The organism is Pseudomonas yangonensis (assembly GCF_009932725.1).
In the GTDB taxonomy this organism is placed as follows: Bacteria; Pseudomonadota; Gammaproteobacteria; order Pseudomonadales; family Pseudomonadaceae; genus Aquipseudomonas; species Aquipseudomonas yangonensis.
Genome location: NZ_BLJU01000007.1, coordinates 113,155 through 223,728, shown reverse-complemented (window position 1 = coordinate 223,728; position 110,574 = coordinate 113,155). Strand labels below are relative to the sequence as shown.

Sequence of the window (110,574 nt, the reverse complement as noted above, 5' to 3'; positions counted from 1 at the left end):
ACAAGAAGGTCGCTTTGATCATTGGCGCAGGCGACGCCACTGGTGGTGCCATCGCCCGGCGTTTTGCCCGTGAGGGCTATGTTGCCTGCGTCACCCGCCGCAGCCTGGACAAGCTGCAGCCGCTGCTGGAGGACATCCGCAGCGCAGGCGGTGAGGCTCATGGTTTTGCCTCCGATGCGCGGCGCGAGGAGCAGGTGGCCGAGCTGGTCGAAAGCATCGAGCGTGACATCGGCCCCATCGAGGTGATGGTGTTCAACATCGGCGCCAACGTGCCGTGCAGCGTCCTTGAAGAAACCGCGCGCAAGTATTTCAAGATCTGGGAAATGGCCTGCTTCGCCGGCTTTCTCACCAGCCAGGCGGTGGCCAAGCGCATGGTCACGCGCGGACGCGGCACCATCCTGTTCACCGGTGCCACGGCCGGGCTGCGTGGTGCCGCCGGGTTCGCCGCCTTTGCCGGCGCCAAGCACGGCATCCGTGCGCTGGCGCAGAGCATGGCGCGCGAGTTGGGGCCGCTGAATATCCATGTCGCCCATGTGGTGGTGGACGGCGCCATCGATACCGCCTTCATCCGCGACAGCTTTCCCGAGCTGTACGCCAGGAAGGATCAGGATGGCATTCTCGATCCTAAGCATATCGCCGACAGCTACTGGTTCCTGCACGCTCAGCCGCGCGACGCCTGGACTTTCGAGCTGGATCTGCGTCCATGGATCGAGCGCTGGTAACCTGCGCTGAACCCATGATGACAATAACGAACGAGTGAAACTGATGAACAAGACGGTGGAGTTCTTCTTCGACCTGGGCAGCCCGGCCTCCTACCTGGCCCATACCCAGTTACCATTGCTTTGCCGCGACACTGGCGCCACGCTGGTCCATCGGCCGATGCTGCTGGGCGCGGTGTTCCAGGCCACCGGCAACGCCTCGCCGGCGATGATTCCGGCCAAGGGGCACTACATGCTGCGCGACCTGGCACGCTTCGCCGAGCGCTACGGCGTGCCGATGCGCTTCAACCCGCATTTCCCCATCAATACCCTGACGCTGATGCGCCTGTTGGTGGCAGTGCAACTGCATCAGCCGGAGCGCTTCGACGATGCCTTGCAGGCGCTGTTTCAGGCGATCTGGGTTGAGGGTATTAACATGGGCGATCCGGCCAAGGTGGCCGAAGTGCTGAATGCGGCCGGCTTCGACGCCCAGGCGTTGCAGTCGCAGATCGCCGAACAGCAGGTCAAGGACGCGCTCAAGGCGAGCACCGAAGAGGCGGTCAAGCGCGGCGTATTCGGCGCACCGACCTGTTTCGTCAATGGCGAGATGTTCTTCGGCCAGGATCGCCTGGAGTTCGTACGCGAAGCACTGCGCGACTGATGCCTGGCACAATGACAGGGTTCTTTTTCCGCCACTCGAGCCACCGATGAACCCCGAAGCGCTGAAACTCCTGGTGACCCGCCGCATGCCCTACGGCAAGTACAAGGACCGGCTGATCGCCGATCTGCCGGGCCACTACCTAAACTGGTTCGCCCGCACAGGGTTTCCCAAGGGCGAGCTGGGCCAACTGCTCGCGCTGATGCAGGAGATCGACCACAACGGACTCAAGCCGCTGCTCGAGCCGTTGCGCGACCATTCGTAGCCCGGATGCAATCCGGGGACAATTCCCGATCTCTCCCGGATTCATCCGGGCTACGTCTGGGTTGTCGTCAATGCCAGTTGCGGCCGTGATCCAGCTTCTGATCCACCAGCCATTTGCCATGGGCGATGGACGCATGCTGGGCCTTGTGCAGGTCATCCATGAAGGCGTAATCCACCGGCAGAGTCTGACGTTTGCTGGTGTTGCCGTCGGGATCGGTGATCTGGCATCCGCCGGCCCAGGGCGTGGGCAGGCCGGGATGTTCCATGACACTGGCGCGGATGACGTGATCGCGGTGGGTGCAGGTAAGCGCGCTCATGAGGCCACCTCGTGGATCAAGGCGCCGCCCTCGGCGTCGACGCTACACCGAGGTTCCAGCCGGGAGCCGGTAGCGGCGCCGCGTGGATGAGTGGTGCGTCTGTTCCCTCTACGATAGTCCAGATGTCGCGGCTGCGAGCGTTGCCCGACAAACGCGCAGGGCCGGCAACGGCCGGCCCTGCGTCTGCTGCTGATGAGCCCCTACTCGGCAGCCTCACTCACCTTGTCGAGGTTTCTCGGCTTCGGCGCGAAGCGCGCCGCCAGGCGCATCGAGACGGTCACCAGGCGCTGATACAGCGCCGGCATGCTGCGCTGCATCCAGTCCAGGGCATGGGCATCGGCACCGATCAGAATGCGCCGTTTGTTGGCCAGCACTCCGTTTACGATGACCTTGGCCGCCTGTTCCGGCGTGGTGCGCAGCAACTGGTCGTTGAACTGCTGGCGCGCCTGTTCCGCCTCCTGGCCGGTGACCTTGGCCAGGCTGTCGTTCATCCGCGCCGTCTTGGCGATGTTGGTCCTGATGCCGCCCGGATGCACGCAACTGGCGGAAACCTCGCAATCGGCCATGTCCAACTCCTGGCGCAGCGATTCGGTAAAACCGCGCACGGCGAACTTGCTGGCGTTGTAGGCGCTCATGCCCGGCTGGGAGAACAGGCCGAACACGCTGGAGACGTTGACCACGTGACCCTGGCCGGCCGCCTTGAGGTAGGGCAGGAAGGCCTTGGTGCCGTTGACCACGCCCCAGAAGTTGATGTTCATGATCCATTCGTAGTCGGCATGGTCGTTGCCCTCCACGGTGCCGCCCTGAGCCACGCCGGCATTGTTGAAGATGGCGTTGACCCGGCCGAACTCGCTGACGACCTGCTCGGCCCATGCCTCGACGGCAGCGCGGTCGGCGACGTCGACGCGTTGTCCGCTGACGGTGACGCCGAGCTTGCGGGCCTGCTCGACGGTTTCTTGGAGGCCTTCGACATTGACGTCGGACAGCGCCAGGTGGCAGCCCTGGCGCGCCAGGTGATAGGCGAGGGCGCGGCCGATACCGGAGCCGGCGCCGGTGATGGCGGCTACCTTGTTCTCGAAGGATTTCATGCGCTGACCTCCTGCGCGGCGAGGGTGATGGCATTGCTCTGCGCCGGATGGGCGGCGTGCTTACGGCTGAAGTGGTAGGCATGCGGATCGAAGTTGCGCGTCAGCATGCGAAAGCGCCAGGTGAAGCCCGGCCACACCGTGCAGTTGCGCCCGCTGACCGGGTGCAGATACCAGCTCATGCAGCCGCCGGCGTTCCATACGGTGCTGCCGAGGGTGCCCTGGATCTTGCGGTTGAAGGCGTCCTGCGCCTCGCGCTTGGGTTCCAGGCTCTGCAGCCGGCCTTCTTCTAGCTGCCTGAGGGCGCCGAGCACATAGGTGATCTGCGACTCGATCATGTAGACCATGGAGTTGTGGCCAAGGCCGGTGTTCGGCCCCATGAGGAAGAACAGGTTGGGGAAGCCCGCGGTCATGGTGCCCTTGTAGGCTTCCGGGCCTTCGGGCCAGGTGTCGAGCAGATCGACGCCGCCGCGGCCGAACACCGTGCCGCGCGGCAGCGGGTCGCTGGGGGTGAAGCCGGTGCCGAAGATGATGGCATCCACCTCGCGCTCCTGGCCGTCGGCGGTGCGTACGGCATTGGGCAGGATTTCGGCGATACCGTCGGTGATGACCTCGACGTTGGCCTGGGTCAGCGCCGGATAGTAGTCATTGGAGATCAGCACCCGCTTGCAGCCCATGGTGTAGTCCGGGGTGACCTTGGCGCGCAGCACCGGGTCCTTGATCTGCTTCTTGATGTACAGCTTGGCGATGCCCTGAGCCATGCGCAGCAGGCGTGGGGCGAAGGCGAAGGCGATCACCCGGCTTTCGAGGATGCCGTACAGGGCGCCGCGCCAGAGCTTCTGCACCAGCGGAAAGCGCTTGAAGCGCTGGCGTTCGCCATCGGCAATGGCGCGATCGGGCTTGGGCATGATCCACGGCGCAGTGCGCTGGTAGAGATCGAGCCGCGCCACCTGCTTCTGAATCTGCGGCACGAACTGGATGGCCGAGGCGCCGGTGCCGATCACCGCCACGCGTTTGCCGCTCAGGTCATAGTCGTGATTCCACTGCTGCGAGTGGAACACCTCGCCGGTGAAGTGCTCCAGGCCCTTAAGCCTGGGGATCGAGGGTGTGGACAGGGCGCCCATACCGGAGACCACGAACTGCGCGCTGTACTGGTTACCGGCGCGATCCTGCAGGTGCCACAGCTCGGCGTGCTCGTCCCAGCGGATCTGTACCACTTCGGTGCCCAGCAGGGTCTTGTCCTGCAAGCGGTACTTTTCCCAGCAGCCTTCCAGGTAGGCCTTGATTTCCGGCTGCCTTGCGAACATCCGCGTCCAGTTCGGGTTGGGCTCGAAGGAAAAGGAGTACAGGTGCGATTGCACGTCGCAGCCGCAACCCGGGTAGTTGTTCACCCGCCAGGTGCCGCCGACGCCGGCTTCCTTTTCGAACAGCAGGAAGTCCTGCTCGCCCTGTTGTTTGAGGCGGATGGCCATGCCGAGGCCGGAGAAGCCGCTGCCGAGGATGGCGATCTTGCAATGGCGGGCAGCGGTAGGGGGTGACACGGGCGCATTCATGGCCGGGCTCCTGCTTGTCGTTCTTGTTGGTGTCTACATCTGTATACCAAGGTAGACATGTGTATACTTCGCGGCAAGCCATCGAATCGACAAACCAACTTTAGGTAGGGGTAAGGATGCACAACGACGATGCGCAGTTACGCGACAGGGCCAGCGAAGCGCCTGGCAAGCGCCTGCTGATGGAGGCGGCGTTACGTCTCACATCGACCAGCCGCAGCCTCAGCAGCCTGGGCCTGCGCGAGCTGGCGCGCGAGGCGGGGCTCAACCCCAACACCTTCTACCGTCACTTTCGCGATGTCGACGACCTCGGCCTGACCGTGATCGGCGAGATCACCCGGCTGCTGCGCCAACCGCTGCGCGATCTGCGCCGCGAGGCAGCGCAGCGTGCGGTCAAGGATGAGGGGCCGCTGCTGCCCAAACTACTGGGTATCGATCTCGGGCGCGGGCGGCGGGTGTGTCACGAGACGGTGCAGCTGTTCTTCGACTTCGTCGCCGAGCATCCGGAGGCGTTCATCATCGGGGTGCGTGAGCTGCATGGCGCGTCGTCCGTGTTGCGCGAGGCCCTGCGCCAGGTGATGGACGACTTCGCCGATGACATGGCCGAGGACATCATCGAGTTCAAGCTGCTACCGGATACCGTCAGCGCGGCGGCGGTGCGCCAGGTTTCGGGGCTGATCAGTCGCAGCCTGTTCGAGCAGTCGCTGGACTACATCGGTCAGCCGCAGCGGCGCGAGGCGATCTGTGCGCTGGCCGAGGAGCAGATCGTCATGCTGTTCACCGGTGCCAGCGTGTTGCAGGGCATGGGGCAGCTGCGCCTGGGCTGAAGGATGTTTGGCGATGCTGATGAGGGGAGGCGGAGCGCAGGAACGGAACTATCCGCGAGTTTTCGCGGCTGAAGCCGCTCCTACGGTCTGAGGTTGGCGCGATCTGGGCAGGTGCGCACTCGAACGAAAAAGGGCGGCCCGGGCCGCCCTTGGAATATCAGTTGCTGAAGCCGAGTCGCTCGCGCCAGCGATTCTCCAGCTTCTCGGTGTCGTGATCCTTGGGATGGAAGCCGGGGCGGTAGTAGTCCAGGTAGGGGCCGATCAGCTTGGTGAAGAAGCCGTTGCGCGGGCCGAACAGTTTCTTCAAACCGAAGCCCCAACTGCGCCAGTTGAACAGCTGACCGTCCTTGCGCAGCAGGTGAATCTGGAACCAGCCGATCACGCCGAGGAACATCACGGTGGTCAGCAGCATCACCAGCGTACGGGTGAAGTAACCGCCGTAGACCTTCTGGTACACGTCATAGCATACCGCCTTGTGCTCGTTCTCCTCGATGGCGTGCCACATCCACAGCTGGTACAGCTTCGGATCGTTCATCTGCGTGGTGAGGTCTTCCCGCTTGAGCAGTTGCTCGGCCATGGTCGCGGTGAAGTGCTCCAGCGCGCAGGTGGCGGCCAGGCGCTGTTTCTTGGTGCTGAAGCGGGTCGTCCATTCGAGCAGTACCTTGATGCGCAGTTCCAGGCGCTCCAGGTCGATATTGTGCTCATTGGCATAGTCGTTATAGGCCGCATGCTCCTTGGAGTGCATGGCCTCCTGGCCGATGAAGGCGCTGATGTCCTTCTTCAGTTGCGGCTCGCTGACCTGGTCGCGCACCGCCCGCACGCTGTCGACGAAGAATTTTTCGCCATAAGGGAACAGCGACGACAGGTTGTTCATGAAGTGGCTCATGAAAGGATCGTCGAAGAACCAGTATTTCGGCGTTTCGGCGAAGCTGAAGTCCATGCGACGAACCGGAAAGCTGGATTTCGGCTGGGGCAGGGTAGCGCTTGCATTCATCGTTCGAGTCCTCTTCTGGGAGTCGGTGCTCCCGATTGTTGTACGGCTCTGAGTGACAACATCGGGAGTTGCAGGTGGCAACAGACCAACTGTGTCAGTGAACGATGTAACTATCGGATGTGGCGACGCCGGGCGCCGCCAACTTAAGGCGGGTGTGTCGAAGGATCAGTTGAATCGAAACGGCGGCGCGGGCCGCCATTTCCACCGGGAAGGGGTCAGGGCGCGTTGCGCCGCAGCGCTGCCACTTCGCTGCGCAGCGCGCGCAGTTCGTCGAGGATCGCCTGCTCGCGGGCAGCCGCCGCCAGCTCTTCGGCGCTGGGCTCATGAGTGCTCTGCATGGCGTTGACGATCACGGCGATGAACAGGTTGAGCATCATGAAGGTGGCGATGAGGATGTAGGGCACGAAGAACATCCAGGCCAGCGGATGCTGCTCCATCACCGGGCGAACGATGCCCATCGACCAGCTTTCCAGGGTCATCACCTGGAACAGCGTATAGAGGCTGGCACCGATGCTGCCGAACCACTCCGGAAAGCTCTGGCCGAACAGCTGGGTGGCCATCACGGCCGCCACATAGAACACCAGCCCCATCAGCATGACGATGCTGCCCATGCCCGGCAGCGAGGCGAGCAGCGCCTGTACCACCTTGCGCATGCTCGGGTTGATCGATACCAGGCGCAGTACCCGTAGCACGCGCAGGGCGCGCAGCACGGCGAAGGGGCCGCTGGCCGGTACCAGGGCGATGCCCACCACCAGACAGTCGAATACCGCCCAGGGATCGCGCAGCAAACCGATGCCGCGTGCGGTGAAGCGCAGCGCCAGCTCGATGACGAAGCAGGCGAGGATCAGGCTGTCGAGGATCAGCAGCGCCTTGCCCCAGTCGGCCATGATCGATGGCGAGGTCTGCAGGCCGAGAATGGCGGCGTTGATGATGATCAGCAGGGTGATCAGGCGCTGGACGGACGTGCCGTCCATGACGGCGCCCAGGCGCTCGCGCCAGTTGCTGGATGGATTCAGTTCGAGTTCGTGCATGGGAATCTGGCTGTGACGGTAGTGATGTCGGACAGTATCCGGCTGGCGCAGGGGCGCGCCTTCGACTGTCCGTTTGGCGGGCGTGATTGCTCAGCGATCGTCGAGTGCGAAAGCCGTCAGAGTAAAGGTGGGAATGCCCGCGTCCTGTAGCTTCTGCGAGCCACCGAGCTCGGGCAGGTCGATGATTGCAGCAGCCTCGAAGACACTGGCACGCATGCGTCGCACCAGGTTGGCCGCGGCAATCAGGGTGCCGCCGGTGGCGATCAGGTCATCGAAAATCAGTACCGAATCGCCTTCGCAGAGGCTGTCCGTATGGACTTCAAGAAAGGCTTCGCCGTATTCGGTCTGATAGGCCTCGCTGAGTACGTCCGCCGGCAGTTTGCCCTGCTTGCGAAATAGCACCAGCGGCTTGTTCAGTTCGTAGGCGATGATCGAGCCGATCAGGAAGCCGCGGGCATCCATGGCACCGATATGGCTGAACTCGGCCTCAACGTAACGCTGGATGAAACTGTCGGCGACCATGCGCAGGGCACGCGGCGACTGGAATAGCGGGGTGATATCGCGGAAGACCACGCCCGGCTTGGGAAAATCCGGTACCGGGCGGATCAGGGTCTTGATGCTGAATTCGTCAAAGATCATCGTGGGGTCCTAATGCGTTGAGCCCGCGAACACCGTGCGAACTCAAACGTCGAGATTACCACCGGCCAGGGCGCACAGCTCGATCGGATCGAGAATGTGCACTTCCTTGCCTTCGGCTTCGAGCAGCTTGTTCTGCTGGAAGCGGGTAAATACGCGAGACACCGTCTCTACCGCAAGGCCCAAATAGTTACCAATTTCGTTGCGCGACATGGCCAGGCGGAACTGATTGGCCGAGAACCCGCGGGCGCGGAAGCGCGCCGAGAGGTTGACCAGGAAGGTGGCGATGCGCTCATCGGCGGTCTTCTTCGACAGCAACAGCATCATCTGTTGGTCGTCGCGGATTTCGCGGCTCATGATGCGCATTAATTGACGGCGCAGCTGGGGCAGCTGCAGGGCCAGGTCGTCGAGGCGCTCGAAAGGGATTTCGCAAACCGAGGTGGTCTCCAGGGCTTGCGCGGAAACCGGGTAGCGTTCGCCGTCGACACCGGACAGGCCAACCAACTCGCTGGGCAGGTGGAAACCGGTGATCTGCTCCTCGCCGCCATCGCTCAGGCTGAAGGTCTTCAGCGCACCGGAGCGCACGGCGAACACGGAGCCGAAGGCATCGCCCTGGCGGAACAGGAACTCGCCCTTTTTCAGCGGGCGGCCGCGTTTGACGATCTCGTCGAGCGCGTCCATGTCCTCCATGTTCAGGGAGATGGGCAGGCACAAGGCAGCCAGGCTGCAATCCTTGCAATGGGCTTGGTGCTGCGAACGCAGCTTGATGCTCTCGGACATCGTTGGGCTTCCCGGTATACACGCAATGACTGTAAGGGTACCGCAGGGTTTACCTGGCGGCCAGCCATATCCCGGTCTGACCGAATGCTCAAGTTTAGCGCTTCTATGCCGAAGCAGACTGTAGAACCACAGTCCAATGCAGGAAGCAGCGCGATGCGTATCCCGTCCAGCGGCCCGCTGAGCAATCTCGCACAGAGCGTTCAGCGACAATTCACCGCAGTCGAACCCAGCCCGGAAGAAGTGCGCGAAGGCCTGCGCGTGAGTCTTTCCGAATTGGGCAAGAGCATGTCGGTCAAGCCCGACAAGAACGAGGATATCGACAAAAGCGAGCTGCCTCAGGCGATCAAGGATCTGCTCAAGATGATTCGCGAGTTGCGCGCACAGATCGCCGAGAAGCAGGCGCAGATCGATGCGATCATGAGTGATCAGAGCCTCGATGCGGAGGCCAAGCGCCAGCAGATCGAGGGGCTGCAGAGCGAGCTCGCTTCGCTCAACAGCGCGCTGACGACGGCCAACGCCAACCTGATCAAACTGATGCGTGAGAACGGCCTTTCCAGCGAGCAGATGCAGGCTGCCACGGCGCTGGCCATGAGTTGAGACAGCGCCCCGTGATGGCGTGCAGGCCGTCACGGGGCGGACCTGTTCAGATCACCCGCGAGAAGCGCTGGCGTACCTGATCGTTGAGATAGCGGTCGAACAGCATGCACAGGGAACGCACCAGCAGGCGCCCGGCCGGGCGTACCTCGATCCTGCTCGCACTCAGTTCGATCAGACCATCGCGGTGAAGCTGCTCCAGTTCCGGCCAGAGCGCCGCGAAGTATTCATGGAATACCACTCCATAGGCCTGTTCGATGCCGGCGAAATGCAGTTCGAAATGGCAGATCAGCTGCTGGATCACGGCGCGGCGCAGACGGTCGTCTGCGTTGCAGTGCAGGCCCCGGCGGGTCGCCAGCTGGCCGTTGCCCAGGGTCTGCTGATAAACGTTGATGTCACTGTCGTTCTGGCTGTACAGGTCGCCGATCTGACTGATGGCCGACACGCCCAGGCCGATCAGGTCGCAATGGCCATGAGTGGTGTAGCCCTGGAAGTTGCGTTGCAGGGTACCTTCTTCCTGAGCGATGGCCAGCTCGTCATCGGGCAGGGCGAAGTGGTCCATGCCGATGTAGCGGTAGCCGGCGCGGGTCAGTTGGTCGATGCTGTTCTGCAGCATGATCAACTTGTCCGCCGGGCTGGGCAGGTCATCGGAGCTGATGCGCCGCTGCGGCATGAAACGTTCGGGCAGGTGGGCGTAGTTGAACAGCGACAGGCGATCCGGCTGCAGGGCGATGACTTCGGCAACGGTGCGGGCGAAACGCTCGGGTGTCTGCTTGGGCAGGCCATAGATCAGGTCGATGTTCACCGAGCGGAACTGCAGGGTACGCGACGCCTCGACGATGGCGCGGGTTTCCTCCAGGGTTTGCAGTCGATTGACCGCTCGCTGTACCTCGGGGTCGAGATCCTGCACGCCAAGGCTGACGCGGTTGAAGCCCAGCTCGCGCAGCAGGCCCATGGTCGACCAGTCGGCTTCGCGCGGGTCGATCTCGATGCTGTAGTCGCCGGAGTCGTCATCCAGCAAATTGAAGTGCTGGCGCAGGTGCTGCATCAGGCGGCGCAGCTCATCGTGGCTGAGAAAGGTCGGTGTGCCGCCACCGAAGTGCAGCTGTTCGATCGGCTGGCTCTTGTCGATGTGGCGACTGACGATCTCGATTTCCCGCTCGAGCTTTTCCAGATAGGGCAGGGCGCGACCGCGATCCTTGGTGATCACCTTGTTGCAGGCGCAGTAGTAGCAGATGTGCGCGCAGAACGGGATGTGCACATACAGCGACAGCGGGCGCCCGGCTTTGCGGCTGTCGCGTAGCGCATGCAGAAGGTCGAAGGGGCCGATGGAGTCGTGAAACTGTACGGCGGTCGGGTAAGAGGTGTAGCGCGGGCCGGCGAGATCGTAGCGGCGGATCAGGTCGGCATCCCACTGGATGGCGTCTTGCATGGGAAATAATCCTGGACAGGCTGTGTGGCAAGTCTAGGGATGATGGCGAGCAGCGACCTTGACCTGTATCAAGGGCGTGTGGGGGCTGGGTGCGGTGGTGTAGCTGCCAGCTGCGTCGCCCGGATGCAATCCGGGGGCACCTCGCTTCGGTATTGCGTCCGCGATACCTGTCAGTGCCCCATCAGCCAATGTTGATGAGGGCCGGGGAGCGTCCAGATACCGAACAGGATGACCAGCAGGCCGCCGGCCACGCGCACGCCCCGTTTGCGCAGCAATGCGGTGATGCGCTCTGCAGCCAGCCCGGTGGCCAGCAGGACCGGCCAGGTACCCAGGCCGAAGGCCAGCATCAGCAGGGCGCTGTCCACTGCATTACCCTGGCTGGAGGCCCATAGCAGCGTGCTGTACACCAGGCCACACGGCAACCAGCCCCATAGCCCGCCCAGCACCATTGCCTTGGGAACGCTCGTGACTGGCATAAAACGCCGCGTCAGCGGTTGTATATGCCGCCACAGGCCACGGCCAAGCGCTTCTATGCGCGTCAGGCCGCTCCACCAGCCAGCCAGATACAGGCCCATGGCGATCAGCAGCAGTGCCGCCAGGGTGCGCATGACCACCTCGGCCTTGCTGCCGGCAACGGCCCAGCCGGCCAAACCCAGAAGCAGGCCGGCCAGGCTGTAACTGAGAATGCGTCCGAGGTTGTAGGCCAGCAGCAGTTGCAGGCGTCTGCTACGTTGCTCCGGCGGAATCGCCAGGGTCAGTGCGCCCATCAGGCCGCCGCACATGCCCAGGCAATGACCGCCGCCGAGCAAGCCCAGAATCAGCGCCGACACCAGCAGCGGCGCCAGTTCAAGCATCGGGCTTGTCCTGCTTGTTATGGTCCTCGGCCTGCTCGATGCCGGCCTTGTGCAACGGATCTTCGTCGTCGAACAGAATGCTGTGTGCCGGTCCGTCGAGATCGTCGTACTGGCCGCTGTCCACCGCCCAGAAGAACAGCCAGATGGCGAAACCGACCAGGCCGATGGCGACGGGAATGAGGATATAGAGGGCGGACATGCGGTCTCCATGGAGGCGTCTGGGTAGGAGCGAGCGTCGCGAGCGAAGAAGCGGTTCGCTCGCGACGCTCGCTCCTACATGTTCGGGCTACGCTTGCTAGCGGCTTATCGGCTCAGGCGCAGCGCGTTGAGCACCACCAGCAGCGAACTGAGCGACATACCCACGGCTGCCCAGATTGGGGTGATCCAGCCCAGGGCGGCAAAAGGCAGTACCAGGCCATTGTACAGCGTCGCCCAGATCAGGTTTTCGATGATGATACGCCGTGTGCGCCTGGCCAGTATCAGGCCGTCGACCAGGCTGCCCAGGCGGTTGGACAGCAGTACCGCGTCGGCACTGGTTTTCGCCAGATCGGACGCCGAACCCATGGCCACGCTGATATCGGCAGCGGCCAGCACCGGAACATCGTTGACGCCATCGCCGAGCATCAGCACGCGCCGGCCTTCGCCATGCAATTGCTTGAGTACTGCCAGTTTCGCATCCGGAGTCAGGCCACCGCGGGCGTCCTCGATACCGAGCTGGCGAGCGACTTCGGCGACCATCGGCGAGCTGTCGCCGGAAAGCAGGTGAATGCGCCAGCCTCGGGCACGGGCGGCGGCGATCAGGTCGGGGGCATCCTCACGCAGGCGGTCGTCGAGGACGAACCAGGCCAGCGGTCCCTGTTCATCGCCCAGCAGCAGCCACTGGCCGCGCTCGCTGGCAATCGGAGGCACGGTCTGGCCGCTCAGGGCGCAGACGAAGCTGGCTTCGCCGATGCGTAGCAGGCGTCCGTCGACGCTGCCCTGCAGGCCCTGGCCCGGATGGCTGTCGACGGCTTGCGCGGCGCGCGGCGCCTGGCTGAAAGCGCGGGCAATGGGGTGTTCCGAGCGGTTCTCCAGCGCGGCGGCCAGCGCCAGGCAGTCGCCTTCGTCAAGGTCGCGCAGTGGGTGGATAGCCTTGAGAGTCAGCCGACCTTCGGTCAGGGTGCCGGTCTTGTCCAGCACCAGGGTGTCGATCTGGTTGAGACCTTCCAGGACATGGCCGCGGGTCAGCAGCATGCCCAGCTTGTGCAGGCTGCCGGTCGCAGTGGTCAGTGCGGTCGGCGTGGCCAGGGCGAGGGCACAGGGGCAGGTGGCCACCAGCAGGGCGAGCACAACCCAGAAGGCGCGGCTGGAGTCGATTTCCCACCAGGCGAAGCCGACCACGGCGGCGGATACCAGGATGAACAGCAGGAACCACTGCGAGACGCGGTCGGCAATTTCCGCCAGGCGCGGTTTCTCGCTTTGCGCTCGTTCGAGCAGGCGCACGATGGCGGACAGGCGAGTGGCATCGCCCAGTGCCTGCACCTCGACGGTCAGCGGACCTTCGACATTCAGCGTGCCGGCGGTGACGCTGTCGCCGATGCCGCGCGCCTGGGGCAGGTATTCCCCGGTGAGCAGCGATTCGTCGACGCTGGACTGGCCGGCGAGGATGCGGCCGTCGGCCGGGATCAGCGAGCCGGGCTGCACCAGCACCTGCTGGCCGACGCGTAATTCGCTGAGCAGAATACGCTGGCTCTGGCCATCAGCCTCCAGACGCAGGCAGGAGGCCGGTAACAACTGCACCAGTTGCGCGGTCGCCGCTGCAGTGCGCTCGCGGGCGCGTCGCTCCAGGTAGCGCCCGGCGAGCAGGAACAGGGCGAACATGCCCACGGCGTCGAAATACAGCTCGCCCTGGCCGGTGATGGTCGACCAGATGCCGGCCACGTAGGCGCCGCCGATGGCCAGCGAGACCGATACGTCCATGGTCAGGTGGCGGGTGCGCAGGTCGCGCAGGGCGCCGCGGAAGAACTGGCCGCAGCAGTAAAAGACGATGGGGGTGGTGAGGAACAGGCTGGTCCAGCGCAGAATCTTGTCCAGTTCTGGCGTCAGGTCGATGTTGAATTCCGGCCAGGTGGCCATGGTCGCCATCATCACCTGCATCCACAACAGACCGGCAACACCGAGTTCACGCATGCGCCGGCGGTTCTCCGCGGCCAGGCGCTCGGCGGCTTCGTCGGCGCGCCAGGGGTGGGCGGCATAACCGATGCGGCGCAGTTCGGCGAGCAGTTTGCTTAAGGGAATCTGGCTGTCTTGCCAGCGCACCTGCAGGCGGTGGTTGGACAGGTTCAGGTGTGCCTCGGCCACCCCCGGTACACCACGCAGATGTTTTTCGATCAGCCAGCCGCAGGCGGCGCAACTGATGCCCTCGATCAGCAGCTGGGTTTCGCTCAGCTCGCCCTCGTGCTGGACGAAGGGCCGTTGTACATCGCTGCGGTCGTATAGTGCCAGTTCGTCCGGCAGCGCCTGGGGCAGGGCCTGCGGGTTGGCGGAGTTTTCGCTGCGATGGCTGTAGTAATGCTCCAGCCCTCCGGCGACGATGGCTTCGGCGACGGCCTGGCAGCCGGGGCAGCACATCTGGCGAATCTGGCCGAGAACCTCGGCGCGGAAATGGCTGCCGGCAGGCACCGGCAGGCCACAGTGGTAGCAGGGAGTAGGGGCGGGCATTGGCTGGTTCAGTAGGAAGGATTGTCACCGATCAGGATGGTCTGGCCATCGGTGATGTTCTCTTCCTCGAACAGGCGCCAGTTCTGGCTGCCTTCCTGGCCAAGCAGTTCGACGAAACGACGACCACTGACCTGATCGACCATCTGGCCACGGTACTGACCGTCAGCGGCTGGCTGCAGGATCACGCGGCGGTCGCGCTCCGGCTGGGTCGGCGAAATCAGATTGAGGACGATCTGCTGGGGTTTGCTGTTGCCTTGCAGCGACAGGGTAGCGACGCCGGTGGCGTTGTCCAGCACCAGTTCGCCCTGCAGTTGCAGGCGCTCGGCCAGTTTCTCGCGCTCCAGCGACTGGTTGATGCCCTTGCCGACGTCATAGTAGTCATCGGAAATCAGCCCCGGTGGGTTCTTGGTAGCCACGGTGAGCAGGGTAAGGCCCTGCACCACCGAGTAACTGAGCATGGCGATGATGAACCAGGGCCAGAATTGCTTGTACCAGGGCTTTACCGGCGAGGATGCTTGTTCGGTCATGTTCTTTCCGTTGTCAGCGGACGCTGGGGCCAATGAAGCGGCTGTCGGCGTCGGTCTTGATACTGGGGTCATCCGCGGATTGTACGTGGAAGACGATGTTGTTGGCGCTCGAGGGCAGTTTCTCCGGCGCGATGGAAAGCTCGACAGGGAAGGAGTACACCTCACCGGCCAGCGTCCGCACTTCGCTCTTGCCTTCGTAAACCAGGCCGTCGAGACCGTCGGCGGTGATCACGTACGTCATGTCGCGCTGCGACTTGTTCATGATCTTCAGGGTGTAGACGTTCTCGATGTGACCGCGCTCGTTTTCGCGGAACAGCACGCGGTCCTTCAGCACGTCCAGCCCCACCAGCGGGCGATGGGCCACGGCCCAGGCAAACAGGCCGATCATGGCTACCAGCGCCACAGCGTACCCGATCAGGCGCGGGCGCAGCAGGTGGGTCTTCTGGCCAGACAGGTTGTGTTCAGTGGTGTAGCTGATCAGCCCCTTGGGATAGTTCATCTTGTCCATGATGTCGTCACAGGCGTCGATGCACGCCGCGCAACCAATGCACTCGACCTGCAGGCCGTCGCGGATGTCGATACCGGTGGGGCAGACCTGCACGCACATCTTGCAGTCGATGCAGTCACCCAGGCCTTGTGCCTTGTAGTCGGCGTCCTTCTTGCGCGGGCCACGTTTCTCGCCGCGGCGTGGGTCGTAGGAGACGATCAGGGTGTCCTGGTCGAACATCACGCTCTGGAACCGTGCGTAGGGGCACATGTAGATGCACACCTGCTCGCGCAGGTAGCCGGCGTTGCCATAGGTGGCGAGGGTGAAAAAGCCGATCCAGAAGTAGGCCCAGCCACTGGCTTCACCGGTGAAGATCTCCACCACCAGGTCGCGAATCGGCGTGAAGTAGCCGACGAAGGTGACGGCGGTGAGCAGCGACACGCCCACCCAGATGCCATGCTTGGCCAGCTTGCGCGCGAATTTATTGCCACTCATGGGCTGTTTATCGAGCTTCATGCGCTGGTTGCGGTCGCCCTCGGTAACCTTCTCCGCCCACATGAATACCCAGGTGAATACGCTTTGCGGGCAGGTGTAGCCGCACCAGACGCGGCCGGCGAACACCGTGATGAAGAACAAACCGAAGGCGCAGATGATCAGCAGCCAGGACAGCAGCATGAAGTCCTGTGGCCAGTAGGTGGCGCCGAAAATGTTGAACTTGCGCTCTGGCAGGTTCCACCAGACGGCCTGGCGACCTTCCCAGTTCAGCCAGACGGTACCGAAGAAGAGAATGAACAGCAGAGCGCCGCCAACGCGGCGAAGGTTGCGGTAAAGACCGGTGAACGCGCGGGTGTAGATCTTCTCGCGGCTGGCGTATAGATCGACGCTGGCATTCTTGGCAGGGGAAGGGGGGGTGACGTCCTGGACGGGAATCTGTTCGCTCATCAATGCATACCAAAGCGGTTGGTTGGCAGCCCGGGCCGATGCGTGCCGGCTTAGGTCAGTTCACGGTAGCTATATGGTACGCCTGAAAGACAACGCCCGGGTGCGACCAGCGGTCGCGTTCCGGGCGTTCATTGACCCTTGTCAAAAGAGTCGTTCTGCTATTACTGCTCTTGTGCCTTGTGCGACAGGCTGTAAACGTAGGCAGCCAGCAGGTGCACCTTGTCGTTGCCGAGGAATTCTTCCTGGGCAGGCATGTTGCCGTGACGACCGTAGCGGATGGTCTGCTGCAGCTGAGCGTAGCTGCTGCCGTAGATGAACGCTGCCGGGTTGGTCAGGTTCGGGGCGCCCATGGCCGGGGTGCCTTTGCCGTCAGCGCCGTGGCAGGCGAAGCAGGTACCGGCGAAGACCTTCTGGCCCGCTTCGATATCGGCTTCCACGCCTTCCGGCAGTTCACGGCCACCCAGTTGGGTCAGCACGTAGGCGGCGACGTTGCGTACACCGTCTTCGCCGATGGCCGGGCCTTGAGCAGGCATGGCGCCCTGGCGACCCTTGAGGATGGTGGTCTTGATGGTTTCCGGCTCGCCGCCCCAACGCCATTCGGTGTCGGTCAGGTTGGGGAAGCCGTAGCTGCCCTTGGCATCGGAACCGTGGCAAACCGAGCAGTTGGAGGCGAACAGGCGGCCACCCATTTTCAGGGCTTGCTCGTCCTTGGCGACTTCCTCGATCGGCATGGCGGCGTACTTGGCGAACAGCGGGCCGTATTGCTCATCGGCGCGTGCCATTTCCTTTTCCCACTGGTGCACACCGGTCCAGCCGGAGTGACGCATGGAGCCGTCAGCGATCTGTACGCCCTCAGCGAAAGGCGTCTGCTTTTCGTTGTCGACATAGTCGTAGCCCGGCAGCAGGCCCTTGAAGTTGCCCAGGCCCGGGTACAGGGCGAGGTAGCCGAGGGCGAAGACGATGGTGGCGACGAACAGCATGAACCACCACTTCGGCAGCGGATTGTCATACTCCTCGATGCCATCGAAGCTGTGGCCGACGGTTTCTTCGGTGGTTTCCTGGCGCTGACCCTTGCGAGTGCCGAAGATCAGCCAGGTCAGGGCGAAAATGGTGCCCAGAGACAGAATGGTTACGTACCAACTCCAGAACGTGGTCATTGGTTATTGCTCCTGGAAGAGTCCTGATCGCGCTTGGACTCGGGCTTGGGGTCGTCAGCGAAGGGCAGGTTGGCAGCTTCGTCGAAGCTCGATTTGCGCTTGCTGCTGTAAGCCCAGAGCACCACGCCGATGAAGGCGATGAATACCACCGCCGTGCCGATGCCGCGAATCATCCCGATGTCCATAGCGTCTTACCGTTTGTTCTTGATGGAAGTGCCGAGAACCTGCAGGTACGCGATCAGCGCGTCCATTTCGGTATTGCCTTTCACGGCATCGCGCGCACCGGCGATATCTTCGTCGGTGTAGGGGATGCCGAAGCCACGCATGACTTCCATCTTCTTGGCGGTGTCGCGACCGTCGAGCTTGTTCTCCACCAGCCATGGGTAGGCAGGCATCTTCGACTCAGGCACGACGTTGCGCGGGTTGTACAGGTGGGCGCGATGCCACTCGTCCGAGTAGCGACCGCCGACACGGGCCAGGTCCGGGCCGGTACGCTTGGAGCCCCACAGGAAGGGGTGATCCCAGACGCTTTCGCCGGCTACGGAGTAATGACCGTAACGCTCGGTCTCGGCACGGAACGGGCGGATCATCTGCGAGTGGCAGCCGACGCAGCCCTCGCGGATGTAGATGTCGCGACCTTCCAGTTGCATGGCGGTGTAGGGCTTGAGGCCTTCGACCGGCTCGTTGGTGACGTCCTGGAAAAACAGCGGGACGATCTGGGTCAGGCCACCGATGCTGACGGCAATCACCATCAGCAGCGCCATCAGGCCGATATTCTTCTCGATGATTTCGTGTTTCATCAGTGAGCTACTCCGGCGGGAATCTGCGCAGCCGCTTCGTATTCAGCCGGCTTGGCGGCACGCACGGTGCGGTAGGTGTTGTAGGCCATCAGCAGCATGCCGGCGACGAAGAAGGCGCCGCCGATCATGCGCACGACATAACCTGCATGGCTGGCTTCCAGCGCTTCGACGAAGGAGTAGGTGAGGGTGCCGTCTTCGTTGACTGCGCGCCACATCAGACCCTGGGTGATGCCGTTTACCCACATCGAGGCGATGTACAGCACGGTACCGATGGTAGCCAGCCAGAAGTGGGTATTGATCAGGCCGATGCTGTGCATCTGCTCGCGGCCGAACACCTTGGGAATCAGGTGATACAGCGAGCCGATGGAGATCATCGCTACCCAGCCCAGCGCCCCGGCGTGCACGTGGCCGATGGTCCAGTCGGTGTAGTGGGACAGGGCGTTGACGGTCTTGATGGCCATCATCGGGCCTTCGAAGGTGCTCATGCCGTAGAACGCCAGGGACACGACCAGGAAACGCAGGATCGGGTCGGTGCGCAGCTTATGCCAGGCGCCGGACAGGCTCATCATGCCGTTGATCATGCCGCCCCAGCTCGGAGCCAGCAGGATGACCGACATGGCCATGCCCAGGGACTGCGCCCAGTCAGGCAGCGCGGTGTAGTGCAGGTGGTGCGGACCGGCCCAGATGTACAGGGTGATCAGCGCCCAGAAGTGCACGATGGACAGGCGATAGGAGTAAATCGGACGTTCGGCCTGCTTGGGTACGAAGTAGTACATCATGCCCAGGAAGCCGGTGGTCAGGAAGAAGCCCACGGCGTTGTGGCCGTACCACCACTGGATCATCGCATCGGTCGCGCCGGCGTAGGCCGAGTACGACTTGAACAGGCTTACCGGCATGGCGGCGCTGTTGACGATGTGCAGCATCGCGGTAACCAGGATGAATGCACCGAAGAACCAGTTGCCCACATAGATGTGCTTGGTCTTGCGTTTGACGATGGTGCCGAAGAACACCACCAGATAGGTGATCCAGACCAGACCCAGGAGGATGTCGACCGGCCACTCGAGCTCGGCGTATTCCTTGGAGCTGGTATAGCCCATCGGCAGGGTGATCACCGCGAGAACGATGACCGCTTGCCAACCCCAGAAGGTGAAGGCAGCCAGACCGTCGGAGATCAGGCGCGTCTGACAGGTACGCTGGACCACGTAATACGAGGTCGCGAACAGTGCGCATCCGCCAAAGGCGAAGATCACCGCGTTGGTGTGCAGCGGGCGCAGACGGCCGAAGCTGGTCCACGGCAGGTTTAGGTTGAGTTCCGGCCACACGAGTTGTGCGGCGATGAACACGCCTAGACCCATCCCAATGACCCCCCAGATCACCGTCATAATGGCGAACTGGCGGACCACCTTATAGTTATAAGCAGTCTGACTGATTGCTGTGCTCATGCTAGGGGTTCCACGGTTAATGGAGTTTTATGGGGCAAAAATCGGCGGCAAGTATGGAGAAAGCAGGTAGCCATTGCAACGCAACATGCCGACACGTACAGGGTTTTAGAGGGTTTCGCGAGCCTTGCAAAAAGGGCCCCGAAAACGCTCTGCCAGCCTTTGGCGCAATCAGTTTGCGCAGCGCTAAGAAAGGATCGCCTTGGAGTTGTGACAGATGGCGACTGAAACGCAGCTTAGCCCAAATCAAGTAAATCGTCGGGCTATTGGTCGGCAGGTGCGACACTGGGTCGCATACATATAAGGAGGGGCCGGCGACCGTGATCCGGTCGCCGGTACAGCAGGAGAGGTTACTTGCTTTCGCCCTGGCTCAGCTTGAGCACGTAGGCGGCCAGCAGGTGAGCCTTGTCGTTACCGAGGAAGTCACCCTGGGCTGGCATGTTGCCGCTGCGACCATAACGGATGGTCTGTTGCAGTTGGGCGAAGCTGCTGCCGTAGATGAAGGCGCTCGGCTGGGTCAGATCAGGCGCACCCATAGCCGGAGTGCCCTTGCCGTTGGCTCCGTGGCAGGCGAAGCAGGTGCTGGCGAAGATCTGCTGGCCGGCGGCGATGTCCGCGTCGGTACCCTCCGGCAGCTCGCGGTCAGCGAGTTCGGTGAGAACGTAGGCTGCAACGTTACGTACGCCATCTTCGCCGATCATCGGGCCTTGCGCCGGCATCACGCCGGTACGACCGTGCATGATGGTGGTCTTGATGGTTTCCGGCTCGCCGCCCCAGCGCCAGCTGCTGTCCGCCAGGTTGGGGAAGCCATAGCTGCCCTTGGCATCGGAGCCGTGGCAGACCGAGCAGTTGGAGGCGAACAGGCGGCCACCCATTTTCAGCGCGCGCTCGTCCTTGGCCACTTCTTCGATCGGCATGGCCGCGTACTTGGCGAAGATCGGGCCGTACAGCTCATCGGCACGGTCCATTTCACGCTGCCACTGATTGACCTGGGTCCAGCCGTCCTCATAGCCCGGCAGCAGTCCCTTGAAGTTGCCCAGGCCCGGATACAGCAGCAGGTAGCCAACGGAAAACACCAGGGTACCGAGGAACAGCATGAACCACCACTTCGGCAGTGGATTGTCGTACTCCTCGATACCATCGAAGGCGTGGCCCATGGTCTGTTCGGTCGGGTTCTTGTGCACTTCGCTCTTGCGGGTGGCGAAGATCAGCCAGAACAGCGCGATCAGCGAGCCGACGGTCAGCAGGGTGATGTACCAGCTCCAGAAGGTGGTCATGCTTGGGTCCTCGAAACGGCGGGCTTGGGCTCATCAGCGAAAGGCAGGTTGGCCGCTTCGGTGAAGGCGTCGCGGCGTTTGCCGCTGTAGGCCCAGAGGGTGACGGCGGTGAAGGCGATCAGGACCAGCGCGGTACCAATGCCGCGCACGATGCCGATATCGATAAGCTCGAACATGGCGCTCACCTCTTGTTCTTCACAGCGGTGCCGAGCACCTGCAGGTAGGCGACCAAGGCGTCCATTTCGCTCTTGCCCCTGACCGCGTCACTGGCGCCGGCGATGTCATCGTCGCTGTAGGGCACGCCAAGCATGCGCAGCGCGCTCATCTTCTTGGCGGTGTCCTTGCCGTCGAGGGTGTCTTCGACCAGCCAGGGATAGGCGGGCATGATCGACTCGGGCACGACGTTGCGCGGGTTGTACAGGTGGGCGCGATGCCACTCGTCCGAGTAACGACCGCCGACACGGGCCAGGTCAGGACCGGTACGCTTGGAGCCCCACAGGAAGGGGTGATCCCAGACGCTTTCGCCGGCTACGGAGTAGTGGCCGTAACGCTCGGTCTCGGCGCGGAACGGGCGGATCATCTGCGAGTGGCAGCCGACGCAGCCCTCGCGGATGTAGATGTCGCGACCTTCCAGTTGCAGCGCGGTGTAGGGCTTGAGGCCATCGACCGGCTCGTTGGTGACGTCCTGGAAAAACAGCGGGACGATCTGGGTCAGGCCGCCGATGCTGACCGCGAGGATCATCACCAGGGCCATCAGGCCGATATTCTTCTCGAGAATCTCGTGTTTCATCAGTGGGCTCCTTCTACCGAGAACTGCGCAGCGGCTTCCATCTCGGTCGATTTGGCGCTACGTACGGTCAGCCAGACGTTCCAGGCCATCAGCAGCATGCCGGCGAAGAAGATCGCGCCGCCGATCACCCGCACCACGAAGCCGACATGGCTGGCTTCCAGCGCTTCGACGAAGGAGTAGGTGAGGGTGCCGTCTTCGTTGACTGCGCGCCACATCAGGCCCTGGGTGATGCCGTTGACCCACATCGAGGCGATGTACAGCACGGTGCCGATGGTGGCCAGCCAGAAGTGTCCATTGATCAGGCCGATGCTGTGCATCTGCTCGCGGCCGAACACCTTGGGAATCAGGTGATACAGCGAGCCGATCGACACCATGGCAACCCAGCCCAGCGCCCCGGCGTGCACGTGGCCGATGGTCCAGTCGGTGTAGTGGGACAGGGCGTTGACGGTCTTGATGGCCATCATCGGGCCTTCGAAGGTGGACATGCCGTAGAAGGCCAGCGACACGACCAGGAAACGCAGGATCGGGTCGGTGCGCAGTTTGTGCCAGGCGCCGGAGAGCGTCATCATGCCGTTGATCATGCCGCCCCAGCTCGGAGCCAGAAGGATCAGCGACATCACCATGCCGAGGCTCTGGGCCCAGTCAGGCAGCGCGGTGTAATGCAGGTGGTGCGGGCCGGCCCAGATGTATACCGCGATCAGCGCCCAGAAGTGGACGATGGACAGGCGATAGGAATAAACCGGGCGACCGGCCTGCTTGGGCACGAAGTAGTACATCATGCCCAGAAAGCCCGCGGTGAGGAAAAAGCCTACGGCGTTGTGGCCGTACCACCATTGAACCATTGCATCGGTGGCGCCGGCATACAGCGAGTAGGACTTGGTCAGGGTGACCGGGATTTCCAGGTTATTGACCACATGCAGGATGGCCACGGTGAGTATGAACCCCCCGAAGAACCAGTTGCCCACGTAAATGTGGCTGACCTTGCGCTGCATCACCGTGCCGAAGAAGACGATGGCGTAGCAGACCCAGACGATGGTGATCAGGATGTCGATCGGCCATTCCAGTTCGGCGTATTCCTTGGAGCTGGTCCAGCCCAGGGGCAGGGTGATGGCTGCGAGCAGAATCACCAGTTGCCAACCCCAGAAGGTGAAGGCAGCCAGCTTGGGCGCGAACAGCGTGGTCTGGCTGGTGCGTTGCACCGCGTAGTAGCTGGTGGCGAACAGAGCGCAGCCACCGAAGGCGAAGATCACTGCATTGGTATGCAGGGGACGCAGACGGCCGAAGCTTGTCCACGGTAGGTTCAAGTTAAGTTCGGGCCAGGCCAGCTGGGCAGCGATGAATACGCCGAGTCCCATGCCGACGATGCCCCAAACCACCGTCATAATGGCGAATTGGCGAACCACCCTGTAGTTGTAGGCGGAACGGGTTGTTGTGTTCATGTCTGGGCTTCCATCCACGGTTATGGCAGAGCGGCCGATAACCGTGATGGACGCAGGCATGAGCAGGCCACGAACACCACGGTTATCGACGCGAGGCAAGCATGAGCAAAGGGCCATCTGGGTTTATTGACGCCGGTCAATGTGAGCAGGGGCTACCCTGGTTGTGGGACGAACCGCCGCAGGCGGCGTCGAGCACGCTGATCCTTGCGCACGGCGCGGGCGCACCGATGGACAGCGCGTTCATGCAGTACATTGCGCAGGGCCTTGCCACACGCGGCGTGCGGGTGGTGCGCTTCGAGTTCGCCTACATGGCGCAGCGGCGGGTGGATGGGCGTAAACGGCCGCCCAATCCGCAGGCGCAGCTGCTGCAGCAATGGCGTGATGTACATGCCCAGGTGCGCCAACAGGTCGCAGGGCCTGTGGCCATCGGCGGCAAGTCCATGGGCGGGCGTATGGCCAGCCTGCTGGCTGACGAACTGGGCGCCTCAGCGCTGATTTGTCTGGGCTATCCCTTCTATGCGGCCGGCAAGCCGGAAAAACCGCGGGTCGCACATCTGGCCGAGCTGCGCACGCCGACGTTGATCGTTCAGGGGGAGCGCGATGCGCTGGGTAATCGCGAGGCTGTCGCAGGATACAACCTGTCACCGGCCATCGAACTGCACTGGCTGCAGGCTGCCGATCATGATCTCAAGCCGCTGAAGGCTTCGGGTTTTACTCATCAACAGCACCTGGATTGCACGGTGCAGGTCATTGCCCAGCGGCTTGCCAGCATCGGGTGAAAGGAGGGGAACGCCTGTTTCAGCGTCGCTGGCCGATTGTCACTGCCAGTGGATAGGCGCGCGCATCGCCAGTGAATTCAGGCCTTTCGGTCCGTATGAGCATTCCAGTGATTGGCATGTTCGTCGAAGCCGGCGCGGTAGGGGCTGCCGACGCAGAAACGGTGGCCGCTGGGCGCCTGCATGACGACCCAGGCGTCCTTGCGCGTCACCACCTGGGCGCCGAGGCGTTGCAGGCGCGCGACTTCGGCACTGATCGAATCGCTGTCGATGTCCAGGTGAGCGCGGGCCTCATGCTGCACGCGCTGGATGATCACCTGCACCTCGCCCGGCGGGGTCTGCAACTGAATGAACGGGCTGTCGCCGTCGATCTTCTCCGGCAGCGGATAGCCCAGCGCCTGGCTCCAGAATCGGGCATCGGCCAATAGGTCGTGCGTGTTGCAGTCGATGACGATGTTGCCCAGTCTGCTGCGGTGCATGCAGGCCTCCTAGAACGTGATCTTGCGCTGCGCCATATGCTGCAGGTAGCCGATCAGCTGCTCCAGCTCCGTATTGTCGATGGTCCGCTCGCTGAACCCGGGCATGCGCCCTTGTGGCCAGCGGCGCAGGCTCTGCGGGTCGCGGATGTACTGGCGCAGGAAATCACCGGTGAAGTATTCGGTCGGGTTGTGCGGAATGTTCAGATCCGGGCCGAACTCGGCATCGCCGGCACCGTTGAGGCGATGGCAGGCCATGCAATTCTTCTGATAGGCGGCGAAGCCGGCCTGGACGTCAGCGCCGGCATCCGTTGCCGGCAGCAGGGCAGGGAAGCGCTGCTCCACCGGGGCCAGTTGGCGAATCCTGGCGACCTGAAATGGCCATTGCTCGGGGGCGATCTGGCTGGCTGCCGGATCGGTCCAGACCAGGTAGAACGGCCCGGCGCTGGACTTGCCTTTAACCAGCGGCGGCCAGGGATGCTGCGGGTCTTCGATGGCCAGCCAGGCCTTGGCGCCCTCGCTGGCGAGCAGGATCGCCGCCGGCAGTTCCGCGGCGAAACCGTCGAGGGCCACGGCTTGCAAATGATCACCTGGGGTAACGCCTTCCAGCAGCACGCTTAGCGGAACGGCGCGGTAGCGCATGCTGCGCTGGTAGCTGACGTCGTCGCTGATCTCGATATCGCGCGCCTGCGGATGTTTCAGCAGTTCGCTGCTGCTCCAGGCGCGCCGGCCATCCTCGAGCTGCACTTCGAACTCGGCTGCCTGTAATGCGCTCGTCAGGCTGATGAGTGCTAGCAGCAGGATCAGCTTCATTGGCTGTCCTCCAGTAGTGGCAGCAGCTCGTCATAGGCCCCGGCATTAATCACCTGACGGTAGCCCAATTGTTCGAGGCGCTGCTGGGCCAGTGCCGAGCGGCGCCCGCTGCGGCAGTACAGCACCAGCGGGCGATCCTTGTCCGGGGCGACGCTGGCGATCTGCGCGGCGATCTCGTCATGGCCGATACGGATTGCACCGGGCAGCGCGCCCTGGGCAAATTCCTCGGCACTGCGTACGTCGATCACCAGGCTGTCGTTGCGCTGCAGGGCAGAGATGGCCGCAGCCCGGTCTATTTCACCGGCTTGGGCGGTGAGCAGGCCGAGTAGGCCGGCTAGCAGAAGTATCAGGCGCATGGCGAGCTCCGGAGTGGATGGATGAGCCAGGCATCATTGCCCGAGCCATGCGTGCAGTCTAGGATGCCTCGCTCGATATGGCGGGAGTCGCAGATGTTAGCCGAGTTGTTCGCTGTTCTGGCCCCGGTGTTGATCGCAGCGGGTATCGGCTACGGCTGGGCGCGCAGCGGTCACGCCTATCCGACGGATTTCGTCGCGCGTCTGGTGCTGAATATCGGCACGCCCTGCCTGGTGCTTTCGACCCTGAGCCGAGCCGAACTGGATCTTGGCGCCTTCTCGCAGATGGCTCTGGCCTGTGTGCTGGTGACACTGTCGATGGGGCTGGTAGGCGTGCTGCTCAGTCGCCTGTTCGCCATCGACTGGAAGGTGCTGGTGCCGGCTTTCCTGTTTTCCAACTCGGGCAACATGGGGCTGCCCATGGCGCTGTTCGCCTTCGGCGAGGCTGGCCTGGCATTGTCGGTGGCCTTCTTCCTGGTGCTGTCGGTGGGTCATTTCAGCGTCGGTATGTTGCTGTCCGGGGCCGAGCGCTCGCTCAAGGGACTGCTGGTCAATCCGATCATGATCAGCCTGGCACTGGTGCTGCCGGTGCTGTTTCTCGACTTCGAGCTGCCCCGTTGGCTGGCCAACACCGTCGACCTGCTGGGCGGCATGACCATCCCGATGATGCTGCTCACCCTGGGCGTATCGCTGGCGAGCATCCGTGTGCAGCATCTGGGCAATGGCCTGCTGCTGGGCCTGTTGCGCATTGTCTGCGGGGCGGCGCTGGGCTGGTTCGTCGGCTGGGCGATGGGGCTGCAGCCACTGGCCCATGCCGTGCTGGTGCTGCAAGCCTCGATGCCGGTGGCGGTGTTCAACTACCTGTTCGCCGTACGCGCAGGCCGCTCGCCAGAGCAGGTCGCCAGCCTGGTGCTGTGCTCGACGCTACTTGCATTCGCGCTCATTCCCTTGCTACTGGCATGGTGGATACCCGCCCTGCGCTGAGCGCAGCACGGCGCCGGCGCAGGCGGGGCTGCGAGCTTCAACTGACCAGACGGGTCAGGTTGGGAAGGATCAGGACGACCGCCGTGGCGAAGAGGATGACCCCTGCCTGGCGGTATTTCGGCTGTTTGAACATGGCCGCGTGCCTTTTGTTGTTATGGGTGGCGTTGGGTGCTGCCTTACTGCCTGGCAGATCGCTGTATCACGCCTGGGCGTGGTTCTGATTCACCGCCCCGGCATGTCCCGGCAGCGGCTCCCTGAACCCGTTTGGTGGCGGGAACAGAATTAACTCTAGGGCTGGCATCAGTGGTCCTTTAGATGACTTGGTTGCTAATGATCCTTGGTTAGAACTTCGGGCTATGCATAGATCCGGGTCACCGGGCAGCGAGGCTTGAGGCAGACAGTCTGCGGAAGCTTCACCGCTTCTTGGAGGTCAAACGACCGTTCGTCTGAGCTCAGTGGTCAATGGCGCTGAGCGCTTCGGTCATTGAGCCCCAACGCCTCGGCGCTATGGTAGGCAGGCTCAATATGAACATGCGTGGTTGGGGCAACCTGTTCCGCCAGCGCCGTATTAGTCTCCGAGGACGCCATGACCGAAGCATATATTTTCGACGCGGTGCGCACGCCCCGTGGCAAGGGCAAGAAGGATGGTGCACTGTACAGCGTCAAGCCGGTGCAACTGGTTGCCGGCCTGTTGCGGGCGCTGCAGGTGCGCAACGACCTGGATACCAGCCAGGTGGACGACATCGTGCTGGGCTGCGTGACGCCCGTGGGCGATCAGGGCGCCGATATTGCCAAGACCGCCGCCATGGTCGCGGACTGGGACATCAGTGTCGCCGGCGTGCAGCTCAACCGCTTCTGCGCCTCGGGCCTGGAGGCGGTGAACATGGGCGCGATGAAGGTGCGCTCCGGTTTCGAGGATCTGGTGGTGGTCGGCGGCGTGGAGTCCATGTCGCGCGTGCCCATGGGCTCGGACGGCGGTGCCTGGGTCATGGACCCGGAAACCAACATGCACAGCAATTTCGTCCCGCAGGGCATCGGCGCCGACCTGATCGCCACGCTGGAGGGCTTCAGCCGCGCCGATGTCGATGCCTTCGCCCTGCGCTCGCAGCAGAAGGCCGCGCGCGCCAGCGCCGATGGTTCGTTCGCCAGGTCACTGGTGCCGGTGACCGACCAGAACGGCATCGTGCTGCTCGACCATGACGAATTCATCCGTGGCGACTCGACCGTCGAAGGCCTCGGCAAGCTCAAGCCGAGCTTCGAGATGATGGGGCAGATGGGCTTCGATTCCACAGCTTTGCGCGTTTACAGCCATGTCGAGCGTATCGAGCATGTGCATACGCCCGGCAACAGCTCCGGCATCGTCGACGGCGCGGCGTTGATGCTGATCGGCTCCGAAGCCAAGGGCAAGGAACTGGGGCTGAAGCCGCGCGCGCGCATCGTCGCCACCGCCGTGACCAGTACCGACCCGACCATCATGCTCACCGGCCCGGCGCCGGCCACGCGCAAGGCGCTGGCCAAGGCGGGGTTGTCCATCGACGACATCGATCTGTTCGAGGTCAACGAGGCCTTCGCCTCGGTGGTGATGAAGTTCATGAAGGACATGGGCGTTGCCGAGGACAAGGTCAACGTCAACGGCGGCTCCATCGCCATGGGCCACCCGCTGGGCGCCACCGGCTGCGCCATCCTCGGCACGCTGCTCGACGAGCTGGAGAAGCGTCAGTTGCGCTACGGCCTGGCCACGCTCTGCGTAGGCGGCGGTATGGGTATCGCCACCATCATCGAACGTATTTGATTGGGTTCTTGTGGGAGCGAGCTCTGCTCGCGAACCTGGCACAACCCTTCGCGAGCAAAGCTCGCTCCTACGGCCCAGCGCCGAAAAGGAACAGGTAAATGACTGACGCCATCCGTTACGAAAAGGGCCAGGACAATATCGTCGTCCTGACCATGGACATGCCCGGCCAGAGCGCCAATACCATGAACGCGGTGTACCGCGAGGCCATGGGCCAGATCGTCGACCGCCTGGAAGCGGAAAGGGACTCGATCGCCGGGGTGATCGTCACCTCGGCGAAGAAGACCTTCTTCGCTGGCGGCGACCTCAATGAACTGATCAAGGTCACCCAGGCCGAGGCCCAGGGCTTCTACGAGATGATCCTGAGAATCAAGGGTCAGCTGCGCCGCCTGGAAACCCTTGGCAAGCCCGTGGTCGCCGCCATCAACGGTGCGGCGCTGGGCGGCGGCTGGGAAATCGCCCTGGCCTGCCATCACCGCATCGCGCTGAACGAAAACCACGTGCAACTGGGCCTGCCGGAGGTCACCCTAGGTCTGCTGCCGGGCGGTGGCGGGGTGGTGCGCATGGTGCGCCTGCTTGGCCTGGAAAAGGCCCTGCCGTACCTGGCCGAGGGCAAGAAGGTACGCCCGGACGCCGCGCTCAAGGCTGGTCTGATCCACGACCTGGCCAGTGACCGCGAAGAGATGCTGGCCAAGGCTCGCGCCTGGATCGTCGCCAACCCGGCCGCCAAACAGCCGTGGGACGTGCAGGGCTACAAGATTCCCGGCGGCACGCCCAGCTCGCCGAACGTGGCGCAGATGCTGGCCATCGCCCCGAGCGTGCTGCGCGACAAGACCAAGGGTTGCTTCCCGGCGCCGGAGAAGATCATGTGCGCCGCCGTCGAGGGCGCGCAGGTCGATTTCGACACCGCGCAGATCATCGAGGCGCGCTACTTTACCGAGCTGACCTGCGGTCAGGTGGCGAAGAACATGATCGGCACCTTCTGGTTCCAGCTCAACGAGATCAACGCCGGTGGCTCGCGTCCGCAGGGTTACCCGAAAACCCAGACGAAGAAGGTCGGCGTGCTCGGTGCAGGCATGATGGGCGCTGGCATCGCCTACGTATCGGCAGCGGCCGGCATCCAGGTGGTGCTCAAGGATGTTTCCCTCGAAGCGGCGGAGAAGGGCAAGAGCTACTCGGCCAAGCTGCTGGACAAGAAGGTTGGCAAGGGCCACATGACGGCCGAGCAGCGCGAGGCCTTTCTGGGGCTGATCAAGGCCACCGATAGCGAGGCAGACTTCGAGGGCTGCGACCTGATCATCGAAGCGGTGTTCGAGGACCGTGCGCTCAAGGGCAAGGTCACCGCTGCCGCCGAGGCCGCGGCGCTGAGCGATGCGGTGATCGCCTCCAACACCTCGACGCTGCCGATCACCGGCCTGGCCACTGCCGTGGCAAAACCGGAGAAATTCATCGGCCTGCATTTCTTCAGCCCGGTGGACAAGATGCCGCTGGTGGAGATCATCCGTGGCGAGCAGACCTCGGACGAGACCCTAGCGCGTGGCTTCGACTACGTCATGCAGATCAGGAAGACGCCCATCGTGGTCAACGACAGCCGCGGCTTCTTCACCTCGCGCGTGTTCGGCACCTTCACCAATGAAGGCCTGGCCATGCTCGGCGAAGGCGTCAGCGCAGCGATGATCGAGAACGAGGCGCGCAAGGCCGGCATGCCGGTCGGGCCGCTGGCCATCAGCGACGAAGTGTCTATGAGCCTGATGAATCATATCCGCCAGCAGACCATCAAGGACCTGACGGCCGAGGGCAAGACCGTCCCCGAGCACCCGGCCTTTGCCGTCATCGACTTGATGCTTAACGAGTACAAGCGGCCAGGCAAGGCGGCGGGCATGGGCTTCTACGAATATCCGGCCACGGGCCGGAAGTACCTGTGGCCGGAGCTCAAGGCGCGCTTCGAGAAGGCCGATGCGCAGATTCCGCAGGAAGACGTACGTGATCGCATCCTGTTCATCCAGGCCATCGAGACGGTGCGTTGTATGGAGGAGGGCGTGCTGAGGTCGGTGGCCGACGCCAACATCGGCTCGATCTTCGGCATCGGTTTCGCCGCCTGGACCGGCGGTGCGCTGCAGTTCATCAACCAGTACGGCGTGAAGGACTTCGTCGCGCGTGCGCAGTATCTGGCCGAGCAGTATGGTGAGCGCTTTCTGCCGCCTGCACTGTTGCTGGAAAAGGCAGCCCGTGACGAGCGTTTCTAAGGCGCCCTAGGCCCTGAAAGAAGACGGCCCTATGGGCCGTTTCTTCTTTCGCCAAAGCCGCCTCAGATCCGCTGGCACCAGCCCTGCTGAATGCAGACTGCTTCATGAATCGCCAGCATCTCGCTGTGCCGGGTCGGCATGCGCAAGGTCAGCATGCTGCCGTCTTCGAGCAGCAGCGCGGCTTCGCTTTCGAATTGCAGGCCGCCGTCTTGCAGGTGAACATAGGTGACGCCGTAGGCGTCCAGGCTGAGTTGGCTGTGCATGGCTGCTCTCCTGCGGTCGTCTCAGCTGGGACGAACGTCGCGGGCTGCAGCAGCCTGCTCGGGACGAACCGGTGCAGCGGTCTGGAACGCGGAGGCGGCGGCGAAGCTGGCGAGTGCGGCGTAGATGCTCATGATCAATGTCCTTCTGTGCGATGAGGGCGATGGCCCGATGTGCCGATATTGGTCGCGAGCTGGCAATCACAGAAGCTAATGCTGTGCATGGTAACTATCGAAGCGGATGATGGTGCCTGACGCTGCACCTGTGCGCCGCTGTGCTGTCAATTTTAATTGACGATCGTTCGGTGCCTTGCACAGCGGGAAACGCATGCAAATATCACTAAAAATAAGGGCGGGTATTTCTTTGTGCAGATTCATGTGTTAAGTAAAACGCACAAATTCCCCGCACGTCGTGCTTGCCACAGGAAACCTCATGTCACTGCGTATCTGCATTCTGGAAACTGACATCCTCCGCCCCGAACTGGTCGACCAGTATCAGGGCTACGGCCGTATGTTCGAGCAACTCTTCGCTCAACAGCCGGTGGCGGCGGAGTTCAGTGTCTACAACGTGGTGGAGGGGCATTACCCGCCCGATAGCGAGAAATTCGATGCCTATCTGGTAACCGGCAGCAAGGCCGATTCCTTTGGCAGCGAACCCTGGATTCAGACGCTCAAGGAATATCTGCTTGAGCGCTACAAGCGTGGCGACAAGCTGCTGGGCATCTGCTTCGGTCATCAGCTGTTGGCGCTGCTGCTGGGCGGCAAGGCCGAACGTGCCGAGCAGGGTTGGGGCGTGGGCGTACACAGCTATCGCCTGGAGAACAAACCCGAGTGGATGACTCCGGCGCTGGACGAGCTGCAGCTGCTGATCAGCCACCAGGATCAGGTCACCCGACTGCCGGAGAAGGCCACGCTGCTGGCTTCCAGCGATTTCTGCCCGATTGGCGCCTACCATATCGAAGACCAGGTGCTGTGCTTCCAGGGGCATCCGGAATTCGTTCACGACTATTCACGTGCATTGCTCGACCTGCGTCAGCAGCATCTCGGTGAACAGATCTACCAGCAAGGCGTGGACAGCCTCAAACATTCGCAGCAGGGCAATGCCGTGGCGGAGTGGATGATGCGTTTCGTGGCGCAGGGCAGGTCGGCCAAGGGCTGAGCCTGATTCGAACCAAGTAAAAGCCCGGTTGACCGGGCTTTTTCATGCGTGCTTGGCTGGTACGAAGTAGGGCGAGAGTTGTTCGCTTCGGCTCGGTGGCGGGCTGCTGCGCTGTCGCTTGAGGCTTTCTGCCAGGTCGAGGTGGTGGGACAGTTTATGGCTGCATTCGATATTGCGTGCCACGGCGCCGGCCGAGCTCTTGCCGGCGCCGCTGAGTGCCAGCAGGGTCGTCAGCAGAGACAGGCTGGCCAGCATCAGCAGGCGGGTACGTTGCTTCCTGATCATGATTGCCCACTCAACCCGGAGAAACAGCGCCGAGCAGGGCTGGCAACTGGCCGATCAGACTGTGCAGCGGACCCGGCTGTTCGAAGGTCGGTGTACTGGGCTGCAGGGTGGCGTAGCTCAGGACCAGTACCGTGGAGGTGCTGATCAGATACAGGCCGATGGCGGCGAGGGCGCCGTTACGGGCGGCTTGAGAGAGGCGGGACATGTTCTGTGCTCCAGGTCAGGCGTTGGCGTGGGCACAGAATCGCTCAAGTCATTTCGATTGAATAATGGATGCTCTGCAGAGTAACTATCGATCAGTTTGATGGCTGGCGCGGGTTGTCGTTTCTCCCCGGCAACCCGCGCCATCACTTACGCCGTGGCCAGCTCTTGATCCATGCTGGCAATGCACTCACTCATGGTCTGCTGGCAGCGCTCGATCAGCGCGGGCATGTCGTCCAGGCTCAGCCCTGCGGTGGGGATCGCCGGTAGCGCGCGAATCAGAATACGACCGCTGTCCCAACGGTTCAGGCGCATGGCTTTGCTGTAGTTGCTCACGCATACCGGGATGATCGGCACGCCCGCTGTGATGGCCATTTGGAACGCGCCCTTTTTGAACGGCAGCAGGCCGCGGCCGAGGTTGCGCGTACCCTCCGGGAAGACCCAGATCGAGGTGTCGCGATGGCGCAGGGTTTCCGTGGTGGTGAGCATCGCGCGCTTGGCGGCAGCGGCATTGCTGCGGTCGATCAGCACGTTGCCGGCCAGCCAGTACAGCTGACCGAAAAAGGGCACCCATTTGAGGCTCTTCTTGCCGATGCTCACGGTACGTTTCGGCACCACGCGGCCGAGCACGTAGAGGTCGAAATTGGACTGGTGGTTGGCGATGATCACGCAGGAACGCTGATGCTCCAGCAGAGGGCGAACATCAGTCTTCAGCTTCAGGCGCAGCAGGCACAAGGCAGGCAACGAATAGAGGCGTGCACAGAGGCGGCTGTTGTCGGGGTTGAAGGGGCGGCACAGACCGAGCAGCAGACCGCCCAGGCCGGCGAAAACGAAATGCACGCCCATGAGCAGCATGCGCAAAACGAAGAGCATTTGGGGAAACCGTAGGAGGAGGGGCGCGCAGTGTACGGACGTTCACTTTGTCCGGCAATTACCCGAAACTACCGCTTAGCCTGGGCTAACGTCCCTAATTGTCGCAGAACTTGTCAGTTTCCCTTCGCATAACGAAAAGGGCGCCTGACGGCGCCCTTAGTGATCGCTCACTCGGCCCTGGTCGGCTTGCCCGGTAGCAGGCCGTCGGCGCGGAACATCGCCTTGATGCCGCGTAGCGCCTGGCGCGTGCGGTCCTGATTCTCGATCAGGGCGAAGCGCACGTGGTCGTCGCCGTAGTCGCCGAAGCCCAGACCGGGCGAGACGCAGACCTTGGCCTCTGCCAGCAGCTTCTTGGCGAACTCCAGCGAGCCCAGATGAGCGTAGGCCTCGGGAATCTTGGCCCAGACGTACATGGAAGCCTTTGGCTTTTCCACCATCCAGCCGATCTCGTGCAGGCCCTTGACCAACAGATTGCGGCGCTGACGATATTGCTCGGCGATATCCAGCACGCACTGCTGGTCGCCTTCCAGCGCCGCGATGGCCGCTACCTGCAGCGGGGTGAAGGTGCCGTAGTCGTGATAGCTCTTGATGCGTGCCAGGGCGCTGACCAGCTCGGGGTTGCCGACCATGAAGCCGATCCGCCAGCCGGCCATGTTGTAGCTCTTGGACAGGGTGAAGAACTCCACCGCGATGTCCTTGGCGCCTGGGACCTGCATGATCGACGGTGCCTTCCAGCCGTCGTAGACGATGTCGGCGTAGGCCAAATCGTGCACCACCAGTACGTCGTACTGCTTGGCCAGGGTCACCACGCGCTCGAAGAAGTCCAGCTCCACGCACTGCGCCGTGGGGTTGGAGGGGAAGCCGAGAATCATCATCTTCGGCTTGGGAATCGACTCGCGGATGGCGCGTTCCAGTTCGGCGAAGAAGTCCACGCCCGGCACCAGCGGCACGGAACGCACCTGGGCGCCAGCGATCACCGCGCCGTAGATATGGATCGGGTAGCTGGGGTTGGGCACCAGTACGGTGTCGCCATGATCCAGAGTGGCCAGCATCAGGTGCGCCAGGCCTTCCTTGGAACCGATGGTGACGATGGCTTCGCTTTCCGGATCGATCTCCACCTCGTAGCGGTCCTTGTACCAGTGCGAGATGGCGCGGCGCAGACGGGGAATACCGCGTGAGGTGGAGTAGCCGTGGGTGTCTTCACGCTGGGCGACCTGCACGAGCTTCTCGACGATGTGCGGCGGAGTCGCACCGTCGGGGTTGCCCATGGAAAAGTCGATGATGTCCTCACCGCGGCGGCGCGCGGCCATCTTCAGTTCGGCGGTGATGTTGAAGACGTAGGGGGGGAGACGATCGATGCGCGCAAAGCGGCGCTTGGCTTTCTCGGCCATGATTTCCTCGGGAGTACGTGAGCGCCCGGAACCGTCCGAGCGACGTTGGCCGCAGCTGGCGGCCTGGCGAGAAGATAAGCGCAGCGGGGAATTCTGTCGAGTGCTGGCTGAGCCCCGGGGACTCAGCCAACCATCATCGAGCTTCGCCTCAGGGATTGATGACGATGGAGAATTTCTTGGAAACCGTGTTGCCGTTGGCGTCGCGAATCTGCGCCGTGAAATCATCGGGGATCGACGTGGCACGTTGCGGCTCGCCACTGAGCACGCCGTCGCGGCTCAGGGTCAGGCCGGCTGGGGGGAAGCCGCTGACCAGCCGCCAGGTGTTGCCGCCCACGCCTCCGCGCGATTGCAGTTGAACGGAGTAAGGGGCGCCGACGCTGGCCTGTGGCAATGCGGAAAGCTGGGTGATGTGCAGGCCGGCAGCGGGATGGCTGGTGGCCAGGCGGTAGAACTTGACCCGTGCACCATCTTCGCCGTTATCGCTGCGGCTGTTCAGCAGAGCGCCGGCCTTGAAGTAGAAGGTACGGCTGTCCCATGCCGGGTCCAGTGGTACCTGGAGCGCCGGTGAGCCGTTGACCGAGATGGCCACCTCGGCAACGCCATCGCGGTTGCGCGCCATGCCCAGGCGATAGATGAATGCCTGGCCGAGCTGAATGCCTTGCGCCACGGTATAGCGTTTGCCTTCCTCGGTGCTTTCCGGGCTTTCCCTGACGGTGGCGAAGAGTCGACCGTTCTGTGCATCCATGTCGTACTGGTAGTACAGGGTGGCCAGCGGCATGGCCTCATAGGCGTGAATCTGGCCCACGGCCACCAGGCCGTTGCTCACCGGTACCTGCAGAACGCGCAGCCGTGCGTCCAGGTGTGCGCGGCCCTGGTTGTCCCAGTTCACGGCGTTGGAGCTGGGGTCGATCATTTGCCGCAGTTCGGCGCGGGCATAGTTCGCGCGCGCCGACAGTGCGCCGTTGGCGGGGGCCCAGAAGGTCATGGCGCCGTCGCTGTCGGTGCGAAAGTAGGGGGAGGTGAATCCCTGCGGCCCGCTGAGCCGGTCAGGAAGCAGCGTTTGGGCGCGGCCCTGGTTACTGCCGTCTGCATCAACCGGCAAGGTCAGCGACCAGTTCTCCAGGGCGAAGTTGCCGCCGGGAGCCAGTTCCGGACGTAGTTCGGCCTGGCTGGCGAAGCTCAGTAGCGAGCCCGCCACTGCGGCTCCAATTGCGGTGGCGTAACTACGCTTGCTAGACGTCGCGACAAGGTTGTTGTTCATCGTTGTTTTTCCTGAAGTCATGCTCTAGATGACGGGTCTTTCCGTAGCCTCGGCGATACGGGCGGACCTCTCCATGGGTGGAGTTCGTGGGGTGATCGAGAGCTCCCTGATTCCCCGTTGAACCCCAAACAGGACCTGTGGCTGCATGTCTGAGTTCAGCTTCGTTTGACCCCTCCAGTTAGCTTTCGGATGATCGGTGGTCTGGGTGCTGGCTTCATGGCATCGAAATTGCCGGTATGCTCATCCGCCGAGCATGTCGTGCATGGCGATGATCTGCTCGGCCACCTGGATCAGCTTCTGCTGGCGGCTCATGGCCTGGCGGCGCATCAGGGTGTAGGCCTCTTCTTCGTTGCAGCTCTTCATCTTCATCAGCAGGCCCTTGGCCAGTTCTACGCGCTTGCGCTCGGCCAGTTGCGCGTCTCGCGCCTGCAACTGCGCGCGCAGCGCCTGGTCGCTCTCGAAGCGTGCCATGGCCACGTCGAGAATTGGCTGCAGGCGCTGTGCATGGATGCCCTCGACGATGTAGGCGCTGACCCCGCTCTGGATCGCCTGGCGCATGACGCCGGGGTCGTGCTCGTCGGTGAACATGACGATCGGGCGCGGCTGGTCGCGACTGACCAGCACCACCTGCTCCATGACGTCGCGGCCGGGCGATTCGGTGTCGATCAGAATCACGTCCGGGCGCACTGCCTCGACACGTTCGGGCAGGTCGATGGTCAGGCCGGATTCGTCGATCACCTCGAAACCGGCCTCGATCAGCGCGCTTTTCAGGCGGCCGACCTTCTTCGGGGTGTCGTTGATCAGCAGGATACGCAGCATCGATGGCACTCCCGGCGGTTACAGAATGACAGCCGGGCTTTCGGCCAGGGCGTGCAGGCGGAAGCTGCGGGCGTAGGCGGCCGGATCGCTGCCGTCCCAGCAACTGCCGTCCTGCAGGATGGAGCTGCGCATTTCCCCCGGCACGGCGATGTCCAGGGCCGTGGCGGCTTCACGATACAGCGCCAGTTGCTGGACCTGGCGGGCCACCGCCAGGTAATCGGGATCGCTGCGCAGCAGGCCCCAGCGGCGGAACTGGGTCATGAACCACATGCCGTCGGACAGATACGGCTGATTGACCAGGCCGCCGGCGTGAAAGCGCAGTGGGTGCTCATCCAGCCAGGCCTGGCCTAGACCGTCCTGATACTGGCCCAGAAAACGCGGGGCAATTGCCGAGAGTGGGGCAGCGACATACGCGCTGCCACTGAGCAGTTGTGCAGTGCTGCGTTTGTTCTCTTCGCTTTCGTCAATGAAACGGGCCGCTTCGAGCACCGCCATGATCAGCGCGCGGGCGGTATTGGGATTTTGCTCGACGAAGGCACGGGTGCAGCCCAGCACCTTTTCCGGATGGTCCGGCCAGATCGCCTGGATGGTGGTCAGGGTGCAGCCGAGCTGCTCATCCACTGCCTTGGCAGTCCAGGGCTCGCCGACGCAGAACCCATCGATGCGCCTGGCCTTCAGGTGCTCGATCATCTGTGGTGGCGGCACCACCACGCTGTCGACGTCGCGCAAGGGATGAATACCCTGGCTGGCCAGCCAGTAATAGAGCCACATGGCATGAGTGCCAGTGGGGAAGGTCTGGGCGAAGGTCAGGCGTGCCTTATGTTGGTGCACGTGCTTGCGCAGTGCTTCGCCGCTGGTCACGTCGGCCGCTTGCAGTGAGTGCGAGAGATTGATGCTCTGGCCGTTCTGGTTCAGACCCATGAGCACTGCCATGTCGGTGGCCGAACCGACGCCAAGGCCCAGTTGCACCCCGTATATCAGCCCGTAAAGACTGTGCGCCGCGTCCAGCTCGCCGTTGAGCAGACGATCACGCAGGCCGGCCCAGGAGGTCTGGCGATGTAGCCTGATGCTGAGTCCGTACTTCTCGGCGAAGCCCTGAGTGGCAGCGACGATCACCGGGGCCGAGTCGCTCAGGGCCATGAAACCGATGTCCAGCACGCTTTTCTCCGGGGCGTTGCTGCCCCAGGCCCAGGCCAGGGCATCGTCGCGAGAGATGTTGTGTTCGCTCATGCTGCATCCTTAGGTTCACGCAAAGACATTGGCCAATGGAGTGCCGCCCATAAAAAAGCGTCGCACCCATCCCGGCTGTAGAGCCGGGTTGAATACGACGCCATTGTCGATCAAGCCGTTTCCGACGTTGGGCGGGCCTTTTGCGGTGAGATGAAGCAAGGCATATGCCAGTACGTAGTGCGGCCTCAGCGCTCGAGCATCTGCTTGACGTTGTTTTGCGGAATCTGCTGCTTGCGGCCCTCGCTGTCGGTGAATTCGAGCATGCCGGTATCCTCGTCCAGCTCCGGCTTGCCGTCGCTGGTGAGCATCTGCCCGTCTGTGGTGGTGATGATGTACTCGCTGCTGCAACCGACCAGGCCGAACAGGCAAAGGGCGGCGATGATCCATGGCTTCATGATCTGCTCCTCAATGGTGATCCGGGGGGCTTCCCATTTCAGAAGGTAGACGGCTGCGCAATGGCTGCAAGGCGGTGCGGCAAAAGGTCTTCTGTGCGTGCATAAAAAAGCCCCGCACTGGGCGGGGCTCCTTTTACGACGCTTGGATCAGGCCTGAACGACCGGGATCTTGGCGTTGGCCGCGGCTTCACGGAAGTCGGCGATCTGGTCGAAGCTCAGGTAGCGGTAGATGTCGCCAGCCATGCTGTCGATATCCTTCGCGTAGGCCATGTACTCCTCGACGGTCGGCAGCTTGCCGAGAATCGAAGCGACCGCTGCCAGTTCGGCAGAGGCCAGGTACACGTTGGCGCCATCGCCCAGACGGTTCGGGAAGTTACGGGTGGAGGTCGAGACCACGGTGGAGTTGGCAGCCACACGTGCCTGGTTACCCATGCACAGCGAGCAGCCCGGCATCTCCATGCGTGCACCGGCCTTGCCGTAGATGCCGTAGTAGCCTTCCTCGGTCAGCTGGTGCGCGTCCATCTTGGTCGGCGGCGACAGCCACAGACGGGTCGGGATACCGCCCTTGACCTTGTCCAGCAGCTTGCCGGCAGCGCGGAAGTGACCGATGTTGGTCATGCACGAACCGATGAACACTTCGTCGATCTTGTCGCCGGCCACGGTGGACAGCAGACGGGCGTCATCCGGGTCGTTCGGGGCGCACAGAACCGGCTCGTTGAGCTCGGACAGGTCGATTTCGATGACTTCGGCGTACTCGGCGTCCTTGTCGGCTTCCATCAGCACCGGGTTGGCCAGCCAGGCTTCCATCGCCTGGGCACGACGCTCCAGGGTGCGGGCATCGCCGTAGCCTTCGCTGATCATCCAGCGCAGCAGGGTGATGTTGGACTGCAGGTACTCGGCGATGGCCGCTTCCGGCAGTTTGATGGTGCAACCGGCAGCCGAACGCTCGGCGGAGGCGTCGGACAGCTCGAACGCCTGCTCGACGGTCAGGTTGTCCAGGCCTTCGATCTCGAGGATGCGGCCGGAGAAGATGTTCTTCTTGCCTTTCTTCTCGACGGTCAGCAGACCTTTCTGGATGGCGTAGTAGGGGATGGCATGGACCAGGTCACGCAGGGTGATACCGGGTTGCATCTTGCCCTTGAAACGCACCAGAACCGATTCCGGCATGTCCAGCGGCATCACGCCGGTAGCGGCGGCGAAGGCCACCAGGCCGGAGCCGGCCGGGAAGGAAATGCCGATCGGGAAGCGGGTGTGCGAGTCGCCGCCGGTGCCGACAGTGTCAGGCAGCAGCATGCGGTTCAGCCAGCTGTGGATGATGCCGTCGCCCGGACGCAGGGACACGCCGCCACGGGTGCGGATGAAATCCGGCAGGGTGTGGTGGGTGGTGACGTCGATCGGCTTCGGATAGGCCGCGGTGTGGCAGAAGGACTGCATCACCAGGTCGGCGGAGAAGCCCAGGCAAGCCAGGTCCTTCAGCTCGTCGCGGGTCATCGGGCCGGTGGTGTCCTGGGAACCGACGGTGGTCATCTTCGGTTCGCAGTAAGTGCCCGGACGCACGCCTTCGACGCCGCAGGCCTTGCCGACCATCTTCTGCGCCAGGGTGAAGCCCTTGCCGCTGTCAGCCGGCTGCTCCGGCTTCTTGAACAGGTCGGAAGAGCCCAGGCCCAGCTCGGCACGCGCCTTTTCGGTCAGGCCACGGCCGACGATCAGCGGGATACGGCCGCCAGCGCGGACTTCGTCGAGCAGCACCGGGGTCTTCAGTTCGAAGGTGGTGATGACTTCGTCGGTACCGTGCTTGCAGACCTTGCCGGCGTACGGGTAGACGTCGATCACGTCGCCCATGTTGATGTTCGACACGTCGAACTCGATCGGCAGGGCGCCGGCGTCTTCCATGGTGTTGTAGAAGATCGGGGCGATCTTGGTGCCGAAGCAGAAGCCGCCAGCGCGCTTGTTCGGAACGTAGGGGATGTCGTCGCCGAAGAACCACAGCACCGAGTTGGTGGCGGACTTACGGGAAGAACCGGTACCGACCACGTCACCGACGTAGGCGACCGGGAAGCCCTTGGCCTTGATCTCTTCGATCTGCTTCAGCGGGCCGATGGCGCCTTGCTGCTCCGGCACGATGCCGTCGCGAGCCATTTTCAGCATGGCCAGGGCGTGCAGCGGGATGTCAGGGCGCGACCAGGCGTCCGGGGCAGGGGACAGGTCATCGGTGTTGGTTTCGCCCGGCACCTTGAACACGGCCAGGCTGTACTTCTCGGCGATGGCCGGCTTGTTGGTGAACCACTCGCCATCGGCCCAGGACTGCAGCACGGCCTTGGCGTTGGCATTGCCGGCCTTGGCTTTCTCGGCGACGTCGTGGAAAGCGTCGAACATCAGCAGGGTGTGCTTCAGTTGTTCGGCAGCAACGGTGCCCAGGGTGGCATCGTCCAGCAGTTCCACCAGAGTGGCGATGTTGTAGCCGCCCTGCATGGTGCCCAGCAGCTCGACGGCGCGTTGCTTGCTGATCAGCGGGGAAGTGGCTTCGCCCTTGGCAACGGCAGAGAGGAAGCCGGCCTTGACGTAGGCAGCTTCGTCAACGCCCGGCGGTACGCGGTTGGTGATCAGGTCTACGAGGAATTCTTCTTCGCCAGCCGGCGGGTTTTTCAGCAGCTCGACCAGGCCTGCGGTTTGTTCGGCGTTCAGCGGCTGGGGCACGATACCCTGAGCGGCACGCTCTGCTACGTGGTTGCGATAGGCTTCAAGCACAGTTATTACCCTCATCAGTGGTCCCAAAGGGTTGTCCGGGACGCGATCCAGAGAACCACGAACCAGGCGCTTTTCGACTTTATGAGCCGATCAGCCGAGGTTTCATGAGTCTCTTGTAGAAGCTGCTTTCAAAGTTTTACGCCGGCAGGACGGTTTCTGATGAGGGCGGGCGCAGAGACTCGGGGGGACTCCGAGTGGCTGCGCCGCCATCGTACCTGCAGGATCGACTGTGCTCGTGACGCTTTGAAAACAGCTTCCAACGGACATTGGCGCCGTAAAAGGCGGGCCGATTCTAATGGAAAGCGCGGATAAAGTTAAGCCGATGTCCCCGCATCCATGGGGGTGATAAGGATTAGACAAAGGGCTAAGATGCTAGGCTGTTCAGCTGTCCGTATTGCTTTGTCATGTCCAATCAGCGCATCAAGACGCCCTGCGTGGGCCTTTGTTCGACCGTTTACGGTGATGTCGTGTGCCGCGGTTGCAAGCGCTTCCACCATGAGGTGATCAACTGGAACAGCTACACCGACGAGGAGAAACGCGCCGTCTGGACGCGCCTGGAAGTGCTGCTGGTGCAGGTGATGACGGCCAAGCTTGAAGTGTTCGACGAGCAGCGCCTGCGGCAGCAGCTGGAGCAGCGGCAGATTCGCTTCGTGCCGCAGCAGTCTCCCTACTGCTGGGCCTACCAGCTGATCGCACGGGGCGCGCGGGTGATCAATCAACTGGAAGCCTACGGCATGGTGCTGCTGCCGGAGTTCCGCAACTGGGCGCTGCCCGATCTGCGCGATGCCATCGACAGGGAGTTCTTCCTGCTCTCCGAGGCGCACTACGAGCGCTACATCGCGCCGAAGTTTCTGCGTGAAGGCCTGGAGCTGAGGGTGTAGTTCGGTCTTTGAATATGAAAATGCCGCTCGGAAACGAGCGGCATTTTCGTTTCAGGCGCTGTTTCAGCGCTGTGCTACCAGTTCCTCGAGATGGGCGATGACTTCGTCCGGCTTGAGCACCAGCACGTCGCTTTCCAGTGCATCGAGTACGACCTCGGCGGTATTGCCGATCAAAGCGCCGGAAAGCCCCGTGCGTGCGACGGTGCCGATCACGGTGACTGCGGCATCGAGCTGGTGAGCCACCTGTGGAATCACTACATCGGCAGGGCCTTCGAGCACATGCAGGCGCTCGTCACTGATGTCGTATTCGGCCTGGAAGCTGCGGCACTGCTCGCGGTAGCGCGCCTCGATGGTTTCCTTGAGCTGGAAGGTCGGATCGGCTGCCGACAACATAGGCGTCGGGTGTGCGGTGGTCACGTGCAGCGTGCCCTTGGCCAGACCGGCGATATCGTAGCCGTGGCTGATGATGCCGGCATGCAGGGTGCGGTGCTCGCCGTCGGCATTACCGACGTCAACTGCAGCGAGGATCTTACCGCCGGTCCATGGGCGCTCGGTCTTGACCATCAGCACCGGGCCGGGGCAATAGCGCAGCAATTTCCAGTCCTCGGGGGTGAGGAGGGCTTTCTTCAGCGGGTTGTCCGGCAGGTGCTGCTTGATCACCAGGCCGCAGCCCTCGGCCTGCTGCACGGCGATGATGGTCTGGTGCTGGTTGTCATGCCACGACTGCTGGGTGGAAACGCTGAAACCTTCCCCGGCGAGACTGCTGCTGAGATCGTTGAGCCACGCGCTGTGGTCGCCTTTCTTGTCGCATACCAAGAGGTGCAGATGCGACTGGGTGACTCCGGCTACCAGTTTCGCCCGCTTCAGCGCGAGGCCTTCGGGGTGCTGGGGTTCCATCACCACCAGAATGCTACGGATCGCTTGCATGGTCGTCTCCCTGAGAATGAATAGCGCTTATCCAACTATAGGTGCGTCATTGCCAGCAGCTTCTTGACCTGTATCAACGGCGTGCTGGTCGTGCGGCCTGCCACTCGTATAATGGCCCGCCATTTCCAACCTCGCCAGCACCGAGAGCGCTTCAAATATGATGTCAAATGCCCAGCATGTTCCGAGTGACGGTGAGGAACCTGTTACGATCCTGCAGGAAATTCTCGAGTTTCTCGGCGGCGTCGCGACCCCCGACGCCTGGCTGGAAGAGGCCCTGCGCCAGCAGGAAATCCTTCTGCTCGACCACCGCAACCTGGAATACAAGGCAGCACAGACCGCCCTTAGCCTGATGGGGCGCTACCTGACCAAGACCGAATTGACCGCGAGAATGTCGCGTTTGGCCCGTGAGGAGCTGGTGCATTTCGAACAGGTGAGCAAGATCATCCGCGCGCGTGGCATCGAAGTTCGCCATGTTTCCGCGTCGCGCTACGCGGCGGGATTGCGGGCGCTGCTGCGCGGTGGCGAAGTGGAGCGGCTGGTGGACGTGCTAGTGGTCGGCGCCTTCATCGAGGCGCGCTCATGCGAGCGTTTCGCCGCATTGGTGCCGCGTCTGGATGCCGAGCTGGCCAAGTTCTACGCCGGATTGCTGGAGAGCGAAGGGCGCCACTACCGCGGCTATCTCAAACTCGCCTATCTGTATGGTGACGCGGCGGACGTGGACGCGCGTATCGAGGTGGTGCGGGCGGTGGAACGGGAGCTGATCACCTCGCCGGACGAGCAGTTCCGTTTCCATAGTGGTGTGCCCATAGAAAGCAGCCGCGAAGCGGCCATCTGATGATCCGAAGGGCGGGAGAGGGCGTTGCAGCCTCCGCAGTTGCCCTCTCCCCCAGCCCCTCTCCCGCAAGCGGGAGAGGGGAGCAGAGCCTTTCGGTCGTAGCCCGGATTTCATCCGGGCTACGGTCAGGCTGGCGTCAGCTCGAACGGCGCCTGATTGAAGCCCTCGTCATCGACCTGCAGCGCCCAACCCTGGCGATCCCAGTCGCCCAGCACGATGCGCCGTGCCGGTTGGCCGTTCACCTTCAGTTCGTGCACCGCCGGCCGATGGGTATGTCCATGGATCAGCGTACGTACGCCGTGCTCGGCCATTACCCGGACCACTTCCTCGGGGGTGACATCGACGATCTCGCTGGCCTTCATCCGCGTCTGTGCGCGGCTTTCGTTGCGCAGCTTGCGCGCCAGCTTTTGCCGGGTGGCGAGCGGCAGGTTGCGCAAAATCAGCAGCGATAGCGGGTTGCGCAGCCAGCGGCGCAGCTTCATGTAGCCGACATCCAGGGTGCACAGGCTGTCGCCGTGCATCAGTAGCACCGGCTCGCCGCCCATCTGCACCTTGTGTGGGTCGCTCAGCAAAGTGCAGCCCGCCTCGCGGCAGAAGCGCTTGCCGATAAGAAAGTCGCGATTGCCGTGCATCAGGTAGATGCGCGTACCGCTGTCGCTCAGTTCGCGCAGCGCGCCGGCGATCTCGTGCTGGAAGGGCGTCATGCCGTCGTCGCCGATCCAGACCTCGAAGAAGTCGCCGAGGATGTACAGCGCCTCGGCCTGACGCGCGCGGGTGACGAGAAAATGCAGAAACGCCCGGGTAATGTCCGGGCGTTTCTCTTCGAGGTGCAGATCGGAGATCAGCAGGATCATTGACTTACTCGGCTACGATTTCGGCCTTTTCGATGATCACGTCATCCACCGGCACGTCCTGGTGGCCGGCCTTCATGGTGGTGGCCACGCCCTTGATCTTCTCGACCACGTCCATGCCTTCTACCACTTCACCGAATACGGCGTAGCCCCAGCCCTGAACGGTCGGCGCGCTATGGTTGAGGAAGCTGTTGTCGGCGACGTTGATGAAGAACTGCGCGCTGGCCGAGTGCGGCTCCATGGTGCGAGCCATGGCGATGGTGCCGACCTTGTTGGCGACGCCGTTGTTGGCTTCGTTCTTGATCGGTGCACGGGTCGGCTTCTGCTTCATGCCCGGCTCGAAACCGCCGCCCTGGATCATGAAGTTGCCGATCACACGGTGGAAAATGGTGCCGTCGTAATGGCCTTCCTTCACGTATTGCTCGAAGTTGGCCACGGTTTCCGGGGCCTTGTCGGCGAACAGGTTCAGGGTGATGACGCCGTGGTTGGTGTGCAGTTTGATCATGATCGTATCCGTGATGAGGCAGATTCGAGCCAGTGGCCCGGGATGAACGGCCCTGACAGGTTGGCATGCACCCTGTCAGGGGCTTGACAGGTTGGTTATGATACGGACTTTGCCCGAGGCGGCCTACCCGTGCCGCGCCAGTATTGTTAAGGACACCATGAGCAAGCCCACCGTCGAAAAAGCTGCCAACTTCCTGCGCCCCATCGTCCAGGCCGATCTGGACAGCGGCAAGCACACCAAGATCGTGACCCGCTTCCCGCCGGAGCCCAACGGCTACCTGCACATTGGCCATGCCAAGAGCATCTGCCTGAACTTCGGCCTGGCCGAAGAGTTCGGCGGCCAGTGCAACCTGCGTTTCGACGACACCAACCCGGCCAAGGAAGACCAGGAATACATCGACGCGATCAAGGCCGATGTCGAGTGGCTGGGCTTCAAGTGGGCGGGCGAGGAGCGCTACGCCTCCAACTACTTCGATCAGTTGCATGCCTGGGCCGTCGAGCTGATCAAGGCCGGCAAGGCCTTCGTCTGCGATCTGAATGCCGAAGAGATGCGCGAGTATCGCGGCAACCTGACCGAGCCGGGCAGGAACAGCCCGTTCCGTGATCGCAGCGTCGAGGAAAACCTCGACCTGTTCGCCCGCATGAAGGCCGGCGAGTTCCCCGATGGTGCCCGCTCGCTGCGCGCGAAGATCGACATGGCCTCGCCGAACATCAACCTGCGCGACCCGATCCTCTATCGCATCCGCCACGCCCATCACCACCAGACCGGTGACAAGTGGTGCATCTACCCGAGCTACGACTTCACGCACGGTCAGTCGGACGCCATCGAGGGCATCACCCATTCGATCTGCACCCTGGAGTTCGAGGATCACCGCCCGCTGTACGAGTGGTTCCTGGAGAATCTGCCGGTGCCGGCGCAGCCGCGTCAGTACGAATTTGCCCGACTGAACCTGAACTACACCATCACCAGCAAGCGCAAGCTCAAGCAACTGGTGGACGAAGGTCACGTCAAGGGTTGGGATGACCCACGCATGTCGACGCTGTCCGGCTACCGTCGTCGCGGCTACACCCCGGCCTCGATCCGCGCGTTTTGCGACATGATCGGCGTCAACCGCGCCGGTGGCCTGGTGGACATCGGCATGCTCGAGTTCGCCATTCGTGACGATCTGGACGCCAACGCCGCGCGCGCCATGTGCGTGCTCAAGCCGCTGAAGGTGGTGATCACTAACTACCCGGAGGGCAAGGTCGAGAACCTCGAGCTGCCGCGCCATCCGAAGCAGGACATGGGTGTGCGCGTGCTGCCGTTCTCCCGCGAGATCTACATCGACGCCAGCGACTTCGAGGAAACCCCGCCGGACGGCTTCAAGCGCCTGATCCCCGGTGGCGAAGTGCGCCTGCGCGGCAGCTACGTGATTCGTGCCGATGAGGCGATCAAGGATGCCGCCGGCAATATCGTCGAGCTGCGCTGCAGCTACGACGAGAACACCCTGGGCAAGAACCCGGAAGGCCGCAAGGTCAAGGGCGTGATCCATTGGGTGCCGGCCGCGGAAAGCGTCGAATGCGAAGTGCGCCTGTACGACCGTCTGTTCAAGTCGCCCAATCCGGAGAAGAGCGAAGAGGGCGGCAGCTTCCTCGACAACATCAACCCCGAATCGCTGGTGGTGCTCACCGGTTGCCGCGCCGAACCCTCGCTGGCCAAGGCCGGCGCTGACGACCGCTTCCAGTTCGAGCGCGAAGGCTACTTCTGCCTGGACAAGGATTCGACCGCCGACGCGCTGGTGTTCAACCGTACCGTCACGCTGCGCGATTCGTGGGGGCAGTAATGGCACTGTCGATCTACAACACGCTGAGCAAGGTCAAGGAACCGTTCAAGCCGCTGATCGGTAACAGCGTACGCATGTACGTGTGTGGCATGACCGTCTATGACTTCTGCCATATCGGTCACGCCCGCGTGATGGTCGCGTTCGACGTGGTCACCCGCTGGCTGCGTCAGCGCGGCTATGACGTGACCTATGTGCGCAACATCACCGACATCGACGACAAGATCATCAAGCGCGCCAATGAGAACGGCGAGCCGTTCGAGGCGCTGGTCGAGCGCATGATCGCGGCGATGCACGAGGACGAAGCACGCCTCAACGTGCTGCGCCCGGACATCGAACCGCGCGCCACCGGTCATATCGCCGGCATGCACCAGATGATCCAGGCCCTGATCGACAAGGGTTATGCCTACGCGCCGGGCAATGGCGACGTGTACTACCGCGTCACCAGGTTCGAAACCTACGGCAAGCTGTCACGGCGCAAGGTCGACGAGCTGAAGATCGGCGCGCGCATCGAAGTGGACGAAATCAAGGAAGACCCGCTGGACTTCGTGCTGTGGAAGGGCGCCAAGCCGGGTGAGCCGAGCTGGGATTCGCCCTGGGGCAAGGGCCGGCCGGGCTGGCACATCGAGTGCTCGGTGATGTCCACCTGCTGCCTGGGCGAGACCTTCGACATCCACGGCGGCGGCCCGGATCTGGTGTTCCCGCACCACGAGAACGAGATCGCGCAGAGCGAGGCGGCTACCGGCAAGCAGTACGCCAACGCCTGGATGCACGCCGGTGCGGTGCGCGTGGACGGCGAGAAGATGTCCAAGAGCCTGGGCAACTTCTTCACCATCCGTGAGGTGCTGGAGAAGTACCACCCGGAGGTGGTGCGCTACCTGCTAGTGTCCAGCCACTATCGCAGCCCGATAAACTACTCCGAAGAGAGCCTCAAGGAAGCCAAGGGCGCCCTGGAGCGTTTCTACAACGGCTTGAAAGGTCTGCCGGAAGCGGCACCTGCCGGTGGCGAGGCGTATGTTGAGCGCTTCGGCGTGGCGATGGATGACGATTTCAACTCGCCGGAAGCCTGCGCCGTGCTGTTCGAGATGATCCGCGAGGTCAACCGCCTGCGTGAGTCGGATGTGCAGGCCGCCGCCGGCCTGGCCGCTCAGCTCAAGCAGCTGGCTGGTGTGCTCGGCGTGCTGCAGCTGGAACCGGATGCCTTCCTGCAGGCCGGCGCCGCCGGCAAGGTGGACGCCGCCGAAGTCGAAGCCCTGATCGCCGCGCGTCTGCAGGCTCGCGCCGACAAGAACTGGGCGGAAAGCGACCGCATCCGCGACCAGCTCACCGCCATGGGCGTGGTGCTGGAAGACGGCAAGGGCGGCACCACCTGGCGTCTGGCCGAATAAGCCTCATGCTCAACGACGAAGGCCGCTGGAAAGCGGCCTTCGTCGTTTCGGCTCAGGCCACGGGCATCTGCGCCAGCAGCTTGTCCAGGGTGATTGGATAGTCGCGTATGCGCACGCCCGTAGCGTTGTAGATCGCGTTCGCCACCGCCGCGGAAACTCCGCAGATGCCCAGCTCGCCCACGCCCTTGGCCTTCATGGGCGAGGAGAGGGCATCGCTCTCGTCGAGAAAGACCACCTCCTGATGCGGAATGTCGGCATGTACTGGCACCTCGTATCCGGCCAGGTCGTGGTTGATATACAGCCCGTAGCGGGTGTCGACGGACAGCTCCTCCATGAGTGCCGCGCCCACGCCCATGGTCATGGCGCCGATGACCTGGCTGCGCGCCGTCTTCGGATTGAGGATGCGCCCGGCCGAACAGACCGCCAGCATGCGCCTGACCCGCACCTCTGCCGTGGCAGCATGGACGGCGACCTCGACGAAATGCGCGCCGAAGGTCGAGATCCGGTAGCGCTTGTTCAGATCGCCGAACTCGATGCTGTCCTCGGCTTCCAGCGTCGCGTCTGCCGCGGCCTCGGCGAGCGTGGCGCGTTTGCCGTCCTGAAGCACTTCGCCATTCTCGAAAACTGCCCGCGCCGGATCGAAACCAAGCTTGCGTGCGATCTGTTCGCGCAGCTGCACGCAGGCAGCGTAGACGCCTGATGTCGAGCTGTTGGCGCCCCACTGACCGCCAGAGCCGGATGAAACGGGGTAGCTCGAGTCGCCGAGCTTCACGCTCACCCGCTCCAGCGGCACACCGAGCATTTCCGCCGCGGTCTGGCCGATGATGGTGTAGCTGCCGGTGCCGATGTCGGTCATGTCGGTTTCGACACTGAGCCGGCCTTGTGCGTCCAGGCGTACGCGCGCGGCGGACTGGGTGACCGGCCCGTCGCGAAAGGCGCCGGCCATGCCCATGCCAATCAACCAGTCACCTTCGCGGCATGCGGCCGGTTTGGCGGTGCGCTTGGCCCAGCCGAAGCGTTGCGCGCCTTGCTGCAGGCATTCCTTGAGGTGACGCTGCGAGTAGGGGCGCTCCGGTTGCTCCGGGTCGACCGATGAATCGTTCATCACACGGAAGTCGACGGGGTCCAGGCCAAGTTTCTCGGCCATCTCGTCCATGGCGATCTCCACCGCCATTGATCCTGGTGTGTCGCTGGGGGCACGCATGGCATTGGCTTCGGGCATGTCGAGATTCGCCAGGCGTGTGCTGGACATGCGGTTGGCGCCGGCGTAGAGCGGTCGTGAGTAGATCACCCCGGATTCGGCCGAGTTGCCGTTGAGATCGCCGGACCAGTTGTCATGACCAATCGCGACGATCTTGCCGTCGCCTGTGGCGCCGATGCGAATGCGCTGGATGGTGGCGGCGCGGTGGGTCGTGTTGTTCATCATCAGCGGGCGCGGTAGCGCCACCTTGACTGGCCGCCCGGCCGCACGCGCGCCCAGCGCTGCCAGTAGCGCATCGGCGCGGATGAACAGCTTGCCGCCGAAGCCGCCGCCGACATAGGGCGAGATAAGGCGGACGTTCTCGACGTCCATGCCCAGTGTTTCGGCAAGGTCCTTAGCGCCCCAGGCGATCATCTGGTTCGACGTCCACAGAGTCAGCCGATCATCGTCCCAGCGCGCCATCGAGGCGTGCGGTTCCATCATCGCGTGGGACTGGTCGGGCGTGCGGTAGGTGGCGTCGAGTTGCACGGCGGCGCTGGCGAATGCGCTGTCGAAGTCGCCGACGGCGCTGTCCGGCTCGCCGCTGACGATCTTCTCCGGTTTCTTCGCGCTGTCCTTGACCGCTTCGAGGTCAAAGCTGCCCGGTTGGTGCTGGTAGTCGATCTTCACCAGCTCGGCGGCAGCGCGTGCCTGCTCGAAGGTCTCGGCCACCACCAGGGCGACGGCCTGATGGTAGTGCTCGATCTCGGGACCGCCGAGCAGCCTGGCGTTGTTGCGCTCGCCCTTGCCGAGCTTGGGTGCGGTATCTGCGGTGACGATGGTGATCACGCCGGGAGCGGCCCTGGCCTGTGACAGGTCCATGGCCGCGATGCGCCCCTTGGCGATGGCCGCGCCGACGATCTGGCCATAGGCCAGGTCGGTGACCTCAGCGTGCCATTCGTAGGCATAGGTGGCGGTGCCGGTGGTCTTCAACGGGCCGTCGATACGGTCGAGCGGCTGGCCGACCACGCGCTGACGGTCGATGGGGTTGCTGCCTGCAGCAGTTTCGAATTTCATGCGCCGGCCCTCGCTTGCGCCAGCACGGCGCCTAAGGTGCGTCGGACCAGGGTGAGCTTGAAGGCGTTGTGTGCTGTGGTGCGTGCATCGGCGAGCAGCCGCTCGGCGACGATATCGGCGCCGCGGGGCAGATCGGCCTCCGCTGCCTCCTCACGCCAGGGTTTGTGCGCGACACCGCCGAGAGCGATGCGCCCGTTGCCATCCGGCTGCAGCACCGCCGCCACCGAGACCAGGGCGAAGGCATAGGAGGCGCGGTCGCGCACCTTGTAGTAGAAATGCTGGCCGCCGAGCGGTTTGGGCAGGGTTACAGCGGTGATCAGCTCACCGGGGGCGAGAGCATGTTCGATATGCGGCGTGTCGCCAGGCAGGCGATGCAGATCGGCCATGGGAATATGGCGCACCTGGCCGTCGGGCTGAACGGTTTCTACCCTGGCATCGAGCAGGCGCATGGCGATTGCCATATCGCTCGGATGGGTGGCGATGCAGGCGTCGCTGCTGCCGAGTACGGCGTGCTGGCGGCTGATGCCTTCGCGCGCTGCACAGCCGGAGCCCGGCTGGCGTTTGTTGCACGGCAGGTTGGTGTCGTAGAAGTACGGGCAGCGGGTGCGCTGCAGCAGGTTGCCGGCAGTGGTCGCCTTGTTGCGCAACTGGCCGGAAGCGCCGGCGAGCAGCGCCCTGGCCAGCACGGCGTAGTCACGGCGAATGCGGCTGTCGGCGGCCAGGTCGGTGTTGCTCACCAGCGCGCCAATGCGCATGCCGCCATTGTCCGTCGCTTCGATGCGGTCCAGCCCGAGGCCATTGACATCGATCAGGTGCAACGGCGTCTCGATTTCGAGTTTCATCAGATCCAGCAGGTTGGTGCCGCCGGCGATGAATTTGGCGCCGGGTATGCGCGCTGCCGCCGCAGCGGCTTCGCCCGGCGTGTCTGCACGTTCGTAGGAAAAGGGTTTCATCCGCGTTCTCCCGCCACGTCGTTGATCGCTTCGATGATGTTGGAGTAGGCGCCGCAGCGGCAGATGTTGCCGCTCATGCGTTCGCGCAGTTCGGCCTCGCTGTAGCCGGGTGTGGCTTGCAGGTCGTCGGTCACGTGGCTGGGCACGCCCTGGTCGATTTCCTCGAGGACGGCCACCGCCGAGCAGATTTGTCCGGGGGTGCAGTAACCGCACTGGTAGCCGTCACGCCTGATAAACGCGGCCTGCATCGGGTGCAGGTGCTCGGGCGTACCAAGGCCTTCGATGGTGGTGATCTCGGCGCCCTGATGCATCACCGCCAGGGTCAGGCAGCCGTTGATGCGGCGGCCATCGACGATCATGGTGCAGGCGCCGCACTGGCCGTGATCGCAGCCCTTCTTGCTCCCGGTAAGGTGCAGATGCTCACGCAGCGCATCCAGGAGTGAGGTGCGGTTGTCCAGTGCGAGTTGGTGAGGCTGACCATTGACCGTGAAGCCTACTCTGGACTTCTGTACGGCGCGCGGTTCGCTGAGCTGGGCAGCGTTCAGGCTCGCGATCGGCGCGCCACCTGGAAGATCGCGCTTTGCGTGGCCATGGCTTGGAGTGGAATCCGTCATGCGTATCTCCTTCGCTTTTGCCGGTAGGCGATGCGTTATCGCCCAAGGAGTGCGGTGCCTAGGTTCCGACTGTAATGGCGCGCTACAAGTTGCACCTACGTGCCGTGTGGGTATGGTTCGCCTGCTATGGGCTGCGAGGCAGTCGGGGCTTGTGCCCAGAGGTTCGTGGCGCTGAGGACGCTCGGCGAACCGGGGCGGCCCGCTGCGTTGCAGGCTCGCCCCGAAGGGGGGCTGACGATGTGGCATGGTCACCTGCGCTAAGCGCCGGCCGTCTCAGTCACTCGAGGGTAGTAGCGTCGTGAGTATCTGCAGGGCGAGGCGCACGCGTTCGGCATTGGGGTAATTGCGGTTGGCGAGTATCACCAGCCCTGTATCGCGCGCGGGCAGCAGCAGGATGTAGGCACCAAAGCCATTGGTCGAGCCGGTCTTGTTCAGCAACTGGTCGCCCTCGGGCGGCCTGGGTACGCTGAACCGTTCCACAGTATGCGGTTGCAGAGCCATTTCGGCGGAATTGCCGGCCTGCAGTTTCTCCAGGCTGATGGGGTAGGCGTAGCGCTCCCATCCCAGACCCTGAGTCATGTCGCCGACCTGATAATAGCCACGATGAGTGGAGCTGACGGCCTGGCGCAGTGCTGCGGGCAGTTCGTTCGGGTGCAGGTTGGCCTCGATGAAGCGCAGCATGTCGGCAGCAGTGGATTTCAAACCATAGGCTTCGGCGTCCAGTGCGCCTGGGGTTACCCGCACGGCCTTGTCGTCTCGATAGCCCCAGGCATAACGCGCCATCTGCTTGGCCGGTATCTGCACGTAGCTTTCCTGCATACTCAGTTGTGGCAGCAGATCCCGCTCCATCAGCTGCTGGAATGGCTCGGCCAGGCTGGCCGCTGCCAGATGCCCGAACAGGCCGATGCTGGGGTTGGAGTACAGCCTTTGCGTACCCGGCGGATAAACGGCTTGCCAGTTGCGGTAGTAGGCGAGCATCTGTTTTTCGTTGCCGACCGCGTCCGGAAACTGCAATGGCAGGCCTCCGGCCGTATAAGTGGCCAGATCCAGCAGGCTGATGTGATCGAAGGCGCTGCCTTGCAGGGCCGGCAGATACTGGCTGGCATTGTCGCTGAGGTTCAGCGTGCCGCGCGCTTCGGCGTAGGCGCCGAGGGTGGCAGTGAACAGCTTGCTGATCGAGCCCAGCTCGAACAGGGTGTGGCGATCCACGAGCTGGTCGCTCTCACGGGATGCGACGCCGTACTCGAAGAAATGTTGCTGGCCCTTGTGGCTGATGGCGATGGCCATGCCGGGGATGGCGTACGCCTGCATCATCGATTTTGCTGCGGCGTCCACCTGTGTTTCCAGGGAAGGCGATGCCGGCGCCTGACTGGCGGCCAGCAGAGTCAGGGCGGCGAACAGGGGGCGATACAGGTGGCGCATGCTGAGTTCCTTTCGTGGCTGGCGATGCCGGCCCGCTCGGAGGTCGGGCGGGATGGCAAATGTATGGCTTGGGCCGGTTCTGCGAATAAAGGTTCAGGGCCTGACGCCCTGTTCGCGCAGGCGCTTGTACAGGGTGTTTCGGCTCAGACCAAGGTGGCGGGCCAGGTAGGAGATATTACCGCCACACGCCTGGTACTGGCTGGCCAGATCGTCGTGCTCGGGACGCGCCGGCGGCGGGGCGCCCGTTGGCAGGTCAAGGAAGAAGTCGTCAGGCAGATGTTCGGCACGGATGGGCTGGTCGTCGGCCATAGCCAGGGCCACGCGCAGGACGCTACTGAGCTGGCGCAGATTGCCCGGCCAGGGGTGATGCTGGAACAGCTCCAGTACCTCACGGCTGATGCCGGCCCGTTGCTGGGGTTCGCGGTGCTGTTCCCAGAGTCTCTGGAACAGCGCCTGCTTGTCGCTGCGTTCGCGCAGCGGCGGCAGCTCCAGGTTCAGGCCGCTGATGCGGTAGTAGAGGTCGGCGCGGAACTGCCCGCTGTCGACGTCCTGGCGCAGCGGGCGGTTGGTGGCGGAGACCAGGCGCACGTCCACCGGATGCAGCTCGCTGCTGCCCAGCGGCTGCACACAGCGTTCCTGCAGCACGCGCAGCAGGCGCGCCTGCACACGCAGCGGCATGTCACCGATCTCGTCGAGAAATAGCGTGCCCTTGTGCGCCTTGCGGATCAGTCCAATGTGGCCCTTGTGGCTGGCGCCGGTAAAGGCGCCTTTTTCGTAGCCGAACAGCTCCGACTCCACCAGCTCCGCCGGAATGGCCGCGCAGTTGACCGCGATGAAGGGCTGGTTGGCGCGTGAGCTGGCGTGATGCAACGCCCTGACGAAGACCTCCTTGCCGGCGCCGGTCTCGCCCTGCACCAGGATCGGGATGTCCTTCTCCAGCAACCGCTCGGCCTGGCGGATGGCCTTGTCCATGCGCGCATCGCCCAGGCTCAGGGTGCGAAGTGATGGCTCCTCGAATACTGGCGTGAGGGGCTGCGGACGGAAATCGCGGGCCTGGATCGGCGCCGGCCGGGCAGGGCGGCGCACTCGTGCGTGAAAGCGAAAGTGGCTGTTGGTGCGCAGGCTGAATGGCTGGCCGTCCGGCTGGTTGAGCAGTTGTTGCAGCGGCACGTCGAACAGCTGCTCGATGGCGCCGTAGGTCAGCGATTGGCCAAGCAGGTTGTCGGCGCGGCGGTTGGCCGAGACCACATGGCCATGCTCGTCGAACACCACCAGACCAGCCCAGGGACTGTCGAGGTTGTCCAGGCTGGTGTTGAAACTGAGCAGGTGATACTGGTCGGCGAACAGCTTGAGGATCAGGCGGTTCTCCACCGACTGGCTCATCATCTTGACCATGCCCAAGGTGTGCGCCGGCGGCAGGTAGCTGTCGCTGGATACGTCGAGCACGGCGATCATGCGCCGCTGTTCGTCGAAGATCGGCGAGGCCGAGCCGGTCATGAAGCGGTTGGCCTTGAGAAAGTGCTCGTCGTGCTGGATATGCACCGCCTGGCCGCAACTGAGCGCGGTGCCGATGGCGTTGGTGCCGGTGTAGCGCTCCAGCCAGCTGGCGCCGGCGACGAAGCCGGCGGCCTGGCGCGGCTCGATGAAGCGCTGGTCGCCCCATGATTGCAGCAGCCGGCCCTGCTCGTCGGCCAGCATGATCAGGCAGTTGGAGTTGGAAAGGATGGTGCCGTAGTAGGGCAGTACTTCCTGGTGAGTGGTCTGCACCAGGGCCTGGCGGCTTTCCAGCAGGGCCGACAGTTCGCCGGGGGCCGGTGGGTCGAAGCGCGGCGTGCTCTGGTGGGTCAGGCCGTAGTCGCGGCAGCGCGACCAGGACTCCTGGATGATGGTGTCGTGAGCCGGGGCACGGGCAGCTTCTGTCATGGGGTGGTCTCTTCTTGTCGGTTCGCGATCTGCGCCGCGATCGGTCCAGTTTCGTTCATGACTGTTCAATGTCAACGAACGAATTGTTCAGTTGTTCACATCTGACTGTTCAAAAGTGTTCAGTCGAACATCCCCAAGTAGGTCACTTTCGCGTCTTTTTCTCTTGAATATCAGTTGAATATTTCGATTTAGTGCGGTCTGGCACGCTTGTCGCTGTAGGTGTTCGAAACCGAATGGCACGACAAGAAAAAGGACAGGCCATGTCGCTCAAGCTCGAACACGTCACCCGTATCGTCGATGGCCAGGTGCATATCGACGATGCCTGCCTGAGTTTCGAACCCGGTTCCTTCAACGTTCTGCTCGGCCGCACCCTGGCCGGCAAGACCAGTCTGATGCGCCTGATGGCCGGGCTGGACCGGCCCAGCAGCGGCCGCGTGCTGATGAACGGCGCCGATGTCACCGGCGTGCCGGTGCGCCAGCGCAATGTGTCGATGGTCTATCAGCAGTTCATCAACTACCCGACCCTGACGGTGTTCGAGAACATCGCCTCGCCGCTGCGTCAGGCCGGTGTGGCCAAGGAACTGATCGTCGAGAAGGTCGAGGCCACCGCGAGCATGCTGCGCATCGACAAGCTGCTGTCGCGCTACCCGCTGGAGCTGTCAGGCGGCCAGCAGCAGCGCACGGCCATGGCCCGAGCGCTGGTCAAGGACGCGTCCCTGATCCTCTTCGACGAGCCCCTGGTCAACCTCGACTACAAGCTGCGCGAGGAACTGCGCCAGGAAATGCGCGAGCTGTTCCAGGCGCGCCATACCATCGCCGTCTACGCCACCACCGAGCCCAACGAAGCGCTGGCCCTGGGTGGCACCACCACCATCCTCCACGAAGGGCGGGTGGTGCAAAGCGGCAAGACCGCCGAGGTCTACCACCGCCCGCAGCAGGTGCTGGCCGCCGAGCTGTTCTCGGAACCGGCGATCAACCTGATGCCGGGGCGCATCAGTGGCACCGAGGTGAGCTTCGCCGATTGCGTGCACTTTCCGCTCAACCCCGATCTGCGCGGCATCGCCGAGGGCGAGTACCGCTTTGGCGTGCGCCCCAGCCATATCGGCCTGGTGCCATCCAACGACGATGATCTGGAACTGGCCGTGACCGTCGAGCTGGCCGAGATCAGCGGTTCGGAAACCTTCCTCCACGTGCGCAACGAGCAGTTCGTGCTGGTGCTGCACCTGCCGGGCGTGCACGAGTACGCGGTGGATACGCCGATCCTGATCTACATCCCCACCCACAAGCTGTTCGTCTTCGCCGCCGATGGGCAATTGGTGCAGGCGCCCAGTCGCCGCCAGGGGAGGGCCGCCTGATGGCCGAGATTCGTTTGCACAACCTGGCGCACAGCTACAGCGGCACGCCGAAAGCGCCGGAAGACTACGCGATTCGCGAGATGAACCATGTCTGGCAGCAGGGCGGCGCCTATGCGCTGCTGGGGCCGTCGGGCTGCGGCAAGTCGACGTTGCTCAACATCATCTCTGGCCTGCTCAGCCCGTCGCAGGGCGAGGTGCAGTTCGACGGCAAGGCGGTCAATACGCTGTCGCCGCAAGAGCGCAACATCGCCCAGGTTTTCCAGTTCCCGGTGGTCTACGACACCATGACGGTGTTCGACAACCTGGCCTTCCCGCTGCGCAACCAGGGCATGGACGAAGCGCGGGTGATGAGCAAGGTGCACGAGATCGCCGAGGTGCTGGAGCTGCATCCGCTTTTGCACAAGAAGGCGCGCAACCTAACCGCCGACGAGAAGCAGAAGGTCTCCATGGGCCGCGGTCTGGTGCGTGACGACGTGTCGGCGATTCTCTTCGACGAGCCGCTGACGGTGATCGACCCACACCTGAAATGGAAGCTGCGGCGCAAGCTCAAGCAGATTCACGAGCAGTTCAACATCACCATGGTCTACGTCACCCACGATCAGCTGGAGGCCTCCACCTTCGCCGACAAGATCGCGGTGATGTACGGCGGGCAGATCGTCCAGTTCGGCACGCCGCGCGAGCTGTTCGAGCGCCCCGGGCACACCTTCGTCGGCTACTTCATCGGCAGCCCCGGCATGAACCTGATCGAGGTGCAGCGCTGCGAGGGCGGGGTGCGTTTCGCCGGGACGGTCCTGCCGCTGTCCGACGCGCTCAACCAGCGCCTCGCCGAACTGGACGGCAAGCGCCTGCAGGCGGGCATCCGTCCCGAATTCGTGCACATCTGGGACGGCGCTTATGAAGACGCGCTGTGCGCCCGCGTGCTGCACGTCGAGGACCTCGGCACCTACAAGATCCTCACCTTCGATCTCGACGGTCAGGTGCTCAAGGCGCGCCTGCAGGAAGACCAGCCGGTGCCGCGCGAGCAGGTGTACCTGAGCTTCCCGGCGCAGTGGCTGATGCTCTATGCCGACGATTACCTGGTGGAGGTGACGCCATGAAGGTGCAGAACAACAAGGCCTGGTGGCTGGTGCTGCCGGTGTTCCTGCTGGTGGCGTTCAGCGCCATCGTGCCGATGATGACGGTGGTCAACTACTCGGTGCAGGACATCTTCGACCCGGCCACGCGCTACTTCGTCGGCGTCGACTGGTACAAGCAGGTGCTGCAGGACCCGCGTCTGCACGACTCGCTGCTGCGTCAGTTCATCTTCTCCGCTTGTGTGTTGCTGATCGAAATTCCGCTGGGCATCGCCATCGCCCTGTGCATGCCGACGCGCGGGCGCTGGGCGTCGCTGTGCCTGATTCTGATGGCCATTCCGCTGCTGATCCCGTGGAACGTGGTCGGCACCATCTGGCAGATCTTCGGCCGCGCCGACATCGGTCTGATGGGGTGGGCGTTGAACGCGCTGGGCATCAGTTACAACTACGCCTCCAATACCATGGACGCCTGGGTGACGGTGCTGATCATGGACGTCTGGCACTGGACCTCGCTGGTGGCGCTGCTGTGTTATTCCGGGCTGCGCGCCATTCCCGACGTCTATTACCAGGCCGCACGCATCGACCGTGCATCGAACTGGGCGGTGTTCCGCCATATCCAGCTGCCCAAGCTGAAAAGCGTGCTGCTGATCGCGGTGATGCTGCGCTTCATGGACAGCTTCATGATCTACACCGAGCCGTTCGTGCTCACCGGCGGCGGGCCGGGCAACGCCACCACCTTCCTCAGTCAGACCCTGAGGCAAATGGCCATCGGCCAGTTCGATCTGGGCCCGGCCGCGGCGTTCTCGCTGGTGTACTTCCTGATCATCCTGCTGGTGTCCTGGCTGTTCTACACCGCCATGACCCACGACGACAAAACCCGCTGAGGCCGACCATGATGCTGCGCAAACGTCTGGCACTGCTGATCTACTTCCTGTTTCTGCTGGTGCCGATCTACTGGCTGCTGAACATGTCGTTCAAGAGCAACACCGAGATTCTCGGCGGGCTCAGCCTGTGGCCGCAGAACTTCACCCTGGACAACTACCGGGTGATCTTCACCGACCGCAGCTGGTACGAGGGCTACCTCAACTCGCTGTATTACGTCAGCCTCAACACCCTGATCTCGCTCAGCGTGGCGCTGCCGGCGGCCTATGCCTTCTCGCGCTACCGTTTTCTCGGCGACAAGCACCTGTTCTTCTGGCTGCTGACCAACCGCATGGCGCCGCCGGCGGTGTTCCTGCTACCGTTCTTCCAGCTGTATTCGTCCATCGGCCTGTTCGACACTCATATCGCCGTGGCGCTGGCGCACTGCCTGTTCAACGTGCCGCTGGCGGTGTGGATTCTCGAGGGCTTCATGTCCAGCGTGCCGAAGGAAATCGACGAGACGGCCTATATCGACGGTTACAGCTTCCCGAAATTCTTCGTGAAGATCTTCATCCCGCTGATCCGCTCCGGTATCGGCGTCACCGCCTTCTTCTGCTTCATGTTCTCCTGGGTCGAGCTGCTGCTGGCGCGCACCCTGACCTCAGTGGACGCCAAGCCCATCGCCGCGGTGATGACCCGTACCGTGTCCGCCTCGGGCATCGACTGGGGCGTGCTGGCCGCCGCCGGCGTGCTGACCATCATCCCGGGGATGCTGGTGATCTGGTTCGTTCGCAACCATGTGGCCAAGGGCTTCGCCCTCGGTCGCGTGTAAGGGAGGTTCGTCATGAGCTGGATGGCCTGGACTCTACCGACCGCGCTGTTCTTCGCCGGCATCGCCGTGCTGCTGGCCGGCATGACGCTGGTCGAGCTGCGCTGGCCGTGCGTCGAGCGCAAGGGTTTTCTGCCGATCACCACCACCCGGGGTGATCGGTTGTTCATCGGTCTGCTCGGCAGCGCCTATCTGCACCTGCTGGTGATAGGCGTGACCGACTGGAGCGTGTGGATAGCCTCGCTGCTATCGCTGTTGTGGTTGTGCGCAGTCATGCGCTGGGGCTGAGCCGGGCTGCCGCCGGTATGCCTCTCCCCAAATCCTGAGATGGAGGTCTCTATGTTCGACAATAACAACAAGACCCGACATAGCATGGCGTTGGCCGCCTTGCTGGCGTTGTCCGGTTTGAGCGGTGCGGCCTGGGCGGATGCCTATGAAGAGGCCGCGAAGAAATGGATCGCCGAGGAGTTCAACCCCTCGACCCTGACGCCCGAACAGCAACTCGAAGAGCTGAAATGGTTCATCAAGGCCGCCGAGCCGTTTCGCGGCATGAACATCAGCGTAGTGTCGGAAACCATCACCACCCACGAGTACGAGTCCAAGGTGCTGGCCAAGGCGTTCAGCGAGATCACCGGGATCAAGCTCAAGCACGACCTGCTGCAGGAAGGCGACGTGGTCGAGAAGCTGCAGACGCAGATGCAGTCGGACAAGAACATCTACGACGGCTGGGTCAACGACTCCGACCTGATCGGCACCCACGCGCGTTACGGCAAGGCGGTGGCGATCAGCGACATGATCGAGGGCGAGGCCAAGGACTTCACTTCACCGACCCTGGATCTGGACGATTTCATCGGCATTTCCTTCACCACCGGCCCGGACAAGAAGATCTACCAGTTGCCTGACCAGCAGTTCGCCAACCTCTACTGGTTCCGTGCCGACTGGTTCGAGCGTCCGGAACTGAAGGCCAAGTTCAAGGAAATCTACGGCTACGAGCTGGGCGTGCCGGTCAACTGGTCGGCCTATGAGGACATCGCCGAGTTCTTCTCCAAGCACGTCAAGGAGATCGACGGTCAGCGCGTCTACGGCCACATGGACTACGGCAAGAAGGACCCGTCGCTGGGCTGGCGCTTCACCGACGCCTGGTTCTCCATGGCTGGCGGCGGCGACAAGGGCCTGCCCAACGGTCTGCCGGTGGACGAATGGGGCATTCGCGTCGACGGCTGCCGTCCGGTGGGCTCCAGCGTCGCTCGTGGCGGCGACACCAATGGCCCGGCGGCGGTGTTCGCCACGCAGAAGTACGTCGACTGGATGCGCCAGTACGCGCCGCCGGAAGCGCAGGGCATGACCTTCTCCGAGGCAGGTCCGGTGCCGGCGCAGGGCGCCATCGCCCAGCAGATCTTCTGGTACACCGCCTTTACCGCCGACATGACCAAACCGGGCCTGCCGGTGGTCAACGAGGACGGCACGCCGAAGTGGCGCATGGCGCCGTCGCCCAAGGGGCCGTACTGGGAGGAGGGCATGAAGCTCGGCTATCAGGACACCGGTTCCTGGACCTTCCTCAAGTCCACCCCGGAGAAGCAGCGCCTGGCCGCCTGGCTCTACGCGCAGTTCGTCACCTCCAAGACCGTGTCGTTGAAGAAGACCCTGGTCGGCCTGACGCCGATCCGCGAGTCGGACATCAACTCGCAGGCCATGACAGATGTCGCGCCCAAGCTTGGTGGTCTGGTGGAGTTCTACCGCAGCCCGGCGCGCGTGCAGTGGACGCCGACCGGCACCAACGTGCCGGATTATCCGCGTCTGGCTCAGCTGTGGTGGCAGTTCATCGCCGAAGCAGCCAGTGGCGACAAGACACCACAACAGGCGCTCGATGGCCTGGCCGCGGCGCAGGACACCATGCTCGGTCGTCTGGAGCGTTCCGGTGTGCTGGGCGAGTGCGGACCGAAGCTGAACGAACCGCGTGATCCGCAGTACTGGTTCGATCAGCCGGGTGCGCCCAAGCCCAAGCTGGCTAACGAGAAACCCAAGGGCGAAACCATCGCCTACGATGAGCTGCTCAAATCCTGGGAGCAGGCGCGCAACTGATCGCTACGGCAGAAACGACAACGGCACCCGAGGGTGCCGTTGTTCGTTGTGCAGCGCTGCTTATTTATGCAGATGCTCGGCTGCGTGCAGGGTGTTTTCCAGCAGGCCTGCGCGAGTCATCGGGCCGACGCCGCCCGGCACCGGGGTGATCCAGCTGGCGCGGGGCAGGGCGGTCTCGTAGACCACGTCGCCGACCAGCTTGCCGTCGTCCTGACGGCTGATGCCGACATCGATGACGATGGCGCCTGGCTTGATCCACTTACCCCTGACCAGGCCCGGCTTGCCGACGGCTACCACGACGATGTCGGCCTGGCCGACGTGGCTCTCCAGATCCTTGGTGAAACGATGGGTGACGGTCACGGTGCAACCGGCCAGCAACAGCTCCAGGGCCATCGGCCGGCCGACGATGTTCGAGGCGCCCACTACCACCGCGTGCAGACCGTAGAGATCGACACCGGTGCTCTGCAGCAGGGTCATGATGCCTTTCGGCGTGCAGGGGCGTAGCAGCGGCATACGCTGGGCCAGGCGGCCGATGTTGTAAGGGTGGAAGCCGTCGACGTCCTTGTCCGGGCGGATGCGCTCGAGCAGCGGGGCGCTGTCCAGGTGCTCCGGCAGTGGCAGCTGTACCAGGATGCCGTCGATGGTCGGGTCTTCGTTGAGCTCGTCGATCAGAGCGAGCAGATCGGCCTGGCTGGTCTCGGCCGGCAGATCATAGGCGCGGGAAAGAAAGCCGACTTCTTCGCAATCCTTGCGTTTATGTGACACATAGACCTGGGAGGCGGGATCGGTACCAACCAGGATCACGGCCAGGCCTGGCGCGCGAAGGCCTTGCTGGCGGCGTTCGGCGACACGTTGGGCAATCTGCTGGCGGAGGCTGGCGGCGATCGCCTTGCCGTCGATCAGTTGTGCGGTCATTGCGCTGGTTAACCATTAATAAGGATGAAAAAAGGACGCGCATTCTCGCATGGGCGCTCAGCGGGGCAAAGGCGCCTGCGGTCGATTTCGCGTAACTCCTTTATATCGCTGAACTTTTTTGAAAATTTATGTTGACGGGGTTCGGGGGCGTCTATAACATTCGCCCCGCTTCTCAGGAACAGCCACTCGCTGGGTGAGACGGCAAAAGCCAGGCCCTGGTGGCGTGGTCGAAGCCGAAAGCTTCTCAGTCTGCTTTTGCGGATGGATAAGCGCCCGTAGCTCAGCTGGATAGAGCATCCGCCTTCTAAGTGGATGGTCGCAGGTTCGAGTCCTGCCGGGTGCGCCATTTGGCGGTCAGGCAATTTGAGTAAGCAACGTAATATGGTGGGCGTAGCTCAGTTGGTAGAGCACAGGATTGTGGCTCCTGGTGTCGTGGGTTCGATTCCCATCGTCCACCCCATATTCCAAAGCGCCAGGCCCAAAGCCTGGCGTTTTTGTTTTAAGCTTCAAACCACGCGGACGTGGTGAAATTGGTAGACACACCAGATTTAGGTTCTGGCGCCGCAAGGTGTGAGAGTTCGAGTCTCTCCGTCCGCACCATCTTACAAATCCCCCCGCATTGCCGCCTGCTTCTAGGGTGACTTCTTAATATTGACCCTCTAGAATGCTTGGCCTTGAATTCGGGGCCGGTTCGAGCCGGCTTTTGTCTGTGCAACGAGGAATATCCATGCAAGTTTCTGTTGAAAGCACTTCTGCTCTTGAGCGCCGCATGACCGTCGGCGTCCCCGTCGAGCGCATCGAGACCGAAGTCAACAAGCGTCTGCAGCAGACTGCCCGTCGTGCCAAGGTTCCTGGCTTCCGTCCTGGCAAGGTGCCGATGAGCGTCATTCGTCAGCGTTACGAAGACGCCGCTCGTCAGGAAGCGCTGGGCGACCTGATCCAGGCGACCTTCTACGAAGCCGTGGTCGAGCAGAAGCTGAACCCGGCTGGCGCTCCGGCTGTCGAGCCGAAGTCCTTCGAGAAGGGCAAGGACCTGGAATACGTCGCCACTTTCGAAGTGTTCCCCGAGTTCGAGGTTTCCGGTTTCGACTCCATCGCCATCGAGCGTCTGCAGGCTGACGTGGCTGACAGCGATGTCGACAACATGCTGGACATCCTGCGCAAGCAGAACACCCGTTTCGAAGCTGTCGAGCGTGCTGCCGAGAATGGCGATCAGCTGAACATCGACTTCGTCGGCAAGATCGACGGCGAGGCCTTCGCTGGCGGCAGCGCCAAGGGCACTCAGCTGGTGCTGGGCTCCGGCCGCATGATTCCGGGCTTCGAAGATGCCCTGGTCGGTGCCAAGGCCGGTGAAGAGCGCGTGATCAACCCGACCTTCCCCGAGGATTATCAGAACCTCGACCTGGCTGGCAAAACCGCCGAGTTCACCGTGACCGTGAACAGCGTTTCCGCGCCGCAGCTGCCTGAGCTGAACGACGAGTTCTTCGCCCTGTTCGGTATCAAGGAAGGCGGCCTGGAAGGCTTCCGTGCCGAAGTTCGCAAGAATATGGAGCGCGAGCTGCGTCAGGCCATCAAGTCCAAGGTCAAGAATCAGGTAATGGACGGCCTGCTGGCCGCCAACCCGGTCGAAGTGCCGAAGGCGCTGATCGGCAACGAAGTCAACCGTCTGCGCGTGCAGGCCGTTCAGCAGTTCGGCGGCAACATCAAGCCTGACCAACTGCCGGCCGAGCTGTTCGAAGAGCAGGCCAAGCGCCGCGTCGTACTGGGTCTGATCGTCGCCGAGGTGGTCAAGCAGTTCGACCTGAAGCCTGACGAAGCCCGCGTTCGCGAGCTGATCGAGGAGATGGCTTCGGCTTACCAGGAGCCTGAGCAGGTCGTGGCCTGGTACTACAAGAACGATCAGCAGATGAACGAAGTACGTTCGGTTGTACTGGAAGAGCAAGTTGTAGATACTGTCTTGCAGAAGGCCAACGTGACCGATAAAGCGGTTTCCTACGAAGACGCAGTCAAGCCGGCGGAAGCTCCTAAAGCCGACTGATCTGGTAACCTCGTTCGAGTACACCACCATAAGCCAGCCTCCGTGCTGGCTTATGCGTATTTGAGACATGACTATTAGGGAGTGAGCGCAAGACATGTCCCGCAATCCTTTTATGCAAAACATGCCTGAAATCCAGGCCGCTGGCGGCCTGGTGCCGATGGTCATCGAGCAGTCCGCTCGTGGCGAGCGTGCCTATGACATCTACTCGCGCCTGCTCAAGGAGCGTGTGATCTTCGTGGTCGGCCAGGTCGAGGACTACATGGCCAACCTGATCTGCGCCCAGTTGCTGTTCCTGGAAGCAGAGAACCCGGACAAGGATATTCACCTTTATATCAATTCGCCGGGTGGCTCGGTCACCGCTGGCATGGCGATCTACGACACCATGCAGTTCATCAAGGCGGACGTGTCCACCACCTGCATCGGTCAAGCCTGCAGCATGGGCGCTTTCCTGCTGGCCGGCGGCGCCAAGGGCAAGCGTTTCTGCCTGCCTAACTCGCGTGTGATGATTCACCAGCCGCTGGGCGGCTTCCAGGGTCAGGCTTCGGATATCGAAATCCATGCCAAGGAAATTCTGTTCATTCGTGAGCGTCTGAACGAACTGCTGGCTCATCACACTGGTCAGAGCCTGGAAACCATCGAGCGCGACACCAACCGCGACAATTTCATGAGCGCTTCGCGCGCGGTGGAATACGGTCTGGTCGATGCCGTGCACGAAAAGCGTCACATGCCGGTCTAGATGAGGCATCGGCAGCGGGCTTCCTTCACTGACGCGAGCTGCGCCCTTGAAAATGCCCGCATTTGCCTTCATCTTGTGTTTCAAGCCTACCGTATTGGATTGATCGAATGACTGACACCCGTAACGGTGAGGACAACGGCAAACTGCTTTATTGCTCCTTCTGCGGCAAAAGCCAGCATGAAGTGCGCAAGTTGATCGCCGGTCCTTCCGTCTTCATCTGCGACGAATGCGTCGACCTGTGCAACGACATCATCCGCGAGGAGGTGCAGGAAGCCCAGGCCGAGAGCAACGCGCACAAACTCCCGGCACCCAAGGAAATCAGTGCCATCCTCGATCAGTACGTGATCGGGCAGGAGCGCGCCAAGAAGGTGCTGTCGGTAGCGGTGTACAACCACTACAAGCGTCTGAACCAGCGCGACAAGAAAGACGATGTCGAACTGGGCAAGAGCAACATCCTGCTGATCGGTCCGACCGGTTCGGGCAAGACGCTGCTGGCCGAAACGCTGGCGCGCCTGCTCAACGTGCCGTTCACCATTGCCGATGCCACCACCCTGACCGAAGCTGGTTACGTGGGTGAGGACGTCGAAAACATCATTCAAAAGCTGCTGCAGAAGTGCGATTACGATGTCGAGAAGGCCCAGATGGGTATCGTCTACATCGACGAAATCGACAAGATCTCGCGCAAATCCGACAACCCTTCGATCACCCGTGACGTCTCTGGCGAAGGCGTGCAGCAGGCGCTGCTGAAGCTGATCGAGGGCACTGTTGCCTCGGTTCCGCCGCAAGGTGGGCGCAAGCATCCGCAGCAGGAGTTCCTGCAGGTCGACACGCGCAACATCCTGTTCATCTGCGGCGGTGCCTTTGCAGGCCTGGAAAAAGTCATCCAGGCGCGTTCGACCAAGGGCGGCATCGGTTTTGGTGCTGAAGTACGCAGCAAGCAAGAAGGCAAGAAGATCGGCGAGTCTCTGCGTGAGGTCGAGCCGGATGATCTGGTCAAATTCGGTCTGATCCCCGAGTTCGTCGGTCGCCTGCCGGTGATCGCGACGCTGGAGGAACTGGACGAGGCGGCTCTGGTGCAGATTCTCACAGAGCCGAAGAACGCGCTGACCAAGCAATACGCCAAGCTGTTCGAGATGGAAGGCGTGGATCTGGAGTTCCGCTCCGATGCGCTGAAGTCCGTGGCGCAGAAGGCGCTGGAGCGCAAGACCGGTGCACGTGGTTTGCGTTCGATTCTTGAGGGCATTCTGCTCGATACCATGTACGAGATCCCGTCCCAGCAGGACGTGAGCAAGGTGGTGATCGACGAGAGCGTCATCGAGGGTTCGTCCAAGCCGCTGCTGATCTACGAGAACAGCGAGCCGCCAGCGAAGGCCGCGCCAGACGCCTGAAGGCTGTTACACGATGCAAAGAAGGGGCCCTTTGGGCCCCTTCGCTTTTCGGGACTTTACGCTTGTTTTTTGCGGGAGCTACCCCCATCTTAAAAGCCAAGGGTAATCCCGCCTGTTTACGGCCTTATGGGCCGCCGCTGCTGAGCCGAAATCATGAAAACAACCATCGAATTGCCTCTCCTGCCATTGCGCGATGTAGTGGTCTATCCGCACATGGTCATCCCGCTTTTCGTCGGGCGTGAGAAATCCATCGAGGCCCTCGAGGCAGCGATGACGGGCGACAAGCAGATTCTGCTGGTGGCCCAGAAGAACCCGGCCGTCGATGACCCGGATGATCAGGATCTGTATCGCGTGGGCACCGTTGCCACTGTCCTGCAGCTGCTCAAGCTGCCCGACGGTACCGTCAAGGTATTGGTCGAGGGTGAGCAGCGCGGCTCTATCGAGCGTTTCATCGAGCTCGACGATCATTGCCGTGCCGAGGTGCAGCTGATCGAGGAGGGCGAGACCGCCGAGCGCGAGTCGGAAGTCTTTACGCGCAGCCTGCTCAGCCAGTTCGAGCAGTACGTGCAACTGGGCAAGAAGGTACCGGCCGAAGTGCTGTCTTCGCTCAACAGTATCGATGAGCCCAGTCGTCTGGTCGACACCATGGCTGCGCACATGGCGCTGAAGATCGAGCAGAAGCAGGAAATTCTCGAAATCACCTCGCTGTCTGCTCGCGTCGAGCACGTACTGGCGTTGCTGGATGCCGAGATCGACCTGTTGCAGGTGGAGAAGCGTATCCGCGGCCGGGTGAAGAAACAGATGGAGCGCAGTCAGCGCGAGTACTACCTGAATGAGCAGATGAAGGCCATTCAGAAGGAACTGGGCGACATCGACGAAGGCCACAACGAGATCGACGAGCTGAAGAAGCGCATCGACAATGCCGGCCTGACCAAGGAGGCGCTGACCAAGGCCAATGCCGAGCTGAACAAGCTCAAGCAGATGTCGCCAATGTCCGCCGAAGCCACCGTGGTGCGTTCCTACATCGATTGGCTGGTCAACGTGCCGTGGAAGGCGGAGAGCAAGGTGCGCCTGGATCTGGCGCGCGCCGAGAGCATCCTCGATGCCGACCATTACGGTCTGGAAGAGGTCAAGGAGCGCATCCTCGAGTATCTCGCCGTGCAGAAGCGGGTGAAGAAGCTCAAAGGGCCTGTGCTGTGCCTGGTCGGCCCGCCCGGTGTGGGCAAGACCTCGCTGGCCGAATCCATCGCCACTGCCACCAACCGCAAGTTCGTGCGTATGGCGCTGGGGGGCGTGCGTGACGAGGCCGAGATTCGTGGCCACCGTCGCACCTATATCGGCTCGATGCCGGGCCGTCTGATCCAGAAGATGACCAAGGTCGGCGTGCGCAACCCGCTGTTCTTGCTCGACGAGATCGACAAGATGGGCCAGGACATGCGCGGCGATCCTGCGTCCGCGCTGCTGGAAGTCCTCGATCCGGAGCAGAACCACAACTTCAACGATCACTACCTGGAGGTCGATTACGACCTGTCGGACGTGATGTTCCTCTGCACCGCCAACTCGATGAACATTCCCGGCCCGCTGCTGGACCGCATGGAGGTCATCCGTCTGCCTGGCTACACCGAGGACGAGAAGGTCAACATCGCCATCAAGTACCTGGCGCCGAAGCAGACGCAGGCCAACGGTCTGAAGAAGGGTGAGCTGGAGTTCGATGAAGCGGCCATCCGCGACATCATCCGTTACTACACGCGCGAGGCGGGTGTGCGCAGCCTGGAGCGGCAGATCGCCAAGGTTTGCCGCAAGGCGGTTAAGGAGCATGTGCGCGAGAAGCGTTTCCAGGTCACGGTCACTGCCGATTCGCTGGAGCACTTCCTGGGTGTGCGCAAACATCGCTACGGGCTCGCCGAACAGCAGGACCAGATCGGCCAGGTGACCGGCTTGGCCTGGACTCAGGTAGGCGGCGAACTGCTGACTATCGAGACGGCCGTGGTGCCCGGTAAGGGCGTGCTGATCAAGACCGGCTCGCTGGGTGATGTCATGGCAGAGTCGATGACCGCCGCCATGACGGTGGTGCGCAGTCGTGCCAAGAGTTTGGGAATTCCCGCCGATTTCAACGAGAAACGCGACGTTCACATCCATATGCCTGAAGGTGCCACGCCGAAGGATGGCCCGAGTGCGGGTATCGGTCTGTGCACGGCGCTGGTCTCGGCGCTGACGCAGATTCCAGTGCGTGCCGACGTAGCCATGACCGGTGAAATCACTCTGCGGGGTCAGGTGTTGGCCATCGGCGGTCTCAAGGAAAAACTTCTGGCGGCTCATCGGGGGGGTATCAAGACTGTGATCATTCCCGAAGAAAATGTCCGCGACCTGAAAGAAATTCCTGAAAATATTAAGCAGGACTTGCAGATTAAACCGGTTAAATGGATTGACGAGGTCCTGCAAATTGCGCTGCAATACGCCCCGGAGCCCTTGCCCGATGCGGCTCCCGAGATGGTTGCAACGGATGACAAGCGCGAGTCTGATTCCAAGGAGCGAATCAGCACGCATTAGCCGGGGGGCTTCCTTGACACAATTTTTGAGCCCTTGTTATAAAGCGGCTTTTATTGTGTCGGCAGGCCATCCAGCACCCGCTTTGCTTACACTAAAAATCAAGAAACAAACTAAACAGAAATAAGGGGACTTAGAGTGAACAAGTCGGAACTGATCGATGCCATCGCTGCATCTGCTGATATCCCGAAAGCTGTTGCTGGCCGCGCGCTGGATGCAGTGATCGAATCCGTCACTGGCGCCCTGAAGGCTGGTGATTCCGTCGTACTGGTTGGCTTCGGCACCTTCGCTGTCAAAGAGCGTGCTGCTCGCACCGGCCGCAACCCGCAGACCGGCAAGCCGATCAGCATCGCTGCTGCCAAGATCCCGGGCTTCAAAGCTGGCAAGGCCCTGAAAGACGCCGTCAACTAAGCGTCTTCCGGGTTTGCCTCGCCGTCAGGCTCAGTCTGGCGGCTGTTAGGAGGCAGGGCAGGAAGTCGGAGATTTTCTGCACTGACCGCTTAACGCGTTACGAGAAGGCGCATCCAAGGATGCGCCTTTCTTCTATCTGGACATATTTACCCACACTGCGCGGCTGGTGACTCTGTACAGTCGTTCTGGGGGAAGCATGCTGCAAAACATCAGGGACAATTCACGCGGTTGGATTGCCAAAATCATTATCGGCCTCATCGTCATGCTGATGGCCTTTACCGGTTTCGAAGCCATCGTCACGGGGACCAGCAACCGCAACAATGCGGCTGACGTCAACGGTGACACCATTACCCTCAACGAGCTCAATCAGGCCGTTGAAATGCAGCGTCGTCAGCTTCTGCAGCAACTGGGCCGCGATTTCGACGCCTCGCTGCTCGATGAGAAGCTGCTGCGTGAGGCTTCGCTCAAGGGTTTGATCGAGCGCAAGCTGCTGCTGCAGGCAGCTGATGACGCCGGCTTTGCCTTCTCGCAAGGCTCGCTGGATCAGGTGATCCTGCAGACTCCCGAATTTCAGGTTGATGGCCGCTTCGATGCCGCGCGCTTCGATCAGGTCATCCGCCAGATGGGCTACACGCGCCTGCAGTTCCGCCAGATGCTGGAAGAGGAGATGCTGATCGGCCAGCTGCGTGCCGGTATCGGCGCCAGCAGCTTCGTCACCGAGCAGCAAGCGCGTGCCTTCGCCAACCTCGAGCGTCAGACCCGCGATTTCGCCAGCCTCACCCTCAAGGCCGACCCAGCCGCGATCGAGCTGAGTGACAGCGATGTTCAGGCCTATTACGACGAGCACGCCAGCGAGTTCATGAGCCCCGAGCGGGTGGTGCTGGAGTATGTCCAACTGGAAAAGGACAGCTTCTTCGATCAGGTCGAGGTCAGCGATGAAGACCTGAAGCCTCTGTACGAGAGCGAAATCGCCAATCTGGCCGAGCAGCGTCAGGCTGCCCACATCCTCATCGAAGGCGATGGCGAAGCCGCACGCAGCAAGATCGAGGAGATCAAGAAGCGTGTCGATGCAGGCGAAGATTTCGCCGCGCTGGCCAAGGAGTTCTCGCAGGATCCGGGCTCTGCCGCCGATGGTGGTGATCTTGGCTACGCCGGTCCTGGCGTTTACGACCCGGCCTTCGAGGAGGCGCTGTATGCGCTGCAGCAGGGCCAGGTTTCCGAGCCGGTGAAAAGCGAGTTCGGTTGGCATCTGATCAAGCTGCTGGGTGTCCAGGCGCCGGAAGTACCAAGCTTTGACAGCCTCAAGGACAAGCTGGCGCGTGACTTCAAGGCGCAGCAGGTCGAACAGCGTTTCGTCGAGGCGACCAAGCAGCTGGAAGACGCCGCGTTCGAAGCATCTGACCTGGCTCAGCCGGCTCAGGAACTGGGACTTGAGATCAAGACCAGCGAGGCTTTCGGTCGTGAAGGCGGAGCTACCGGCATCACCGCCAATCGTCAGGTGCTGCAGGCTGCCTTCAGCCCCGAGGTGCTGGAGGACGGCACCAACAGCTCGACCATCGAACTGGACCCGAGCAACGTGGTAGTCGTGCGCGTGAAAGAGCACAACAAGCCCGAGCAGTTGCCACTGGAGCAGGTTGCCGAGAGCATTCGCGGTCATCTGCAGCAGGAGCGCGCCGCTGCTGCCGCCAAGGCTGAAGGTGAGAAGCAACTGGCCGCTGCCCAGGCAGGTGAAACTGCAGGAGCCGACTGGCAGGTGCACGAAGCAGCTACTCGCAGCCAGGACGGCCTCGAGCCGAAGGTGCTGCAGGCACTGTTCCGCATGCCCAAGCCAGCCAAGGCCGGTGAGCCGACCTTCGCCGGTGTGACGCTGAACAATGGCGACTACGTCGTGCTGCGTCTCGATGGCGTGAACGTGCCCGAAGAAGCGCTGGCTGAAGAGGAACTCGCCATGTACCGCAACTTCCTGGCTTCGCGCGCCGGCCAGCAGGACTTTGCGGCGCTGCGTAAGCAGCTTGAAGCCAAGGCCGACATCGAGCGTTTCTGATCGCTGATCGCTAGCCGAGAGCCCCGCCAAGTGCGGGGCTTTCTCTTTCCGGGGTCATAATAGCCATTCGATGGGCAGCCACGAGAGCAGGTGAATGCCCAGGCGTTTGAGTAGGCCCGTGCCGGGCTCGCTATCGAATCGCCGTTGCTCGCCATCAACGCGCTGCAGCCAGTAGATTCGGTCGTGTTCGTCCAGGCCCAGTTCATAGGCATTGGCCGGGATATCGGTTTCGAATGCCTGGCCAATGGCCGCAGCCAGTTTTGGACTTTCGATTAGAAAGCCCAGCTCCGTATTCAGGCGAGCGGAGCGTGGATCGAAATTGAATGAGCCGATGAATACGCGCTGGCCATCGAGGGCGAAGGTCTTCGCATGCAGGCTGGAGCCGGAGCTGCCGAACGGCCCTGCGGTTTCTCGGTGTCCTTCGTCGTCCGCACCCAGGCGCATTTCATAGAGTCTGACGCCGCCTTCGAGCAGCGCGCGGCGGCGTTTGGCGTAGCCGGCATGTACAGGCGTCACGTCAGTCGCTTCCAGGGCATTGGTCAGGATGCGCACTTCAACACCGCGCTTCACCAGTGCGGTGAAGATATCGACACCGGTTTGCGTTGGGACGAAGTAGGGTGAGACAAGATCGACCCGTGCTTCAGGGATATCGAGCATCTCGCCCAGGTGGCCGATCAGCAGCTCGCCGTCACTGGCATGACCCAGACCCTTGGCCGGATCATCGCTGACCAGCGTTGTCTCGCTCCATTCGAAGCTCAATTGATTGTTCAGCAAACCCTGGATGAATTCGCTTTCCTGCAGGGTCTTTACATAACCGCTGGCTGCGGGCGAACTGGAAAGGTCGGCAGCGAGGTCGTGGAGCGGCTGTGGGGCGTTGCGGCTGCGGGGCACGATCAGCTCCAGCGGGTAGCTGGAATCGCTGGCCCAGTAGCGATCGAAGTCTGCCGAGGTATCGGCCACCACCGGGCCGATGGCCAATACATCCAGGTCGGCGAAGAGCACGCCCTCACTGGCTTCGAAGTACTCGTCGCCAATATTGCGCCCGCCGATGATGGTGGCCTGGTTGTCCACGGTGAACGATTTGTTGTGCATGCGCCGGTTGGCACGGGGAAAGTGTGTCAGATACCCCAGCACCTTGGCCTGGCGCAGGGAGAAGGGATTGAACAGCCGGACTTCGATGTTGGGGTGACGGTCGAGTGTGCTAAGTGTCTGATCGAGGCCGGCGATGCCGTTGTCGTCCAGTAGCAGGCGGACGCGGACGCCTCGTTCAGCAGCCCTGAGCAGTGCATCGAGCAGCAGGGTACCGGTAATGTCATTACGCCAGATGTAATACTGAACGTCGAGGCTGCGCTCGGCCGCCTCGACCAGGAGCATGCGCGCGGCAAAGGCATCGCGTGCCGCTGCCAGCGTGAGGATGCCGGATAGGCCGGGGTGGGCATCGCGTTCGCTGCCCAGGGCTTGCCCCAGCGTGGTATCGGCCGTTTCGGCCTGGGTGAAGGCCTGGCTCTCGGTACGGCCATCCAGCGGTGGCAGGGCGCAGCCGACCACGAGGCTGCATAGCGCGCAGATCAGGCAGGCTCGCCATCTGTTTGTCGGGATCATTGACCCATCTCGGTTCCAGGCTTCCAAGCTAGGACAACGCCAACCTTGAAGCGTGCCGAGTAGTGGTGGCGTTTCGGTTCGGTCGAAGGCCGACAAACTCCAGAAACGACAACGCCGCACTTCCTGAGGAAGGTGCGGCGTTGTGGATTCAGCCACGATCAAGCCGTGCTGAAGGTATCGGGCCTCGCCTGCTGTTCTGCCTGCGAGGCCCTGGTGAGTTCAACTCAGTCTTCCATGGCGCCCATGGCGGTGGTGTTGAAGCCGCCGTCGACGTACATGATCTCGCCGCTGATGCCCGAGGCCAGGTCGGAGCAGAGGAAGGCGCCGGCATTGCCGACTTCCTCGATGGTGACGTTACGGCGCAGCGGCGTCTGTTTCTCGTTGGCCGCCAGCATCTTGCGGAAGCTGGCGATGCCGCTGGCAGCCAGGGTGCGGATCGGGCCGGCGGAGATGGCGTTGACGCGAGTGCCTTCCGGGCCGAGGCTGCCGGCCAGGTAGCGCACGCCAGCTTCCAGGCTGGCCTTGGCCATGCCCATGACGTTGTAGTTGGGCATGGTGCGCTCGGCACCCAGGTAGGAGAGGGTGAGCAGGCTGCCGTTGCGGCCCTTCATCATCTCGCGACCGGCCTTGGCCAGGGCGACGAAGCTGTAGGCGCTGATGTCATGGGCGATCTTGAAGCCTTCACGGGTGGTCACTTCGGTGAAGTCGCCATTGAGCTGGTCGCCCGGGGCGAAGCCGACCGAGTGGACGATGCAGTCCAGGCCGTCCCACTTCTTGCTCAGCGCTTCGAATACAGCGGCGATTTCCTCGTCGCTGGCCACATCGCAAGGGAAGCACAGGTCGGCGCTGGAGCCCCAGCCCGCGGCGAACTCTTCGACGCGGCCCTTGAGCTTCTCGTTCTGGTAGGTGAAAGCCAGCTCGGCACCTTCGCGGTGCATGGCGGCGGCGATACCCGAGGCGATGGACAGTTTGCTGGCGACGCCAACGATGAGTACGCGCTTACCGGTTAGAAAACCCATTGTGCTATTCCTCTTCCTGTTCAAGGATCAGTGAGCCGTTGCCGGGGCCAGAAAAGCGGCTTCCAGCAACTGCTGCGTATAAGGGTGTTGCGGGGCGCTGAAGATCGACTCGGCAGACCCCTGTTCGACTACCTGGCCCTGCTTGACCACCATCAGCTGGTGGCTCAGCGCTCTGACTACCGCCAGGTCATGGCTGATAAACAGATAGGTCAGGTTGTACTTGGCCTGCAAGCCGCGCAACAACTCCACCACCTGACGCTGAACCGTGCGGTCGAGCGCCGAGGTGGGCTCGTCCAGCAGAATCAGCGCCGGTTTCAACACCAGTGCCCGGGCAATGGCAATCCGCTGCCGTTGCCCGCCGGAAAACTCGTGGGGGTAGCGGTGCCGCGTCTGCGGATCCAGCCCTACCTCCAAAAGTGCGTCGATGATCGCCTGTTCCTGCTCCGCCTCGTTGCCCATGCCGTGTATGCGCAGACCTTCACCGACGATCTGGCTCACCGACATGCGTGGGCTCAGGCTGCCGAAGGGATCCTGAAACACCACCTGCATCTGCCTGCGCAGCGGGCGTACTTCCTGCTGGCTCAGGCCCTGCAGCTGCTGGCCCTGGAAGCGGATATCACCGCGACTGGCAAGCAGTCGCAGAATGGCCATGCCCAGGGTGGACTTGCCGGAACCACTTTCACCGACGATGCCCAGGGTCTGGCCCTGAGGCAGGCTGAAGTTGATGCCGTCCACCGCTTTGACATGATCCACCGTCCGGCGCAGTAGACCCTTCTTGATCGGGAACCACACGCGCAGGTCGTCCACTTCCAGCAATGGCTGGCCTGCGGGGTTGGCCGCAGGTTCGCCACTGGGCTCGGCGCCGAGCAGTTCCTGGGTATAGGGATGCTCTGGCGCCTGGAACAATTGTTCACACGACGCCTGTTCGACGATGCGACCGCGCTGCATGACACATACGCGATGGGCAATTCTGCGAACCAGGTTGAGATCGTGGCTGATCAGCAGCAGCGACATGCCCAGGCGTGCCTGCAGATCCTTGAGCAATTCGAGGATTTTCAGCTGAACCGTGACATCCAGTGCGGTGGTCGGCTCGTCGGCAATCAGCAGTTGCGGTTCGTTGGCCAGGGCCATGGCGATCATCACGCGCTGCCGTTGGCCGCCGGAAAGTTCGTGCGGGTAGGCCTTCAGGCGCTTCTTCGGCTCCGGAATGCCGACCAGCTCCAGCAACTCCAGGGTACGCGTGCTGGCAGCCTTGCCGCGCAAACCCTTGTGCAGGGCGAGCACCTCGTTGATCTGCTTCTCGATGGTATGCAGCGGGTTGAGCGAGGTCATCGGCTCCTGAAAGACCATGGCGATGCGGTTGCCACGAATGCCGCGCAGACGGCCCTCGCCGAGCTTGAGCAGGTTTTCGCCAGCGTACTCGATGCTGCCATGCGGATGACGTGCCAGCGGGTAGGGCAGAAGGCGCAGGATCGAGTGCGCGGTGACCGATTTGCCTGAGCCGCTTTCGCCGACCAGGGCCAATGTCTCGCCTTTGCGGATGTCGAAGCTGACCCCTTCGACCACGCGCTGGCAGTTCTCGCCCGTGACGAACTCGACGGCCAGGTCGCGAACTTGCAGCAGGGTTTCGTTCTGGCTCATGTCATTTCCTCGGATCGAAGGCATCGCGGGCGGCTTCGCCGATGAACACCAGCAGGCTCAGCATGATCGCCAGTACGGCGAAGGCGCTGATGCCCAGCCAGGGCGCCTGCAGGTTGCTCTTGCCCTGGGCGACCAACTCGCCGAGCGAGGGGGCGCCGGGTGGCAGGCCGAAGCCGAGGAAGTCCAGGGCGGTCAGGGTGCCGATGGCGCCGGTGAGGATGAAGGGCATGAAGGTCATGGTCGAGACCATGGCATTGGGCAGGATATGGCGGAACATGATCGCGCCGTTGCCCATGCCCAGCGCCCGCGCCGCACGTACATATTCGAGGTTGCGGCCGCGAAGGAATTCGGCGCGCACCACGTCCACCAGACTCATCCACGAGAACAGCAGCATAATGCCCAGCAGCCACCAGAAGTTCGGTTGTACGAAGCTGGCGAGGATGATCAGCAGGTAGAGCACCGGCAGGCCCGACCAGATTTCCAGGAAGCGCTGGCCGAGCAGGTCGACCCAGCCGCCATAGAAACCTTGCAGCGCGCCGGCGATCACGCCGATCACCGAACTGGCCAGAGTCAGGGTCAGGGCGAACAGCACCGAGATGCGAAAGCCGTAGATCACCCGTGCCAGCACGTCGCGACCCTGATCGTCGGTTCCCAGCCAGTTTTGCGCCGAAGGCGGCGCTGGAGCGGGCACCTCCAGGTCGTAGTTGATGCTCGAATAACTGAAGGGAATCGGCGGCCAGATCATTCGGCCGTCCTTCGCCGCGATCAGGTCCTGTATGTAGGGGCTCTTGTAGTTGGCCTGCAGCGGGAATTCACCGCCGAACACCGTTTCCGGGTAGCGCTTGAGCACCGGGAAATACCACTGGCCGTCGTAACGCACGGCCAGCGGCTTGTCGTTGGCGATCAGTTCGGCACCCAGGCTCAGGCCGAACAGGATGAGGAACAGCCACAGCGACCACCAGCCGCGTTTGTGCGCCTTGAAACGATCGAGGCGGCGTCGGTTGAGCGGGGAGAGTTTCATGCTCAACCCTCCCGACTTTCGAAGTCGATGCGCGGATCGACCAGGGTGTAGGTAATGTCACCGATCAATTTCACGACCAGTCCCAGCAAGGTGAAGATGAAGAGGGTGCCGAACACCACCGGATAGTCACGGTTGATCGCCGCCTCGAAGCTCATCAGGCCCAGGCCGTCGAGGGAGAAGATCACTTCGATCAGCAGCGAGCCGGTGAAGAAAATGCCGATGAAGGCGGCCGGGAAGCCGGCGATGATCAGCAGCATGGCGTTGCGAAACACATGGCCGTAGAGCACGCGGTGGTTGGTCAGGCCCTTGGCCCGGGCGGTGACCACGTACTGTTTGTTGATCTCGTCGAGGAAGCTGTTCTTGGTCAGCAGGGTCAGGGTGGCGAAGTTGCCGATGACCAGCGCCGTGACCGGCAGCACCAGGTGCCAGAGGTAGTCGAGAATCTTGCCGCCGAGGCTGAGCTCCTCGAAGTTGTTCGAGGTAAGCCCGCGCAAGGGGAACCAGTCCCAGTAGCTGCCGCCGGCGAACAGCACGATCAGCAGGATGGCGAACAGGAAGGCCGGGATGGCGTAGCCGATGATGATCGCCGAGCTGGTCCAGACGTCGAAGGCGCTGCCGTGGCGCGTGGCCTTGGCGATGCCCAATGGGATGGAGACCAGATACATAATCAGGGTGCTCCACAGGCCGAGCGAGATCGATACCGGCATCTTCTCGATGATCAGATCGATCACCTGGGCATCGCGAAAGAAGCTGGAGCCGAAATCCAGCTGGGCGTAGTTCTTGAGCATGATCCAGAAGCGTTCCGGCGCCGACTTGTCGAAGCCGTACATCTTCTCGATTTCCTCGATCAGCTTGGGGTCGAGGCCCTGCGCGCCGCGATAGTTGGAGCCGGCAACGGAAACCTCGGCGCCGCCACCGGCGATACGGCTGGTGGCGCCATCGAAGCCTTCGAGCTTGGCGATCATCTGCTCCACCGGGCCGCCGGGGGCAGCCTGAATGATGACGAAGTTGATGACCAGGATGCCGAACAGGGTCGGAATGATCAGCAGCAAACGACGAAGAATATAGGCCAGCATTATTGCGTTGCCTCTTCGGTCGCCTGTTGCTGGGCTTCGCTTGGCTCTTCGAGGCCCGGGCGCACCCACCAGGTGTGCAGGCCGATATCGTAGAGCGGCGTCACTTTCGGATGCTCGAAACGGTTCCAGTAGGCGACGCGCCAGGTCTTGATATGCCAGTTGGGGATCACGTAGTAGCCCCACAGCAATACGCGGTCCAGCGCGCGGGTATGGGCGATCAGGTCCTGTCGCGAGTCGGCATTGATCAGCGCTTCGACGATCTGGTCGATGGCCGGGTCCTTGAGGCCAATGTAGTTGCGGCTGCCGGGGTTGTCGGCGCTGGAGGAGTGCCAATATTCGCGCTGCTCGTTGCCGGGCGAGTTGGACTGGCCGAAGCCACCGACGATCATGTCGAAATCACGCGAGCGCAGCCGGTTGATGTATTGCGAAACGTCGACGCGGCGAATCACCATCTCGATGCCGAGGTCGGCCAGATTGCGTTTGAAGGGCAGCAGAACGCGCTCGAACTCGGTCTGTGCCAGCAGGAATTCGAAGCTCACCGGTTGGCCATTGGCGTCGAGCATGCGATCGCCTTCGATGCGCCAGCCCGCCTGTTGCAGCAACTGATAGGCACGGCGCTGCTGTTCGCGAATGATGCCGCTGCCGTCGGTGACCGGTACGCGGAATTCCTCGCTGAACACCTCGGCCGGGATCTTGCCGCGCAGCGGCTCAAGAATCGCCAGCTCGTCTTCACCGGGAAGTCCGCGCGAACCCAGCTCGGAGTTGTCGAAGTAGCTGCGGGTGCGGAAGTAGGCGCCGTTGAACAGGCGCTTGTTGGCCCATTCGAAGTCGTACAGCAGGCCCAGCGCCTCACGTACGCGGCGATCCTGAAACTGTGGCCGGCGGGTGTTGAAGATGAAACCCTGCATGCCGGTCGGGTTGCGGTTCTGAATCTCTTCCTTGATCAACTGGCCGTTGGCGACTGCCGGGGTGTTGTAGGCGGTGGCCCAGTTCTTCGCGCTGGTTTCCAGCCAGTAGTCGAACTGGCCGGCCTTCAGCGCCTCCAGTGCTACGGTGTTGTCGCGGTAGTAGTCGATCTGGATGGTGTCGAAGTTGTAGAAGCCACGACTTACCGGCAGGTCCTTGGCCCACCAGTCCTTGACCCGCTCGTAGCGGATGCTGCGTCCGGCCTGGACGCGGCCGACCCTGTAAGGGCCGCTGCCCAGAGGTGCTTCGAGATTGCCCTTGGCGAAGTCGCGTTCGGCCCACCAGTGCTTGGGCAGCACCGGTAATTGGCCGACGATCAGCGGCAGTTCGCGGTTGCCGGCATGCTTGAACACGAAGCGCACGCTGTGCGGCGACTCCACTTCCACCTGCTCGACGTCGGCGTAATAGCCGCGATACATCGGCGCACCTTTCTCCATCAGGGTGTCAAAGGTGAATTTGACGTCCTCGGCGGTGATCGGCGTGCCGTCGTGAAAACGCGCTTCCTTGCGTAACAGGAAACGCACCCAGGCGTTGTCAGGCGCCTTTTCGATCTTCTCTGCCACCAGGCCATAGGCGCTGAACGGCTCGTCCATGCTCTGCACGGTCAGGGTGTCATAGATCAGACCGATCTGGTCGGCGGCCACCCCTTTGCTGATAAAGGGGTTCAGGCTGTCGAAATCGCCGAAACCCGCTTCGCGGAATGTGCCGCCCTTGGGCGCGTCGGGGTTGGTGTATTCGAAGTGGGTGAAGTCGGCGGGATACTTGGGCGGCTCATCGTAGAGGGTGGCGGCGTGCTTGGGGGCGGCGAGGGCGAGGCCGGCAAGGCCGAGCAGGATGAGGCTGCTACCATGAAGCAGGAAACTGCGCAGCGGGTGGGTCATCGAGCGTTCTCCGTGGGCTTCAGCCACCAGGTACGCAAGCCCAGGGTATAGGGCGGCGTGGTGACGAAGGCGAACCGGTTGCGGTACGCCAGGCGGTGATAATTGATATACCAGTTGGGAATGCTGTAGTGCTGCCAGAGCAGAACCCGATCCAGGGCGCGGGTGGCGGCGATCTGTTCGTCGCGGGTCTGCGCCGAGAGCAGCTTGTTGATCATCTCATCGACCACAGGGTCGTTGACGCCGGCGTAATTCTTGCCGCCCTTGACGTTCACCTGGCTGGAGTGGAAGTACAGTGACTGCTCCAGGCCTGGGCTGAGGGTTTGCGGCAGGGTCAGCAGAATCATGTCGTAGTCGAACTGATCGAGGCGTTGCTTGTATTGCGCGCGGTCGACAGTGCGCAGGTTGGCGCTTATGCCGAGGCTGGCGAGGTTGGCGACGTAAGGCTGGAGGATGCGTTCAAGGCTGGGGTTGACCAGCATGATCTCGAACTCCAGGCGCTGACCGCGCGCATTGCGCAGCTCCTGGCCGGAGGGCTTCCAGCCGGCGTCGGCCAATAGACCGAGGGCGCGGCGCAAGGTTTCCCGGGGGATGCCGCGGCCATCGGTTACCGGTTGTGTCGGTGCCTCGGTGAACAGGCGTGCCGGCAGCTTGTCGCGGTGTGGCGAAAGCAGCAGCCATTCGGCGCCTTCGGGCTTGCCGGTGGCCGAGAATTCGCTGTTGGGGTAGTAGCTGGCCGCGCGCACGTAGGCGTTGTTGAACAGGGTGCGGTTGGTCCACTCGAAATCGAACATCAGCCCCAGCGCCTCGCGCACACGGCGGTCGCTGAACAGGGCGCGGCGGGTGTTCATGAACAGCGCCTGGGTCTGCGTCGGGATCTGGTGTGGTATTTCGGCGCGGACCACATCGCCGCGGGTCACGGCCGGGAAGCGATAGCCGTTGCTCCAGTTCTTCGCCTGATTCTCTATATAGAAGTCGAATTCGCCGGCCTTGAAGGCCTCGAAGGCGACATGGTTGTCGCGGTAGAACTCCACTTCGACGCGGTCGAAGTTGTACTTGCCACGATTGACCGGCAGGTCCTTGCCCCACCAGTCCTTGACCCGCTCGAACACCAGGCGTCGGCCCGGTACCACCTGGACGATGCGATAGGGACCGCTGCCCAGCGGGGCCTCGAAGGTGGTGCTCTTGAAGTCGCGATCCTTCCAGTAGTGCTGCGGCAGCACCGGCAGTTCGCCCAGGCGCAGGATCAGCAGTGGATTGCCGGCGCGCTTGAAAACGAAACGGATGCGGTGACGACCGAGGATGTCGACGCGCTTCACTTCCTGCAGATGGGTGCGGTACTGCGGATGGCCGTCATTGCGCAGCAGGCGATAGGAGAAGGCCACATCGTAGGCCGTGATCGGCTTGCCATCGTGAAAGCGCGCTTCCGGGCGCAGGTTGAACACCACCCAGCTGCGATCCTCGCTGTACTCGACGCTCCTGGCGATCAGGCCATAGCTGGAGGCGGGCTCGTCGCCTGACGGGTCGTAGGCGCCGGTGCCGACCATCAGGGGTTCGTTCAGCTCGTTGGCACCGTATTGCAGAAAGTGCGCGGTCGAGATCGGGCTGCTGCCCTTGAGCGTGTAGGGGTTGAGCGTATCGAAAGTGCCGGACGCCATGATGCGCAACGTGCCGCCTTTGGGCGCGTCGGGGTTGACCCAGTCGAAATGACTGAAGCTGGCAGGGTACTTGAGTGTCCCGAACTGGGCGTAGCCGTGGCTCTCGCTGATAGTCGCAGAGGCGGGAAAGCTCAAGGCCAGGCTGAGGAACAGCAGGAGGAGGGGACGCATCGGGCGTGAGATCCGATCCTTGGCGGCGTTTGGGCTTCTGGGGCCGTACAGTAACAGCTTGTCTGGGCAGGAAAAAGAGCGCGGTGGCGGGTGAGCAGTAGCGGCACATTGGCATACACTTCACAGACACGCCATGAGGGTACGAAATTGTCGGAACGAAGCCATGGTCTGCAGTCATGGATCGATCGCCTGAACCAAGCAGAACTGCCCGCACTGGCTGCCGTGGTGCAGGATCTGCAGCGCCTTGCGCAGCAGGATTCTGCCTCGGTGCAGCAACTCGCCGATGTGTTGCTGCGTGATGCAGCGCTGACCAGCAAGGTGCTGCGGGTCGGCAACAGCGTCTACTACAACCCGTCCCAGGAAACCATCAAGACCATCTCGCGCGCCATCGTGTTGATCGGCTTCGATAACGTGCGTCTGATCGGGCTGTCGGTCAGCCTGATCGACGGACTGCTCACCCGCGCTCCGCGTGAGCAGTTGCAGGAGTTGCTCGCACGCTCCTTCCACGCGGCCGTGCAGGCGCGCAACATCGCCGGGTACGTGCTTTCCAGGCATGCCGAGGAAGTGTTCATCGCCGCCTTGCTCCATCATCTGGGCGAGCTGGCGTTCTGGGGCTGTGGCGGCGAGCAGGCGGACGAGCTGGCCGCTGCTCTGGCGCAGCCCGGAATAGAAGTCGAGGAGGCGGTACGCGAGGTGCTGGGCACCAGCTTCCGTCAATTGACCCAAGGGCTGGTGAAGAGCTGGAACCTCGGCGAGACGGTCAGCCTCGCCCATACCGGTACCAACCAGCATGATCCGGCGGCGTATGCCGTGCAGCTGGGCGTGCGTATCAGCGAGGCCGCGTTGCAGGGCTGGGAGTCGCCAGAGATGGAAGCCGTGCTGGCGAAGATGGCGGCATTCGTCGACCTCAGCGCCGAGGACGCGCTGCAGCAGGTGCTGGCCAGTGCCGAGGAGGCGGTCAAGGTGGCCTCCACCTTCGGCGCCAGCAAGCTGTGCCGGCTGATTCCCAATACCGACCCCGAGCAGATCCGCCTGCAGCAGGAAGAGCGCAAGGCGCGCCTGTTGCAGCCTGACTTGCTGGTGATGCAGCAGGCGCTGCAGGACCTCGGTCTGATGATCAGTGCGCGGGCCGACGTCGGCCTGGTGCTCGATACCCTGCTCAAGGGCTTGCACCGGGGCGCAGGGCTGGAACGGGTAATGCTCACGGTGCTGGCCGATGGGCAAAGTCGCTTTCGCGCCAAGCGCGTGATTGGCGACAAGAGCGAGCAGTGGCTGCAGGATTTCGTCTTGCCGGCCGAGCAGGCGGAGCAGCCGCACATCTTCAGCTATGCGCTGCGCCATCGTGAAGCGATCTGGATGGGCGTGCCTGCCAGCTACAATCTCGCCGAGCTGGTGACCCAGCCGATCCGCCGCAGTCTGGGCAATGGCATGTTCTTCATCGCGCCGATCATCGCCGGCACGCGGGAAATCGGTGTGCTGTACGCCGACAGCAGACTGTCCGGGCGGGCGCTACGGCATGAGCAATTCGTTGCTTTTCAGCGCTTCACCCAGCTGACGGGGCGCTGCCTGGAAGCCATCAGCAAGCGCTGATCAGGGCAGATAGAGAGTCAGCATCTGCCCGGGGCGCAGCGTGCTGCTGCGCGGGTTCCAGGCCTGCAGGCGTTTGAGATCGATCTTGAAGCGTTTGGCGATCTCGTACAGCGAGTCGCCGCTCTGTACGCGATAGTAGGTGGCCTTGTCCCGCGACTTGGTGCTGCTGCGCGTTGTGGCGGCAACCTGAGGGGCGCTGTCAGCTACTGCCAGAGTCAGCACCTGGCCGACTTTCAGCTGATTGCCTTGCAGTTTGTTCCAGCGTTTCAGGTCATGCACGGCAACCTGGTGGGCACGCGCGATCTGCCAGAGATTGTCGCCATTCTTCACCCGGTAGGTGCGGTTGGCGGTGCTCTGTGCAGTGCTGCGCTGCTGATATAGCGGCTCGCTCGGCACCGTACCAGGCTTGGCCGGTATGGTCAGCACCTGGCCGATGCGCAAGTTGTTGCTGCTCAGACGATTGACGTCCTTGAGCATGTTGACCGACAGGTGATGACGGTTGGCGATGGCATGCAGGCTGTCGCCGGAGCGCACGGTGTAGCTCTGCCAGTCGACCAGTTCCTGCGGTTTCATCAGCGCGAGGTTGGCGCTCAGCAGCTCGGCTTTCTCGGTCGGCACCAGCAGATGCTGCGGGCCGTCGAGGGTGATGCCGCGCTTGTAGGCGGGATTGAGCTGCAGCAGTTCCTGTTCATCCAGATCGGCCAGTTTGGCGACGCGGGCCAGGTCCATGTGCTGCTTGATCGCGATCTGCTCGAAATAGGGCTCGTTGGCGATGGGTGAAAGGCTGACGCCGTAGGCCTCCGGCGTCAGTATCACCTGCGAAAGGGCGAGCAGCTTGGGCACGTAGTCCTCGGTTTCCTTGGGCAGCGACAGGTTCCAGTAGTCGCTGGGCAGGCCAAGCTTCTCGTTGCGCTCGATGGCGCGGCTGACACGACCCTCGCCGGCATTGTAGGCGGCCAGGGCCAGCAGCCAGTCGCCGTTGAACATTTCGTGCAGGCGACTCAGGTAGTTGAGCGCAGCCTCGGTCGAGGCGGTGACATCGCGGCGGCCGTCATACCAGTTGGTCTGACGCAGGTTGAAGTGACGACCGGTGGAGGGAATGAATTGCCAGAGGCCGACTGCATGGGCAGGCGAGTAGGCCTGCGGATCGTAGGCGCTCTCGATCACCGGCAGCAGAGCGAGCTCCATCGGCATGTCGCGCTCTGCCAGACGTTCGACGATGTAGTGAATATAAGGCGCGCTGCGCTCGCTGACGGTGTCGACGTGTTTCGGGTTGCTGGCGTACCACAGGCGTACGCGTTCGATGCGCGGGTTGATGCCGATTTCATCCTGCAACTTGAAGCCGTCGCGCATGCGTTCCCAGATATCACCGTACTCACGCGGCTTGATCTGGCTGCTGAGCCACTCCGGCTCACGCTCCAGGCCCACGGCGCGGGACGTGTCAGTCGCGCGCTCCGGGGTATCGCTGGGCAGGCTCTGACAGCCGGCCAGGGTTACGCTACACATCACCGCGAGCGCTCGAGCGCTTCGCACCAATGCCTTTATATTCAATGGCTTGCGTGATGGTAAAGGCATTGGGTGAGGTGGCTGTCCCGGCAAAAAGGTCGGGCGATTCTAGGAACCGAAGCGGGGGTGGTCAAGTTTTCGCCAGCCTTTTGTGACCTGCATCCCTATCACTCGGACGTGCGCTGGCGAGGTTCAAAAAAAGGGCTCAGAAGCTGTCTTTCCAAGCCCGCAGGCAGGCGAAGACCGCGCTCGGTTCGCCAGGCAGTCCGTTTTCGCGTCCTTTTGCCGCAGCGATGATCGAAGGCTCGCTCACCCGCAAAAAGGGGTTGGTCGCCAGTTCCAGCCCGATGTTCGACGGTACGCTGATGCGGCCTTCTTCGCGCCAGCGGGTCACTTCGGCCAGGCGTTCGCTCAGGCGTACATTGCCTGGCTCGACGGCATGGGCGAAACGCAGGTTGCTCAGGGTGTATTCGTGGGTGCAGTACACTTGCGTGCTGGTGGGCAGCGCCGCCAGGCGGCTCAGTGACTGGTGCATCTGCTGCGGTGTGCCTTCGAACAGGCGACCGCAGCCACCTGCGAACAGGGTGTCACCGCAGAACAGCAGATTCTGCTCGCCATGGTAGTAGGCGATATGGCCGAGGGTATGGCCTGGCACCGCCATGATCTGGAAGCGCAGACCGAGCACCTCGATCTCGTCGTTGTCGTTCAGGTCGAGGTCGCGCGCCGGAATCTTTTCCGCGGCCGGGCCGGCGACACGTGCGCCAGTGGCGTTCTTCAGCGTCTCGACGCCGCCGACATGATCGAAGTGATGATGGGTGATCAGGATATCGCTGAGCTGCCACTGCGGGTGAGCCTGCAGCCAGGCCTGTACCGGCGCCGCATCACCGGGGTCGACCACGGCGCAACGCTTGCTGCCGGGATCCTGCAGCAGCCAGATATAGTTGTCATTGAAGGCGGGCAGCGCGTCGATCTGAATCATTACGGGTCGCTAAGCTGGTGATAAAGGTGCATCTTAGGCAGGACATGCAGAACCTGTCATGTGGAGGCAGCGATGACTGATCAGGCATTCGCCCAGGCCGACCCGGAGTGGCTCAAGCTTATCGGCGAGGCACGCGACTGGCTTGCCGGGCCACTCGGGCAGCTGTTGCTCGAGCAGGAGCGACGCTTGCTGGAGGAGGAGCTGGCACGTTTCTTCGGTGGTTATCTGGTGAGCTTCGGGCCTGGCGCCGAAGGCCCGCCCACGGCCGGACAGATCCAGCACAACGTTCGCCTCGGCGCGCCGATGCCGGGTGTGCAGATCGTCTGCGAGGAACAATCCTGGCCTCTGGGCGAGCACGCTGCCGATGTGGTGGTACTGCAGCACGGCCTGGATTTCAGCCTGTCGCCCCATGGTCTGCTGCGCGAGGCTGCCCGTAGCGTCAGGCCGGGCGGGCATCTGTTGATCCTGGGTATACACCCCTGGAGCGCCTGGGGCGTACGTCGACTGTTTGCGCAAGATGGCCTGGCCAGGGCGCGTTGCATCGCGCCGAGCCGCGTCGGTGACTGGCTGAGCTTGCTGGGTTTCGCGTTGGAGAAACGTCGCTTCGGGTGCTATCGTCCGCCGCTCGCTTCGCTGGCCTGGCAAATGCGCTTGCGGCGAATGGAGAGCTGGGGCGATGCCTGGCAGTTGCCGGGTGCCGGCTTCTACCTGTTGGTAGCGCGCAAACTGGTGGTCGGCCTGCGCCCCTTGCGGCAATCGCGGCGCGAGCCAATGGGCAAGCTGCTGCCGATGCCGGTGGCCAAGATCAGCCGGCGTGATGCCGACAACTGAAGGCCATGCCCCGGCCCGTCAATTCTGTACAGAGTTTATGAATGTCCGAAACCGATGAAGTGGTGATCTACACCGACGGCGCCTGCAAGGGCAATCCTGGCCCCGGAGGCTGGGGGGCGCTGCTGGTTTATAAAGGTGTGGAAAAGGAGCTGTGGGGCGGTGATCCCAGTACCACCAACAACCGCATGGAGCTGATGGCGGCGATCGCCGGCCTGATCGCACTGACCAGGCCCTGCTCGGTCAAGCTGGTTACCGACTCGCAGTACGTGATGAAGGGCATCCAGGAATGGTTGCCGAACTGGAAGAAGCGTGGCTGGAAAACGGCTTCGAAAGAGCCGGTAAAAAATGCCGACCTCTGGCAGAAGCTGGATGAAGAAGTCAATCGTCATCAGGTGAGTTGGCAATGGGTGCGTGGCCATACCGGCCACCCCGGCAACGAGCGAGCGGACCAGTTGGCCAACCGTGGGGTCGATGAGGTGCGTTCGACTCGCTGAGCCGTAACCGGCCAGCTGAGTTAATATGCCGCGCTTGAATGTGCGACAACCCGAATAGTTGAGAGAGGCAAGGCGTGACAACCGAGAATACCGTCAAGCGCTATGTGGTGCTGGATACCGAAACCACGGGTATGCCGGTCACCGACGGGCACCGCATCATCGAGATCGGTTGTGTCGAGTTGTTGGGGCGTCGCCTGACCGGGCGTCATTTCCACGTCTATCTCAACCCTGATCGCGAGATCGATGAAGGCGCCATCGCGGTTCACGGCATCACCAACGAGTTCGTAGCCGACAAGCCGCGCTTCAGAGACGTGGCGGATGAATTCTACGAGTTCATCAATGGCGCCCAGCTGATCATCCACAACGCGGCGTTCGATGTTGGCTTCATCAACAACGAGTTCGCCCTGCTGGGGCAAAGCGAGCGTGCCGACGTCAGCGATTACTGCTCGGTGCTCGATACCCTGATGATGGCGCGCGAGCGCCATCCGGGGCAGCGCAACAGCCTCGATGCACTGTGCAAGCGTTACGGCGTCGACAACTCCAACCGCGAACTGCACGGCGCCTTGCTCGACTCGGAGATTCTCGCCGACGTCTACCTGGCGATGACCGGTGGGCAGACCAATCTGTCCCTGGCTGGTGATGGTGCTGATGGCGATGGCAGCGGGCGTCAGCAGGCCACGCCGATTCGCCGCCTGGATCCTTCGCGCCCACGTACCCGCGTCATTCGTGCCAGCGAGGAGGAGCTCGCGGCGCATCTGGCGCGTCTGGCGGTGATCGAGAAGGCCGCTGGCGGCCCATCGCTGTGGGCACAGTTGGAAAATGCGCCGGAATAACCGAACAGCGCAATTGCGACCTTTTGTTATAGCGTGATGCACAGGGGGTTCCGCCGATCAGGGCGAGCCTCTAACCTGAAGTGATGGGCAGGCCAGGCCTGCCAGCCTTCAGGACGTCACAATGTATAAAGATCTCAAATTCCCCGTCCTAATCGTGCACCGTGACATCAAGGCCGACACCGTGGCCGGTGATCGCGTGCGCGCCATCGCCCAGGAACTCACTCAGGACGGTTTCAGCATTCTGCCCACGGCCAGTGCCGCCGAGGGGCGCATCGTCGCCTCCACCCATCACGGCCTGGCCTGCATCCTGGTGGCGGCAGAGGGGGCGGGGGAGAACAGCCGACTGTTGCAGGACATGGTCGAGCTGATTCGCGTGGCCCGCGTGCGGGCACCACAATTGCCGATCTTCGCCCTGGGCGAGCAGGTCACCATCGAGAATGCGCCGGCCGAGGCCATGGCCGACCTCAACCACCTGCGCGGCATTCTCTATCTCTACGAAGACACCGTGTCCTTCCTCGCCAGACAGGTGGCGCGTGCGGCGCACAACTACCTCGACGGTCTGTTGCCGCCATTTTTCAAGGCGCTGGTGCAGCACACCGCGCAGTCCAACTACTCCTGGCACACGCCCGGCCATGGTGGCGGCGTGGCCTACCGCAAGAGCCCGGTGGGCCAGGCTTTCCACCAGTTCTTTGGCGAAAACACCCTGCGTTCCGACCTGTCCGTGTCGGTGCCGGAGCTGGGCTCGCTGCTCGATCACACCGGCCCGCTGGCCGAAGCCGAGGCTCGCGCAGCGCGCAACTTCGGCGCCGACCATACCTTTTTCGTGATCAATGGCACTTCGACGGCGAACAAGATCGTCTGGCACTCCATGGTCGGTCGTGATGATCTCGTGCTGGTGGATCGCAACTGCCACAAGTCGATCCTGCACTCGATCATCATGACCGGCGCGATTCCTCTGTACCTGTGCCCCGAGCGCAACGAGCTGGGCATCATCGGGCCGATTCCGCTCTCCGAGTTCAGCCGCGAATCGATCCAGGCCAAGATCGACGCCAGCCCGCTGGCCCGTGGTCGAGCGCCCAAGGTCAAGCTGGCGGTAGTGACTAACTCCACCTACGACGGGCTCTGCTACAACGCCGAGATGGTCAAGCAGGCCCTTGGCGACTCGGTCGAGGTGTTGCACTTCGATGAGGCCTGGTACGCCTACGCCGCCTTCCATGAGTTCTATGCCGGCCGCTATGGTATGGGCACCCAGTGCGACGAGCATTCGCCGCTGGTATTCAGCACCCACTCCACGCACAAGCTGCTGGCCGCGTTCAGCCAGGCCTCGATGATCCACGTGCAGGATGGCGGCCAGCGCCAACTGGATCGCGATCGCTTCAACGAAGCCTTCATGATGCACATCTCCACCTCGCCGCAGTACGGCATCATCGCCTCGCTGGATGTGGCCTCGGCGATGATGGAGGGGCCGGCCGGGCGCTCGCTGATTCAGGAAACCTTCGACGAGGCCCTGAGCTTCCGACGCGCTCTGGCCAACGTACGGCGCAACCTCGATGCCGAGGACTGGTGGTTCAGTATCTGGCAGCCGGGCGAGGCTGACGGCGCCGACAGCCTGTCGACCGGCGACTGGGTGCTGCAGCCGGACGCCGACTGGCACGGTTTCGGTGAAGTGGCCGGTGATTACGTATTGCTCGATCCGATCAAGGTCACGCTGGTTATGCCCGGCCTCAATGCCGCCGGCAAGCTGGAAGAGCGCGGGATCCCGGCGGCGGTTGTCAGCAAGTTCCTCTGGGAACGCGGTCTGGTGGTGGAAAAGACCGGCCTTTACTCCTTCCTGGTGCTGTTCTCCATGGGCATCACCAAGGGCAAGTGGAGCACGCTGCTGACCGAGCTGCTGGAATTCAAGCGCAGCTACGACGCCAACCTGCCTCTGATCGATGTGCTGCCCTCCATCGCCCACGCGGGCGGCGGACGTTATCAGGGTATGGGGCTGCGTGACCTGTGCGACGCGCTGCATGGCTGCTATCGCGATAACGCCACCGCCAAGGCGTTGAAAAGCATGTACACGGCGTTGCCCGAGCTGGCGATCAAGCCGGCCGATGCCTATGACCGGCTGGTGCGGGGCGAAGTGGAGGCGGTGCCCATCGACCAGTTGCAGGGGCGTATCGCGGCCGTGATGTTGGTGCCGTACCCGCCGGGCATTCCGCTGATCATGCCGGGCGAGCGCTTCACTGCCGCCACGCGCTCGATTCTCGACTACCTGGCGTTCGCCAGAACCTTCGACCAGGCTTTCCCGGGTTTCGACATCGACGTGCACGGCCTGCAAACCGAAGCGGGCGAGTACTGCGTGGACTGCCTGGTCGAATAGATGCTGAGGAATCTGTCGAGGCGTAAGACCCTCGACAGATCAGTCTCTTATCTCTGACATTCAAAGCGCTTGCTAACGTGCCGGGGCGTGCCCTGTGTCACAGTGGCAAGCATCGACTTTTATGGCGCGCTTGTTATAGTTGCCCGGTTATTAATCACAAAATAATTACTGCGCTGCCGTGCCACGGCTGAGGATGCCTGCCATGTCCGACTATCAAGCCTTCCGCGTCGAGCTGGTGGACAAGATCGCCCACGTGCAGATCAACCGTCCCGACAAGATCAACGCCATGAATGCCGACTTCTGGCGCGAGATCATCGAGATCTTCCAGTGGATCGACGACAACGACGCGGTGCGCGTGGTTGTGCTCTCCGGTGCGGGCAAACACTTTTCCTCGGGTATCGACCTGATGCTGCTGGCCTCGGTCGGCGCGCAGCTGGGCAAGGACGTCGGCCGCAATGCCACAGCGCTGCGACGCAAGATTCTCGAGCTGCAAGCCTCCTTCAACGCCGTCGACAACTGCCGCAAACCAGTGCTGGCGGCCATTCAGGGGTATTGCATCGGCGGCGCCATCGACCTGATCAGCGCGTGCGACATGCGCTATTGCGCTGTCGATGCGCAGTTCTCCATCAAGGAAATCGATATGGGCATGGCGGCCGACGTCGGCACCCTGCAGCGCCTGCCCCGCATCATCGGCGACGGCATGATGCGCGAGCTGGCCTATACCGGGCGCAGTATCGACGGGCACGAGGCGGCCCGTATCGGCCTGGTCAACCGCACCTACGAAGATCAGCAAGCCTTGCTGGCCGGGGTAATGGAGCTGGCTGCGCAGATCGCCGCCAAATCGCCGATTGCCGTGCGCGGCACCAAGGAAATGATTCGCTACATGCGTGACCACAGCGTCGACGATGGCCTGGAATACATCGCCACCTGGAACGCTGCCATGCTGCAGTCCGAAGACCTGCGCCTGGCCATGGCGGCGCATATGACCAAGCAGAAGCCGGAGTTCGCCGATTGATGCCGTATTCGCTGATGTTCGTTGCGAGGCCTAGAGCATGGTAAGTGGAGCTACATCGCTGAACCTGGTGCGCGACGAGCTGTTCGTCACCATGGAGGAAGCCGAGCAGAGCCTGGAGCACTTCATCGCCGAGCGGCATAACGGCAGCCTGCTGCAACAGGCGGTGGAAAGCCTGCATCAGGTGCGCGGTACGCTCAACCTGATCGAGCTGGCCGGCGCCGAGCTGCTGGCCCAGGAGGTACTCGACCAGGCGACCGATATCCCGGCCGGTGCTGGCGAAGAGCGCGATGTGCAGCTGGGCGCGCTGAGCAATGCGTTGCATGTGCTGCGCCGCTATCTGGAAAACGTCGACGCCCATCGCCAGGAAATGCCCGAGCTGCTGCTGCCAGCCATCAACGATCTGCGTCAGGCCGGCGCGCAGCAGCCGTTGCCGGAAAGTTTCTTCTTCAGCGTGCGCCTGGATCATGCCCGGCCGCACAGCCCGACGCAGCCGCTCGACGGGGCTGCCAAGCTCGTCGAAGGCAAACGCCTTCGGCATATGTACCAAGTGGGTTTGCTCGGCTTCATCCGTGAGCAGAATCCGCAAGCCAGTCTCAAGCTGATGGCGCGCGCCATGGCGCGTCTGGACAGCCTCTTTGCCAACGAGGCGCGCGGCCGCATGTGTTGGATAGGCGCGGCCGCCATCGAAGCGCAGTGCGATGGCCAGCTGTTGCCACGCAAGGCGCGCAAGCAGCTGTTCTCGCGTCTGGATCGCGAACTCAAGCTGATGCTCGGCAATTCGCAGTACGAAGCGCCACGCAGCCTGCTCAAGGAGTTGCTGTACCTGGTCGCGCTGGCCGACAGTCACGGGCCGCTGGCCACTGCCATCCGTGACGTGTTCGGCCTGACGCCGCTGCCGTTCACCGACCACCTGCTCGAAGAGGAATACCAGCGTCTGGCGGGGCCGGGTCAGGCGGTGATGCGCTCGCTGTCCACGGCGATCCGCGAAGAGCTGGCCAGCGTCAAGGACATGCTCGATCTGCTCGAGCGCGGCACCTTGCAGGGTGAAACCCTGGGTACCCTGCATGCGCTGCTGGGCAAGTTGGCCAAGACCCTGGGGATGGTTGGTCTGAACTCTGCGGGCAATTCGCTGAGCGCGCAGTTGCCGCAGGTCGTTGCCTGGAGCGAAGACGTGCCACCGCAGCCGGAACAATTGCACAAGCTGGCCGATGCGGTGCTCTATGTCGAAGGCATGGTCGCCAGTCTGGAGCGCGGCGAAGGTCGCGATTCGCGGCCGTCAGCCGTCGAGCCTGGCAATGAAGCCGACTCTTTCGCCAGTCACCAGCTCAACGAAGCCCGTATCGTCGTGGTCGATGAGGCGCAGGCCGGTCTTGCTCTGGCCAAGCGTGCCATCACGGCTTATCTGGAATCGGGGGGCGACAAGATGCACCTGTCCAACGTGCCGTTCAGTCTGCAGGCGGTACGTGGCGGTCTGTGGTTCCTCGAACAGCGCCGCGCCGCGACGCTGGTTGGCGCCTGCGCCGATTACATCCAGACGCGCATGCTCGAATCCGGGCAGATGCCCTCGGAGCAGATGCTGGAAACCCTGGCCGATGCCCTCAGCAGCCTGGAGTACTACCTGGAAGCGGGTGCGGTGATGCGTCCGGAAACCCGCCCCAGCGTGCTCGACCTGGCGGAAGAGAGTGTCAAGGCGCTGGGTATGCCGGTGGCGGCCTGATGGTCTGGCGCAACAGTTTTCTCGATCCGCTCCAGCCTGGCGGCTGGGCACTGCTTTACAGCCAGCAGCATTTTCTGGCCGACAGCAATGGCGTGTTGTTCCCGCGTGACTGGATCAAGCGCCAGGATTTGCCGATCATCGGTGAGCAGGGCATCGGTCATTTCGGTGAGGACGCCGTTTACCTTCTGCAGCTAAAGCCCTCGGCCACGCTGGAGGGCTGCACCTGGCAAAGCCTGCGTCAGTTCATGCTGCAGGGCGAGGCGGAGACCTTCCGTATGCTCGCCTACGCCGCGCAGATCGGTACCTGGTTTGCCGAGCATCGTTTCTGTGGCAGCTGTGGCGCGCCCACGCGTCAGCTTCCCGGTGAGCGGGCGATGCGTTGCGACAGCTGCGAGTCGCAGCACTATCCACGTATTTCACCGAGCATGATCGTGCTGGTCACGCGTGGCGAGGAGATCCTCCTGGCCCGTTCGCCGCGCTTCGTCACGGGCGTTTACAGCACCCTGGCCGGCTTCGTCGAGCCGGGAGAGTCGGTGGAGCATTGCGTGGCGCGCGAGGTGCGCGAGGAAGTCGGCCTCGAGGTGAAGAACCTGCATTACATCGGTAGCCAGGGCTGGCCGTTCCCGCATTCGCTGATGCTTGGCTTTCATGCCGAATATGCCGGTGGCGATATCGTCATGCAGGAAGACGAAATCGAGGATGCACGCTGGTTTCGCGTCGATGACCTGCCGCCACTGCCGGCATCGCGCTCCATCGCCCGCCATCTGATCGATCTCTACGTCGCGCGCCGTCTTGGTCTGCCCGAGCCGACGCTGGCGGTGTAAAGCCCCTTGTGTAGGAGCGGCTGGGCGGCACTCCGCTTCAGCCGCGAATCTCACCGAGCGTTTCGCGGCTGAAGCCGCTCCTACAGGATCTCGGATCGTTCGCCGGATTCAGCCAAACCAGTGCTGCCAGACCAGGCGTGCGGTCAGTGCCAGCACCACTGTGATGAACACCGGGCGGATGAATTTCGAGCCACCCCTGATTGCGGTGCGCGCGCCAAGAAAGGCGCCGACCATCAGCGCCGCACCCATGCTCAGACCGAGCACCCAGGCCACCTGGCCGAAAGCGATGAACACCGCCAGCGCCGCGGCGTTGCTGACGAAGTTCATGGTGCGCGCCACGCCGCTGGCGCGCACCAGATCGAGCGGATACATCAGCAGGCTGCTGACTGTCCAGAATGCGCCCGTGCCGGGGCCTGCCACGCCATCGTAGAGCCCTAACCCCAGGCCCTGCGGCCACTGCCGGCCACGGGCAATCGGCAGGTCGTGCTCGGCTGGCGCTTCCGGCATGCGGCCGAACAGCAGATAGATGCCGCAGGCGAAGACGATCACCGGCAGCATCTGGTTGAGCCAGGCGGCCGGCATCCAGTGGGCGATGACGGCACCGAGCAAGGCGCCGATCAGGGTCGCCAGCAACGCGTTGCGCCATTGGCCGGGGTTGAACAGCTTGCGCCGGTAGAAGGTCAGGGCGGCGGTACCCGAACCGAAGGTGGCGCACAGCTTGTTGGTGCCCAGCACCAGGTGCGGCGGCAGACCGGCAGTAAGCAGGGCAGGGATGGTCAGCAGACCGCCACCGCCGGCGATGGCGTCGATGAATCCTGCGGCGAAGGCAACCAGGGCGAGAATGGCTAAGGTACTGGGATCGATGGCGAGCTCGAGAGCGAAAGGCATATCAAAGTGTCGACTTGTGGGCGAGTGCGCAGCCTGCTGGCTGTTCGTCGTGGAGAGAGCTGCGCATAATGCCGGGATTTCGTCAGAGAAGGAACGCAATCGATGCAATACGACGGGTTGGCCTGGGCCGTGGCGCTGTTGGCCGTGTTGGCGCTGCTGGTGGCATTGCGCATTCTGCTCAATACGGGCTGGTTCCTCGGTTGGTTGCGCGGCACCTGTGGTCTGGCGTTTCTGGCTCTGGCCGGGTTGGTCGGCCTGGTCGCTTATGACCTGTATGCCTACGAGCCTCTGCAGGCCGGCAAGCCACTGGTGACGCTGAGCTTCAAGGCCGATGGTCCGCAGCGTTATCAGGTGACGCTTCTTGAAGGCAGCCGTGAGCGCACGGTTACGCTCGAGGGCGACATGTGGCAACTCGATGGCCGCTTGATCCGCTGGAAGGGCCTGGCCGAACTGATTGGTCTCGAGCCTGGTTACCGACTGGAGCGCCTTTCCGGCCGCTTTCTCGCCATCGAGCAGCAGGCGCTGGCGCAGCATGGCCGTGTGCAATTGGCCGAAAGCCCCTATGGTGTCGACCTGTGGCGCTGGCTGCGCCTGAATCAGCGTGACCTGCTGCTGTTCGACCCGCAGGCGCTACGCGTGACCTACCTGCCGATCGCCGCCGACGCGGTGTACAGCGTCAGCCTCACCCCAACCGGGTTGCTGGCCGAGCCGATGAACCCGGCGGCTGAAGCAGCGCTGAAACATTGGTAGCGGCCATCTGATGACTCTTCCCACTTGTGGGAAACGACTGCGTGGATGCTGGAGATAGAGCGATGCAGGATGCCAAAGCCGAGGATGCCCGAAGGGCGGGAGAGGGTAGTGGGCGTTGTGCGCCCCTAAGGTTGGCTACGCCGTAGGACCCGCCCTACAAATGCAAAAAAGGCACCTGCAAGGTGCCTTTTTCGTCCTGGCGTCTGGCCTCAGGAGAGGAAGCCGCCGTCGACGTTCAGCGCCACGCCAGTGGTGTAGCTGGAGGCTTCGCTGGCCAGGTAGAGCACTGCGCCGGCCATCTCGCTCGGATCGGCCACGCGCTTGAGCGGGATGCGCTGCAGGGCGTGCTTGAGGATGGCGTCGTTCTTGGTCAGCGCCGAGGCGAACTTGGTGTCGGTCAGGCCCGGCAGCAGGGCATTGCAGCGAATGCCGAACTGCGCGCACTCCTTGGCGAACACCTTGGTCATGCTGATCACCGCGGCCTTGGTTACCGAGTAGATGCCCTGGAATTCGCCCGGGGATACGCCGTTGATCGAGGCGACGTTGATGATCGAGCCGCCGCCGTTTTCCTTCATCAGCTTGCCGCCTTCGATGGACATGAAGTAGTAGCCGCGGATATTCACGTCCACGGTTTTCTGAAAGGCGCCCTGGTCGGTGTCCAGCACGTTGCAGAACTGCGGGTTGGTGGCGGCGTTGTTGACCAGGATGTCGAGGCGACCGAACTGTTCCCGGATCTGTGCGAAGACATTGGTGATCTGTTCCATCTCGCCGATGTGGCAGGCGATGGCGGTGGCCTTGCCACCTTCGGCAGTGATGGCATCGGCCACGGCCTGGCAGCCGTCGATCTTGCGGCTGGAGACGATCACGTGTGCGCCCTGCTGGGCCAGCAGCTTGGCGATGGCCTCGCCGATGCCGCGGCTGGCGCCGGAGACGAAGGCGATCTTGCCGTCGAGGTCGAACAGTTGGGTCTTGGACATTGTGATTACCCCGGGGTTAGAGAGTGGATTTGCCGATGACCTGCAGGCACATCTGCTCCAGCAGCTTGTTCATGTGAATGAACTGGGCGAAGCGCTTGTCCTGGGTCTGGCCGTGGTAGAAGCGGTAGTAGATCTGCTGGACGATGCCGGCCAGGCGGAACAGGCCATAGGTGTAGTAGAAGTCGAAGCTCTTGATCTCGATGCCGGCTTTTTCGGCGTAGTAGTCGACGAACTGCTGGCGGGTGAGCATGCCGGGCGCGTTGCTCGGCTGGCGACGCATCAACTGCACCGGCGCCGGGTCACCGGCTTCGATCCAGTAGGCCAGGGTGTTGCCCAGGTCCATCAGCGGATCGCCGATGGTGGTCATCTCCCAGTCGAGCACGCCGATGATCTGCATCGGGTTGTTCGGATCGAGGATCACGTTGTCGAAACGGTAGTCGTTGTGCACGATCCCCGGCTTGGGGTGGTCGGCCGGCATCTTGTCGTTCAGCCAGGCCTTGATCGGCTCCCAGGTCGGTGCGTCCGGTGTCAGCGCCTTCTCGTAGCGGTCGCTCCAGCCCTTGATCTGGCGCTCGACATAACCCTCGGGCTTGCCCAGATCGCCCAGGCCGCAGGCGTTGTAGTCGACGTTGTGCAGCTCCACCAGCTTGTCGATGAAGCTCTTGCACAGCGCGGTGGTCTGCTCGGCGCTGAAGTTCAGCTCGGCCGGCATGTCCGAACGCAGGATGATGCCCTTGACCCGCTCCATGACGTAGAACTCGGCGCCTATCACCGACTCGTCGGTGCAGTGCACATAGGCCTTGGGGCAGTAGGGGAAGCCGGCATTGAGTTGGTTTAGGATGCGGTACTCGCGGCCCATGTCATGGGCTGACTTGGCCTTGTGGCCGAATGGTGGGCGGCGCAGCACGAACTCCTGCTGCGGGTATTCGATCAGGTAGGTCAGGTTGGACGCGCCACCGGGGAACTGGCTGATCTTCGCTTCGCCGCTGAGGCCCGGGATGTTGGCTTTGAGGTAGGCATCGATGACGGCGGCGTCGAGCTCTTCGCCCGAGCGGATACGGGTGGATTGGTCAGTGAGCGCCATGCTTATCCCTTCTACTTATGATGGGTGCCCTAGATAATTGGCTAATCTAATGCTGCACCCAGGCTGTCACAAGCAATACGCGCCGTTATAGGCGGGCGTGTTGCACCTCGATCAAACTGCCTGATCAGTCACCTTCTACCTGTGCCGTGCCGTACGCGAAACGGCAACAGGCCGCAGGAATGGCGGGCAATAAAAAACCGGAGTGCCAGGACTCCGGTTTTCGTGTCTTGCGATCAGTACACCGATCAGACCGGGAACAGTTCGCCCAGCTTCATCGCCAGCATCATGTCGCCTTCGGCGCGCAGCTTGCCGGCCATGAAGGCCTGCATGCCGTCAGTTTCGCCGCTGACGATGCCTTTGAGGGTTTCGCTGTCCATGATCAGGGTCACGTTGGCGTTCGGGTTGTCGCCTTGCTCGAGGGCGCAGGTGCCGTCCTTGACAATCAGCGCGTAGTTCTCGCCATCTTCGATGTTGAACTGGAACACCAGGTCCAGGCCTGCAGCGGCGCTGGCGTTGAACTTGGATTGCATGGTTTGGGCGATGTCAGCAACACTCATGGTCTTATCCTTTTTTCGGTTTTTTCGCGCAGCCTCGCGGCCGCATTGGGCTGGAGCTCATCGGTAGGTGATGAGCTCCGGCGCCTTCAGCAGCTGTAAATGCACATGGCTGTTGAAGGAAGCCAGACTTACCTCGCTGCCGCGGAACTTCAGCTGGCTGAGCGAGGTATTGACGATTTGCCAATTCAGTTCGAAGGCCTTTGCCGAAGGCACGCCGGTGATCAGGCGGAGCAGGGCGGTGATGGTGCCGCCGGAAGTGAACACGGCGATATTCTGTTTGCTGCCTGCCTGCTCGAGGATGCGCCGCAGGCCGCCTTCGACCTGCTCGACATAGGCTTGCCAGCTTTGCAGGCCGGGCTTGTCATGTTCGCCGGATATCCAGCGATGGATCAGCTTGGCGAACAGGCGCTGGAACTCGGCGCGGTTTTGCGCGCCATTGCGCAGGATGTGCAGCGCTTCGGGTTCTTCCGGCAGCATATCCGGCAGCAGGGTGCGTATTACCGCGTCGGCATCGAATTCGTTGAAGGCTTCGTCGATATCCAGCGCAGGTGCGTTGCTCATGCGTTGCAGCGCGGCGTTGGCGGTGTGCTGCTGGCGGCGCAGGCTGCCGCTGACGCAGCGATCGAGGCCGATGCCGAGCTGTTCGAGGTGTTCGCCCAACACTTCGGCCTGGCGCACTCCGACAGGAGACAGGACATCGTAGTCGTCTGCACCGAATGAGGCCTGGCCATGTCGAATCAGATAGATGCTGCCCACGTCCGTTTCGATCTCGGCACGTTGAATGTCTCGCGAGGTTATGAGGAAGCTCGGGGGCTGTCAACGAAAAAACATACGCTTGTTTGAATTGCTCGTATGGTCGTTCTGCAGCGCTGACGCGCTTGGCCGGCGAGGCGCTGCGCCGGTATGCTTGAGCCTTTGAGCGCGCAAGCGCCGCTGTATTGCCCAAGGGGGATCCGTGGAGTTTCTTAGCGAGTACGCCAGCTTTCTGGCGAAAACCCTGACCCTGGTGGTCGCCATCGTCGTGGTGCTGGTGGCCGTCGCAGCTACCCGTGGCCGCGGTCGGCGTACAAGTGGTCAGTTGCAGGTACAGAAGCTCAATGATTTCTACAAGGACCTGCGTGAGCGGCTGGAGCAGAGCGTGCTGTCCAAGGACCAGCTCAAGGCCACGCGCAAGGCAGAGGCCAAGGCCGCCAAGCAGAACAAGAAAGCCGCGCCGAGCAAGCCGCGCGTGTTCGTGCTGGACTTCGACGGCGACATCAAGGCTTCGGCCACCGACAACCTGCGCCATGAAGTGACCGCGCTGCTGTCCATGGCCAAGGCCGAAGATGAAGTGGTGCTGCGCCTGGAAAGCGGCGGCGGCATGGTGCACAGCTACGGTCTGGCGTCCTCGCAGCTGGTGCGCATCCGCGATGCCGGCATTCCGCTGACCGTTTGCGTGGACAAGGTGGCCGCCAGCGGCGGATACATGATGGCCTGCATCGGTCAGAAGATTCTCAGTGCGCCGTTCGCCATTCTCGGCTCCATCGGTGTGGTGGCGCAGTTGCCCAACGTGCATCGTTTGCTCAAGAAGCACGAAATCGACTTCGAAGTGCTGACAGCCGGTGAATACAAGCGCACCCTGACCGTGTTCGGTGAGAACACCGAAAAGGGCCGGGAGAAATTCCAGGAAGACCTGGAAACCACTCACGAGCTGTTCAAGGGCTTCGTCGCCCGATACCGCCCGCAGCTGGATATCGACGCCATCGCCACTGGCGAGGTCTGGCTGGGCATGGCCGCGCAGGAGCGGCTGTTGGTGGACGAGCTCAAAACCAGCGACCAGTACCTGGCCGAACGCGCCGCCGAAGCTGAACTGTTCCACCTGCATTTCGCTCAGAAAAAGAGCCTGCAGGAACGCGTCGGGCTGGCCGCGAGCATCGCGCTGGATCGTTTCGTGCTGACCTGGTTGAGTCGGCTCAACCAGCAGCGCTTCTGGTAACGCTTCGTTCAGGATGGGCTGCGCAACCGGCTCGCGTCGCGCAGCGAACCACGACAAGAGGAGAGGGTGATGACCGAGTTCAAGGCCTTGCTGGTCAGTGAAGGCACCGACGGCAGCTTCCAGCGTGAAGTCGTCCAGCGCAATGTCGAGCAACTGCCGCAGGGCGAACTGCTGATCCGTGTGCGCTATTCCTCGCTGAACTACAAGGATGCGCTGTCCGCCAGCGGCAATCGCGGGGTGACCAAGGCCTATCCGCATACGCCTGGTATCGACGCGGCAGGTGTGGTCGAGGCCTCCAGCGTGTCCGAGTTCGCTGTTGGCGATGAGGTCATCGTCACCGGCTATGACCTGGGTATGAACACGGCCGGCGGCTTCGGCCAGTACATTCGCGTGCCGGCCGCCTGGGCGATCAAGCGCCCGCAAGGCCTGCCGCTGCGCGAGGCGATGGTCCTCGGCACTGCCGGCCTGACCGCCGCATTGTGCGTGGACAAGCTGGAGCAGGCGGGCGTCACCCCCGAGGCAGGAACCGTTTTGGTCACCGGCGCCACTGGCGGTGTCGGCAGCATTGCCGTGGTGCTGCTCAAGCAGCTGGGCTATCGCGTCGCCGCCGCGACCGGCAAGGCCGAACAGGCTGAGTTCCTGCGTGGTCTGGGGGCTGACGAAATCGTCAGCCGTGAAGAGCTGCAGCAGGGCAGCGAGCGACCGATGCTCAAGGAGCGTTGGGCGGCTGCGGTGGATACGGTGGGCGGCGACATACTGTTCAACGTAGTCAAGTCGCTGCGCCATAGCGGCAGCGTGGCGTGCTGCGGGCTGACCGCGGGGGGCGGCTTCCAGGCCAGCGTGCTGCCGTTCATCCTGCGTGGGGTCAACCTGCTGGGTGTGGATTCGGTGGAGCTGCCGCTGGTGGTCAAGGCCTCGATGTGGGACAAGCTGTCGCTGCAGTGGAAAATCGATCTCACCGCGCTGTGCCGGGAGGTCGGGCTGGAGGAGCTGCCCGAGGCAATCGAGCGCATCCTGGCCGGCGCAATGGTCGGCCGGATTCTGGTTCGGCTCGATTGAAGCGGTAAACGAGGCCCGTCGATGACGGGCCTCGTCATTTCAGGGCGGTATCCAGCATTTAGCCGAAACGATAGATGTCCATACCCAGCGCGCCGTAGGTGAAGCCGCTGTGCGCGACAGAAAACGCGCCGCCCGCGCCACGGGCGAAGAATAGCGGCAGCAGATGCTCTTCACTGGGGTGATTACGTGCGGCGTTCGGCGCCAGGCGGCGATACTGATGTAAGGCCTCCAGATCATCCGCCTCGAGCTTTTCTACCACCCAGTCGCGAAACGCCTTGGCCCAGGAGGTGATGGCGTCGGGGCCGGCGCGCCAGTCCAGTTCGCCCAGATTATGCGTGATGCTGCCTGAACCTATCAGCAGGATGCCTTGTTCACGCAAGCTGGCCAGAGCCCGGCCCACGCGGGTTTGCATTTCAGGGCCCTGGTGGCTGGGCAGCGACAACTGCAGCATGGGAACGTCGGCGTGCGGATACATCAACGACAACGGCGCCCAGGCACCATGGTCGAAAGGGCGCTGTGCGTCGAGCTCGGCTGACAAGCCTGCATCGTTCAAGCGCTGGGCAATCTCTTTGGCCAGTTCTGGCGCGCCCGGGGCAGGGTACTGCAACGCATAGAGCCGGGCCGGAAAACCACTGAAGTCGTGCCACGTCCGTGGTCGCTCGCCTGCTGTCAGCAGTAGATGTTGGCTTTCCCAATGCGCCGACACGACCACGAGGGCCTTGGGTCTTGGCAGTTCGGTAGCCAGTTGAGTCAGGGCCGGACCACTGGCGCCCGGCTCCAAGGCCAACATAGGCGAACCATGGGAAATGAACAGTGAGGGCAGCATGGCGATCAACTCCTGAAGTAGGATGACGCCATCTTCCTTGCTGAATCTATCGACATCCAGCATAAATACTTGGCCATTCCTATCGATTTCATGGAGGTTTTAGCGATGCATGAGGCGTTCTGGCAGGACAGATGGGCACGCAGCCAAATCGGTTTTCATCAGGAAAAGGTCAACGGCTATCTGCGTCGCCACTGGTCCGCGCTCGGGCTGGCGAGCGGCTCGGCGGTGCTGGTGCCGCTGTGTGGCAAGAGCCTCGATCTGGCCTGGCTGGCGGAGCAGGGGCACAGGGTGATCGGCGTCGAACTGGCCGAGCGCGCCGTTCAGGATTTCTTTAGCGAGCGTGACGTGCAGCCCCACGTATCGCAACGCGGTGCATTCAAGGTCTATCAGGCGGGTGCGTTGCAGATTCTTTGTGGGGATTTTTTCGCCCTGAACCGAGAAGATGTCGCCGGCTGCCAGGCTTTCTATGACCGTGCTGCGCTGATCGCCCTGCCGCCGGAAATGCGCGAACGTTATGTCGCGCATCTGCAGGCGATACTGCCGAGCACCTGTCAGGGGCTTCTGGTGACGCTGGTCTACGACCAGCGGCGCATGGACGGTCCGCCATTCTCGGTCGAGGACCCCGAAGTGGAAGGGCATTTCGCTGCCGGCTGGATGCTGCGCGTGGTCGAGGAAAAGGACGTACTGGCGGGTAATCCGCGTTTCGCCGACAGCGGCCTTGCGGCGGTGGACGAGCGAGTCTTTCACCTGACGCGCCGCTAGCGGAAGCGGTGCAATGAAAAAGGCGACCCGAGGGTCGCCTTTTTCGTGTGTTGACGCTGGATCAGCCCAGGCGGCGCAGCGCCTCGATACGGTCTTCCAGCGGCGGGTGCGTCATCAGCAGGCCGGCCAGGCCGTTTTTCAGGCCGCCATTGATACCGAAGGCGGTCAGGCTGTCGGGCATCTGTACCGGCACGCCCTGTTCGGCACGCAGGCGCTGCAGCGCGGCGATCATCGCACCGGTGCCTGCCAGGCGGGCGCCGGCTTCGTCGGCCTTGAACTCACGTTTACGCGAGAACCACATGACGATGATGCTGGCCAGGATGCCCAGTACCAGTTCGGCGAAGATGGTCGCGATGAAGTAACCGATACCGTGGCCGTCTTCGTTCTTGAAGATCGCCTTGTCGACGAAGTTGCCGAAGATGCGCGCGAAGAACATCACGAAGGTATTCACCACGCCCTGGATCAGCGCCAGGGTGACCATGTCGCCGTTGGCCACGTGGCCGATCTCGTGGGCCAGTACCGCGCGCACTTCATCCGGCGAGAAGCGCTCGAGCAGGCCCTGGCTGACGGCCACCAATGCGTCGTTCTTGTTCCAGCCGGTGGCGAAGGCATTGGACTCGTAGGCCGGGAAGATGCCCACTTCCGGCATCTTGATACCGGCCTCGCGCGACAGCTCCTCGACGGTCTGCAGCAGCCATTGTTCATGGCGGGTACGCGGCTGGGTGATGATCTGGGTGCCGGTGCTCATCTTTGCCATCCACTTGGAGATGAACAGCGACACCAGCGAGCCGGCAAAACCGAACACGGCGCAGAAAATCAGCAGGCTGCCATGGTTCTGGCCGGTGAAGCGATCGACCCCCAGCAGTTTGAGGGTGATGCTGGCGATGATCAGCACCGCCAGGTTGGTGGCCAGGAACAACATAATGCGCATCATGGTGTGAACGGACTCCTCACGGGAAAGACGTACGAGTAATGCCGGCTATATAAGGGCGCCCCCCTGGGGCTTTCAACCGTCGACTATTTCAAACTATGTCGTTTGGCTGCGCCGTCTGGCTTTCGAACAGTAGACGGGTCAGGCGGGCGATGCGTTCCCCGTGCTGGCGGGCCAGCGCCTCGCGCAACTGGAAGGCCAGAGTAGCGTGTACGCGACGTACGCTGGGAGGCAATGGTTCGCCATCGGGGAGCACGTGCGGCACGCTGCGTGACAGGCGCAGAAAACCCTTTTCGCTGAGCACGGCCTGGTCCAGCGCGTCATAGGCGATGGTCGATTCGAAGCGCAGATAGCCTTCCTCGGCCAGCCACAGCAGCGCACCCAGGCAGGCCTGGTGGCGCTTGCTGGGCAGGCCGAATTCGTCAGGCTCCTCGCGGCCGATCAGGTCTTCCACGTACAGCGCCATCTTGCGCGGGAAGGCCTGGTACAGCATCAGCAGGCCGCTGGCCGCATCCTTGTAGAAGTCGTCGATCTGCAGGTCCATGGTTACAGGGCTCGTGCCAGCAGCGAGGTGGGCAGGCAGGATAACAGGCGTCCGATCAACGCCCATGGCCAGCCGGGTACGTAGGCGCTGCGGCTGCGTTTCTCGATGTGTCGGGCGATCAGTCGGGCGCCTTTTTCGACGTCGATCAGGAAAGGGCGCGGACCGGCGTTCTGGTTGATCGGCGTATCGATATAGCCTGGCAGAATGGTGGTGGTGGCGATGGTGCTGCGATATAGCTCCAGTTCCAGCGACTGCATATGGCTGATCAGCCCAGCCTTGCTAGCCGAGTAGCCGGCGGAGCCGGGCAGGCCTCGCTTGCCTGCGACCGAGGCGATGGCCACCAGATGGCCGTGGCCCTGTTGACGAAACAGTTCGGTGGCAGCATCAAGGCACGCGATCGCGCCGATCAGGTTGGTTTGCAGGGTTTGACGGTACCGTTCGAAATGGCCACTGCCGGCCTTGCCGGCGAGGCCTATGCCTGCGTTGGCGATCAGGCCATCCAGCCCGCCCAGAACTTCGTGAGCCAGCGCTACGACCTGCTGGCAGGCAGCATAGTCGGTGACGTCCAGCGGTAGTACGGCGATAGTTCGGCCGTACGTCTGGCGCAGTTCGGCTGCCAGACGTTGCAGACTGTCTTCCCGACGAGCTGCGAGCGCCAAGTCGTAGCCCTGGCTCGCGAGCTGGCGCGCCAAGGCTTCGCCGATACCGGAGCTGGCGCCGGTAAGCAGGTAGCGTCTGGCCTGGGCCATGCTGCAGTCCTTACTGGCTATAGGTCTTGAGGAAATTACCGATACGACCGATGGCCTGCTCCAGGTCGTCGACGCGGGGTAGGGTGACCACGCGGAAGTGGTCTGGCCACGGCCAGTTGAAGGCGGTGCCCTGGACGATCAGCAATTTCTCCGACAGCAGCAGGTCGAGGACGAACTTCTCGTCGTTGTGGATCGGGCAAACCTTCGGGTCGATTTTCGGGAAGGCGTACAGCGCGCCCATGGGCTTGACGCAGCTGACCCCGGGGATGTCGTTGAGCAGTTCCCAGGCGCGGTTGCGCTGCTCCAGCAGGCGGCCGTTGGGCAGTACCAGGTCGTTGATGCTCTGGTAGCCGCCCAGCGCGGTCTGGATCGCATGCTGGCTCGGCACGTTGGCGCACAGGCGCATGTTGGCGAGGATGTCCAAGCCTTCGATGTAGCTCTGCGCCTTGTGCTTGGGCCCGGAAATGGCCACCCAGCCGGAACGGAAGCCGGCCACGCGGTAGCTCTTGGACAGGCCGTTGAAGGTCAGGCAGAGCACGTCCGGCGCCAGCGAGGCGGTGCTGATGTGCACGGCTTCGTCGTAGAGGATTTTGTCGTAGATCTCGTCGGAGAAGATCACCAGGTTGTGCTGGCGCGCCAGTTCGACGATGTCCTGCAGCACTTCCTTGGAATACACCGCCCCGGTGGGGTTGTTCGGGTTGATCAGCACCAGCGCCTTGGTGTTCGGCGTGATCTTGGCGCGCATGTCGGCAATGTCGGGGAACCAGCCGGCCTGCTCGTCGCACAGGTAGTGCACCGGCTTGCCGCCGGACAGCGCCACGGCAGCGGTCCACAGCGGATAGTCGGGCGCCGGGATGAGCACCTCGTCACCGTTGTTGAGCAGCGCCTGCATGGCCATGACGATCAGTTCGGACACGCCGTTGCCAAGGTAGATGTCCTCGATGGTGACGCCTTCGACCTGCTTCTGCTGGTAGTACTGCATCACCGCCTTGCGCGCGCTGAACAGGCCCTTGGAGTCGCTGTAGCCCTGCGCGGTGGGCAGGTTGCGGATGACGTCCTGAAGGATCTCTTCAGGGGCCTCGAAACCGAACGGCGCCGGATTGCCGATGTTCAACTTGAGGATGCGGTGGCCTTCCTCTTCCAGACGCTTGGCGTGCTTGAGCACCGGCCCGCGAATGTCGTAGCAGACGTTGGCGAGCTTGTTCGATTTGCTGACCTGCATGTAAGGAATCCCGAGCTAAGGAAAACCCACTGAAGCACGCTGCAAAATTCTCCCGGCGGGGAATCTTGGCAGCCCGCTGCGTGGGTGACAGACTGGGGTCGAATCATACGTGGCGACCTGGGCGCGGCAAAGGTGCCAGCCCTGCTTTTTTCTGGCCTGCCACGCGCCGCACACTCATGTCGCGGCCCGGAAACTTCTCAACCGAGGCTTCCGGGGTCGAATCCCTCATGGGAGTGCTGGCGTCACGCGCGAACCCGTGCTGCCCATTACCGAGGAGGAAACCCGCTCGTGGATAAAGTCGACAAGTCGTTGGACACCTGGCGTGAAGAGCTGACCGACGAGCAGTTCCATGTCTGTCGTCTCGGAGGAACGGAGCGCCCCTTCACCGGTGCCTACCACGACAGCAAGACGCCCGGCATCTACCACTGCGCCTGCTGTGGCGAAGCCCTGTTCGATTCGGACGCCAAGTACGATTCCGGCAGCGGCTGGCCAAGCTATTTCCAGCCGATCAACGACGAGGTGATCGCCAGCCTCGACGATTACAGCCATGGCCTGCATCGCATCGAGGTCAAATGCGCCAAGTGCGATGCTCATCTGGGGCACGTATTTCCGGATGGCCCGCGCCCGACCGGGCTGCGTTACTGCATCAATTCACTGTCGCTGAAACTGGTGCCGCGCGATTGATTACGGCGGGCGCGCCAGGCACCTTGCGAGCCTGGCGCCCGAGGTTCAGCCCTGCTGGTGCGCGCTCTGGCGGCTTTCTTCCAGGGCGTTGCAGGCTTGCTGGATCATGTCTTCGGTAATGGGCACTTCGCGGCCCTGGCCATCGATGATAAAACCGCCCACCGGCATCTGCGAGTGCTTGACCGGGGTGTTGGGGCATTGGGCGACATTGTCTTGCAAACTCATGGCCTGTCTCCTCATCAGTGATGCGCGCCAGTCTAGGACTGTTAGATGAATGCGCGGTGACAACAAGTAACCTGCTCAAAGTCTGCTGCGCGTCGGCCATGCTGCGTTGAAATCGGGCTCAGAATGCTCATTTACAACTCGTAAACTGCGCTTCTTCGCCCGTTTTCGCCTTGCCTGGCTCTAGCTCGCGATACTTTAAGCAGATTCCATGACGGCGGAACTCCGTCACAAAACACATTGCGAAAGTCGTATTGCAGGCTGCGTGCCAGCCTGTGTGAAACGAGGGATAAATGGCGCGTTTTCGTATCGGTCTGATCATCAATCCACTGGCCGGGCTGGGTGGCCCGGCCGCGTTCAAGGGCAGCGACGGCATGGCCGAGCAGGCGTTGGCCCTGGGCGTCGAGGCAAAAGCCGCACAGCGCACACGCACTGCCCTGGAGCAGCTGCTGGCCCTGCGCGAGCGCATCGAATTCGTCAGCTACCCGGGGGCGATGGGTGGCGAGCTATTGGCGCAGATGGGCTTCGAGCATCGTTTGCTGGGGGAGTTGGGTGAGGGCGCGACCACCGCCGAAGATACCCGCCGCGCGGTACGGCAACTGCAGGATGCCGGCGTGGCACTGATTCTGTTCGCCGGCGGTGACGGTACTGCACGTGATGTCTGTGCAGTGGTGAACGCGTCGCAGCCTGTGCTGGGCATTCCGGCAGGGGTGAAGATTCAGTCCGGCGTCTATGCCATCAGCCCGCGGGCGGCGGGCGAGCTCACCGCTCGCCTGGTCGAGGGCGGCCTGGTGCGTCTGGCCAGCGGCGAGGTGCGCGATATCGACGAGGCGGCGCTGCGCGAGGGGCGTGTCACCGCGCGCTGGTATGGCGAGCTGTGCGTGCCGCAGGAGGGCGGTTATGTGCAGGCGGTCAAGCAGGGGGGGATGGAGTCCGAAGAGCTGGTGCTGGCCGATCTGGCCGCCTGGCTGGAGAGTGAATGGGAACCGGGTGTTCGCTATGTGTTCGGTCCCGGCTCGACTCTGCACGGCCTGGCGCAGAATCTGGGGCTGGAAACTACCTTGCTCGGTGTCGATGTGATCGAGGATGGCCAGGTGATCGCCCAAGACGTCAATGAAGCCCAGCTGTTCGCCCTGGTCGATGAGCACCCGGCTTATCTGTTGGTCACTGCAATCGGCGGTCAGGGCCATATCATCGGCCGCGGCAATCAGCAGATCAGCCCGCGGGTGTTGCGCGCCGTCGGCCTGGAGCGCCTGCGCGTGGTGGCGACCAAGCGCAAGCTGGCAACGCTTGAGGGCCGGCCGCTGCTGGTCGATAGTGGCGAGGTGACGCTGGACGATGCCTTCCCCGATGCCGTGCGGGTCTGGGCAGGTTACAAAGAAGAGTTGCTGTATCCCTTGGCTCGATAGGAGATCGCAATGCGGATGCTGGTTGTACTGCTGGCCTGGGCGCTGGCCCTGGCTGCGCAGGCCATCGAGGCCGACAGGCTGGTGCTGGATGCGCGCAAGCAGGTCGGCGTGACCCTGAGCTATGACCCGGCCTACCGTCAGTTGAGCTATCCGGGCGGCGACGTGCCCATGGCCACCGGCGTGTGCACCGACGTGGTGATCCGCGCGCTGCGCCAGCAGGGGCTGGACCTGCAGGAGGCGGTGCATCGCGACATGCGCGGCAATTTTGCCCTCTACCCGAGAAACTGGGGGCTGAGCCGGCCGGACAGCAATATCGACCACCGTCGTGTGCCCAACCTGATGGCCTGGTTCAAACGTCAGGGCTGGTCGCTGCCGATCAGTCAGGACCCTGCGGCTTACCAGGCTGGCGATATCGTCACCTGGGATCTGGGGCGCGGCCTGACTCATATCGGCATCGTCAGCGATCGTCAGGCGGCAAATGGTGCGCCGCTGATCCTGCACAACATCGGCCGCGGCACGCAGGAGGAAGATATCCTCTTCGCCTACCGCATCACTGGCCATTACCGCCCGCAGGCGCAACAGGCGAGTGCCCTGAGATGACCGAGCCTTCGCTACCACCCGGCCTGTCGGCAGGCGAGCGCGTCGTGCTGTTCGACGGCGTCTGCAAGCTGTGCAACGGCTGGGCGAGGTTCCTCATCCGTCATGATCCCACGCGGCAGTTTCGCCTGGCGTCCGTGCAGTCCGCCCAAGGGCAGGCGTTACTGGCCTGGTACGGGCTGCCGACCGATCGTTTCGACACCATGGCCCTGATCGACGAGGCGGGGCTGCATGTGCGCTCCACGGCGCTGCTGCGCATTCTCTCGCGCTTGCCGCAACCCTGGCGTGCGCTGAGATTGCTGCGCCTGGTGCCCCGGCCACTGCGGGATTGGTGTTATGACCGCATCGCGCTGAATCGCTACCGCCTGTTCGGCCGGCATGTCGTCTGCCTGCTGCCCACGGCCGACCACGCCGAGCGCTTTCTGCATGACTGAACGGCGGCTGGCGCAGATCGCCTGGATTGCTCGGCTGGCATTGGCGGCGGTATTCGTCTGGCATGGTCTGGCACCGAAGATTCTCTGGCTGAGCCCTGACGAGGTGGCGATGATCAGTGCGCACGGCTTGCCCGATCACGCCTTGTTCGCGCCGGAGCTGATCGCCCGTATCGGAGGCATCGCCGAGGTATTGCTGGGCATCGCGCTGCTGACCATTCGCCACCAGCGCTGGCCGTTGCTGGTGGCCGCTACCGTCCTGCTGGTGCTGCTGCTTGATGTTGCGCTGCTGAGCCCCCATCTGTTGATTCAGGCGTTCAATCCGCTGTCCACCAACCTGGCGGCGCTGGCCCTCTGCGCGGTGGCCTGGCTGGCCGAAGCGCCTGCTACCGCCGACTCCTGAGGCCCGTCATGACTTCTCTGCTTTCCTTCCGCCAGCGTGGCGCGATACGCCTGGCCTGGCGCTTTATCGCGCCTTATCGCGGCCGGGTGCTGGGTGCGCTGCTGGCCTTGCTGTTCACGGCGGCGATCACGCTGTCCATGGGCCAGGGCATCAAGCTGCTGGTGGATCAGGGCCTGGCCACGCAATCGCCGGCTGCACTGCGTCAGTCCCTGCTGCTGTTCTTCGTGCTGGTGCTGGCGCTGGCCTTTGGCACCTACACGCGCTTCTATCTGGTGTCGTGGATCGGCGAGCGGGTGGTGGCCGATATTCGCCGGCGGGTGTTCGATC

The 110,574-nt window shown here is 62.8% G+C and carries 108 protein-coding genes and 3 tRNA genes (2 of these 111 cut by a window edge); 47 read left to right on the top strand and 64 right to left on the bottom strand.

Features of this window, described 5'->3' with window-relative positions:
• The 3 genes in view from GYB81_RS12465 to GYB81_RS12455 are tightly spaced (at most 46 nt apart) and all read left to right on the top strand, a layout consistent with a single transcriptional unit that may run on beyond the window.
• Positions 1-722, top strand: partial view of an SDR family oxidoreductase gene (locus GYB81_RS12465; RefSeq protein WP_161865366.1) — the 3' portion only. 10 nt of this gene lie to the left of the window's left edge; the window shows 722 of its 732 coding nt (coding positions 11-732); its start codon lies off the left edge, out of view; it ends in the stop codon at positions 720-722.
• 43 nt (positions 723-765) lie between these two features.
• Positions 766-1,359, top strand: coding sequence for a 2-hydroxychromene-2-carboxylate isomerase (locus GYB81_RS12460; protein ID WP_161865367.1), 594 nt, complete (start codon positions 766-768; stop codon positions 1,357-1,359).
• 46 nt (positions 1,360-1,405) lie between these two features.
• Positions 1,406-1,621, top strand: a complete 216-nt coding sequence (locus GYB81_RS12455; protein ID WP_161865368.1) for a DUF3820 family protein — start codon at positions 1,406-1,408, stop codon at positions 1,619-1,621.
• A gap of 67 nt (positions 1,622-1,688) precedes the next feature.
• On the opposite strand, the gene GYB81_RS12450 is transcribed toward GYB81_RS12455, so the two are convergent.
• The 3 genes from GYB81_RS12450 to GYB81_RS12440 form a co-directional block, all read right to left on the bottom strand.
• A complete protein-coding gene (locus tag GYB81_RS12450) occupies positions 1,689-1,937 on the bottom strand; it encodes a hypothetical protein (RefSeq protein WP_003243836.1) in 249 nt (82 codons plus the stop codon).
• A 200-nt stretch (positions 1,938-2,137) separates the two neighbouring features.
• A complete protein-coding gene (locus GYB81_RS12445) occupies positions 2,138-3,025 on the bottom strand; it encodes an SDR family NAD(P)-dependent oxidoreductase (protein WP_161865369.1) in 888 nt (295 codons plus the stop codon).
• Positions 3,022-4,575: a flavin-containing monooxygenase gene (locus GYB81_RS12440; protein ID WP_161865370.1), complete on the bottom strand. Its 1,554-nt coding sequence runs from the start codon at positions 4,573-4,575 to the stop codon at positions 3,022-3,024. The genes GYB81_RS12445 and GYB81_RS12440 overlap by 4 nt, the downstream gene beginning before the upstream one ends.
• Before the next feature lie 116 nt (positions 4,576-4,691).
• On the opposite strand from GYB81_RS12440, the gene GYB81_RS12435 reads away from it, so the two are divergent.
• Entirely contained in the window at positions 4,692-5,399 is a 708-nt protein-coding gene (locus GYB81_RS12435) for a TetR family transcriptional regulator (protein ID WP_161865371.1), read from the top strand.
• Positions 5,400-5,556: 157 nt separating this feature from the next.
• Here the strand turns inward: GYB81_RS12435 and GYB81_RS12430 are convergent, their stop codons facing one another.
• From GYB81_RS12430 to fnr, 4 genes are all read right to left on the bottom strand, one after another.
• A complete protein-coding gene (locus tag GYB81_RS12430) occupies positions 5,557-6,393 on the bottom strand; it encodes a metal-dependent hydrolase (protein ID WP_024307952.1) in 837 nt (278 codons plus the stop codon).
• 215 nt (positions 6,394-6,608) lie between these two features.
• Positions 6,609-7,424, bottom strand: coding sequence for an ion transporter (locus GYB81_RS12425; protein WP_161865372.1), 816 nt, complete (start codon positions 7,422-7,424; stop codon positions 6,609-6,611).
• 90 nt (positions 7,425-7,514) lie between these two features.
• On the bottom strand, positions 7,515-8,063 hold the full coding sequence (locus GYB81_RS12420; protein WP_161865373.1) for an adenine phosphoribosyltransferase: 549 nt from the start codon (positions 8,061-8,063) through the stop codon (positions 7,515-7,517).
• A gap of 42 nt (positions 8,064-8,105) precedes the next feature.
• The gene (gene fnr, locus GYB81_RS12415; RefSeq protein ID WP_161865374.1) at positions 8,106-8,840 is read right to left on the bottom strand and encodes a fumarate/nitrate reduction transcriptional regulator Fnr; all 735 of its coding nucleotides are present in this window, start codon (positions 8,838-8,840) and stop codon (positions 8,106-8,108) included.
• Between the two features lie 153 nt (positions 8,841-8,993).
• On the opposite strand from fnr, the gene GYB81_RS12410 reads away from it, so the two are divergent.
• Positions 8,994-9,437 carry a hypothetical protein gene (locus GYB81_RS12410; RefSeq protein ID WP_161865375.1) on the top strand — a complete coding sequence of 148 codons (444 nt, stop codon included), beginning with the start codon at positions 8,994-8,996 and terminating at the stop codon, positions 9,435-9,437.
• A 46-nt stretch (positions 9,438-9,483) separates the two neighbouring features.
• On the opposite strand, the gene hemN is transcribed toward GYB81_RS12410, so the two are convergent.
• From hemN to ccoN (GYB81_RS12340), 14 genes are all read right to left on the bottom strand, one after another.
• Positions 9,484-10,866 carry an oxygen-independent coproporphyrinogen III oxidase gene (gene hemN / locus GYB81_RS12405; RefSeq protein ID WP_161865376.1) on the bottom strand — a complete coding sequence of 461 codons (1,383 nt, stop codon included), beginning with the start codon at positions 10,864-10,866 and terminating at the stop codon, positions 9,484-9,486.
• 170 nt (positions 10,867-11,036) lie between these two features.
• On the bottom strand, positions 11,037-11,720 hold the full coding sequence (locus GYB81_RS12400; protein ID WP_161865377.1) for a sulfite exporter TauE/SafE family protein: 684 nt from the start codon (positions 11,718-11,720) through the stop codon (positions 11,037-11,039).
• Complete coding sequence (ccoS, locus tag GYB81_RS12395; RefSeq protein WP_161865378.1) at positions 11,713-11,919, bottom strand: cbb3-type cytochrome oxidase assembly protein CcoS; 207 nt, start codon at positions 11,917-11,919, stop codon at positions 11,713-11,715. The genes GYB81_RS12400 and ccoS overlap by 8 nt, the downstream gene beginning before the upstream one ends.
• A 104-nt stretch (positions 11,920-12,023) precedes the next feature.
• Entirely contained in the window at positions 12,024-14,420 is a 2,397-nt protein-coding gene (locus GYB81_RS12390) for a heavy metal translocating P-type ATPase (RefSeq protein ID WP_161865379.1), read from the bottom strand.
• 8 nt (positions 14,421-14,428) lie between these two features.
• Entirely contained in the window at positions 14,429-14,947 is a 519-nt protein-coding gene (locus GYB81_RS12385; RefSeq protein WP_161865380.1) for a FixH family protein, read from the bottom strand.
• A gap of 13 nt (positions 14,948-14,960) precedes the next feature.
• Complete coding sequence (gene ccoG, locus GYB81_RS12380) at positions 14,961-16,376, bottom strand: cytochrome c oxidase accessory protein CcoG (RefSeq protein WP_161865381.1); 1,416 nt, start codon at positions 16,374-16,376, stop codon at positions 14,961-14,963.
• A 161-nt stretch (positions 16,377-16,537) separates the two neighbouring features.
• Positions 16,538-17,533, bottom strand: coding sequence for a cytochrome-c oxidase, cbb3-type subunit III (gene ccoP, locus GYB81_RS12375; protein WP_161865382.1), 996 nt, complete (start codon positions 17,531-17,533; stop codon positions 16,538-16,540).
• Positions 17,530-17,718 (bottom strand): CcoQ/FixQ family Cbb3-type cytochrome c oxidase assembly chaperone, encoded by a 189-nt coding sequence (locus GYB81_RS12370; RefSeq protein WP_017677205.1) that lies wholly within the window; start codon positions 17,716-17,718, stop codon positions 17,530-17,532. The genes ccoP (GYB81_RS12375) and GYB81_RS12370 overlap by 4 nt, the downstream gene beginning before the upstream one ends.
• Before the next feature lie 6 nt (positions 17,719-17,724).
• Positions 17,725-18,333 (bottom strand): cytochrome-c oxidase, cbb3-type subunit II, encoded by a 609-nt coding sequence (gene ccoO / locus GYB81_RS12365; protein WP_017677204.1) that lies wholly within the window; start codon positions 18,331-18,333, stop codon positions 17,725-17,727.
• Complete coding sequence (gene ccoN / locus GYB81_RS12360; protein WP_161865383.1) at positions 18,333-19,775, bottom strand: cytochrome-c oxidase, cbb3-type subunit I; 1,443 nt, start codon at positions 19,773-19,775, stop codon at positions 18,333-18,335. The genes ccoO (GYB81_RS12365) and ccoN (GYB81_RS12360) overlap by 1 nt, the downstream gene beginning before the upstream one ends.
• A gap of 347 nt (positions 19,776-20,122) precedes the next feature.
• Complete coding sequence (gene ccoP, locus GYB81_RS12355; protein WP_161865384.1) at positions 20,123-21,049, bottom strand: cytochrome-c oxidase, cbb3-type subunit III; 927 nt, start codon at positions 21,047-21,049, stop codon at positions 20,123-20,125.
• Entirely contained in the window at positions 21,046-21,225 is a 180-nt protein-coding gene (locus tag GYB81_RS12350) for a cbb3-type cytochrome oxidase subunit 3 (protein ID WP_161865385.1), read from the bottom strand. The genes ccoP (GYB81_RS12355) and GYB81_RS12350 overlap by 4 nt, the downstream gene beginning before the upstream one ends.
• 5 nt (positions 21,226-21,230) lie before the next feature.
• On the bottom strand, positions 21,231-21,839 hold the full coding sequence (gene ccoO, locus GYB81_RS12345) for a cytochrome-c oxidase, cbb3-type subunit II (protein ID WP_161865386.1): 609 nt from the start codon (positions 21,837-21,839) through the stop codon (positions 21,231-21,233).
• On the bottom strand, positions 21,839-23,278 hold the full coding sequence (gene ccoN / locus GYB81_RS12340) for a cytochrome-c oxidase, cbb3-type subunit I (RefSeq protein ID WP_161865387.1): 1,440 nt from the start codon (positions 23,276-23,278) through the stop codon (positions 21,839-21,841). Before ccoN (GYB81_RS12340) ends, ccoO (GYB81_RS12345) begins: the two co-directional genes overlap by 1 nt.
• A gap of 101 nt (positions 23,279-23,379) precedes the next feature.
• On the opposite strand from ccoN (GYB81_RS12340), the gene GYB81_RS12335 reads away from it, so the two are divergent.
• The gene (locus GYB81_RS12335) at positions 23,380-24,057 is read left to right on the top strand and encodes an alpha/beta family hydrolase (protein ID WP_161865388.1); all 678 of its coding nucleotides are present in this window, start codon (positions 23,380-23,382) and stop codon (positions 24,055-24,057) included.
• Positions 24,058-24,134: 77 nt separating this feature from the next.
• On the opposite strand, the gene GYB81_RS12330 is transcribed toward GYB81_RS12335, so the two are convergent.
• The 3 genes from GYB81_RS12330 to GYB81_RS12320 are packed head-to-tail and all read right to left on the bottom strand — an operon-like array spanning position 24,135 to position 25,699.
• Entirely contained in the window at positions 24,135-24,533 is a 399-nt protein-coding gene (locus GYB81_RS12330) for a VOC family protein (RefSeq protein ID WP_161865389.1), read from the bottom strand.
• A 9-nt stretch (positions 24,534-24,542) separates the two neighbouring features.
• Positions 24,543-25,343: a c-type cytochrome gene (locus tag GYB81_RS12325; protein WP_161865390.1), complete on the bottom strand. Its 801-nt coding sequence runs from the start codon at positions 25,341-25,343 to the stop codon at positions 24,543-24,545.
• Positions 25,340-25,699: a rhodanese-like domain-containing protein gene (locus tag GYB81_RS12320; protein ID WP_161865391.1), complete on the bottom strand. Its 360-nt coding sequence runs from the start codon at positions 25,697-25,699 to the stop codon at positions 25,340-25,342. Before GYB81_RS12320 ends, GYB81_RS12325 begins: the two co-directional genes overlap by 4 nt.
• A 93-nt stretch (positions 25,700-25,792) precedes the next feature.
• Here GYB81_RS12320 and GYB81_RS12315 point away from each other — a divergent pair, with 93 nt between their 5' ends.
• From GYB81_RS12315 to GYB81_RS12305, 3 genes are all read left to right on the top strand, one after another.
• Positions 25,793-26,680, top strand: coding sequence for an AEC family transporter (locus tag GYB81_RS12315; RefSeq protein ID WP_161865392.1), 888 nt, complete (start codon positions 25,793-25,795; stop codon positions 26,678-26,680).
• A gap of 586 nt (positions 26,681-27,266) precedes the next feature.
• The gene (locus GYB81_RS12310; protein WP_161865393.1) at positions 27,267-28,472 is read left to right on the top strand and encodes an acetyl-CoA C-acetyltransferase; all 1,206 of its coding nucleotides are present in this window, start codon (positions 27,267-27,269) and stop codon (positions 28,470-28,472) included.
• Between the two features lie 98 nt (positions 28,473-28,570).
• Positions 28,571-30,715 (top strand): 3-hydroxyacyl-CoA dehydrogenase NAD-binding domain-containing protein, encoded by a 2,145-nt coding sequence (locus GYB81_RS12305; RefSeq protein WP_161865394.1) that lies wholly within the window; start codon positions 28,571-28,573, stop codon positions 30,713-30,715.
• 62 nt (positions 30,716-30,777) lie between these two features.
• Here the strand turns inward: GYB81_RS12305 and ptrC are convergent, their stop codons facing one another.
• Both ptrC and GYB81_RS25015 read right to left on the bottom strand, forming a co-directional pair.
• Entirely contained in the window at positions 30,778-30,978 is a 201-nt protein-coding gene (gene ptrC / locus GYB81_RS12300; RefSeq protein WP_161865395.1) for a type III secretion system co-regulatory protein PtrC, read from the bottom strand.
• Between the two features lie 21 nt (positions 30,979-30,999).
• Entirely contained in the window at positions 31,000-31,110 is a 111-nt protein-coding gene (locus GYB81_RS25015) for a PA2485 family small membrane protein (RefSeq protein WP_283089146.1), read from the bottom strand.
• Positions 31,111-31,408: 298 nt separating this feature from the next.
• Between GYB81_RS25015 and GYB81_RS12295 the strand changes: the two genes are divergently transcribed.
• Positions 31,409-32,134, top strand: coding sequence for an amidotransferase (locus GYB81_RS12295; RefSeq protein WP_161865396.1), 726 nt, complete (start codon positions 31,409-31,411; stop codon positions 32,132-32,134).
• A gap of 42 nt (positions 32,135-32,176) precedes the next feature.
• Here GYB81_RS12295 and GYB81_RS12290 read toward each other — a convergent pair whose 3' ends face one another.
• The 9 genes from GYB81_RS12290 to acnB all read right to left on the bottom strand — a co-directional run bounded on the left by GYB81_RS12290 (position 32,177) and on the right by acnB (position 41,337).
• The gene (locus tag GYB81_RS12290; protein ID WP_161865397.1) at positions 32,177-32,419 is read right to left on the bottom strand and encodes a hypothetical protein; all 243 of its coding nucleotides are present in this window, start codon (positions 32,417-32,419) and stop codon (positions 32,177-32,179) included.
• Between the two features lie 10 nt (positions 32,420-32,429).
• Positions 32,430-32,624 carry a hypothetical protein gene (locus GYB81_RS12285; RefSeq protein ID WP_161865398.1) on the bottom strand — a complete coding sequence of 65 codons (195 nt, stop codon included), beginning with the start codon at positions 32,622-32,624 and terminating at the stop codon, positions 32,430-32,432.
• Positions 32,625-32,770: 146 nt separating this feature from the next.
• Positions 32,771-33,493, bottom strand: coding sequence for a 1-acylglycerol-3-phosphate O-acyltransferase (locus GYB81_RS12280; protein WP_161865399.1), 723 nt, complete (start codon positions 33,491-33,493; stop codon positions 32,771-32,773).
• 167 nt (positions 33,494-33,660) lie between these two features.
• Positions 33,661-34,884: an alanine transaminase gene (alaC, locus tag GYB81_RS12275; protein ID WP_161865400.1), complete on the bottom strand. Its 1,224-nt coding sequence runs from the start codon at positions 34,882-34,884 to the stop codon at positions 33,661-33,663.
• A gap of 148 nt (positions 34,885-35,032) precedes the next feature.
• A complete protein-coding gene (locus GYB81_RS12270) occupies positions 35,033-36,145 on the bottom strand; it encodes a polysaccharide lyase family 7 protein (protein ID WP_161865401.1) in 1,113 nt (370 codons plus the stop codon).
• A gap of 240 nt (positions 36,146-36,385) precedes the next feature.
• Positions 36,386-36,964 carry an ANTAR domain-containing response regulator gene (locus GYB81_RS12265; RefSeq protein ID WP_003240990.1) on the bottom strand — a complete coding sequence of 193 codons (579 nt, stop codon included), beginning with the start codon at positions 36,962-36,964 and terminating at the stop codon, positions 36,386-36,388.
• Positions 36,965-36,982: 18 nt separating this feature from the next.
• Positions 36,983-38,194: a CmpA/NrtA family ABC transporter substrate-binding protein gene (locus tag GYB81_RS12260; RefSeq protein WP_161865402.1), complete on the bottom strand. Its 1,212-nt coding sequence runs from the start codon at positions 38,192-38,194 to the stop codon at positions 36,983-36,985.
• A gap of 185 nt (positions 38,195-38,379) precedes the next feature.
• Positions 38,380-38,589, bottom strand: coding sequence for a YgdI/YgdR family lipoprotein (locus tag GYB81_RS12255; protein WP_161865403.1), 210 nt, complete (start codon positions 38,587-38,589; stop codon positions 38,380-38,382).
• Between the two features lie 147 nt (positions 38,590-38,736).
• Positions 38,737-41,337, bottom strand: a complete 2,601-nt coding sequence (gene acnB / locus GYB81_RS12250) for a bifunctional aconitate hydratase 2/2-methylisocitrate dehydratase (protein WP_161865498.1) — start codon at positions 41,335-41,337, stop codon at positions 38,737-38,739.
• Between the two features lie 404 nt (positions 41,338-41,741).
• Here acnB and GYB81_RS12245 point away from each other — a divergent pair, with 404 nt between their 5' ends.
• Positions 41,742-42,218 (top strand): DUF1289 domain-containing protein, encoded by a 477-nt coding sequence (locus tag GYB81_RS12245; RefSeq protein WP_161865404.1) that lies wholly within the window; start codon positions 41,742-41,744, stop codon positions 42,216-42,218.
• Between the two features lie 63 nt (positions 42,219-42,281).
• Here GYB81_RS12245 and uspL read toward each other — a convergent pair whose 3' ends face one another.
• Positions 42,282-43,145, bottom strand: a complete 864-nt coding sequence (uspL, locus tag GYB81_RS12240) for a universal stress protein UspL (RefSeq protein WP_161865405.1) — start codon at positions 43,143-43,145, stop codon at positions 42,282-42,284.
• 157 nt (positions 43,146-43,302) lie between these two features.
• Between uspL and GYB81_RS12235 the strand changes: the two genes are divergently transcribed.
• Positions 43,303-43,980 carry a MiaE family protein gene (locus GYB81_RS12235; protein ID WP_161897837.1) on the top strand — a complete coding sequence of 226 codons (678 nt, stop codon included), beginning with the start codon at positions 43,303-43,305 and terminating at the stop codon, positions 43,978-43,980.
• A 125-nt stretch (positions 43,981-44,105) separates the two neighbouring features.
• Here GYB81_RS12235 and lpxH read toward each other — a convergent pair whose 3' ends face one another.
• Together lpxH and GYB81_RS12225 are read right to left on the bottom strand one after the other, a co-directional pair.
• Positions 44,106-44,834 carry a UDP-2,3-diacylglucosamine diphosphatase gene (gene lpxH, locus GYB81_RS12230; protein WP_161897836.1) on the bottom strand — a complete coding sequence of 243 codons (729 nt, stop codon included), beginning with the start codon at positions 44,832-44,834 and terminating at the stop codon, positions 44,106-44,108.
• Between the two features lie 4 nt (positions 44,835-44,838).
• Positions 44,839-45,336: a peptidylprolyl isomerase gene (locus GYB81_RS12225; protein WP_092375076.1), complete on the bottom strand. Its 498-nt coding sequence runs from the start codon at positions 45,334-45,336 to the stop codon at positions 44,839-44,841.
• Between the two features lie 157 nt (positions 45,337-45,493).
• Between GYB81_RS12225 and GYB81_RS12220 the strand changes: the two genes are divergently transcribed.
• Entirely contained in the window at positions 45,494-47,158 is a 1,665-nt protein-coding gene (locus tag GYB81_RS12220; RefSeq protein ID WP_161897835.1) for a glutamine--tRNA ligase/YqeY domain fusion protein, read from the top strand.
• On the top strand, positions 47,158-48,543 hold the full coding sequence (gene cysS, locus GYB81_RS12215; RefSeq protein WP_161897834.1) for a cysteine--tRNA ligase: 1,386 nt from the start codon (positions 47,158-47,160) through the stop codon (positions 48,541-48,543). The genes GYB81_RS12220 and cysS overlap by 1 nt, the downstream gene beginning before the upstream one ends.
• A 52-nt stretch (positions 48,544-48,595) precedes the next feature.
• Here cysS and paoC read toward each other — a convergent pair whose 3' ends face one another.
• The 5 genes from paoC to GYB81_RS12190 all read right to left on the bottom strand — a co-directional run bounded on the left by paoC (position 48,596) and on the right by GYB81_RS12190 (position 55,712).
• The gene (gene paoC, locus GYB81_RS12210; protein WP_161897833.1) at positions 48,596-50,800 is read right to left on the bottom strand and encodes an aldehyde oxidoreductase molybdenum-binding subunit PaoC; all 2,205 of its coding nucleotides are present in this window, start codon (positions 50,798-50,800) and stop codon (positions 48,596-48,598) included.
• On the bottom strand, positions 50,797-51,753 hold the full coding sequence (locus GYB81_RS12205; RefSeq protein WP_161897832.1) for an FAD binding domain-containing protein: 957 nt from the start codon (positions 51,751-51,753) through the stop codon (positions 50,797-50,799). Before GYB81_RS12205 ends, paoC begins: the two co-directional genes overlap by 4 nt.
• Complete coding sequence (gene paoA, locus GYB81_RS12200) at positions 51,750-52,367, bottom strand: aldehyde dehydrogenase iron-sulfur subunit PaoA (protein ID WP_161897831.1); 618 nt, start codon at positions 52,365-52,367, stop codon at positions 51,750-51,752. Before paoA ends, GYB81_RS12205 begins: the two co-directional genes overlap by 4 nt.
• Positions 52,368-52,640: 273 nt before the next feature.
• The gene (blaPRC, locus tag GYB81_RS12195; RefSeq protein WP_161897830.1) at positions 52,641-53,789 is read right to left on the bottom strand and encodes a PRC family class C beta-lactamase; all 1,149 of its coding nucleotides are present in this window, start codon (positions 53,787-53,789) and stop codon (positions 52,641-52,643) included.
• Between the two features lie 93 nt (positions 53,790-53,882).
• Entirely contained in the window at positions 53,883-55,712 is a 1,830-nt protein-coding gene (locus tag GYB81_RS12190) for a sigma-54-dependent Fis family transcriptional regulator (RefSeq protein ID WP_161865415.1), read from the bottom strand.
• A gap of 260 nt (positions 55,713-55,972) precedes the next feature.
• Here GYB81_RS12190 and GYB81_RS12185 point away from each other — a divergent pair, with 260 nt between their 5' ends.
• The 6 genes from GYB81_RS12185 to GYB81_RS12160 are packed head-to-tail and all read left to right on the top strand — an operon-like array spanning position 55,973 to position 61,912.
• Positions 55,973-57,067 (top strand): ABC transporter ATP-binding protein, encoded by a 1,095-nt coding sequence (locus GYB81_RS12185; protein WP_161865416.1) that lies wholly within the window; start codon positions 55,973-55,975, stop codon positions 57,065-57,067.
• Positions 57,067-58,164, top strand: a complete 1,098-nt coding sequence (locus GYB81_RS12180) for an ABC transporter ATP-binding protein (RefSeq protein ID WP_161865417.1) — start codon at positions 57,067-57,069, stop codon at positions 58,162-58,164. The genes GYB81_RS12185 and GYB81_RS12180 overlap by 1 nt, the downstream gene beginning before the upstream one ends.
• On the top strand, positions 58,161-59,024 hold the full coding sequence (locus GYB81_RS12175; protein ID WP_161897829.1) for a carbohydrate ABC transporter permease: 864 nt from the start codon (positions 58,161-58,163) through the stop codon (positions 59,022-59,024). The genes GYB81_RS12180 and GYB81_RS12175 overlap by 4 nt, the downstream gene beginning before the upstream one ends.
• Before the next feature lie 8 nt (positions 59,025-59,032).
• Complete coding sequence (locus GYB81_RS12170) at positions 59,033-59,833, top strand: carbohydrate ABC transporter permease (protein WP_003239933.1); 801 nt, start codon at positions 59,033-59,035, stop codon at positions 59,831-59,833.
• A gap of 12 nt (positions 59,834-59,845) precedes the next feature.
• Complete coding sequence (locus GYB81_RS12165; RefSeq protein ID WP_003459912.1) at positions 59,846-60,118, top strand: DUF2160 domain-containing protein; 273 nt, start codon at positions 59,846-59,848, stop codon at positions 60,116-60,118.
• A gap of 51 nt (positions 60,119-60,169) precedes the next feature.
• Positions 60,170-61,912 (top strand): ABC transporter substrate-binding protein, encoded by a 1,743-nt coding sequence (locus tag GYB81_RS12160; protein ID WP_161865419.1) that lies wholly within the window; start codon positions 60,170-60,172, stop codon positions 61,910-61,912.
• Between the two features lie 60 nt (positions 61,913-61,972).
• Here the strand turns inward: GYB81_RS12160 and folD are convergent, their stop codons facing one another.
• Entirely contained in the window at positions 61,973-62,827 is an 855-nt protein-coding gene (gene folD, locus GYB81_RS12155) for a bifunctional methylenetetrahydrofolate dehydrogenase/methenyltetrahydrofolate cyclohydrolase FolD (RefSeq protein ID WP_161865420.1), read from the bottom strand.
• A 269-nt stretch (positions 62,828-63,096) separates the two neighbouring features.
• On the opposite strand from folD, the gene GYB81_RS12150 reads away from it, so the two are divergent.
• The 9 genes from GYB81_RS12150 (at position 63,097) to GYB81_RS12110 (ending at position 71,991) form a co-directional block, all read left to right on the top strand.
• Positions 63,097-63,173 (top strand) — tRNA-Arg (locus GYB81_RS12150).
• Between the two features lie 38 nt (positions 63,174-63,211).
• Positions 63,212-63,287, top strand: a tRNA-His gene (locus GYB81_RS12145).
• Between the two features lie 55 nt (positions 63,288-63,342).
• Positions 63,343-63,427, top strand: a tRNA-Leu gene (locus GYB81_RS12140).
• A 127-nt stretch (positions 63,428-63,554) separates the two neighbouring features.
• A complete protein-coding gene (gene tig, locus GYB81_RS12135; protein ID WP_161865421.1) occupies positions 63,555-64,865 on the top strand; it encodes a trigger factor in 1,311 nt (436 codons plus the stop codon).
• A 94-nt stretch (positions 64,866-64,959) separates the two neighbouring features.
• On the top strand, positions 64,960-65,601 hold the full coding sequence (gene clpP / locus GYB81_RS12130) for an ATP-dependent Clp endopeptidase proteolytic subunit ClpP (protein WP_161865422.1): 642 nt from the start codon (positions 64,960-64,962) through the stop codon (positions 65,599-65,601).
• A gap of 107 nt (positions 65,602-65,708) precedes the next feature.
• A complete protein-coding gene (clpX, locus tag GYB81_RS12125) occupies positions 65,709-66,989 on the top strand; it encodes an ATP-dependent Clp protease ATP-binding subunit ClpX (RefSeq protein WP_090428603.1) in 1,281 nt (426 codons plus the stop codon).
• Between the two features lie 153 nt (positions 66,990-67,142).
• Positions 67,143-69,539: an endopeptidase La gene (gene lon / locus GYB81_RS12120; protein WP_161865423.1), complete on the top strand. Its 2,397-nt coding sequence runs from the start codon at positions 67,143-67,145 to the stop codon at positions 69,537-69,539.
• 135 nt (positions 69,540-69,674) lie between these two features.
• A complete protein-coding gene (gene hupB, locus GYB81_RS12115) occupies positions 69,675-69,947 on the top strand; it encodes a nucleoid-associated protein HU-beta (RefSeq protein WP_003239952.1) in 273 nt (90 codons plus the stop codon).
• Between the two features lie 196 nt (positions 69,948-70,143).
• The gene (locus GYB81_RS12110) at positions 70,144-71,991 is read left to right on the top strand and encodes a SurA N-terminal domain-containing protein (protein WP_161865424.1); all 1,848 of its coding nucleotides are present in this window, start codon (positions 70,144-70,146) and stop codon (positions 71,989-71,991) included.
• A 54-nt stretch (positions 71,992-72,045) separates the two neighbouring features.
• Here GYB81_RS12110 and GYB81_RS12105 read toward each other — a convergent pair whose 3' ends face one another.
• From GYB81_RS12105 to GYB81_RS12075, 7 genes are all read right to left on the bottom strand, one after another.
• Entirely contained in the window at positions 72,046-73,593 is a 1,548-nt protein-coding gene (locus GYB81_RS12105; protein ID WP_161865425.1) for a phospholipase D family protein, read from the bottom strand.
• Positions 73,594-73,817: 224 nt separating this feature from the next.
• Positions 73,818-74,612 carry an enoyl-ACP reductase FabI gene (gene fabI / locus GYB81_RS12100; RefSeq protein ID WP_024308006.1) on the bottom strand — a complete coding sequence of 265 codons (795 nt, stop codon included), beginning with the start codon at positions 74,610-74,612 and terminating at the stop codon, positions 73,818-73,820.
• 27 nt (positions 74,613-74,639) lie between these two features.
• A complete protein-coding gene (locus GYB81_RS12095) occupies positions 74,640-76,253 on the bottom strand; it encodes an ABC transporter ATP-binding protein (protein ID WP_161865426.1) in 1,614 nt (537 codons plus the stop codon).
• A 1-nt stretch (position 76,254) separates the two neighbouring features.
• Positions 76,255-77,274: an ABC transporter permease gene (locus GYB81_RS12090; RefSeq protein ID WP_161865427.1), complete on the bottom strand. Its 1,020-nt coding sequence runs from the start codon at positions 77,272-77,274 to the stop codon at positions 76,255-76,257.
• A gap of 2 nt (positions 77,275-77,276) precedes the next feature.
• Positions 77,277-78,350, bottom strand: a complete 1,074-nt coding sequence (locus GYB81_RS12085) for a microcin C ABC transporter permease YejB (protein ID WP_161865428.1) — start codon at positions 78,348-78,350, stop codon at positions 77,277-77,279.
• A complete protein-coding gene (locus GYB81_RS12080; RefSeq protein WP_161897828.1) occupies positions 78,350-80,197 on the bottom strand; it encodes an extracellular solute-binding protein in 1,848 nt (615 codons plus the stop codon). The genes GYB81_RS12085 and GYB81_RS12080 overlap by 1 nt, the downstream gene beginning before the upstream one ends.
• Positions 80,194-82,023 carry an extracellular solute-binding protein gene (locus tag GYB81_RS12075; RefSeq protein ID WP_161865430.1) on the bottom strand — a complete coding sequence of 610 codons (1,830 nt, stop codon included), beginning with the start codon at positions 82,021-82,023 and terminating at the stop codon, positions 80,194-80,196. Before GYB81_RS12075 ends, GYB81_RS12080 begins: the two co-directional genes overlap by 4 nt.
• 168 nt (positions 82,024-82,191) lie before the next feature.
• Here GYB81_RS12075 and GYB81_RS12070 point away from each other — a divergent pair, with 168 nt between their 5' ends.
• On the top strand, positions 82,192-83,613 hold the full coding sequence (locus tag GYB81_RS12070) for an HDOD domain-containing protein (RefSeq protein WP_438810709.1): 1,422 nt from the start codon (positions 82,192-82,194) through the stop codon (positions 83,611-83,613).
• On the opposite strand, the gene GYB81_RS12065 is transcribed toward GYB81_RS12070, so the two are convergent.
• Together GYB81_RS12065 and gloB are read right to left on the bottom strand one after the other, a co-directional pair.
• On the bottom strand, positions 83,614-85,188 hold the full coding sequence (locus GYB81_RS12065) for a LysM peptidoglycan-binding domain-containing protein (RefSeq protein WP_161865432.1): 1,575 nt from the start codon (positions 85,186-85,188) through the stop codon (positions 83,614-83,616).
• Positions 85,189-85,324: 136 nt separating this feature from the next.
• Entirely contained in the window at positions 85,325-86,098 is a 774-nt protein-coding gene (gene gloB / locus GYB81_RS12060) for a hydroxyacylglutathione hydrolase (RefSeq protein ID WP_161865433.1), read from the bottom strand.
• Between the two features lie 72 nt (positions 86,099-86,170).
• Here gloB and GYB81_RS12055 point away from each other — a divergent pair, with 72 nt between their 5' ends.
• The 7 genes from GYB81_RS12055 (at position 86,171) to nudC (ending at position 94,177) form a co-directional block, all read left to right on the top strand.
• The gene (locus GYB81_RS12055; protein WP_161865434.1) at positions 86,171-86,929 is read left to right on the top strand and encodes a class I SAM-dependent methyltransferase; all 759 of its coding nucleotides are present in this window, start codon (positions 86,171-86,173) and stop codon (positions 86,927-86,929) included.
• A 41-nt stretch (positions 86,930-86,970) separates the two neighbouring features.
• On the top strand, positions 86,971-87,423 hold the full coding sequence (rnhA, locus tag GYB81_RS12050; RefSeq protein ID WP_161865435.1) for a ribonuclease HI: 453 nt from the start codon (positions 86,971-86,973) through the stop codon (positions 87,421-87,423).
• 74 nt (positions 87,424-87,497) lie between these two features.
• On the top strand, positions 87,498-88,256 hold the full coding sequence (dnaQ, locus tag GYB81_RS12045) for a DNA polymerase III subunit epsilon (protein WP_161865436.1): 759 nt from the start codon (positions 87,498-87,500) through the stop codon (positions 88,254-88,256).
• Between the two features lie 121 nt (positions 88,257-88,377).
• On the top strand, positions 88,378-90,621 hold the full coding sequence (locus GYB81_RS12040) for an Orn/Lys/Arg family decarboxylase (RefSeq protein WP_161865437.1): 2,244 nt from the start codon (positions 88,378-88,380) through the stop codon (positions 90,619-90,621).
• 202 nt (positions 90,622-90,823) lie between these two features.
• Positions 90,824-91,636 carry a crotonase/enoyl-CoA hydratase family protein gene (locus GYB81_RS12035; RefSeq protein ID WP_161865438.1) on the top strand — a complete coding sequence of 271 codons (813 nt, stop codon included), beginning with the start codon at positions 90,824-90,826 and terminating at the stop codon, positions 91,634-91,636.
• 37 nt (positions 91,637-91,673) lie between these two features.
• Positions 91,674-93,353, top strand: a complete 1,680-nt coding sequence (locus GYB81_RS12030) for a FimL-related protein (RefSeq protein ID WP_161865439.1) — start codon at positions 91,674-91,676, stop codon at positions 93,351-93,353.
• The gene (gene nudC, locus GYB81_RS12025) at positions 93,353-94,177 is read left to right on the top strand and encodes an NAD(+) diphosphatase (RefSeq protein ID WP_161865440.1); all 825 of its coding nucleotides are present in this window, start codon (positions 93,353-93,355) and stop codon (positions 94,175-94,177) included. The genes GYB81_RS12030 and nudC overlap by 1 nt, the downstream gene beginning before the upstream one ends.
• 108 nt (positions 94,178-94,285) lie before the next feature.
• Here the strand turns inward: nudC and GYB81_RS12020 are convergent, their stop codons facing one another.
• Positions 94,286-95,065: a TSUP family transporter gene (locus GYB81_RS12020; RefSeq protein WP_161865441.1), complete on the bottom strand. Its 780-nt coding sequence runs from the start codon at positions 95,063-95,065 to the stop codon at positions 94,286-94,288.
• Between the two features lie 102 nt (positions 95,066-95,167).
• Here GYB81_RS12020 and GYB81_RS12015 point away from each other — a divergent pair, with 102 nt between their 5' ends.
• Complete coding sequence (locus tag GYB81_RS12015) at positions 95,168-95,815, top strand: hypothetical protein (protein ID WP_161865442.1); 648 nt, start codon at positions 95,168-95,170, stop codon at positions 95,813-95,815.
• 209 nt (positions 95,816-96,024) lie between these two features.
• Here GYB81_RS12015 and GYB81_RS12010 read toward each other — a convergent pair whose 3' ends face one another.
• The 4 genes from GYB81_RS12010 to GYB81_RS11995 all read right to left on the bottom strand — a co-directional run bounded on the left by GYB81_RS12010 (position 96,025) and on the right by GYB81_RS11995 (position 99,189).
• Positions 96,025-96,792, bottom strand: a complete 768-nt coding sequence (locus tag GYB81_RS12010) for an SDR family oxidoreductase (protein WP_161865443.1) — start codon at positions 96,790-96,792, stop codon at positions 96,025-96,027.
• A 16-nt stretch (positions 96,793-96,808) separates the two neighbouring features.
• The gene (locus tag GYB81_RS12005; RefSeq protein ID WP_161865444.1) at positions 96,809-97,876 is read right to left on the bottom strand and encodes a phosphotransferase family protein; all 1,068 of its coding nucleotides are present in this window, start codon (positions 97,874-97,876) and stop codon (positions 96,809-96,811) included.
• Positions 97,877-98,121: 245 nt separating this feature from the next.
• A complete protein-coding gene (locus GYB81_RS12000) occupies positions 98,122-98,433 on the bottom strand; it encodes an SCP2 sterol-binding domain-containing protein (protein WP_003459932.1) in 312 nt (103 codons plus the stop codon).
• 57 nt (positions 98,434-98,490) lie between these two features.
• Positions 98,491-99,189, bottom strand: a complete 699-nt coding sequence (locus GYB81_RS11995) for a histidine phosphatase family protein (protein ID WP_161865445.1) — start codon at positions 99,187-99,189, stop codon at positions 98,491-98,493.
• A 199-nt stretch (positions 99,190-99,388) separates the two neighbouring features.
• On the opposite strand from GYB81_RS11995, the gene sohB reads away from it, so the two are divergent.
• Both sohB and GYB81_RS11985 read left to right on the top strand, forming a co-directional pair.
• Positions 99,389-100,408, top strand: a complete 1,020-nt coding sequence (sohB, locus tag GYB81_RS11990) for a protease SohB (protein WP_161865446.1) — start codon at positions 99,389-99,391, stop codon at positions 100,406-100,408.
• Between the two features lie 69 nt (positions 100,409-100,477).
• Positions 100,478-101,467, top strand: a complete 990-nt coding sequence (locus GYB81_RS11985) for a YhdH/YhfP family quinone oxidoreductase (protein WP_161865447.1) — start codon at positions 100,478-100,480, stop codon at positions 101,465-101,467.
• A gap of 58 nt (positions 101,468-101,525) precedes the next feature.
• Here the strand turns inward: GYB81_RS11985 and GYB81_RS11980 are convergent, their stop codons facing one another.
• Positions 101,526-102,293 (bottom strand): DODA-type extradiol aromatic ring-opening family dioxygenase, encoded by a 768-nt coding sequence (locus GYB81_RS11980; protein WP_161865499.1) that lies wholly within the window; start codon positions 102,291-102,293, stop codon positions 101,526-101,528.
• Between the two features lie 105 nt (positions 102,294-102,398).
• On the opposite strand from GYB81_RS11980, the gene GYB81_RS11975 reads away from it, so the two are divergent.
• Positions 102,399-103,055: a thiopurine S-methyltransferase gene (locus GYB81_RS11975; protein ID WP_161865448.1), complete on the top strand. Its 657-nt coding sequence runs from the start codon at positions 102,399-102,401 to the stop codon at positions 103,053-103,055.
• A 61-nt stretch (positions 103,056-103,116) separates the two neighbouring features.
• On the opposite strand, the gene htpX is transcribed toward GYB81_RS11975, so the two are convergent.
• From htpX to GYB81_RS11955, 4 genes are all read right to left on the bottom strand, one after another.
• On the bottom strand, positions 103,117-103,989 hold the full coding sequence (htpX, locus tag GYB81_RS11970; RefSeq protein ID WP_024308031.1) for a protease HtpX: 873 nt from the start codon (positions 103,987-103,989) through the stop codon (positions 103,117-103,119).
• An 88-nt stretch (positions 103,990-104,077) separates the two neighbouring features.
• Positions 104,078-104,530 (bottom strand): hypothetical protein, encoded by a 453-nt coding sequence (locus GYB81_RS11965; RefSeq protein ID WP_024308032.1) that lies wholly within the window; start codon positions 104,528-104,530, stop codon positions 104,078-104,080.
• A 2-nt stretch (positions 104,531-104,532) separates the two neighbouring features.
• Entirely contained in the window at positions 104,533-105,279 is a 747-nt protein-coding gene (locus tag GYB81_RS11960; RefSeq protein ID WP_161865449.1) for an SDR family oxidoreductase, read from the bottom strand.
• Positions 105,280-105,289: 10 nt separating this feature from the next.
• Entirely contained in the window at positions 105,290-106,501 is a 1,212-nt protein-coding gene (locus GYB81_RS11955) for a pyridoxal phosphate-dependent aminotransferase (protein WP_161865450.1), read from the bottom strand.
• Positions 106,502-106,789: 288 nt separating this feature from the next.
• On the opposite strand from GYB81_RS11955, the gene msrB reads away from it, so the two are divergent.
• Entirely contained in the window at positions 106,790-107,185 is a 396-nt protein-coding gene (msrB, locus tag GYB81_RS11950; protein ID WP_161865451.1) for a peptide-methionine (R)-S-oxide reductase MsrB, read from the top strand.
• A gap of 45 nt (positions 107,186-107,230) precedes the next feature.
• Here the strand turns inward: msrB and GYB81_RS11945 are convergent, their stop codons facing one another.
• The gene (locus tag GYB81_RS11945) at positions 107,231-107,410 is read right to left on the bottom strand and encodes a PA1571 family protein (RefSeq protein ID WP_161865452.1); all 180 of its coding nucleotides are present in this window, start codon (positions 107,408-107,410) and stop codon (positions 107,231-107,233) included.
• 290 nt (positions 107,411-107,700) lie between these two features.
• Here GYB81_RS11945 and GYB81_RS11940 point away from each other — a divergent pair, with 290 nt between their 5' ends.
• The 5 genes in view from GYB81_RS11940 to GYB81_RS11920 are tightly spaced (at most 9 nt apart) and all read left to right on the top strand, a layout consistent with a single transcriptional unit that may run on beyond the window.
• Positions 107,701-108,816 carry an ATP-NAD kinase family protein gene (locus tag GYB81_RS11940; protein WP_161897827.1) on the top strand — a complete coding sequence of 372 codons (1,116 nt, stop codon included), beginning with the start codon at positions 107,701-107,703 and terminating at the stop codon, positions 108,814-108,816.
• A gap of 9 nt (positions 108,817-108,825) precedes the next feature.
• Positions 108,826-109,416 carry a DUF1287 domain-containing protein gene (locus GYB81_RS11935; protein ID WP_161865454.1) on the top strand — a complete coding sequence of 197 codons (591 nt, stop codon included), beginning with the start codon at positions 108,826-108,828 and terminating at the stop codon, positions 109,414-109,416.
• Positions 109,413-109,847 carry a thiol-disulfide oxidoreductase DCC family protein gene (locus tag GYB81_RS11930; protein ID WP_161865455.1) on the top strand — a complete coding sequence of 145 codons (435 nt, stop codon included), beginning with the start codon at positions 109,413-109,415 and terminating at the stop codon, positions 109,845-109,847. Before GYB81_RS11935 ends, GYB81_RS11930 begins: the two co-directional genes overlap by 4 nt.
• A complete protein-coding gene (locus GYB81_RS11925; RefSeq protein WP_161865456.1) occupies positions 109,840-110,247 on the top strand; it encodes a DoxX-like family protein in 408 nt (135 codons plus the stop codon). Before GYB81_RS11930 ends, GYB81_RS11925 begins: the two co-directional genes overlap by 8 nt.
• A gap of 8 nt (positions 110,248-110,255) precedes the next feature.
• Positions 110,256-110,574, top strand: the start of a protein-coding gene (locus GYB81_RS11920; RefSeq protein WP_161865457.1) for an ABC transporter transmembrane domain-containing protein. It continues 1,439 nt past the right edge of the window; only the first 319 of its 1,758 coding nucleotides appear in the window; its start codon is at positions 110,256-110,258; its stop codon lies beyond the right edge, outside the window.

What these genes read in the sequence shown, in the direction of transcription:
- GYB81_RS12460 (WP_161865367.1), top strand. Translation starts at nt 766, where the DNA reads ATGAACAAGACGGTGGAGTTCTTCTTCGACCTGGGCAGCCCGGCCTCC.
- GYB81_RS12455 (WP_161865368.1), top strand. Translation starts at nt 1,406, where the DNA reads ATGAACCCCGAAGCGCTGAAACTCCTGGTGACCCGCCGCATGCCCTAC.
- GYB81_RS12450 (WP_003243836.1), bottom strand. Translation starts at nt 1,937, where the DNA reads ATGAGCGCGCTTACCTGCACCCACCGCGATCACGTCATCCGCGCCAGT.
- GYB81_RS12445 (WP_161865369.1), bottom strand. Translation starts at nt 3,025, where the DNA reads ATGAAATCCTTCGAGAACAAGGTAGCCGCCATCACCGGCGCCGGCTCC.
- GYB81_RS12440 (WP_161865370.1), bottom strand. Translation starts at nt 4,575, where the DNA reads ATGAATGCGCCCGTGTCACCCCCTACCGCTGCCCGCCATTGCAAGATC.
- GYB81_RS12435 (WP_161865371.1), top strand. Translation starts at nt 4,692, where the DNA reads ATGCACAACGACGATGCGCAGTTACGCGACAGGGCCAGCGAAGCGCCT.
- GYB81_RS12430 (WP_024307952.1), bottom strand. Translation starts at nt 6,393, where the DNA reads ATGAATGCAAGCGCTACCCTGCCCCAGCCGAAATCCAGCTTTCCGGTT.
- GYB81_RS12425 (WP_161865372.1), bottom strand. Translation starts at nt 7,424, where the DNA reads ATGCACGAACTCGAACTGAATCCATCCAGCAACTGGCGCGAGCGCCTG.
- GYB81_RS12420 (WP_161865373.1), bottom strand. Translation starts at nt 8,063, where the DNA reads ATGATCTTTGACGAATTCAGCATCAAGACCCTGATCCGCCCGGTACCG.
- fnr (WP_161865374.1), bottom strand. Translation starts at nt 8,840, where the DNA reads ATGTCCGAGAGCATCAAGCTGCGTTCGCAGCACCAAGCCCATTGCAAG.
- GYB81_RS12410 (WP_161865375.1), top strand. Translation starts at nt 8,994, where the DNA reads ATGCGTATCCCGTCCAGCGGCCCGCTGAGCAATCTCGCACAGAGCGTT.
- hemN (WP_161865376.1), bottom strand. Translation starts at nt 10,866, where the DNA reads ATGCAAGACGCCATCCAGTGGGATGCCGACCTGATCCGCCGCTACGAT.
- GYB81_RS12400 (WP_161865377.1), bottom strand. Translation starts at nt 11,720, where the DNA reads ATGCTTGAACTGGCGCCGCTGCTGGTGTCGGCGCTGATTCTGGGCTTG.
- ccoS (WP_161865378.1), bottom strand. Translation starts at nt 11,919, where the DNA reads ATGTCCGCCCTCTATATCCTCATTCCCGTCGCCATCGGCCTGGTCGGT.
- GYB81_RS12390 (WP_161865379.1), bottom strand. Translation starts at nt 14,420, where the DNA reads ATGCCCGCCCCTACTCCCTGCTACCACTGTGGCCTGCCGGTGCCTGCC.
- GYB81_RS12385 (WP_161865380.1), bottom strand. Translation starts at nt 14,947, where the DNA reads ATGACCGAACAAGCATCCTCGCCGGTAAAGCCCTGGTACAAGCAATTC.
- ccoG (WP_161865381.1), bottom strand. Translation starts at nt 16,376, where the DNA reads ATGAGCGAACAGATTCCCGTCCAGGACGTCACCCCCCCTTCCCCTGCC.
- ccoP (WP_161865382.1), bottom strand. Translation starts at nt 17,533, where the DNA reads ATGACCACGTTCTGGAGTTGGTACGTAACCATTCTGTCTCTGGGCACC.
- GYB81_RS12370 (WP_017677205.1), bottom strand. Translation starts at nt 17,718, where the DNA reads ATGGACATCGGGATGATTCGCGGCATCGGCACGGCGGTGGTATTCATC.
- ccoO (WP_017677204.1), bottom strand. Translation starts at nt 18,333, where the DNA reads ATGAAACACGAAATCATCGAGAAGAATATCGGCCTGATGGCGCTGCTG.
- ccoN (WP_161865383.1), bottom strand. Translation starts at nt 19,775, where the DNA reads ATGAGCACAGCAATCAGTCAGACTGCTTATAACTATAAGGTGGTCCGC.
- ccoP (WP_161865384.1), bottom strand. Translation starts at nt 21,049, where the DNA reads ATGACCACCTTCTGGAGCTGGTACATCACCCTGCTGACCGTCGGCTCG.
- GYB81_RS12350 (WP_161865385.1), bottom strand. Translation starts at nt 21,225, where the DNA reads ATGTTCGAGCTTATCGATATCGGCATCGTGCGCGGCATTGGTACCGCG.
- ccoO (WP_161865386.1), bottom strand. Translation starts at nt 21,839, where the DNA reads ATGAAACACGAGATTCTCGAGAAGAATATCGGCCTGATGGCCCTGGTG.
- ccoN (WP_161865387.1), bottom strand. Translation starts at nt 23,278, where the DNA reads ATGAACACAACAACCCGTTCCGCCTACAACTACAGGGTGGTTCGCCAA.
- GYB81_RS12335 (WP_161865388.1), top strand. Translation starts at nt 23,380, where the DNA reads ATGAGCAAAGGGCCATCTGGGTTTATTGACGCCGGTCAATGTGAGCAG.
- GYB81_RS12330 (WP_161865389.1), bottom strand. Translation starts at nt 24,533, where the DNA reads ATGCACCGCAGCAGACTGGGCAACATCGTCATCGACTGCAACACGCAC.
- GYB81_RS12325 (WP_161865390.1), bottom strand. Translation starts at nt 25,343, where the DNA reads ATGAAGCTGATCCTGCTGCTAGCACTCATCAGCCTGACGAGCGCATTA.
- GYB81_RS12320 (WP_161865391.1), bottom strand. Translation starts at nt 25,699, where the DNA reads ATGCGCCTGATACTTCTGCTAGCCGGCCTACTCGGCCTGCTCACCGCC.
- GYB81_RS12315 (WP_161865392.1), top strand. Translation starts at nt 25,793, where the DNA reads ATGTTAGCCGAGTTGTTCGCTGTTCTGGCCCCGGTGTTGATCGCAGCG.
- GYB81_RS12310 (WP_161865393.1), top strand. Translation starts at nt 27,267, where the DNA reads ATGACCGAAGCATATATTTTCGACGCGGTGCGCACGCCCCGTGGCAAG.
- GYB81_RS12305 (WP_161865394.1), top strand. Translation starts at nt 28,571, where the DNA reads ATGACTGACGCCATCCGTTACGAAAAGGGCCAGGACAATATCGTCGTC.
- ptrC (WP_161865395.1), bottom strand. Translation starts at nt 30,978, where the DNA reads ATGCACAGCCAACTCAGCCTGGACGCCTACGGCGTCACCTATGTTCAC.
- GYB81_RS25015 (WP_283089146.1), bottom strand. Translation starts at nt 31,110, where the DNA reads ATGAGCATCTACGCCGCACTCGCCAGCTTCGCCGCCGCCTCCGCGTTC.
- GYB81_RS12295 (WP_161865396.1), top strand. Translation starts at nt 31,409, where the DNA reads ATGTCACTGCGTATCTGCATTCTGGAAACTGACATCCTCCGCCCCGAA.
- GYB81_RS12290 (WP_161865397.1), bottom strand. Translation starts at nt 32,419, where the DNA reads ATGATCAGGAAGCAACGTACCCGCCTGCTGATGCTGGCCAGCCTGTCT.
- GYB81_RS12285 (WP_161865398.1), bottom strand. Translation starts at nt 32,624, where the DNA reads ATGTCCCGCCTCTCTCAAGCCGCCCGTAACGGCGCCCTCGCCGCCATC.
- GYB81_RS12280 (WP_161865399.1), bottom strand. Translation starts at nt 33,493, where the DNA reads ATGCTCTTCGTTTTGCGCATGCTGCTCATGGGCGTGCATTTCGTTTTC.
- alaC (WP_161865400.1), bottom strand. Translation starts at nt 34,884, where the DNA reads ATGGCCGAGAAAGCCAAGCGCCGCTTTGCGCGCATCGATCGTCTCCCC.
- GYB81_RS12270 (WP_161865401.1), bottom strand. Translation starts at nt 36,145, where the DNA reads ATGAACAACAACCTTGTCGCGACGTCTAGCAAGCGTAGTTACGCCACC.
- GYB81_RS12265 (WP_003240990.1), bottom strand. Translation starts at nt 36,964, where the DNA reads ATGCTGCGTATCCTGCTGATCAACGACACCCCGAAGAAGGTCGGCCGC.
- GYB81_RS12260 (WP_161865402.1), bottom strand. Translation starts at nt 38,194, where the DNA reads ATGAGCGAACACAACATCTCTCGCGACGATGCCCTGGCCTGGGCCTGG.
- GYB81_RS12255 (WP_161865403.1), bottom strand. Translation starts at nt 38,589, where the DNA reads ATGAAGCCATGGATCATCGCCGCCCTTTGCCTGTTCGGCCTGGTCGGT.
- GYB81_RS12245 (WP_161865404.1), top strand. Translation starts at nt 41,742, where the DNA reads ATGTCCAATCAGCGCATCAAGACGCCCTGCGTGGGCCTTTGTTCGACC.
- uspL (WP_161865405.1), bottom strand. Translation starts at nt 43,145, where the DNA reads ATGCAAGCGATCCGTAGCATTCTGGTGGTGATGGAACCCCAGCACCCC.
- GYB81_RS12235 (WP_161897837.1), top strand. Translation starts at nt 43,303, where the DNA reads ATGATGTCAAATGCCCAGCATGTTCCGAGTGACGGTGAGGAACCTGTT.
- lpxH (WP_161897836.1), bottom strand. Translation starts at nt 44,834, where the DNA reads ATGATCCTGCTGATCTCCGATCTGCACCTCGAAGAGAAACGCCCGGAC.
- GYB81_RS12225 (WP_092375076.1), bottom strand. Translation starts at nt 45,336, where the DNA reads ATGATCAAACTGCACACCAACCACGGCGTCATCACCCTGAACCTGTTC.
- GYB81_RS12220 (WP_161897835.1), top strand. Translation starts at nt 45,494, where the DNA reads ATGAGCAAGCCCACCGTCGAAAAAGCTGCCAACTTCCTGCGCCCCATC.
- cysS (WP_161897834.1), top strand. Translation starts at nt 47,158, where the DNA reads ATGGCACTGTCGATCTACAACACGCTGAGCAAGGTCAAGGAACCGTTC.
- paoC (WP_161897833.1), bottom strand. Translation starts at nt 50,800, where the DNA reads ATGAAATTCGAAACTGCTGCAGGCAGCAACCCCATCGACCGTCAGCGC.
- GYB81_RS12205 (WP_161897832.1), bottom strand. Translation starts at nt 51,753, where the DNA reads ATGAAACCCTTTTCCTACGAACGTGCAGACACGCCGGGCGAAGCCGCT.
- paoA (WP_161897831.1), bottom strand. Translation starts at nt 52,367, where the DNA reads ATGACGGATTCCACTCCAAGCCATGGCCACGCAAAGCGCGATCTTCCA.
- blaPRC (WP_161897830.1), bottom strand. Translation starts at nt 53,789, where the DNA reads ATGCGCCACCTGTATCGCCCCCTGTTCGCCGCCCTGACTCTGCTGGCC.
- GYB81_RS12190 (WP_161865415.1), bottom strand. Translation starts at nt 55,712, where the DNA reads ATGACAGAAGCTGCCCGTGCCCCGGCTCACGACACCATCATCCAGGAG.
- GYB81_RS12185 (WP_161865416.1), top strand. Translation starts at nt 55,973, where the DNA reads ATGTCGCTCAAGCTCGAACACGTCACCCGTATCGTCGATGGCCAGGTG.
- GYB81_RS12180 (WP_161865417.1), top strand. Translation starts at nt 57,067, where the DNA reads ATGGCCGAGATTCGTTTGCACAACCTGGCGCACAGCTACAGCGGCACG.
- GYB81_RS12175 (WP_161897829.1), top strand. Translation starts at nt 58,161, where the DNA reads ATGAAGGTGCAGAACAACAAGGCCTGGTGGCTGGTGCTGCCGGTGTTC.
- GYB81_RS12170 (WP_003239933.1), top strand. Translation starts at nt 59,033, where the DNA reads ATGATGCTGCGCAAACGTCTGGCACTGCTGATCTACTTCCTGTTTCTG.
- GYB81_RS12165 (WP_003459912.1), top strand. Translation starts at nt 59,846, where the DNA reads ATGAGCTGGATGGCCTGGACTCTACCGACCGCGCTGTTCTTCGCCGGC.
- GYB81_RS12160 (WP_161865419.1), top strand. Translation starts at nt 60,170, where the DNA reads ATGTTCGACAATAACAACAAGACCCGACATAGCATGGCGTTGGCCGCC.
- folD (WP_161865420.1), bottom strand. Translation starts at nt 62,827, where the DNA reads ATGACCGCACAACTGATCGACGGCAAGGCGATCGCCGCCAGCCTCCGC.
- tig (WP_161865421.1), top strand. Translation starts at nt 63,555, where the DNA reads ATGCAAGTTTCTGTTGAAAGCACTTCTGCTCTTGAGCGCCGCATGACC.
- clpP (WP_161865422.1), top strand. Translation starts at nt 64,960, where the DNA reads ATGTCCCGCAATCCTTTTATGCAAAACATGCCTGAAATCCAGGCCGCT.
- clpX (WP_090428603.1), top strand. Translation starts at nt 65,709, where the DNA reads ATGACTGACACCCGTAACGGTGAGGACAACGGCAAACTGCTTTATTGC.
- lon (WP_161865423.1), top strand. Translation starts at nt 67,143, where the DNA reads ATGAAAACAACCATCGAATTGCCTCTCCTGCCATTGCGCGATGTAGTG.
- GYB81_RS12110 (WP_161865424.1), top strand. Translation starts at nt 70,144, where the DNA reads ATGCTGCAAAACATCAGGGACAATTCACGCGGTTGGATTGCCAAAATC.
- GYB81_RS12105 (WP_161865425.1), bottom strand. Translation starts at nt 73,593, where the DNA reads ATGATCCCGACAAACAGATGGCGAGCCTGCCTGATCTGCGCGCTATGC.
- fabI (WP_024308006.1), bottom strand. Translation starts at nt 74,612, where the DNA reads ATGGGTTTTCTAACCGGTAAGCGCGTACTCATCGTTGGCGTCGCCAGC.
- GYB81_RS12095 (WP_161865426.1), bottom strand. Translation starts at nt 76,253, where the DNA reads ATGAGCCAGAACGAAACCCTGCTGCAAGTTCGCGACCTGGCCGTCGAG.
- GYB81_RS12090 (WP_161865427.1), bottom strand. Translation starts at nt 77,274, where the DNA reads ATGAAACTCTCCCCGCTCAACCGACGCCGCCTCGATCGTTTCAAGGCG.
- GYB81_RS12085 (WP_161865428.1), bottom strand. Translation starts at nt 78,350, where the DNA reads ATGCTGGCCTATATTCTTCGTCGTTTGCTGCTGATCATTCCGACCCTG.
- GYB81_RS12080 (WP_161897828.1), bottom strand. Translation starts at nt 80,197, where the DNA reads ATGACCCACCCGCTGCGCAGTTTCCTGCTTCATGGTAGCAGCCTCATC.
- GYB81_RS12075 (WP_161865430.1), bottom strand. Translation starts at nt 82,023, where the DNA reads ATGCGTCCCCTCCTCCTGCTGTTCCTCAGCCTGGCCTTGAGCTTTCCC.
- GYB81_RS12065 (WP_161865432.1), bottom strand. Translation starts at nt 85,188, where the DNA reads ATGCCTTTACCATCACGCAAGCCATTGAATATAAAGGCATTGGTGCGA.
- gloB (WP_161865433.1), bottom strand. Translation starts at nt 86,098, where the DNA reads ATGATTCAGATCGACGCGCTGCCCGCCTTCAATGACAACTATATCTGG.
- GYB81_RS12055 (WP_161865434.1), top strand. Translation starts at nt 86,171, where the DNA reads ATGACTGATCAGGCATTCGCCCAGGCCGACCCGGAGTGGCTCAAGCTT.
- rnhA (WP_161865435.1), top strand. Translation starts at nt 86,971, where the DNA reads ATGTCCGAAACCGATGAAGTGGTGATCTACACCGACGGCGCCTGCAAG.
- GYB81_RS12040 (WP_161865437.1), top strand. Translation starts at nt 88,378, where the DNA reads ATGTATAAAGATCTCAAATTCCCCGTCCTAATCGTGCACCGTGACATC.
- GYB81_RS12035 (WP_161865438.1), top strand. Translation starts at nt 90,824, where the DNA reads ATGTCCGACTATCAAGCCTTCCGCGTCGAGCTGGTGGACAAGATCGCC.
- GYB81_RS12030 (WP_161865439.1), top strand. Translation starts at nt 91,674, where the DNA reads ATGGTAAGTGGAGCTACATCGCTGAACCTGGTGCGCGACGAGCTGTTC.
- nudC (WP_161865440.1), top strand. Translation starts at nt 93,353, where the DNA reads ATGGTCTGGCGCAACAGTTTTCTCGATCCGCTCCAGCCTGGCGGCTGG.
- GYB81_RS12020 (WP_161865441.1), bottom strand. Translation starts at nt 95,065, where the DNA reads ATGCCTTTCGCTCTCGAGCTCGCCATCGATCCCAGTACCTTAGCCATT.
- GYB81_RS12015 (WP_161865442.1), top strand. Translation starts at nt 95,168, where the DNA reads ATGCAATACGACGGGTTGGCCTGGGCCGTGGCGCTGTTGGCCGTGTTG.
- GYB81_RS12010 (WP_161865443.1), bottom strand. Translation starts at nt 96,792, where the DNA reads ATGTCCAAGACCCAACTGTTCGACCTCGACGGCAAGATCGCCTTCGTC.
- GYB81_RS12005 (WP_161865444.1), bottom strand. Translation starts at nt 97,876, where the DNA reads ATGGCGCTCACTGACCAATCCACCCGTATCCGCTCGGGCGAAGAGCTC.
- GYB81_RS12000 (WP_003459932.1), bottom strand. Translation starts at nt 98,433, where the DNA reads ATGAGTGTTGCTGACATCGCCCAAACCATGCAATCCAAGTTCAACGCC.
- GYB81_RS11985 (WP_161865447.1), top strand. Translation starts at nt 100,478, where the DNA reads ATGACCGAGTTCAAGGCCTTGCTGGTCAGTGAAGGCACCGACGGCAGC.
- GYB81_RS11980 (WP_161865499.1), bottom strand. Translation starts at nt 102,293, where the DNA reads ATGCTGCCCTCACTGTTCATTTCCCATGGTTCGCCTATGTTGGCCTTG.
- GYB81_RS11975 (WP_161865448.1), top strand. Translation starts at nt 102,399, where the DNA reads ATGCATGAGGCGTTCTGGCAGGACAGATGGGCACGCAGCCAAATCGGT.
- htpX (WP_024308031.1), bottom strand. Translation starts at nt 103,989, where the DNA reads ATGATGCGCATTATGTTGTTCCTGGCCACCAACCTGGCGGTGCTGATC.
- GYB81_RS11965 (WP_024308032.1), bottom strand. Translation starts at nt 104,530, where the DNA reads ATGGACCTGCAGATCGACGACTTCTACAAGGATGCGGCCAGCGGCCTG.
- GYB81_RS11960 (WP_161865449.1), bottom strand. Translation starts at nt 105,279, where the DNA reads ATGGCCCAGGCCAGACGCTACCTGCTTACCGGCGCCAGCTCCGGTATC.
- GYB81_RS11955 (WP_161865450.1), bottom strand. Translation starts at nt 106,501, where the DNA reads ATGCAGGTCAGCAAATCGAACAAGCTCGCCAACGTCTGCTACGACATT.
- GYB81_RS11945 (WP_161865452.1), bottom strand. Translation starts at nt 107,410, where the DNA reads ATGAGTTTGCAAGACAATGTCGCCCAATGCCCCAACACCCCGGTCAAG.
- GYB81_RS11940 (WP_161897827.1), top strand. Translation starts at nt 107,701, where the DNA reads ATGGCGCGTTTTCGTATCGGTCTGATCATCAATCCACTGGCCGGGCTG.
- GYB81_RS11935 (WP_161865454.1), top strand. Translation starts at nt 108,826, where the DNA reads ATGCGGATGCTGGTTGTACTGCTGGCCTGGGCGCTGGCCCTGGCTGCG.
- GYB81_RS11930 (WP_161865455.1), top strand. Translation starts at nt 109,413, where the DNA reads ATGACCGAGCCTTCGCTACCACCCGGCCTGTCGGCAGGCGAGCGCGTC.
- GYB81_RS11925 (WP_161865456.1), top strand. Translation starts at nt 109,840, where the DNA reads ATGACTGAACGGCGGCTGGCGCAGATCGCCTGGATTGCTCGGCTGGCA.